This window comes from Cytobacillus sp. MT66 (assembly GCF_058792595.1).
On the sequence record NZ_JBXAFB010000001.1, the window covers coordinates 164879 to 280221 of the forward strand.

General features: G+C 39.7%; 121 protein-coding genes and 3 riboswitches (2 of these 124 running past the window's edge). Of the genes, 90 read left to right on the forward strand and 31 right to left on the reverse strand.

Annotated features, from left to right (window positions below; genetic code table 11):
• Positions 1 to 844, reverse strand: the start of a protein-coding gene (locus tag AC1Q59_RS00760) for an AAA family ATPase (protein ID WP_492363856.1). It extends 875 nt beyond the left edge of the window; the window shows 844 of its 1719 coding nt (coding positions 1-844); the start codon lies at positions 842 to 844; the stop codon falls past the left edge of the window.
• Positions 845 to 978: 134 nt separating this feature from the next.
• On the opposite strand from AC1Q59_RS00760, the gene AC1Q59_RS00765 reads away from it, so the two are divergent.
• The 7 genes from AC1Q59_RS00765 (at position 979) to AC1Q59_RS00795 (ending at position 9061) form a co-directional block, all read left to right on the forward strand.
• Positions 979 to 1701, forward strand: a complete 723-nt coding sequence (locus AC1Q59_RS00765) for a GntR family transcriptional regulator (protein ID WP_492363857.1) — start codon at positions 979 to 981, stop codon at positions 1699 to 1701.
• A 208-nt stretch (positions 1702 to 1909) separates the two neighbouring features.
• Complete coding sequence (gene ald / locus AC1Q59_RS00770; RefSeq protein WP_492363858.1) at positions 1910 to 3046, forward strand: alanine dehydrogenase; 1137 nt, start codon at positions 1910 to 1912, stop codon at positions 3044 to 3046.
• A gap of 12 nt (positions 3047 to 3058) precedes the next feature.
• The gene (locus AC1Q59_RS00775; protein ID WP_492363859.1) at positions 3059 to 4420 is read left to right on the forward strand and encodes an aminotransferase; all 1362 of its coding nucleotides are present in this window, start codon (positions 3059 to 3061) and stop codon (positions 4418 to 4420) included.
• 62 nt (positions 4421 to 4482) lie between these two features.
• Entirely contained in the window at positions 4483 to 6252 is a 1770-nt protein-coding gene (gene xsc / locus AC1Q59_RS00780; RefSeq protein ID WP_492363860.1) for a sulfoacetaldehyde acetyltransferase, read from the forward strand.
• A 139-nt stretch (positions 6253 to 6391) separates the two neighbouring features.
• Positions 6392 to 7879 (forward strand): APC family permease, encoded by a 1488-nt coding sequence (locus AC1Q59_RS00785; protein ID WP_492363861.1) that lies wholly within the window; start codon positions 6392 to 6394, stop codon positions 7877 to 7879.
• Positions 7880 to 7950: 71 nt separating this feature from the next.
• A riboswitch (TPP riboswitch) is annotated at positions 7951 to 8053 on the forward strand.
• 65 nt (positions 8054 to 8118) lie between these two features.
• A complete protein-coding gene (thiT, locus tag AC1Q59_RS00790; protein WP_492363862.1) occupies positions 8119 to 8718 on the forward strand; it encodes an energy-coupled thiamine transporter ThiT in 600 nt (199 codons plus the stop codon).
• A 118-nt stretch (positions 8719 to 8836) separates the two neighbouring features.
• Entirely contained in the window at positions 8837 to 9061 is a 225-nt protein-coding gene (locus AC1Q59_RS00795; RefSeq protein WP_492363863.1) for a hypothetical protein, read from the forward strand.
• Between the two features lie 40 nt (positions 9062 to 9101).
• Here AC1Q59_RS00795 and qoxD read toward each other — a convergent pair whose 3' ends face one another.
• The 6 genes from qoxD to AC1Q59_RS00825 all read right to left on the reverse strand — a co-directional run bounded on the left by qoxD (position 9102) and on the right by AC1Q59_RS00825 (position 14276).
• On the reverse strand, positions 9102 to 9401 hold the full coding sequence (qoxD, locus tag AC1Q59_RS00800; RefSeq protein WP_492363864.1) for a cytochrome aa3 quinol oxidase subunit IV: 300 nt from the start codon (positions 9399 to 9401) through the stop codon (positions 9102 to 9104).
• Entirely contained in the window at positions 9402 to 10007 is a 606-nt protein-coding gene (gene qoxC, locus AC1Q59_RS00805; RefSeq protein WP_492363865.1) for a cytochrome aa3 quinol oxidase subunit III, read from the reverse strand.
• Positions 9997 to 11973 (reverse strand): cytochrome aa3 quinol oxidase subunit I, encoded by a 1977-nt coding sequence (gene qoxB / locus AC1Q59_RS00810; RefSeq protein ID WP_492364314.1) that lies wholly within the window; start codon positions 11971 to 11973, stop codon positions 9997 to 9999. Before qoxB ends, qoxC begins: the two co-directional genes overlap by 11 nt.
• Entirely contained in the window at positions 11963 to 12946 is a 984-nt protein-coding gene (qoxA, locus tag AC1Q59_RS00815; protein WP_492363866.1) for a cytochrome aa3 quinol oxidase subunit II, read from the reverse strand. The genes qoxB and qoxA overlap by 11 nt, the downstream gene beginning before the upstream one ends.
• 282 nt (positions 12947 to 13228) lie before the next feature.
• On the reverse strand, positions 13229 to 13999 hold the full coding sequence (locus tag AC1Q59_RS00820; RefSeq protein ID WP_492363867.1) for a thermonuclease family protein: 771 nt from the start codon (positions 13997 to 13999) through the stop codon (positions 13229 to 13231).
• A gap of 136 nt (positions 14000 to 14135) precedes the next feature.
• Entirely contained in the window at positions 14136 to 14276 is a 141-nt protein-coding gene (locus tag AC1Q59_RS00825; RefSeq protein WP_492363868.1) for a YwzD family small protein, read from the reverse strand.
• 221 nt (positions 14277 to 14497) lie between these two features.
• On the opposite strand from AC1Q59_RS00825, the gene AC1Q59_RS00830 reads away from it, so the two are divergent.
• Positions 14498 to 14626: a hypothetical protein gene (locus AC1Q59_RS00830; RefSeq protein WP_492363869.1), complete on the forward strand. Its 129-nt coding sequence runs from the start codon at positions 14498 to 14500 to the stop codon at positions 14624 to 14626.
• A gap of 177 nt (positions 14627 to 14803) precedes the next feature.
• Complete coding sequence (locus AC1Q59_RS00835; RefSeq protein WP_492363870.1) at positions 14804 to 16648, forward strand: beta-propeller domain-containing protein; 1845 nt, start codon at positions 14804 to 14806, stop codon at positions 16646 to 16648.
• Positions 16649 to 16705: 57 nt separating this feature from the next.
• On the opposite strand, the gene AC1Q59_RS00840 is transcribed toward AC1Q59_RS00835, so the two are convergent.
• Positions 16706 to 17095, reverse strand: a complete 390-nt coding sequence (locus tag AC1Q59_RS00840) for a globin domain-containing protein (RefSeq protein ID WP_492363871.1) — start codon at positions 17093 to 17095, stop codon at positions 16706 to 16708.
• 147 nt (positions 17096 to 17242) lie between these two features.
• A complete protein-coding gene (locus AC1Q59_RS00845; RefSeq protein WP_492363872.1) occupies positions 17243 to 17398 on the reverse strand; it encodes a hypothetical protein in 156 nt (51 codons plus the stop codon).
• A 126-nt stretch (positions 17399 to 17524) separates the two neighbouring features.
• Here AC1Q59_RS00845 and AC1Q59_RS00850 point away from each other — a divergent pair, with 126 nt between their 5' ends.
• The gene (locus AC1Q59_RS00850; protein WP_492363873.1) at positions 17525 to 17680 is read left to right on the forward strand and encodes a hypothetical protein; all 156 of its coding nucleotides are present in this window, start codon (positions 17525 to 17527) and stop codon (positions 17678 to 17680) included.
• Positions 17670 to 18002 carry a DUF3889 domain-containing protein gene (locus tag AC1Q59_RS00855; RefSeq protein ID WP_492363874.1) on the forward strand — a complete coding sequence of 111 codons (333 nt, stop codon included), beginning with the start codon at positions 17670 to 17672 and terminating at the stop codon, positions 18000 to 18002. Before AC1Q59_RS00850 ends, AC1Q59_RS00855 begins: the two co-directional genes overlap by 11 nt.
• An 18-nt stretch (positions 18003 to 18020) precedes the next feature.
• Here AC1Q59_RS00855 and AC1Q59_RS00860 read toward each other — a convergent pair whose 3' ends face one another.
• Positions 18021 to 19154, reverse strand: a complete 1134-nt coding sequence (locus tag AC1Q59_RS00860; protein WP_492363875.1) for a methionine biosynthesis PLP-dependent protein — start codon at positions 19152 to 19154, stop codon at positions 18021 to 18023.
• Positions 19155 to 19253: 99 nt separating this feature from the next.
• Positions 19254 to 19371: riboswitch (SAM riboswitch) on the reverse strand.
• Between the two features lie 370 nt (positions 19372 to 19741).
• On the opposite strand from AC1Q59_RS00860, the gene AC1Q59_RS00865 reads away from it, so the two are divergent.
• Both AC1Q59_RS00865 and odhB read left to right on the forward strand, forming a co-directional pair.
• A complete protein-coding gene (locus AC1Q59_RS00865; RefSeq protein ID WP_492363876.1) occupies positions 19742 to 22579 on the forward strand; it encodes a 2-oxoglutarate dehydrogenase E1 component in 2838 nt (945 codons plus the stop codon).
• A gap of 1 nt (position 22580) precedes the next feature.
• Positions 22581 to 23840 carry a 2-oxoglutarate dehydrogenase complex dihydrolipoyllysine-residue succinyltransferase gene (gene odhB / locus AC1Q59_RS00870; protein ID WP_492363877.1) on the forward strand — a complete coding sequence of 420 codons (1260 nt, stop codon included), beginning with the start codon at positions 22581 to 22583 and terminating at the stop codon, positions 23838 to 23840.
• Between the two features lie 80 nt (positions 23841 to 23920).
• Here the strand turns inward: odhB and sda are convergent, their stop codons facing one another.
• On the reverse strand, positions 23921 to 24052 hold the full coding sequence (gene sda / locus AC1Q59_RS00875; RefSeq protein ID WP_492363878.1) for a sporulation histidine kinase inhibitor Sda: 132 nt from the start codon (positions 24050 to 24052) through the stop codon (positions 23921 to 23923).
• 196 nt (positions 24053 to 24248) lie between these two features.
• On the opposite strand from sda, the gene AC1Q59_RS00880 reads away from it, so the two are divergent.
• Positions 24249 to 25043, forward strand: a complete 795-nt coding sequence (locus AC1Q59_RS00880; RefSeq protein WP_492363879.1) for a VOC family protein — start codon at positions 24249 to 24251, stop codon at positions 25041 to 25043.
• A gap of 35 nt (positions 25044 to 25078) precedes the next feature.
• On the opposite strand, the gene zupT is transcribed toward AC1Q59_RS00880, so the two are convergent.
• Positions 25079 to 25891 (reverse strand): zinc transporter ZupT, encoded by an 813-nt coding sequence (gene zupT / locus AC1Q59_RS00885; RefSeq protein WP_492363880.1) that lies wholly within the window; start codon positions 25889 to 25891, stop codon positions 25079 to 25081.
• 292 nt (positions 25892 to 26183) lie between these two features.
• On the opposite strand from zupT, the gene AC1Q59_RS00890 reads away from it, so the two are divergent.
• A complete protein-coding gene (locus AC1Q59_RS00890) occupies positions 26184 to 26435 on the forward strand; it encodes a hypothetical protein (RefSeq protein WP_492363881.1) in 252 nt (83 codons plus the stop codon).
• Between the two features lie 29 nt (positions 26436 to 26464).
• Positions 26465 to 26668 carry a DUF6501 family protein gene (locus AC1Q59_RS00895; protein ID WP_492363882.1) on the forward strand — a complete coding sequence of 68 codons (204 nt, stop codon included), beginning with the start codon at positions 26465 to 26467 and terminating at the stop codon, positions 26666 to 26668.
• Positions 26669 to 26715: 47 nt separating this feature from the next.
• Here the strand turns inward: AC1Q59_RS00895 and AC1Q59_RS00900 are convergent, their stop codons facing one another.
• The 3 genes from AC1Q59_RS00900 to AC1Q59_RS00910 form a co-directional block, all read right to left on the reverse strand.
• Positions 26716 to 27318, reverse strand: coding sequence for a YhcN/YlaJ family sporulation lipoprotein (locus AC1Q59_RS00900; RefSeq protein WP_492363883.1), 603 nt, complete (start codon positions 27316 to 27318; stop codon positions 26716 to 26718).
• A gap of 76 nt (positions 27319 to 27394) precedes the next feature.
• Positions 27395 to 28177: a membrane protein insertase YidC gene (yidC, locus tag AC1Q59_RS00905; RefSeq protein WP_492363884.1), complete on the reverse strand. Its 783-nt coding sequence runs from the start codon at positions 28175 to 28177 to the stop codon at positions 27395 to 27397.
• 34 nt (positions 28178 to 28211) lie between these two features.
• Positions 28212 to 28496 carry a hypothetical protein gene (locus AC1Q59_RS00910; protein WP_492363885.1) on the reverse strand — a complete coding sequence of 95 codons (285 nt, stop codon included), beginning with the start codon at positions 28494 to 28496 and terminating at the stop codon, positions 28212 to 28214.
• Positions 28497 to 28656: 160 nt separating this feature from the next.
• Here AC1Q59_RS00910 and AC1Q59_RS00915 point away from each other — a divergent pair, with 160 nt between their 5' ends.
• The 3 genes from AC1Q59_RS00915 to nadE all read left to right on the forward strand — a co-directional run bounded on the left by AC1Q59_RS00915 (position 28657) and on the right by nadE (position 32020).
• Positions 28657 to 29568 carry a lysylphosphatidylglycerol synthase domain-containing protein gene (locus AC1Q59_RS00915; RefSeq protein ID WP_492363886.1) on the forward strand — a complete coding sequence of 304 codons (912 nt, stop codon included), beginning with the start codon at positions 28657 to 28659 and terminating at the stop codon, positions 29566 to 29568.
• Between the two features lie 87 nt (positions 29569 to 29655).
• Positions 29656 to 31125, forward strand: a complete 1470-nt coding sequence (locus tag AC1Q59_RS00920) for a nicotinate phosphoribosyltransferase (protein WP_492363887.1) — start codon at positions 29656 to 29658, stop codon at positions 31123 to 31125.
• Positions 31126 to 31198: 73 nt separating this feature from the next.
• On the forward strand, positions 31199 to 32020 hold the full coding sequence (nadE, locus tag AC1Q59_RS00925) for an NAD(+) synthase (RefSeq protein WP_492363888.1): 822 nt from the start codon (positions 31199 to 31201) through the stop codon (positions 32018 to 32020).
• Between the two features lie 97 nt (positions 32021 to 32117).
• Here nadE and AC1Q59_RS00930 read toward each other — a convergent pair whose 3' ends face one another.
• Together AC1Q59_RS00930 and AC1Q59_RS00935 are read right to left on the reverse strand one after the other, a co-directional pair.
• Positions 32118 to 32573, reverse strand: coding sequence for a cupredoxin domain-containing protein (locus AC1Q59_RS00930; RefSeq protein WP_492363889.1), 456 nt, complete (start codon positions 32571 to 32573; stop codon positions 32118 to 32120).
• A 356-nt stretch (positions 32574 to 32929) separates the two neighbouring features.
• Complete coding sequence (locus AC1Q59_RS00935) at positions 32930 to 33175, reverse strand: YkuS family protein (RefSeq protein ID WP_492363890.1); 246 nt, start codon at positions 33173 to 33175, stop codon at positions 32930 to 32932.
• A gap of 133 nt (positions 33176 to 33308) precedes the next feature.
• Here AC1Q59_RS00935 and AC1Q59_RS00940 point away from each other — a divergent pair, with 133 nt between their 5' ends.
• Positions 33309 to 33446 (forward strand): YuzL family protein, encoded by a 138-nt coding sequence (locus AC1Q59_RS00940; protein WP_492363891.1) that lies wholly within the window; start codon positions 33309 to 33311, stop codon positions 33444 to 33446.
• Between the two features lie 43 nt (positions 33447 to 33489).
• Here AC1Q59_RS00940 and AC1Q59_RS00945 read toward each other — a convergent pair whose 3' ends face one another.
• Entirely contained in the window at positions 33490 to 35109 is a 1620-nt protein-coding gene (locus tag AC1Q59_RS00945; RefSeq protein ID WP_492363892.1) for an ABC-F family ATP-binding cassette domain-containing protein, read from the reverse strand.
• Positions 35110 to 35368: 259 nt separating this feature from the next.
• On the opposite strand from AC1Q59_RS00945, the gene AC1Q59_RS00950 reads away from it, so the two are divergent.
• Positions 35369 to 35503: a hypothetical protein gene (locus AC1Q59_RS00950; RefSeq protein WP_492363893.1), complete on the forward strand. Its 135-nt coding sequence runs from the start codon at positions 35369 to 35371 to the stop codon at positions 35501 to 35503.
• 61 nt (positions 35504 to 35564) lie between these two features.
• On the opposite strand, the gene AC1Q59_RS00955 is transcribed toward AC1Q59_RS00950, so the two are convergent.
• Positions 35565 to 36164 (reverse strand): SCO family protein, encoded by a 600-nt coding sequence (locus tag AC1Q59_RS00955; protein ID WP_492364315.1) that lies wholly within the window; start codon positions 36162 to 36164, stop codon positions 35565 to 35567.
• 116 nt (positions 36165 to 36280) lie between these two features.
• Entirely contained in the window at positions 36281 to 37765 is a 1485-nt protein-coding gene (locus AC1Q59_RS00960) for an aldehyde dehydrogenase family protein (protein WP_492363894.1), read from the reverse strand.
• A 406-nt stretch (positions 37766 to 38171) separates the two neighbouring features.
• On the opposite strand from AC1Q59_RS00960, the gene AC1Q59_RS00965 reads away from it, so the two are divergent.
• On the forward strand, positions 38172 to 38381 hold the full coding sequence (locus AC1Q59_RS00965; RefSeq protein WP_492363895.1) for a YozQ family protein: 210 nt from the start codon (positions 38172 to 38174) through the stop codon (positions 38379 to 38381).
• Between the two features lie 18 nt (positions 38382 to 38399).
• Entirely contained in the window at positions 38400 to 38561 is a 162-nt protein-coding gene (locus tag AC1Q59_RS00970; protein ID WP_492363896.1) for a hypothetical protein, read from the forward strand.
• Between the two features lie 26 nt (positions 38562 to 38587).
• Here the strand turns inward: AC1Q59_RS00970 and AC1Q59_RS00975 are convergent, their stop codons facing one another.
• Positions 38588 to 38734, reverse strand: a complete 147-nt coding sequence (locus tag AC1Q59_RS00975) for a hypothetical protein (RefSeq protein ID WP_492363897.1) — start codon at positions 38732 to 38734, stop codon at positions 38588 to 38590.
• A 43-nt stretch (positions 38735 to 38777) separates the two neighbouring features.
• Between AC1Q59_RS00975 and AC1Q59_RS00980 the strand changes: the two genes are divergently transcribed.
• On the forward strand, positions 38778 to 38996 hold the full coding sequence (locus AC1Q59_RS00980) for a cold-inducible protein YdjO-related protein (protein ID WP_492363898.1): 219 nt from the start codon (positions 38778 to 38780) through the stop codon (positions 38994 to 38996).
• A 63-nt stretch (positions 38997 to 39059) separates the two neighbouring features.
• On the opposite strand, the gene AC1Q59_RS00985 is transcribed toward AC1Q59_RS00980, so the two are convergent.
• Together AC1Q59_RS00985 and yhfH are read right to left on the reverse strand one after the other, a co-directional pair.
• Positions 39060 to 39221: a hypothetical protein gene (locus AC1Q59_RS00985; RefSeq protein ID WP_492363899.1), complete on the reverse strand. Its 162-nt coding sequence runs from the start codon at positions 39219 to 39221 to the stop codon at positions 39060 to 39062.
• A 129-nt stretch (positions 39222 to 39350) separates the two neighbouring features.
• On the reverse strand, positions 39351 to 39485 hold the full coding sequence (yhfH, locus tag AC1Q59_RS00990; protein ID WP_492363900.1) for a protein YhfH: 135 nt from the start codon (positions 39483 to 39485) through the stop codon (positions 39351 to 39353).
• Between the two features lie 265 nt (positions 39486 to 39750).
• Here yhfH and AC1Q59_RS00995 point away from each other — a divergent pair, with 265 nt between their 5' ends.
• Complete coding sequence (locus tag AC1Q59_RS00995; RefSeq protein WP_492363901.1) at positions 39751 to 41919, forward strand: PAS domain-containing protein; 2169 nt, start codon at positions 39751 to 39753, stop codon at positions 41917 to 41919.
• A 32-nt stretch (positions 41920 to 41951) separates the two neighbouring features.
• Here AC1Q59_RS00995 and AC1Q59_RS01000 read toward each other — a convergent pair whose 3' ends face one another.
• Positions 41952 to 42722 (reverse strand): hypothetical protein, encoded by a 771-nt coding sequence (locus tag AC1Q59_RS01000; RefSeq protein ID WP_492363902.1) that lies wholly within the window; start codon positions 42720 to 42722, stop codon positions 41952 to 41954.
• 276 nt (positions 42723 to 42998) lie between these two features.
• Here AC1Q59_RS01000 and AC1Q59_RS01005 point away from each other — a divergent pair, with 276 nt between their 5' ends.
• The 31 genes from AC1Q59_RS01005 to AC1Q59_RS01155 all read left to right on the forward strand — a co-directional run bounded on the left by AC1Q59_RS01005 (position 42999) and on the right by AC1Q59_RS01155 (position 74966).
• Positions 42999 to 43580 (forward strand): TerD family protein, encoded by a 582-nt coding sequence (locus tag AC1Q59_RS01005; RefSeq protein ID WP_492363903.1) that lies wholly within the window; start codon positions 42999 to 43001, stop codon positions 43578 to 43580.
• 39 nt (positions 43581 to 43619) lie between these two features.
• On the forward strand, positions 43620 to 44198 hold the full coding sequence (locus tag AC1Q59_RS01010) for a TerD family protein (RefSeq protein ID WP_492363904.1): 579 nt from the start codon (positions 43620 to 43622) through the stop codon (positions 44196 to 44198).
• Between the two features lie 96 nt (positions 44199 to 44294).
• On the forward strand, positions 44295 to 45560 hold the full coding sequence (locus AC1Q59_RS01015; protein ID WP_492363905.1) for a glycosyl hydrolase family 18 protein: 1266 nt from the start codon (positions 44295 to 44297) through the stop codon (positions 45558 to 45560).
• A 107-nt stretch (positions 45561 to 45667) separates the two neighbouring features.
• A complete protein-coding gene (locus AC1Q59_RS01020; RefSeq protein WP_492363906.1) occupies positions 45668 to 47734 on the forward strand; it encodes a transglycosylase domain-containing protein in 2067 nt (688 codons plus the stop codon).
• Positions 47735 to 47848: 114 nt separating this feature from the next.
• Positions 47849 to 47983: a hypothetical protein gene (locus AC1Q59_RS01025; protein WP_492363907.1), complete on the forward strand. Its 135-nt coding sequence runs from the start codon at positions 47849 to 47851 to the stop codon at positions 47981 to 47983.
• Positions 47984 to 48063: 80 nt separating this feature from the next.
• Entirely contained in the window at positions 48064 to 48504 is a 441-nt protein-coding gene (locus AC1Q59_RS01030; protein WP_492363908.1) for a peptidylprolyl isomerase, read from the forward strand.
• Between the two features lie 280 nt (positions 48505 to 48784).
• Positions 48785 to 48976, forward strand: coding sequence for a YbxH family protein (locus AC1Q59_RS01035; RefSeq protein ID WP_492363909.1), 192 nt, complete (start codon positions 48785 to 48787; stop codon positions 48974 to 48976).
• A 13-nt stretch (positions 48977 to 48989) separates the two neighbouring features.
• Entirely contained in the window at positions 48990 to 49517 is a 528-nt protein-coding gene (mug, locus tag AC1Q59_RS01040) for a G/U mismatch-specific DNA glycosylase (RefSeq protein ID WP_492363910.1), read from the forward strand.
• Between the two features lie 3 nt (positions 49518 to 49520).
• On the forward strand, positions 49521 to 50993 hold the full coding sequence (gene dacB, locus AC1Q59_RS01045; RefSeq protein ID WP_492363911.1) for a D-alanyl-D-alanine carboxypeptidase/D-alanyl-D-alanine endopeptidase: 1473 nt from the start codon (positions 49521 to 49523) through the stop codon (positions 50991 to 50993).
• A 108-nt stretch (positions 50994 to 51101) separates the two neighbouring features.
• On the forward strand, positions 51102 to 53672 hold the full coding sequence (locus AC1Q59_RS01050) for a helicase-related protein (protein ID WP_492363912.1): 2571 nt from the start codon (positions 51102 to 51104) through the stop codon (positions 53670 to 53672).
• Positions 53673 to 53779: 107 nt separating this feature from the next.
• Positions 53780 to 54448 (forward strand): spore coat protein, encoded by a 669-nt coding sequence (locus tag AC1Q59_RS01055; protein ID WP_492363913.1) that lies wholly within the window; start codon positions 53780 to 53782, stop codon positions 54446 to 54448.
• A 204-nt stretch (positions 54449 to 54652) separates the two neighbouring features.
• Complete coding sequence (locus AC1Q59_RS01060; protein ID WP_492363914.1) at positions 54653 to 55870, forward strand: acyl-CoA dehydrogenase family protein; 1218 nt, start codon at positions 54653 to 54655, stop codon at positions 55868 to 55870.
• 48 nt (positions 55871 to 55918) lie between these two features.
• A complete protein-coding gene (locus AC1Q59_RS01065; protein WP_492363915.1) occupies positions 55919 to 57325 on the forward strand; it encodes a hypothetical protein in 1407 nt (468 codons plus the stop codon).
• Positions 57326 to 57453: 128 nt separating this feature from the next.
• On the forward strand, positions 57454 to 58500 hold the full coding sequence (locus AC1Q59_RS01070) for a TAXI family TRAP transporter solute-binding subunit (protein WP_492363916.1): 1047 nt from the start codon (positions 57454 to 57456) through the stop codon (positions 58498 to 58500).
• A gap of 75 nt (positions 58501 to 58575) precedes the next feature.
• Complete coding sequence (locus AC1Q59_RS01075; protein WP_492363917.1) at positions 58576 to 59346, forward strand: RraA family protein; 771 nt, start codon at positions 58576 to 58578, stop codon at positions 59344 to 59346.
• 14 nt (positions 59347 to 59360) lie between these two features.
• Positions 59361 to 59885, forward strand: coding sequence for a thiamine pyrophosphate-binding protein (locus AC1Q59_RS01080; RefSeq protein ID WP_492363918.1), 525 nt, complete (start codon positions 59361 to 59363; stop codon positions 59883 to 59885).
• Complete coding sequence (locus AC1Q59_RS01085) at positions 59882 to 60448, forward strand: thiamine pyrophosphate-dependent enzyme (RefSeq protein WP_492363919.1); 567 nt, start codon at positions 59882 to 59884, stop codon at positions 60446 to 60448. Before AC1Q59_RS01080 ends, AC1Q59_RS01085 begins: the two co-directional genes overlap by 4 nt.
• A gap of 140 nt (positions 60449 to 60588) precedes the next feature.
• A complete protein-coding gene (locus tag AC1Q59_RS01090; RefSeq protein ID WP_492363920.1) occupies positions 60589 to 61536 on the forward strand; it encodes a hydroxyacid dehydrogenase in 948 nt (315 codons plus the stop codon).
• 163 nt (positions 61537 to 61699) lie between these two features.
• Complete coding sequence (locus AC1Q59_RS01095; protein WP_492363921.1) at positions 61700 to 62500, forward strand: enoyl-CoA hydratase/isomerase family protein; 801 nt, start codon at positions 61700 to 61702, stop codon at positions 62498 to 62500.
• A 139-nt stretch (positions 62501 to 62639) separates the two neighbouring features.
• Positions 62640 to 63041 carry a PaaI family thioesterase gene (locus tag AC1Q59_RS01100; RefSeq protein WP_492363922.1) on the forward strand — a complete coding sequence of 134 codons (402 nt, stop codon included), beginning with the start codon at positions 62640 to 62642 and terminating at the stop codon, positions 63039 to 63041.
• 30 nt (positions 63042 to 63071) lie between these two features.
• Positions 63072 to 65045 carry a TRAP transporter permease gene (locus tag AC1Q59_RS01105; protein ID WP_492363923.1) on the forward strand — a complete coding sequence of 658 codons (1974 nt, stop codon included), beginning with the start codon at positions 63072 to 63074 and terminating at the stop codon, positions 65043 to 65045.
• A gap of 54 nt (positions 65046 to 65099) precedes the next feature.
• Positions 65100 to 65849 carry an SDR family NAD(P)-dependent oxidoreductase gene (locus AC1Q59_RS01110; protein WP_492363924.1) on the forward strand — a complete coding sequence of 250 codons (750 nt, stop codon included), beginning with the start codon at positions 65100 to 65102 and terminating at the stop codon, positions 65847 to 65849.
• An 84-nt stretch (positions 65850 to 65933) separates the two neighbouring features.
• Positions 65934 to 67121: a CaiB/BaiF CoA transferase family protein gene (locus AC1Q59_RS01115; protein WP_492363925.1), complete on the forward strand. Its 1188-nt coding sequence runs from the start codon at positions 65934 to 65936 to the stop codon at positions 67119 to 67121.
• A 226-nt stretch (positions 67122 to 67347) separates the two neighbouring features.
• On the forward strand, positions 67348 to 68616 hold the full coding sequence (locus AC1Q59_RS01120) for a nickel pincer cofactor-dependent isomerase, group 22 (protein ID WP_492363926.1): 1269 nt from the start codon (positions 67348 to 67350) through the stop codon (positions 68614 to 68616).
• A 16-nt stretch (positions 68617 to 68632) separates the two neighbouring features.
• On the forward strand, positions 68633 to 68932 hold the full coding sequence (locus tag AC1Q59_RS01125) for a UxaA family hydrolase (protein WP_492363927.1): 300 nt from the start codon (positions 68633 to 68635) through the stop codon (positions 68930 to 68932).
• On the forward strand, positions 68933 to 70102 hold the full coding sequence (locus tag AC1Q59_RS01130; protein WP_492363928.1) for a UxaA family hydrolase: 1170 nt from the start codon (positions 68933 to 68935) through the stop codon (positions 70100 to 70102). It abuts the gene before it with no gap.
• Positions 70103 to 70133: 31 nt separating this feature from the next.
• Positions 70134 to 70919: an SDR family oxidoreductase gene (locus tag AC1Q59_RS01135; protein WP_492363929.1), complete on the forward strand. Its 786-nt coding sequence runs from the start codon at positions 70134 to 70136 to the stop codon at positions 70917 to 70919.
• Between the two features lie 23 nt (positions 70920 to 70942).
• Positions 70943 to 71686 carry a nickel pincer cofactor biosynthesis protein LarB gene (gene larB, locus AC1Q59_RS01140; RefSeq protein WP_492364316.1) on the forward strand — a complete coding sequence of 248 codons (744 nt, stop codon included), beginning with the start codon at positions 70943 to 70945 and terminating at the stop codon, positions 71684 to 71686.
• Between the two features lie 175 nt (positions 71687 to 71861).
• Complete coding sequence (locus AC1Q59_RS01145; RefSeq protein WP_492363930.1) at positions 71862 to 72659, forward strand: IclR family transcriptional regulator; 798 nt, start codon at positions 71862 to 71864, stop codon at positions 72657 to 72659.
• A 76-nt stretch (positions 72660 to 72735) separates the two neighbouring features.
• Complete coding sequence (locus AC1Q59_RS01150) at positions 72736 to 73887, forward strand: acyl-CoA dehydrogenase family protein (RefSeq protein ID WP_492363931.1); 1152 nt, start codon at positions 72736 to 72738, stop codon at positions 73885 to 73887.
• Positions 73884 to 74966, forward strand: coding sequence for an acyl-CoA dehydrogenase family protein (locus AC1Q59_RS01155; RefSeq protein WP_492363932.1), 1083 nt, complete (start codon positions 73884 to 73886; stop codon positions 74964 to 74966). The genes AC1Q59_RS01150 and AC1Q59_RS01155 overlap by 4 nt, the downstream gene beginning before the upstream one ends.
• Positions 74967 to 75011: 45 nt before the next feature.
• Here the strand turns inward: AC1Q59_RS01155 and AC1Q59_RS01160 are convergent, their stop codons facing one another.
• A complete protein-coding gene (locus AC1Q59_RS01160) occupies positions 75012 to 75929 on the reverse strand; it encodes a LysR family transcriptional regulator (RefSeq protein ID WP_492363933.1) in 918 nt (305 codons plus the stop codon).
• Positions 75930 to 76098: 169 nt separating this feature from the next.
• Between AC1Q59_RS01160 and AC1Q59_RS01165 the strand changes: the two genes are divergently transcribed.
• From AC1Q59_RS01165 to AC1Q59_RS01200, 8 genes are all read left to right on the forward strand, one after another.
• Entirely contained in the window at positions 76099 to 76566 is a 468-nt protein-coding gene (locus AC1Q59_RS01165; protein ID WP_492363934.1) for a PaaI family thioesterase, read from the forward strand.
• A 156-nt stretch (positions 76567 to 76722) separates the two neighbouring features.
• Positions 76723 to 77895, forward strand: coding sequence for an ABC transporter substrate-binding protein (locus AC1Q59_RS01170; RefSeq protein ID WP_492363935.1), 1173 nt, complete (start codon positions 76723 to 76725; stop codon positions 77893 to 77895).
• Positions 77896 to 77919: 24 nt separating this feature from the next.
• A complete protein-coding gene (locus tag AC1Q59_RS01175) occupies positions 77920 to 78804 on the forward strand; it encodes a branched-chain amino acid ABC transporter permease (RefSeq protein ID WP_492363936.1) in 885 nt (294 codons plus the stop codon).
• A 4-nt stretch (positions 78805 to 78808) separates the two neighbouring features.
• Positions 78809 to 79789 (forward strand): branched-chain amino acid ABC transporter permease, encoded by a 981-nt coding sequence (locus AC1Q59_RS01180; protein ID WP_492363937.1) that lies wholly within the window; start codon positions 78809 to 78811, stop codon positions 79787 to 79789.
• A complete protein-coding gene (locus AC1Q59_RS01185; protein ID WP_492363938.1) occupies positions 79761 to 80534 on the forward strand; it encodes an ABC transporter ATP-binding protein in 774 nt (257 codons plus the stop codon). The genes AC1Q59_RS01180 and AC1Q59_RS01185 overlap by 29 nt, the downstream gene beginning before the upstream one ends.
• On the forward strand, positions 80527 to 81237 hold the full coding sequence (locus AC1Q59_RS01190) for an ABC transporter ATP-binding protein (RefSeq protein ID WP_492363939.1): 711 nt from the start codon (positions 80527 to 80529) through the stop codon (positions 81235 to 81237). Before AC1Q59_RS01185 ends, AC1Q59_RS01190 begins: the two co-directional genes overlap by 8 nt.
• A gap of 120 nt (positions 81238 to 81357) precedes the next feature.
• Positions 81358 to 81951, forward strand: a complete 594-nt coding sequence (locus AC1Q59_RS01195) for a branched-chain amino acid aminotransferase (protein WP_492363940.1) — start codon at positions 81358 to 81360, stop codon at positions 81949 to 81951.
• 34 nt (positions 81952 to 81985) lie between these two features.
• Positions 81986 to 82903 (forward strand): DUF1002 domain-containing protein, encoded by a 918-nt coding sequence (locus AC1Q59_RS01200; RefSeq protein ID WP_492363941.1) that lies wholly within the window; start codon positions 81986 to 81988, stop codon positions 82901 to 82903.
• 39 nt (positions 82904 to 82942) lie between these two features.
• Here AC1Q59_RS01200 and AC1Q59_RS01205 read toward each other — a convergent pair whose 3' ends face one another.
• The gene (locus AC1Q59_RS01205; protein ID WP_492363942.1) at positions 82943 to 83299 is read right to left on the reverse strand and encodes a hypothetical protein; all 357 of its coding nucleotides are present in this window, start codon (positions 83297 to 83299) and stop codon (positions 82943 to 82945) included.
• A gap of 136 nt (positions 83300 to 83435) precedes the next feature.
• On the opposite strand from AC1Q59_RS01205, the gene desA reads away from it, so the two are divergent.
• The 17 genes from desA (at position 83436) to AC1Q59_RS01290 (ending at position 99288) form a co-directional block, all read left to right on the forward strand.
• Positions 83436 to 84455, forward strand: a complete 1020-nt coding sequence (gene desA, locus AC1Q59_RS01210; protein ID WP_492363943.1) for a Delta(5) desaturase DesA — start codon at positions 83436 to 83438, stop codon at positions 84453 to 84455.
• Between the two features lie 134 nt (positions 84456 to 84589).
• Positions 84590 to 85717: a sensor histidine kinase gene (locus tag AC1Q59_RS01215; RefSeq protein WP_492363944.1), complete on the forward strand. Its 1128-nt coding sequence runs from the start codon at positions 84590 to 84592 to the stop codon at positions 85715 to 85717.
• Entirely contained in the window at positions 85714 to 86313 is a 600-nt protein-coding gene (locus AC1Q59_RS01220) for a response regulator transcription factor (protein ID WP_492363945.1), read from the forward strand. The genes AC1Q59_RS01215 and AC1Q59_RS01220 overlap by 4 nt, the downstream gene beginning before the upstream one ends.
• Positions 86314 to 86601: 288 nt before the next feature.
• A complete protein-coding gene (locus AC1Q59_RS01225; RefSeq protein WP_492363946.1) occupies positions 86602 to 87672 on the forward strand; it encodes a branched-chain amino acid aminotransferase in 1071 nt (356 codons plus the stop codon).
• Between the two features lie 109 nt (positions 87673 to 87781).
• A riboswitch (TPP riboswitch) is annotated at positions 87782 to 87871 on the forward strand.
• A 154-nt stretch (positions 87872 to 88025) separates the two neighbouring features.
• On the forward strand, positions 88026 to 88712 hold the full coding sequence (gene tenA, locus AC1Q59_RS01230; protein ID WP_492363947.1) for a thiaminase II: 687 nt from the start codon (positions 88026 to 88028) through the stop codon (positions 88710 to 88712).
• Between the two features lie 21 nt (positions 88713 to 88733).
• Positions 88734 to 89468 carry an ABC transporter ATP-binding protein gene (locus tag AC1Q59_RS01235; RefSeq protein ID WP_492363948.1) on the forward strand — a complete coding sequence of 245 codons (735 nt, stop codon included), beginning with the start codon at positions 88734 to 88736 and terminating at the stop codon, positions 89466 to 89468.
• On the forward strand, positions 89455 to 90255 hold the full coding sequence (locus AC1Q59_RS01240) for an ABC transporter permease (RefSeq protein ID WP_492363949.1): 801 nt from the start codon (positions 89455 to 89457) through the stop codon (positions 90253 to 90255). The genes AC1Q59_RS01235 and AC1Q59_RS01240 overlap by 14 nt, the downstream gene beginning before the upstream one ends.
• The gene (locus tag AC1Q59_RS01245) at positions 90255 to 91271 is read left to right on the forward strand and encodes an ABC transporter substrate-binding protein (RefSeq protein ID WP_492364317.1); all 1017 of its coding nucleotides are present in this window, start codon (positions 90255 to 90257) and stop codon (positions 91269 to 91271) included. Before AC1Q59_RS01240 ends, AC1Q59_RS01245 begins: the two co-directional genes overlap by 1 nt.
• Positions 91272 to 91283: 12 nt before the next feature.
• On the forward strand, positions 91284 to 91805 hold the full coding sequence (thiW, locus tag AC1Q59_RS01250) for an energy coupling factor transporter S component ThiW (protein WP_492363950.1): 522 nt from the start codon (positions 91284 to 91286) through the stop codon (positions 91803 to 91805).
• Entirely contained in the window at positions 91774 to 92586 is an 813-nt protein-coding gene (gene thiD / locus AC1Q59_RS01255) for a bifunctional hydroxymethylpyrimidine kinase/phosphomethylpyrimidine kinase (RefSeq protein WP_492363951.1), read from the forward strand. The genes thiW and thiD overlap by 32 nt, the downstream gene beginning before the upstream one ends.
• An 18-nt stretch (positions 92587 to 92604) precedes the next feature.
• Positions 92605 to 93408, forward strand: a complete 804-nt coding sequence (thiM, locus tag AC1Q59_RS01260) for a hydroxyethylthiazole kinase (RefSeq protein WP_492363952.1) — start codon at positions 92605 to 92607, stop codon at positions 93406 to 93408.
• Positions 93405 to 94037, forward strand: a complete 633-nt coding sequence (thiE, locus tag AC1Q59_RS01265; protein ID WP_492363953.1) for a thiamine phosphate synthase — start codon at positions 93405 to 93407, stop codon at positions 94035 to 94037. Before thiM ends, thiE begins: the two co-directional genes overlap by 4 nt.
• Before the next feature lie 329 nt (positions 94038 to 94366).
• Positions 94367 to 95212 carry a 2OG-Fe(II) oxygenase gene (locus AC1Q59_RS01270; RefSeq protein ID WP_492363954.1) on the forward strand — a complete coding sequence of 282 codons (846 nt, stop codon included), beginning with the start codon at positions 94367 to 94369 and terminating at the stop codon, positions 95210 to 95212.
• Between the two features lie 78 nt (positions 95213 to 95290).
• Positions 95291 to 96535, forward strand: coding sequence for an ATP-binding protein (locus AC1Q59_RS01275; protein ID WP_492364318.1), 1245 nt, complete (start codon positions 95291 to 95293; stop codon positions 96533 to 96535).
• A 106-nt stretch (positions 96536 to 96641) separates the two neighbouring features.
• Entirely contained in the window at positions 96642 to 97715 is a 1074-nt protein-coding gene (locus tag AC1Q59_RS01280) for an ABC transporter substrate-binding protein (protein ID WP_492363955.1), read from the forward strand.
• A gap of 4 nt (positions 97716 to 97719) precedes the next feature.
• Positions 97720 to 98493, forward strand: a complete 774-nt coding sequence (locus AC1Q59_RS01285) for an ABC transporter ATP-binding protein (RefSeq protein ID WP_492363956.1) — start codon at positions 97720 to 97722, stop codon at positions 98491 to 98493.
• A 3-nt stretch (positions 98494 to 98496) separates the two neighbouring features.
• Entirely contained in the window at positions 98497 to 99288 is a 792-nt protein-coding gene (locus AC1Q59_RS01290; protein ID WP_492363957.1) for an ABC transporter permease, read from the forward strand.
• Between the two features lie 123 nt (positions 99289 to 99411).
• On the opposite strand, the gene AC1Q59_RS01295 is transcribed toward AC1Q59_RS01290, so the two are convergent.
• Entirely contained in the window at positions 99412 to 100257 is an 846-nt protein-coding gene (locus AC1Q59_RS01295) for a DUF2935 domain-containing protein (protein ID WP_492363958.1), read from the reverse strand.
• A gap of 229 nt (positions 100258 to 100486) precedes the next feature.
• Here AC1Q59_RS01295 and AC1Q59_RS01300 point away from each other — a divergent pair, with 229 nt between their 5' ends.
• Complete coding sequence (locus AC1Q59_RS01300; RefSeq protein ID WP_492363959.1) at positions 100487 to 101446, forward strand: threonine ammonia-lyase; 960 nt, start codon at positions 100487 to 100489, stop codon at positions 101444 to 101446.
• 38 nt (positions 101447 to 101484) lie between these two features.
• Here AC1Q59_RS01300 and AC1Q59_RS01305 read toward each other — a convergent pair whose 3' ends face one another.
• Together AC1Q59_RS01305 and AC1Q59_RS01310 are read right to left on the reverse strand one after the other, a co-directional pair.
• Entirely contained in the window at positions 101485 to 101841 is a 357-nt protein-coding gene (locus AC1Q59_RS01305) for a CBO0543 family protein (protein ID WP_492363960.1), read from the reverse strand.
• Positions 101807 to 103003 carry a DUF2515 family protein gene (locus tag AC1Q59_RS01310; protein ID WP_492363961.1) on the reverse strand — a complete coding sequence of 399 codons (1197 nt, stop codon included), beginning with the start codon at positions 103001 to 103003 and terminating at the stop codon, positions 101807 to 101809. The genes AC1Q59_RS01305 and AC1Q59_RS01310 overlap by 35 nt, the downstream gene beginning before the upstream one ends.
• An 84-nt stretch (positions 103004 to 103087) precedes the next feature.
• Here AC1Q59_RS01310 and shc point away from each other — a divergent pair, with 84 nt between their 5' ends.
• The 6 genes from shc to AC1Q59_RS01340 all read left to right on the forward strand — a co-directional run bounded on the left by shc (position 103088) and on the right by AC1Q59_RS01340 (position 110064).
• Positions 103088 to 105004, forward strand: a complete 1917-nt coding sequence (shc, locus tag AC1Q59_RS01315; protein WP_492363962.1) for a squalene--hopene cyclase — start codon at positions 103088 to 103090, stop codon at positions 105002 to 105004.
• Between the two features lie 127 nt (positions 105005 to 105131).
• The gene (locus tag AC1Q59_RS01320; protein ID WP_492363963.1) at positions 105132 to 106037 is read left to right on the forward strand and encodes a hypothetical protein; all 906 of its coding nucleotides are present in this window, start codon (positions 105132 to 105134) and stop codon (positions 106035 to 106037) included.
• 1 nt (position 106038) lies between these two features.
• The gene (locus AC1Q59_RS01325) at positions 106039 to 106677 is read left to right on the forward strand and encodes a DUF4129 domain-containing protein (protein WP_492363964.1); all 639 of its coding nucleotides are present in this window, start codon (positions 106039 to 106041) and stop codon (positions 106675 to 106677) included.
• A gap of 12 nt (positions 106678 to 106689) precedes the next feature.
• Entirely contained in the window at positions 106690 to 107829 is a 1140-nt protein-coding gene (locus AC1Q59_RS01330) for a DUF4350 domain-containing protein (RefSeq protein ID WP_492363965.1), read from the forward strand.
• Positions 107826 to 108755 (forward strand): AAA family ATPase, encoded by a 930-nt coding sequence (locus tag AC1Q59_RS01335; protein WP_492363966.1) that lies wholly within the window; start codon positions 107826 to 107828, stop codon positions 108753 to 108755. Before AC1Q59_RS01330 ends, AC1Q59_RS01335 begins: the two co-directional genes overlap by 4 nt.
• Positions 108706 to 110064, forward strand: a complete 1359-nt coding sequence (locus tag AC1Q59_RS01340; RefSeq protein WP_492363967.1) for a DUF58 domain-containing protein — start codon at positions 108706 to 108708, stop codon at positions 110062 to 110064. The genes AC1Q59_RS01335 and AC1Q59_RS01340 overlap by 50 nt, the downstream gene beginning before the upstream one ends.
• On the opposite strand, the gene AC1Q59_RS01345 is transcribed toward AC1Q59_RS01340, so the two are convergent.
• On the reverse strand, positions 110042 to 111022 hold the full coding sequence (locus tag AC1Q59_RS01345; protein ID WP_492363968.1) for a stage II sporulation protein M: 981 nt from the start codon (positions 111020 to 111022) through the stop codon (positions 110042 to 110044). The genes AC1Q59_RS01340 and AC1Q59_RS01345 overlap by 23 nt on opposite strands.
• Positions 111023 to 111169: 147 nt before the next feature.
• Between AC1Q59_RS01345 and AC1Q59_RS01350 the strand changes: the two genes are divergently transcribed.
• Complete coding sequence (locus AC1Q59_RS01350) at positions 111170 to 111973, forward strand: RDD family protein (RefSeq protein WP_492363969.1); 804 nt, start codon at positions 111170 to 111172, stop codon at positions 111971 to 111973.
• A gap of 542 nt (positions 111974 to 112515) precedes the next feature.
• Here AC1Q59_RS01350 and AC1Q59_RS01355 read toward each other — a convergent pair.
• On the reverse strand, positions 112516 to 113238 hold the full coding sequence (locus tag AC1Q59_RS01355; protein WP_492363970.1) for a hypothetical protein: 723 nt from the start codon (positions 113236 to 113238) through the stop codon (positions 112516 to 112518).
• Between the two features lie 343 nt (positions 113239 to 113581).
• Here AC1Q59_RS01355 and pepF point away from each other — a divergent pair, with 343 nt between their 5' ends.
• Positions 113582 to 115343 carry the 5' portion of an oligoendopeptidase F gene (pepF, locus tag AC1Q59_RS01360; protein WP_492363971.1) on the forward strand. The gene runs 26 nt beyond the window's last position, so 1762 of the gene's 1788 nt are visible here — the first part of the coding sequence; its start codon is at positions 113582 to 113584; its stop codon lies beyond the right edge, outside the window.

The following is a 115343-nucleotide window of genomic DNA, read 5'->3' on the forward strand; positions in this document are numbered from 1 at the left end:
CAAGCTGAACAAGAAGCTCTGTCAGTGTTTTTTCACTTTCTTCGCCGCCATGCTGCTTTCTTTTTCCGGCAAGGGCATCCACCTCATCAATAAAAATGACGGCCGGCTTATGTTTTCTTGCATTTTGGAATAAGGTTCTGACACGGGAAGCGCCAACCCCAACAAACATTTCTGTAAAGGCAGAGCCGCTTGCAGAAAAGAAGGTTGCTCCTAGCTCTTTGGCAATAGCTTGTGCTAATAATGTTTTTCCTGTTCCTGGGGGACCATATAATAAAATCCCTTTTGGCGGATTTAAGCCCATTTTCACAGCACTTTGCGGATCTTTTAATACCGAAAGTGTCTGCATGATTTCATCTTTCATTTCTCCCTGAATTCCGCCGACGTCTGCAAGAGAAATGGACGGAAGGGGACTTGGCTTGGAGACACTTTGTTTCATAGTGTTGGCAGCTCCAACGCCGCCTTTGCCAGATTTAGCTAAATAAAAACCAATTGCAGCGATGAAAATAACAAGTGCACCAAGAATCCAAGGTGTATAAGGACTAGACGCTTCATAGCTGTATTGGACATTATAATTTTCCACTAATTTATCAACCATTTGACTATTTGGCGGAACATGTGATTCAAACTTACCATCACTAGTCTCAATCAAAAGCTTGCCATCTTTATATTCATTAAGTTTAATTGTTTCATTATTATATTGAGAAATAGTTTTTTCTACCGAGGAAAAAGGGATCTGAACGGTCTTTTTGCCTGTCTGAACGGTCCAAATGACTGCTGCAGAAATAATCAAAAATACGGTAATTACAGATACGATCATAGAAGTTTTGTTAAATCGTAATTTCAAGCTTTTCCCTCCTTTATGACACATATTCATTATAAAAAATATGCTATTATAATAATAGGCCCATTTTCATGTAAAATAATGAAATAAATGGCAGTCAGGCTATAAAATAAATATATAGGCAGGTGATCTCAATCATGGAACTAAATCCAAAAAGTCCGATTCCTCTTCATATTCAGCTTAAGGAGCGAATTCAATCCTTAATTAATGAAGGGCATTTTATAGAAAAGATTCCTAGTGAAAGAGAATTAATGGATGAGTATAAGGTAAGCAGGAGTACAGTAAGAGAAGCTGTTTCACATTTAGTTCGCGAAGGAGTACTAGAAAAAGTTCACGGAAAAGGAACTTTTATTTCCATGAGGCCTATCGAAGAATGGCTAGGCAATTTAAGCAGCACAACCGAGACAATACGCAAAATGGGGATGAAACCTGGAGCAAAATTAATCGAACATGGAAAAATAATTCCCTCGCAAGATATCATTGATACCACTGGATTTGAAGAGGCCTATTTTATTAAAAGAATCCGCTATGCCAATGATCAGCCATTAGCGATCGAACTGCAATATTATCCTGTAGAAATAGGGGAAAGGCTTGCACAATACGATATTAATCAAGGTACTTTATTCGATATTCTTGAACAAAATCTTCATATTCAGCTGTCTGAAGCAAAGCAGGTGATTACGGGCGGGCAGTTATCCAAAGAGGATGCTCAAGCTCTAGGAGTTCCGGAAACATTTAATGTGTTAAGTACAGAAAGATTATTAATGGATATTGATGATCAGTTAATTGAATATTATGTAGCTTATTTTAGAGCAGATATGTATTCCTTTCGAATTAACTTATCAAAAAAACACTCATAATGAAGGGGGGGATTGAGTGTTTTTTCTAAAAGATAAAACTTCTTTTAAAAATTTATCAAAATATATTGAAAATTTAAAATGTTTGTGTTTTAATTTAGTTGAGCATTTCATCCCTCAACTGGTACGGATGACGTGATGTAAGGATGATGCTGAGAAAAATAGGGAATGCTCATTCATGTATTCCCTGGTAAGCGAAAGGAAGGATCGTATGATTATCGGTGTTCCAAAAGAAATTAAGAACAACGAAAACCGTGTTTCCATGACACCTGGCAGTGTAGCCGCTTATGTCCAATCCGGACATACAGTACTTGTTGAAACCGGTGCCGGATTAGGGAGCGGCATCACAGATCAGATGTACAAAGAAGCCGGTGCCCAATTGGTTCCGCTGGCAAAGGATGCCTGGTCAGCAGACATGGTTGTCAAGGTAAAAGAGCCACAGCCTGAAGAATATCAATACTTCCGAAAAGATTTGATTTTATTTACTTATCTGCACTTGGCAGCAGAACCGGAACTGACAAAAGCATTAATTGACAGCGGTGTGACTGCTGTCGCCTACGAAACGATCCAGCTTGATAACGGAGCTCTTCCACTGTTAACACCAATGAGCGAAGTAGCCGGGAGGATGTCCGTTCAGCTAGGAGCGCAATTTTTAGAGAAAATCCATGGCGGTAAAGGTGTACTGCTGGGCGGTGTTCCAGGAGTAAAGCCAGGAAAAGTTGTAATTATCGGTGGGGGAGTTGTTGGGACAAACGCTGCTAAAATGGCCATTGGACTTGGAGCAGATGTGTCCATAATCGATATCAGCGCTGAACGTCTTCGTCAATTAGATGACCAGTTTGGCGGAAGAATTAAAACAGTGATGTCTAACCCCTATAATATTGCAAACGAAGTAAAAGAAGCGGATTTAGTTATCGGTGCCGTCCTTATACCAGGTGCAAAAGCTCCTCAGCTTGTTACAGAAGCAATGGTTAAAGAAATGGAACAAGGTTCAGTTATTGTTGATGTTGCCATTGATCAAGGCGGAGCAATAGAAACAAGCGATCACATTACTTCTCATGATTCTCCAACCTATACTAAACATGGTGTATTACATTATGCAGTGCCAAATATTCCAGGTGCTGTTTCTAAGACAGCGACTTTCGCTCTGGCAAATACCACCACACCATATGGATTGATTCTGGCAAACAAAGGCATTGAACAATCAATCGTATTACACCCTCCACTAGCAAAAGGCTTTAACACAATGAAAGGGAAAATAACCTATCGGGCCGTTGCAGAAGCACACAATTATCCATATACACCTATTGCAGAAATGATTCAAAAGACGCCTGCTACAACTAAATAAGGAGGAGAAAAAATGTCCAAACTTCAGATCAATGAAAATGAACAAATATTAAAAGATGATCAGGAGCATTTATGGCATGCAATGAGCCGCCATGTTGAAGGCGGAGTTCCAATGGTTGCCGAATCCGGGGAGGGAGCCTGGTTTTATGATATCAATGGCAAACGGTATTTAGATGGTGTATCAGGACTATGGTGTTTAAATCTAGGCCACGGACGCAAAGAAATTGTTGATGCTGCAGCAGAGCAAATGATGAAGCTATCTTATTTTCCTCTTACGTTAAGTCACACTCCGGCTATTAAACTATCAGCAAAAATCAGTGAATTGCTTGGCGATACTTATAAAACATTTTTCTCAAATAGCGGTTCGGAGGCTAATGAAACCGCCTTCAAAATAGCAAGGCAATACCATTTTCAAAATGGCAAGCCAGAGAAGCATAAATTCATCTCAAGATACCGTGCCTATCACGGAACCACAGCTGGGGCACTTAGTGCAACTGCCCAAGCCAACAGAAGATTTAAATACGGTCCAAGTATGCCGGGATTCCTTCATGTTCCGCCGCCATACAGCTACCGCTGCCCATTTGGCGAAGAAGTAACGGATTGCGATAAAGTAGCCGCGGATATGATTGACCAAGTCATAACATGGGAGGGCGCGGACACCGTTGCAGCTGTCATCATGGAACCATTTATCTCTGGGGGCGGAGTCATTATCCCTTCACCAGGCTATTTGCAAAGAGTAGCGGAAATCTGTAAAAAACATGATGTCCTGCTCATAATGGATGAAGTTGTTTCCGGTTTCGGACGTACGGGGAAAATGTTTGGGTTTATGCATTCAGAAGGTGTGCAGCCGGATATTATCACAATGGCCAAGGGGTTAACCAGCGGTTATTTGCCGTTAGGTGCAACAGCTGTCCATTCACGAATATATGAAAAGTTCAAAGAAAGCGGAGCAGATAATCACCTTCGTCATGTCTCCACATATGGCGGCCACCCTGCCAGCTGTGCCGTAGCCTTAAAAAATATTGAAATCATTGAAAACGAAAATATTGTTGCTAGAGTTGCCGAACTTGGAGAAAGCATCTTAGGTGGCTTAAGGGATTTAGACTCGCACAAAAATGTCGGTGAAATCCGCAGTGTTGGTTTCTTATACGGAATCGAAATGGTAGAAGATAAGCATTCGAAAACACCTATTTCTGAAGAGGTAATGGGGAAAATTATCGGGCAATGCAAGGAAAAGGGGCTGATCATTGGCAGAAACGGTGATACTGTTCCTGGATACGGCAATGTCCTCATAATTGCACCGCCGCTTGTCTCGACTGAAGAAGATCTAAAGTTTGTTGTAGAAACGGTTACCTCCGTGATTCAGGCATTATAAGCAAAATTAATAAAATAAAAAACTTATTAATCTATATAAATAGGAAAGGGACGTGTTAAACCATGGCAAAAGCTGAAAAGGAACTAACTGCGCTGAAAACAAAGAAAATGAGAATGACTCCAAGTGAGGCAATTGTAGAAACACTTGTCGCAGAAGGGGTTACACATATTTCAGGAATTTTAGGATCAGCATTTATGGATATGCTCGATCTATTGCCAACGGCAGGGATCCGATTCATTGGTGTCAGACATGAACAAAGTGCAGCCCATATGGAAGATGCCTATGCAAGAGTGGGCGGTATTGCTGGCGTAGTCATCGGACAGAACGGACCTGGGATTACTAATATGGTCACATCCGTTGCTGCAGCAAATCAAGCGCATACACCAATGGTCGTCATTTCCCCATCTGCGGGAACGCCAACTGTTGGTTGGGATGGCTTTCAAGAGGCTGATCAGGTCTCAATCTTTAAAGCGATTACAAAGGAAACAGTAAGGGTCACACATCCAAGCCGTGTAGCCGATTGTCTAAGAACAGCCTTTCGTATTGCTTATGCTGAGCGTGGACCAGTTCTTTTTGACATTCCTAGAGACTATTTCTATGGAGAATTAGAAGATTATATCCTTGAGCCGCATCAATACCGTGTTGATAATCGCGGATGTGGATCACTCGAATTAATCGATAAAGCGGTTGATTTGATTGCATCCGCAAAAAATCCTGTAATCATCTCAGGAAGAGGGGTTGTTGATTCTGATGGAATTGATACGGTGAAGGAAATTGCCGATTATTTAACCATTCCTGCAGCGGTTTCTTACATGCATAACGATGCGTTCCCGGCAAATCATCCGCTAGCAGTTGGTCCAATCGGCTATATGGGATCAAAAGCTGCCATGAATACTCTAAAAGATGCAGATGTTGTTCTTGCTATTGGTACGCGCTTATCCGTGTTCGGCACGCTGCCATGCTATGATATTGACTACTTCCCAAAGAATGCGAAAATCATTCAGGTGGATATTAATCCGCGAAATATTGCCAGAACCCATCCTGTTGAAGTTGGAATTATCGGTGATGCAAAAGCAGCGTCAGATGAAATTCTAAAACGTCTAAAAGAAAAAGTGCCGAATGCCATGCCAAAACAGGAAAAACTGCGCAAGGTTGCAGAAGAAAAGGCAAACTGGGAGAAGGAGCTAATTGATTTGGCCATGGTAGAAGGAACCCCAATTAATCCTCGCCGCGCACTTTTAGAGCTTACGAGAGTATTGCCGGAAAATACCATTGTTACTACTGATATCGGGAACGTCTCTTCTACTGCAAATGCCTATTTAAAATTTAATCAGGGCCGCAAACATATCGCTGCGTTAACTTTCGGAAATACAGGATTTGCCTACCCTTCTGCATTAGGAGCAAAACTTGCAAGTCCAGATAGCCCGGTAGTAGCCATTGTTGGCGACGGTGCATGGGGGATGAGCTTACATGAAGTAAGTACTGCGGTTGAAGAGAATATCCCTGTTGTTGCATGTGTATTTAATAATAATGCATGGTGTGCGGAAAAGAAAAACCAAGTAGATTTTTATAATAATCGTTTTGTCGGCGCAGATATTCAGAACCCGGATTTTGCTGAAGTTGCAAGATCAATGGGAGCAGTCGGAATAAATGTTGATAAAGCAGAGGATGTTGGTCCTGCTATTAAGCAAGCAATTGAATCAAACAAACCTACCGTTATTAATATTCAAGTTGATGGAACCCAGCTGGCACCTCCATTTAGAAAAGATGCACTGAAGATGCCTACTAGATTATTGCCAAAGTATAGCCATCTAGATCACAAAAACTGGTAATAGACACTACCTAGAAGGAGCTTCGTCAATGAACAAAGCTCCTTCTTTTTATATAACCGCCCTAAGGTTCGTAAAGCGCCTGAAGTGGAAATCAACGGGCTAAGTCTAGACAATAAATTAATATACTAGGAGGGGAAAGATGCAAAAGAGGGCTGAACTGCAGAAAACTTTCAAACCGCATTGGGTATGGGCAATCGCTCTGGGGTCTGCCATTGGCTGGGGCTGTTTCATATTGCCAACAGAATGGCTTGGAAAAGCAGGTCCACTTGGAACAATCATAGGCTTATCAATTGGTGCAGTATTAATGATGGTGATCGCTGTAAGCTATGGGGTATTAATTGAAAAATATCCTGTTTCAGGCGGAGAATTCGCTTATGCTTACCTGGGATTTGGAAGAGATCATGCATTCATTTGCGGGTGGTTTTTGACCCTTGCCTATATTTGTATTGTTGCTTTAAATGCCTCAGCACTTTCATTACTGGGAAAGTTTCTTCTCCCGTCTTTTACAGATGTTGTTCCTTTATATGAAATTGGCGGGTGGCAGGTTTATCTGGGGGAAGTACTGATTGCATCGTTCGCTTTAGTTATTTTTGCTTATTTAAACATTAAAGGGGCCTCATTATCCGGTAATTTGCAATTTATTTTTTGCTTAGTTCTTGTCGGAGGTGTTTTACTTTTAACATTAAGCATGCTCCTGAATCCTGCATCCAGTTTAGATAATCTGCAGCCTTTATTTAGACCAGATATCCCAGCCTTATCGGGAATTATTGCCATTATAGCCATTGCTCCTTGGGCTTATATAGGATTTGACAATATTCCTCAAGCAGCCGAAGAATTTAATTTCCCTCCAAAAAAGGCGTTTCGGTTAATTATCTACTCTCTAATTGTGGCTTGTCTGCTTTATTGCTTCATGATTATTGCAACAGCAGTAGCAATGCCTTGGCAGCAGCTGGTAGCTGGAAATCCTGCTTGGGGAACTGGTGATGTAGTTTCAGATACGCTTGGATTGATCGGGGTGCTGTTGCTGGCATTATCCTTATTAATGGGGGTTTTTACAGGTCTAAATGGGTTTTATGTCTCATCAAGCCGCTTGCTTTTTGCAATGGGTCGGGCAAAAGTCCTTCCAGATGCATTTACTAACCTTCATCCTAAGTATGGTACGCCGCACGTCGGTGTCATTTTTACTTGCTTATTCTGTTTAGTAGCGCCATGGTTTGGCCGGCCCGTTTTATTATGGATTGTTGACATGTCTGCCACGGGTGTAACAATAGCCTATTTCTATACATCCCTTACAGCATATAAGGAATTTAAATGGAGCGCTAATAGCAGGGGAGAAGCCAAGACTGTATCACCCATAAAGAAGCTCATTGCCTTAATTGGGGCACTAAGCGGTTTAGCTTTTCTTGGTTTGCTGCTGATCCCAGGTTCTCCATCTGCCTTAGGTATGCCATCACTAATTGCTCTGGCTGTATGGGTTATCTTAGGAACGGTCTTCTATATGTATAAAAGAAGGGAATACCATAAGATCTCTAAGGATTCACTAGATTACTATATTTTAGGAGATGCCTATACGAAAAATACATCTGGTGAGAATAATGGACCGCCATCAATCAATGTGGATGCCTAATCATGAATTGGCTCAATTTTACTTTACCTTGTAAGACAATTCATATATACTTTGGTTATTAATCATATAAGCGTAACCACAAGGGGAGCTAAGTGCTGAGAGTGAACAGATTTCTGTTCTGACCCTTCGAACCTGTTAGTTAATTCTAGCGAAGGAATGTGGATTTGAGTAGTGGATTATTCCTAAGTCTATCTATTCTCCCCTTGAGGTGACGATTCAAATGAAAGGGGAGATTTTTTATGAAGAAATTAAGTTTAATTGCATTAATTGAGGCTTCATTTTTTGCGGCGTTTGCGATTGTACTAGATCTTTTGCCTTCCATTAAACCAACGCCAAACATCTCGATTTCCATTGCCATGATTCCAATTTTTATTCTTGCCTTTCGCTGGGGATTTAGGGTAAGTTTTCTTTCAGGCCTATTATGGGGAATTCTTCAGATAGCCATGGGAGATGCTTGGATTGCAACACCTGTGCAAGCATTTATTGAGTATTTCATTGCTTTTGCATGTATTGGATTTGCGGGTCTATTATTTAATCAGATCCAAAAAGAAATTCGATTCGGGTCCAAAAAGAAGGCATTGGGGTGGATTACTGCAGCAGTATTTGCAGGAAGCTTTGCACGGTATTTCTGGCACTTCATTGCCGGCGTTATTTTCTTTGGCGAATATGCGCCAGAAGGGATGTCACCATTTGTATTTTCCCTAGCAGTAAATGGGGTTACGATGCTCGGAGCAGCTATTCTTTGCTCAATCGTTGCTGTTCTGCTTATTTCAACAGCTCCACGATTAATCATTAGAAACGATCCCACATTACTTATTGAACAGAAAAAAGTATCGTAAGCAATTTTTAAAATAGGCGTTTCCCTTTAAAAGGGAAGCGCTTTTTTTGTAAATTTATCATTAAATATTGACAATTCTGTGAACAAAGTTAGAATATTCTTAAAAGGAGTTGAGAAGAATGAGACAAATCAGTGAGTTATTATTAATAAAAAAGATCACAGTTGTTTGTATAATGTTAAGCATAATGGGAATTTTAACGAGTCTGTTCGTAAGTGGACTGATAGGAGACTATACTTTTGCCATCGCATTTGGATTATTAATTTCATCCATTATTGTTTTCGGTATCATTCTTTTCATTAATGTTATGGAGGAAATGACAGACGGAAGCCAAGGCTATAGATAAAAAAAGAAATCGGCTTATTAGCCGATTTCTTTCATTAATATTAGTGCATGTGTCCTGAACTCATGACCCAAATAGATCCAACAACAATAACCACTGCCATGAACACACCGTACGCAATATTAACGACATTGGTCTTGCCGTCTTCACCTTCACGCAGGTGCATAAACATGAATAACTGGATGCCAGCTTGAAAAACGGCTAGGGTACCGATGATCCACATGATAACTTTGAATGATAAATCTGTTTTTAAGGCAATTCCAGCTGCAGAGAAGGTTAGAATGAGAGAAAAGATAAAACCAACCACATGGCTGACTGGAAAGCCCTTCATTTGTTTTTCCATTTATCCCACCAACCCTTTTAAATAAACAAATGTGAAAATAAAGATCCAAACTACATCAAGGAAATGCCAGTACAGTCCGATAATAAAAGTTTTTCTTGCCGTTACTGGTGTCAAGCCTCTTTTTAAAAGCTGAATAATTACCATCGTTGCCCAGCCGATACCTAAGGTAACGTGGGCACCATGGGTGCCAAGTAAAACAAATAGGCTGGAAAGGAAAGCACTGGTTTGCATTGTCGCCCCTTCATGGACATAGTGAATGAACTCATTAATTTCCATGAATAAAAAGCCGCCCCCGAGAAGCAATGTCACTACAAACCAGGCTATAAGGCCTTTTAGATTGTGCCGGCGCATTTCAAATATCGCCAGACCCATTGTAAAGCTGCTAGTTAGCAAGAGGACCGTTTGAATCATGACATCCTTGATCACAATAATATCCTGGTGGGTAGGTCCGCCAGCATAACGCTGGTAAAGGACCCCATATACTCCAAAGAGTGTTGCGAACAATATGATCTCCGCACCAAGGAAAATCCAGAAGCCGAGAATATTCATCCGGTCTTGCTCTCTTTGATATTCAAGCGGCAAAGCTGTGTTTACATTAGCTGACATGATCGTGCACCTCACCCTCAACATTTCGCCATGATTTTTCTATGCTCTTAATTTCATTAACTTTTACATGATAACCATCATCATAATCAAATGAACGGATAATTAATCCGGAAATAATGCCGATACCGGCAATTGCAGCGGCAATATGCCACTCAAACACAAGGAAGAATCCCGCAATACCGAATACGGCGCCCATGAAAATCGGAAGTCCTGAATTGCTTGGCATATGAATTTCTTCTATTTCACTTTCCTTCAAAGTTAGACCTTGATGCTCTTTTTTCATATGCCAGAAAGCATCAAGCCTGTTTACCTCTGGAAGTTTAGCAAAGTTATAGTATTGAACTGGTGAAGCTGTAGACCATTCAAGTGTTCTTGCATCCCATGGATCACTGGAAATATTGCGGTCAGCATGGCGAATACTCCAATAAATGTTATAACAAAACGCAGCGAACCCTAAGGCTAGAATCGCAGCACCAATCGCTGATAAACCAAATAATGGAGCAAAGCCAGACTCAGCTGAGTAGGTGTAAGCTCGGCGAACAGCCCCATCTAGGCCAAGGAAGAACATTGGGAAAAATGTAAGGTTAAAACCAATCACAAATAACCAGAAATGCCATTTTCCGATCTTTTCGTTTAGCATAAATCCAAACATTTTTGGCCACCAGTAATATATGCCGGCAAATACCGCAAATACAACTCCAGGAATGATTGTGTAATGGAAGTGGGCGACAAGGAATAGCGTATTATGGTACTGGAAATCCGCTGCCCCCATTCCAAGCATGACACCAGTTACACCGCCGATGAGGAAGCATGGGATAAAAGCAAGCGCCCATAGCATTGGCGTTGTCATCTTAATGCGGCCTTTTCTCATGGTGAAAAGCCAGTTAAATATTTTTATTCCTGTTGGTACCGCAATTAACATGGTTGAAATTGAGAAAATCGAGTTAACTGTAGGTCCTGAACCCATTGTGAAAAAGTGGTGGACCCATACCAGCATACTTAGAATTGCAATAGATACAATTGAAACAATCATAGATTTATAGCCATAAAGAGATTTCCGCGAAAAAGTCGAGATGACTTCAGAATATATACCAAAGGCTGGGAGAATCAAGATATATACCTCTGGATGTCCCCATAGCCAGAAAAGGTTGGCCCATAACATATCCAATCCGCCGCCGGATAGAGTGAAGAAGTGTGTACCGTATAGGCGGTCAGTTGTCATAAGGGCAAGTGCGACTGTAAAGATAGGGAAGGCTGCCACAATGATTATGGAAGTTATGAAACCAGTCCATGTAAACATTGGCATTTTCATTAAGGTCATACCTTTTGTTCTCATTTTCAAAATCGTCACGATAAAGTTAATTCCCGAAATCAGGGTACCGATTCCGGCAATCTGCAGCGCAACCGCATAATAGTTATTCGCAATACTTGGACTGAACTCTTTTCCAGCAAGCGGGAAGTAGGAAGTCCAGCCAGCATCCGGAGATCCTCCGACAACAAATGAAATATTAAACAGCATAGCACCACTAAAGAATAGCCAAAAGCTTAGTGCGTTTAACTGCGGGAAGGCCACATCTCTTGCGCCAATTTGCAGTGGAATGACAACGTTCATGATTCCAATCAGCATTGGCATGGCCATAAAGATAATCATAATAACCCCGTGGGTTGTAAAAACTTCATTATAATGCTGGGCATTTAAAAATTCCATTTCCGGTCTGGCGGTTTGGGCCTTCATGAGTAAGCCGTCGACACCGCCGCGGAAAAACATGAGTACACCAGCAATAATATACATAACACCAATTTTTTTGTGGTCAACTGTTGTAAGCCATTCTGTCCAAAGCCATTTCCATTTTTTTAAATAGGTGATCCCGGCAATAACTCCAACCATCGTTAGTACAATAGCAATCTGTGAACCTAGTATAAGCGGGTCGCCAGTAATTAAGATTTCATCCCATTTAATGTTCATCATGTTCACCCCCATGATTTGTGTGTGCATTTGCTTCTAGCTGATTCGTATTTTCTTCTGATTTATTTTTATAATTATCATTTTCTTCAAAGATCTTTCCTTGGTAACCATGACCCCTGTAGCTTTCAGGATTTGTATATGTTTTTGAATTAGGATCAGCATGGTTCACCCATTCAAGATGAGTATTAGAGAAGGTTTTTCGTCCTAAAACAGTTGGCTGAAGCAAATCCTCGTACTCTTCTTCAGTTAATTTAGGGGCACGGCTCTGTGCTTCCTCAACCCACTCATCAAACTCTTCTTGTGTTTGCGCTAAAACCTCAAATTCCATATCTGCATAGCCGCGGCCATTAAAGTTTGTGTTTTTTCCTTGATAGGAGCCTGGGTTGTCAGCAACCAGATACATGTCAGTCTCCATTTTACCCATTGTATATTTTTGACCGCCTAAAGCAGGGACCCAAAATGATTGCATCGTTCCTGCAGATGTTAATTTAAACAAAACTGGGCGGTCTTCAGGGATATTGACATAATTAACAGTTTCAATTCCTTCTTCAGGATAACTGAATATCCATTTCCAGTCCGCTGATGTTACATGGACAATGAGGGGTTCCTTATTCTCATACCCTTTTGGAACCTTATCCAAATCATATAAAGTGGTGACAGTTGGAATTGTTAGTGCAATAACGATTAAAAAGGGAATTGCCGTCCAGGTGATCTCAAGCCAAATGCTTCCATGTTCCTCTGGGGGTTCATAATTCATATTTTCCTTTTTTTCACGATACTTCCACACAATTGTGATAAATAGGACCATAACGACGACAACTACAATAAGCATCCAAACTAGAGACCAGTTAATCAGATCTGTAATGCTTCTGGCAGCCGGACCCTGCGGCTGAAAAACTACCAAATCACAGCCGCTCAATACGCTTGCAGTAAAAAGGGCCATTAGAGGCAGCAATAACTTTTTTAACTTCATAAGATTCCAGCTCCTTATAGAGTAATACCATTAATTCTTTAAAAGAAAATCTTGTTAAATGTATTTCCACTGTGATGATGATGATAACATGGGGGACGAGGTTTTGTTGTGACGAAAAATCGAAGTAAAAAAATGTAAATCAGAATTTTTTCGGGGGGACAGGCACACCCCTTGATACACGTGGTTTTTCGGCGATAATTAAAATTTGAACACTTTTTGAACAATTATTTTCAAAAAGTAAATAAAAAAAAGACATCTTAAAAAGATGTCTTTTCGCTATTTTTATCTTTTGCTGACTTTTCTTCTAAATATAAAGATAGAAAGTCCTATGAAAACGAGCCAAATAAAGATACCTGAAGGAGATACAGCCTGATCCTTGTCCAATTCTTCATGCTGGCTGACTTCTTCAATTTTTTTCTTCAGCTCTTCATTTTTCAGTACTTCCTCAGCAAGGGGAGGTTCTGCCGGGACACTTGCTGCATCATCTTCGGTATCCATTTGTTCATCCAAGCCTTCCGTGCTGCCAGGTGTTTCTATATCAGCATACATGCCTTTTGATAGCTTCTTTGCATCGGCCATCGCCTCGATGATTTGATCTTCGTATAAATAATCATCATAATCATAGAAGTCCTCGACCAAACCCGCTCTTGTCACTTCTTCTTGAAGAAGTTTATCGTCTACCCATACCCAGGCCAAGAGGCGATTATATTTATCAAAAAGAGTGCTGCCATCTGTCTCAATCGTTAGTGATCCAGATTTTAAATAAGAGCACGTAAAGACGCTTGCTTCCATGCCGAATGGTTCTGTTTCATTCGTACTTTCTGGCGTATCAATATATAAGAAGCGAATCTTATATGTTTGTCCATTAATTTTAAAATAGGCAGTATCCCCATCCACACACCGAACTAGTTCAGCTGGGTATTTTTCACCAAGGACCAGGGATTCATCGGGAGTAGTAGAGGCTTTCTCACTGGCTGCAGGTGATAGGGCTGGAAAAGCGCTAAATATCAAACAGCCAATCAAAAGGATATAGACCCGTTTTATTTTATACAATTTTATGTACCTCCTGTAACCTTATACGGTAATCTATATTACCATATAACTGCTATTTCTCGCCACTTTTTACAATTTTCTAACAAATATATGCGCTAGAAATCAAAAAATGAAACAGGAGCTGCACCTCCATGCTTCATTTTTTGATGATGGGCTCTAGCTGGTGAATGAGCTCTTTCAGGAGCTCTTGAACGGTTATTTGGTGTTCATTTTGTCCTTTATTTAAAGCCTGCTGTAAAACCTTAGCAAATTCATAGGATTTTACTTGCCGGTTCATCCATTAACACCTTCTATTATATTAATGTCATCAGACTCAAGGATAAAAATCATTACAGTATATTAACCGTCAACTTTAATTGTGACTTAAAGCCTGGGGGCATTTGCTGAATCTTTTATAAAGAAATATTTTTTTAGTTTACTACCCCCAAAAACAGGGAACTAAACATCGAATGATCTTGTAAATATTTGAATGTATTTTTCAAAAAGGAGATCTGATGTATGCGTTTAATTCCTACCGATATTGACAAACTCTTGGAAGCGACAGAAGAAATGGCGGATGATAATTTAGGGTATATGATCAGACAAATTGAAATTGACAAATTACTTGAGCTCACACAGGATTGGTAAAAATACAATATCACAAAAAATCCACTCGCATGAGTGGATTTTTTGTTTAAACACATATACTGGAAATAACTGATAACAATTGTAACAATTGGAACCCCCTTTGCGTCAAAGTCATTAAAGGGGTGATGTTTTATCAAGAAAAAATGGTTTTTGTTTGGCGGGGTCCTGTTCATTATCATGACCTTGATCACAATGATAACTTTCAAACCGTCTTATTCCGCAGTGACAGATTCTGGAATAACTGAAGCAGGGGATATCGCAAGCATTGAATCTAAGGAAGCTTTAAATGCTTACTTTCTTAAAAGATTAAAAGAAGAAGAAAAGAGGATGAAACAATCTATCTGGAAGGAATCCGCTGCAGCAAGTGAAGAATCTTCAAAGGCTGATACCGGCAGTTCACAAGATTTTTCAAATACGAATGTTCAGGTTGAGGGGATCGATGAGGGGGATACCGTAAAAACAGACGGTACACATATCTTCCAAGTGAAGGATGGCAAGCTGCAATTGATACGTGCTGTCCCGGCCAGCGAAATGACACTAGATGCACTCATTACGTATGATCCATCATTCTCGCCGACTCAGCTTTTTTTGCATAAAAATTCTTTAATTGTCATGGGCCATAGCTATGAAAAAATGACCAATACAACCCACGGCAAAGGAAAAGACATAGGGATTGCGCCTATCCATGAAACAACCAAGGCGATTATATATGATGTCAAAGATAAGAAGAATCCAAAAAAACTAAGGGAAATTGATATAGAAGGTACATTGGTCTCTTCTAGGCTTATGGACGGCAAAGTATATCTCATTGCCAATAAATATCCCGATATTTGGCTTCTTAAGGAGAATGCTGAAATAGACCTTCGACCGCGTTATTATGATTCCCAGCAGGGAGCGCAGGCTCAGGCAGCTGATTACAAGGATATTCAGTATTTTCCGCAGTCGCAAGAAACTAATTTTACAAACATTGCTGTTATTGATCTAGAGAATCCGAATACAAAAATGCAGGTTACAGCATTTGTAGGCAGCGGCGATCAATTATATATGTCTAAGGAAAATCTTTATCTTGCCGTCAATAAATTTGTTCCTTGGATGATCGAAACATCCAGGTCCAGTAAGCCGCAAACAACGGTCTATAAATTTTCAATCAACGGTATGAAAGTTGATTTTCACAGTTCAAGTGACATTAAGGGAACAATATTAAACCAATTCTCAATGGACGAGTACAAGGGATACTTTCGCATCGCTACAACAGATGGCTTTGTTTGGGATGAAGATCGGCCGTCAGCAAATAATCTATATATTCTGGATGAAAACCTCGATGAAGTTGGCAAGCTTGAGAATTTAGCGAGAGGGGAGCGGATCTATTCTGCCCGCTTTATGAATGACAGGATCTATATTGTCACATTTAGAGAAACAGACCCGCTGTTTGTTATAGACGGTTCAGATCCGAAAAATCCTAAAGTACTCGGTGAATTAAAAATCCCGGGCTTTAGTAATTATCTTCACCCATATGATGAAAACCACTTAATTGGTTTTGGCCATGATACGAAGGTATCAGGGAAAGGTATAAGGGATCGGCCAATTATTCTAACTGATGGTGTAAAGATTTCACTTTTTGACGTAACTGACATGGCCAATCCAAAGGAAAAATTCACAGAAATCATAGGAGGCAGGGGAACGTACTCCCCATTAAACTATGATCATAAAGCTTTATTATTTAATAAGAAACAAAACGTGATCGCATTCCCAATTGCGGTTTATGAAAATAAGAAAAATAGTCCATATGAGTCTGAATTCAACTTCCAAGGAGCTTATGTGTACAAACTTGATTTAACTAAAGGGTTCAGCCTTAAAACAAAAATTACACATCAAAAAGAAAAAATACCCTATGAAGAATGGGAAAATAATATTGATAGACTAATTTATATCGGTGATGCTATGTACGCTTTATCACCTGATAAAATCAGCGCCTATGATCTGAATTCGTTTCAGGAGATAGGTGAATGGACAATAAAGTAGAAATGAAAGGGGGCTTTTGCTTTCGCAAAATATGCGAGAGAAGCCCCCTGTTGATTTCTATTGATCCTCGGAATTAACCATGATCCCAGCAACCTGTGTCAGCCTGGAATAAAAAGCTTCACCCGCAGGGCTTTTATCTAATCCAATTTCTTCAAAAGCTTCCTTCATGCAGCGAAGCCAGGCTTTAGCACGCGTAGGGGTAATTTCAAAGGGCATATGGCGATAGCGCATAGCTGGCGCCCCAAACTCTTCGCTGTATAGGGCGGGTCCCCCAGTAAATTGCGATAGAAACATTCGCTGCTTTCTTTTAATTTCTTCCATGTCGCCAACAAATAATGGAGCTAAATCATCATCAGCGTATACACGGGGATAAAAGGCATTAACTAGTTCTTCCAATGTTTCAGCTCCGCCAATCTCTCCAAAAAGTGTGTTAATTTTATAATCCATTTAAATCACCGTCCTATTTAATCCTCTATTTATATTAATTATAATAATATCACATACGGCTTTTTGTGATTCATATCACAGTTCAATAAATATTATTTTTTTCAAAATAATAGAAAGCATTGCCTCGTTTGACGGCAATGCTTTACATCAATCAAATGGATTATAATCATTTTCCTCAGGTTCCTTTGTTGTGCCAATTGAACTTTCAGCATCAAGATCTGTATTTGTCACAATGGAATCTGTTGTAAAAGCTATAATAGGATCGTATTTCAAATGATGCATTTCTGGAACACCAGTATCCATCACCGCACCTCCTCGTTTATAGAATGCAGGAATTACTGCAAATTTATTCGAGCGGAGAATTTTGAATAAGGCTATATGTAAATTCAAATGATAAGGAAAAAACATTCTTAGGAGGCAGACCTTAGTATGAACAAAGAAAAGGGATTTAATTGCCAAGAGGATAAAGATGTTTTTCATCACTTATTGGAAGAACAGATAGCCTATATTTCAGTTATGGAAGAAGAGGAAAGAATGCGGGAAGAGTTTGAAAATAATGCAGGGGAAAATAGCAATGAATTTTAAAATTAAAATAGGCTTATCCGTCCTAAATGTTCTTTTTCTTTTATGTCTATATTCGCCGCAAACCCTGTATGCCAAGCCTGATGCACCACCATATGCTAAATGGGGCAGACTTGCTATGGAAACAGCCATGGAAAAATATCCAAACGCTGATATTGTTGATTACTTGCATATTGGCAGAGAGGATAAAGGAAATATTGCAACAGAGAGATTTAAGCTATGGGCTAAAGAAGCGGGGCAGGAATTTGGAATCTATATTGATATTGATTTTGATCCAAAAAACGACAAAGTCATTAAAATCAGCACAAGGCAATCAGCTACATAAAACAGATAAAAGCTCTTGTTATAAATCAAGAGCTTTTATCTGTTTTCTTTCCTTGTTTAAGATACTGGCAAAGGCAGTATTCAAGTCTTCGATTAAGTCGTAAGAATCCTCAATTCCAACAGAAAATCGCAGTAACCGGTTGCATACTCCAGTCTGCATCCTGACAGCTTCTGGGATGTCTGCGTGCGTTTGTGTGGCTGGATACGTAATAAAGCTTTCAACTCCGCCTAGACTTTCAGCAAAACTAATCAGGGATAGGTTTTGCAAAAAAGGGTTAACCCAACTTTCATCCTTGATGCGAAATGAGATCATACCTCCGCGTCCCGGATAAAGAACATCTGTGACTGCTTCATGATTCAATAAATAGCTGGCAATTTCTTTTGCATTTTTTTCATGTCTTTCCATTCTTAATGAGAGGGTCTTCATTCCCCGTATGAGCAGCCAGGAATCGAACGGACTTAATACCGCCCCTGCCGAATTGTGATACAAAGCAAGCAGTTCGCATAATATTTTTCCCTTTGCAGCGATGAGCCCTGCCAATACATCATTATGACCGCCAAGGTATTTTGTTGCACTATGAATGACAATATCTGCACCGAGTTTTAACGGTTTCTGCAGTATTGGGGTAAAAAAAGTATTGTCAACGATAAGCAAAAGCTGATGCTCTTTTGCAAAAACAGCAACTTCAGCGATATTTGTCTGTTCCATTAAAGGATTAGTAGGGGTTTCCAGAAAAATCGCTTTAGTACTATCTGTTATTTCCTTTTCTAGCTCAAAAGGTGAGAACGAGCTTAGATATTTACATGTTATTCCCCATTTTTTAAAGGCCTTTTCAAAAAGTCTATATGTACCGCCATATAAATCCTTTGAAACAAGAATCTCATCACCGGATTTAAAGATTGAGAGGACAGTAAAGATGGCTGCCATTCCAGAACTGCAGGCATATCCTTGGTCACCTTCCTCCAGATCTGCAATGGCTTTTTCGAGGATTGCCCGTGTAGGGTTTCCAGTTCGACTGTAATCGTAGCCAGTTGACTCGCCAATCCCTTCATGACGATAGGCAGTCGAAAAATATACTGGCGGATTAACTGTTCCAGTTAGTGTTTCACTGCGGTTGCCGATTTGAGCGAGTATGGTATCATGCTTATACATATTTATCGCACTCCTTTTTCTCGGCTTAATTTCACCTCAAAATGAAATGAAAAAAAGCCTTCTTTAAGAAGAAGACTTATCGGTTAAGAATCGCCATTCTTCTTATCTTCCAAGCTTCTTTAGAAACTTGCAGGAATTAGCACCTTTTCAATCGTTTTATGATTGAAGGTTGCTGAGGCGTCTTAGGGCCTGAACCCTCGACCTCTCTGGATAAGAACTTTAAAAGTTTTTAATTTTCTTAAAGAATACAATAGGACGAAATGAAATGCAATCCTTTTTATCTGCAATTTTTTATCTTTTAGCATGATTTGAATATAATAAGGAAGAAAAAAAGAGTAACTTAAAAAATCACCGGTTTAATCCATAAAATTACTTTTTCAGTATATATATTTTCTCTTGTATCGGAAGTGCATAATTTTCACTGCATAAATATTAAAAACCTTTTGAATAACCTACTTTAAAGTGGTAAAATGTCTTAGGACACATTTATCCTCTGAAAAATATTATTATTCTTTTATTTATCTAGTAAGGGGATAAGGGCTAGAGCTTTTCTCAAATAATATAAGTTGTTATGGAGGTTATTTTCCATGAAAAAGCCGCTGAGTGGTGGAAGGCCTTTAAATCAAGACTTCTTTGGCCCAAACCTTGGCTATGTAATTGAGCAATATGAGCTTTTTTTGCAAGATCCGGAATCAATCGACCCAGAACTAAAGGCCTACTTTGAAACATATGGAGCACCTGTGGTAGAAACAGAGTCTTCAATGGGGACAGATGCAGACACTGCATCACCTGCACAATTAGAAAAAACATTAGCAGCATTAAGGCTGGCAGATAACATCCGTACATATGGCCACAGGGCTGCAGATATCTATCCCTTAAAGGATCATGAACCGGAAAAGAATCTTTTTGAGCTTTCGCAATATGGTCTAACAGAAGCAGACTTGCGAGCGCTTCCAGCAGGCATCATCTGCAAGGATGCACCAATTGTCCTTCTTAATGGATTTGATGCGATTGAATACTTAAAAAGTATATATATGGATACAATTGCATTTGAATTTCATCATGTATATGACGAAAACGAAAAAGACTGGCTACGCCGCAAAGTTGAATCTAGTGGTTTAAAAGTAAAATTAAGCACTAATGAAAAAACAAAAGTCCTTAAGAGATTAACGGAAGTTGAAGAGTTTGAAAAATTCCTTCATCGTACTTATGTTGGACAAAAGAGGTTTTCCATTGAGGGCTTAGATTCCATGATACCTTTGCTTGATCAAATTATTTCTGAATCTGTTTCAAAAGGTACAGATACCATTAATATTGGGATGGCTCATCGCGGACGCCTCAATGTTTTGGCACATGTCCTTGGTAAACCGTATGAAATGATATTTGCAGAGTTCCAGCATGCTCCTAATAAAGACCTAGTTCCTTCTGAAGGATCAATCGGAATTAGTTTTGGCTGGACAGGGGATGTAAAATATCATTTAGGACTAGACAAGAAAATAAAAGACGAAAATACGACTGTTGCGCGATTAACTCTAGCCAATAACCCAAGTCACCTTGAATTTGTGGATGCAGTTGTTGAAGGTTATACCCGTGCTGCACAGGATGACCGCAGTGAAAAAGGGTATCCAAAAACTGATTTCCGTACTGCTCTTTCCATTGTCATTCATGGTGATGCTGCTTTTCCTGGCCAAGGCGTTGTGGCAGAGTCATTGAACCTTGGTCAGCTAAAGGGCTATAATACAGGCGGATCCATTCATATTATTGCTAACAATACGATCGGATTTACAACCGAATCTCGTGATTCCCGTTCTACAAGATATGCCAGTGATTTGGCAAAAGGATTTGAAATACCAATCCTTCACGTGAATGCGGATGACCCAGAAGCTTGTATTGCTGCTGCCAAGTTTGCATCGGAATACCGTGAAAAGTTTAAAAAAGACTTTTTAATAGATCTCATTGGTTTCCGAAGATTCGGACACAATGAGATGGATGAGCCGATGACAACCAACCCGTTAATGTACAATATCGTTAATAACAAACCTTCTGTTAAGGAAGTGTACGCTCAAAAACTTGCAGATCAATCTTTTATAACGAAAGAGACGATTCGTGAAATTGAGGAAAGTGTGACAAGCCGACTTAAGGAAGCTCATGGAAAGGTGCCTAATGAAAAAGCAGACACCCCATCTATGAATCCTCCAGAAATTATTGAAAAAGGACTTCCGAAAATAAATACGGCTGTACCTGAGGCAGATCTAAAAGAAATAAACGAAGAACTGTTAGCTTTCCCAGAAGGATTTAAGGTGTTCAGCAAGCTTGAAAAAATCCTTAAGAGAAGATTAGAGGCGCTGGACGGAACAGCTAAAATCGATTGGGGACACGCTGAAACTTTAGCATTTGCATCCATTCTGAAGGATGGCACACCAATTCGTTTAACAGGACAGGACTCCGAGCGCGGTACGTTTGCACATAGAAATATTGTGCTGCATGACCATGTAACAGGAGAATCCTACTCACCTTTGCATAATCTATCATCAGCAAAGGCGTCCTTTGCTGTGCATAATAGTCCATTATCTGAAACATCTGTTCTTGGATTTGAATATGGCTATAATGTGTTTGCTCCAGAAACACTAGTTCTTTGGGAAGCACAATTCGGAGATTTTGCTAACTCTGCCCAAGTCATTTTCGACCAATTTATCGCAGCTGGCCGGGCAAAGTGGGGACAAAAATCCGGACTTGTTATGCTTTTGCCGCATGGTTATGAAGGTCAAGGTCCTGAGCACTCGAGTGCCCGTTTGGAAAGATTCTTAACTTTGGCAGCTGAAAATAACTGGACTGTAGCGAATCTGTCTTCTTCTGCACAATATTTCCATATTTTGCGCAGACAGGCAGCAATACTAAATAAAGAAGAGGTTCGCCCTCTTGTTATTATGTCGCCGAAGAGTCTGCTTCGCCACTCACTTGTAACATCATCTATCACTGATCTAAGCGATGGCGAATTCAAGTCTATTTTAGAGCAGCCAGGTCTTGGACAAGAAACTGATAAGGTAACTCGATTAGTTCTTGCCACTGGAAAAATGGCTATTGATTTAGCAGAAAACCTAAAGAAAATCGAAAATCAGGATTGGTTCCATATCGTACGCGTAGAGGAGATTTATCCATTCCCAATGCAAATGATCAAAGATGTGGCAAGCCGTTATCCAAACTTAAAAGAAATTGTCTGGGTTCAAGAGGAACCTAAAAACATGGGTGCTTGGAACTTTGTTGAACCAAGACTGCATGAAGTTGCATTAGACGATGTTGAAGTATCATATGTTGGAAGACGCCGTCGTTCAAGCCCTTCAGAGGGTGATCCAGACTTCCATAAAAAAGAACAGGCACGTATTATTAATGAAGCATTAACGCAATCGCAAGAAGGAGGAAATTAAGGTGGCAGAAATCAAAGTACCTGAACTAGCAGAATCAATTACAGAAGGAACAATCGCACAATGGCTTAAAAAGCCGGGAGATGCTGTAAATAAAGGCGACTATGTTGTTGAATTAGAAACTGATAAAGTAAATGTTGAGATTATCTCTGAATTCAGCGGGATCTTAACTGAAGTTAAAGCTGAAGAGGGAGATAACGTAAACGTTGGCGACACGATCGCAGTTGTTGATGAGGCAGGTCAGGCAGGAGCAAGTGCGCCACAAGCTGCTCCGGCACAAGAAGAAAAAGCACCTGCACAAGCAGAACAAGCTGCACCAGCTAAGGCTGAACAGGCAGCTGCTCCAGCTTCTGCTAACGAAGGTCAGCGCACAATTGCATCTCCTGCTGCAAGAAAAATGGCAAGAGAAAAAGGAATTGATTTAAATCAAGTGCCAACAGCTGACCCGCTTGGCAGAGTTCGTGCACAGGATGTTTCATCTTTCAACCCGCAGGCTGCAGCTTCTGTACCTGCACCACAAAAACCAGCAGCTGCACCAGCTCCTGCTGCACAGGTTGGAGGCAAAGAGGTAGAGCGCGTTCGCATGACACGCCGCCGTCAAACAATTGCCAACAGGCTTCTTGAAGTTAAACAGTCAACTGCTATGCTGACTACATTTAATGAAGTCGACATGACTAATGTTATGAATCTTCGTAAGCGCCGCAAGGATAAGTTCTTTGCTGAAAACGACGTAAAATTAGGATTCATGTCATTCTTTACAAAAGCTGTTGTTGCGTCATTAAAGAAATGCCCGCTGCTTAATGCTGAAATTCAAGGCGACGAACTTCTACTTAAAAAGTTCTATGATATCGGTGTTGCTGTTTCAACTGAAGAAGGTCTAGTTGTTCCAGTTGTTCGTGATGCAGACAGCAAAAACTTTGCCGAAATTGAAAAAGATATCAGTGATTTAGCTGTTAAAGCAAGAAATAACAAGCTAGCTTTATCCGACCTTCAAGGCGGAACATTTACTATTACAAACGGTGGAGTATTCGGTTCTCTATTATCAACACCAATCCTTAATGGACCTCAAGTAGGTATCCTTGGCATGCATACGATTCAAACTCGTCCAGTTGCCATTGATGCTGAAAGAATGGAAAATCGTCCAATGATGTATCTTGCTCTTTCCTATGATCACCGTATCGTCGATGGTAAAGAAGCTGTTACCTTCTTAAAACATGTTAAAGAACTTATTGAAGATCCAGAATCACTTCTTTTTGAAGCTTAATAATACCATCATGATGATGAAAAAATCAGAGTGGCATATAGCCACTCTGATTTTTTTATGGAACAAAAATACTCTTACATTTACTTTTTCACAGGCTTTAAACCTCGTTTGATGATTTCCTTTTTCAATATCCAAATCCATTCTTTCTCAGAACCTGACTTTAATGCATCACGATACGAGACAACCAATTGTTCATTACTCATAATCTTCATTTTGCATTACCTCCCAGTTAAATGGATTGAATATTCTTTCTATTCATTTCATTCTAATTGTTATTTTCCATTTTGAAAAGACCTTTAATGGAAAAAATTCAAAAAAGGGACTTTAATCATGATAAGTGTAAAATATTTGAAGCATCGTGCCCTCTATCTGTAAAATAATATAAAACGCATGAAAGGAATGTTGAAAATGAATTTACTGCTAGATCATATTGTCCATTTTATCAGTCAAGATCCTCAAGCTGCTGTTGAACAATGGGAAAAACACGGAATAAAAGCTGTCATGGGCGGAAGCCATGAATTATGGGGAACATATAACAGTTTGTTATACACAGCTTCATCGTATATAGAGTATCTTGCGATTGAAAACCAAGAAATTGCCCAGCAATCAAATAACCCCCTTATCCAGCACCTAGTAAAAGATTTAGCTAGGGGAGAGGGAGCAGGACAAATATGTTTTCGAACAGATAATATTGAAGATCTTAAGGATACATTGGAGAAGAAAGGCTACAGTACTTTCCCAATATTTCCTGGAAGCCGAAGAAGAAAAGATGGCACGGTTATCGAATGGAAAATGCTGTTTCTAAAGGAGGAAGCATCCGTTCCATATCCATTTTTCATCGAATGGGGACAGAAGGATGATGAACGGTTTAAAGAACTTAAAAGCCTTGGCATGATGGATAAGAAACTAGCAAACCATACAATCCAATCCATTTCTTATGCTGTAAAAAATTGCGATCAAACCGCAAAGCTGTGGTCTGAATTACTTGATTTTCCGATTCATGATACATATATGGAACCCTCAGGCGCGTCAAAAAAGACTGTGCTAAAAGCAGGAGCAGCAAACATAGTTTTTTGTGAATCCAGCAAGTCAGGAATTGTCAAGGAAACAATTGCATCTAGAGGGGAGCGCCCTTTCCTTATTGAATTTAACCCGCCTATCAGTAAAAATGAAATTACACTTTATCAGACTCTGTACAAATAAAATCATCGGGCCGCATATACGGTCCGATGATTTTTTTACATAAATAACAGCAAACTTATAGCCATAACAGCCATTCCGGCAATAAGCCCATATATAGAAAGATGGCCGCTGTCATACTTTTTTGCGGCTGGCAGCAATTCGTCCAGTGAGATAAATACCATAATCCCAGCAACAGCAGAAAAAATCAATCCAAAGATAATATCATTTAGGAACGGCATTAATATCAAGAATGCAACAAGTGCTCCAATGGGTTCAGCTAATCCCGACAAAAATGAAAGTTTAAAAGCCTTTTTCTTGCTCTTGGTGGCGAAGTAGATCGGAACAGCAACGGCGATGCCTTCAGGAATATTATGAATGGCTATCGCAATTGTAATGGCAATTCCTAGGGCAGGATCATGCAAGGCAGAAGTAAAGGTTGCAATTCCTTCTGGAAAGTTATGAATTCCAATGGCAAGTGCAGTAAAGGTTCCCATTTTTAGCAAAGCTTGATCTTCAGAAGGTTTTCCTTGCTGCTTATTCATATCCTCTACTTTCCTTGGCTCATGGGGGTTTCCTTGTTCAGGGACAAATTTGTCAATCAGCGCAATTAGGACCATCCCGCCAAAAAAACCAGCTACTGTCAGCCAATTGCCTGGTACATCACCTACTGCCGCTGTCAATGCAACTTTCGCTTTAACAAAAATCTCTACCATAGAAACATATATCATTACCCCTGCTGAAAATCCTAGTGTAACTGAAAGAAATTTTGTGTTAGTCGTTGAGGTAAAAAAGGCAATTAAGCTGCCAATTCCCGTGGCAAGTCCGGCAATTAAGGTAAGACCAAATGCCAATAATAAATTTTCATGCACACCATTTCACCTCTCTGCAATAAGCAGCTTTATAAGAATATATTCGTAAAGTTAAAAAAGTTTCCTTTGTGAAACATTTTAAAAACACATCAACATTACGTCAATTTAATTTATTCAATCCAGCCAAAATTGACATAAATTTTTTTATATTTTTTCGGTATCTGATTTTGTTTTCCTGCATATGCTAATTATTTTCTTGAACTATTCATGCACTTCAAAAGAAAATCCATGTTTTAACCAAGTCATATCGGTGGTAAAGAATAATGCATCCACCAAGAAAGAAGGTTATATCATGGAATATCTTTCGAATGGGGATTATTTTGAACTGATATATAAAGACCAATTATATGAGCACCTTGAGTTTATAAGAATGGATACCATTTGTGGAAAAAATTATGTGACATTAATGAATGCGATTACAAGAAAGTTATATACCTTTGAAGAAAACAACATACAGCATCTTAAGAAAAGTCTTCAGCTTCAGCCCAATAAATTAAAGCAAAAGAACCATCTTGCGCCATTAGCTCCATATTCTATATACTAGTAAGTGACAAAGTAGAAGGAGTGGCAAATATGATCCATCAAAGCTGGCAGGAAAGAGAAACACTCAAAAAGGTAAAATGCGTGCATACTAATGCTGCAAAATACATTGTTAATCGAGTATTAACTGAAGGTAAGACCTATGAGGTAAAAAATGAAACTGAGGAGTTTTACTTTGTAATAGATAACTCTGGAAAAGTTGGGGGATTTTACAAGGATTACTTTCAAGAGGCATAATAAGAGGAAGGAGGATCTGTAAAGTAGATCCTCCTTTTGTATATTTCTTATCTTGTAGCGTTATCTGGGAAGATACGGCGGACCGTTTGTGAAAATTCATCAAAGAATCCATTCACTGGATGGCCACCACGAATATCATTCGTATAACCGTTCATTCTGTCATAAAAATCCGGGTTTACTGATACATACACATTGTCTATATCCTGATCAACTGATTTTACCTGATCGGCAATTTTTCTTTCAAGGTTTCTGTCAAAATTAGAATTGTTTCTTAATCTTGCTGCGACATATGCATTATTATCCGTAACGATGACATTGGCATGATCTATTTCCTTCATGGAAGCAATTTTATCTGCTGCACGGTCAGCAACACGCATCTTCGGTGTTTCATTATTGATATTTCGCACCTGTGTACCGTTGCCCATCCGTGCTGTATTGCCAATTCTTGTCGGACGATCCATTCTGTTGCCATAATAATCATAAGTAGTATTATTAAATGTGTCATTTTGATATCCAGGATTATTCACCCTAGTTGGTGCAGTAACATCATTATTACCAAGACCTACATTATTTCTGCCATTGTCATTTGCCCCGCATCCCGCCATCAGAAGCATTGACAGACCAGCAGTCAACATCATTTTAGTTTTCAAAAAAAAACCTCCTTTATTAGATGTCACTAATAGAATTCCATCTGTAAAAGAGGTTTATCCAACTATTATCTTCCTTTTACTTATCTTCGTTTTTGGCTTTCATTCCTGCAGGTGATTGATATAGCCTTCTTCCGACATATGTCTGTATTGTTAAGAAAATCCCGCCAACCGTCCAATATAAAGGCAATGCTGCTGGTGCATTCAATGATACAAACACAATCATAATAGGGGATAAAAGTCCCATAAACTTCATTTGTGATTGCTGCTGTATTGGCATATTGGACATAGATACCTTAAACTGTACATAATATACGATACCGGCAAGTGCAGTGATCCAAATATCGGACTGACCAAGGCTAAACCATAGGAATGAATGCGCAGCAATGTCTTCAGAACCCCTGATTGCATAATAAAATCCCATAAGGATGGGCATTTGAATAAGGATAGGCAGACATCCCATATTTAATGGATTGATACCATTTTCTTTATAAAGGGCAAACATTTCCTGCTGAAGCTTTTGCTGGTCCTTTGGATCTTTTGCGGCTTTCAGGTCCTTTTGAATCCGATCCATGTCAGGCTTAACGGTATCCATTTTTTCCTTCATGATTGCCTGGTTTTTATACTGTTTAAGCATTAACGGCATGAGAATCAGCCTAATTCCAAGCGTTAAGACAATAATGGCAATCCCATAATTATCGTTAAAGATCACGGCAATTCCGTGAATTAATTTAATGAAGGGTTCAACTAAAATTTGATGAAACATTGAGTCATTATTTTGACCGGTACTTGAGCATGCAGAAAGCAGCATAGCAGAACTGGCTATCATAGCAAAGATTAAAAGTTTTTTCTGGAATTTCACGGTAACTCCTCCTAATTTTTCATTATTTATCTATCTATAGGATTTGGGGTTCCGTGTCCGGGTCTTCACCAGGGTTTTCTTTCTTTTTAATACATTTAACTAGCCAATTTAAATGTGAAAAAGGAACTTTGTTCTGTTTCATTTGCTGCATTGGATTATTCGCAGCAGCATTCCATTCATGACAATCTCTTATTGTATCATTAAAATGGTATTCTATATTCCACAGCCAAGCAAACCTAATGATCACACTGGCTAAGAAGCTGGCATAAATGGTATATTCTGCTGGAATATTAGAAAATTCCATTATAAAATCAAACATTGCTTCACCTCAGTCTTTTGGGCGATGTGTCAATTATAAAGGAATTCTTCTCAAGCCGCAATTAGGAAGGTTACCCAATTTTGTTGATGAGATGGGTCGAAAAGAATAGAATAGAGTAGGATGGAAAATAGTCCTATTATTTTTTGAACGGTGGGGTATTTTGTCTTTATTAAAAAAGAAGAAAATTTTTTCCAGTATTAAAGTCTTAATGCCAATACTTTTATTATTATTAATTGGATACGAGGCAAGGGGATTATTTAAGGAATTTGATTGGGATATCATTAATATGTATTTAGATCGGCTGCCAGCGTTTAAAATTGTGCTTATTTTCATACTTGGCCTTATCTCTCTTATTCCCATGTTTTATTATGACTTGATCCTGACAAAAATTTTTAGCATACATATAAAGAGAAGAAACCTCATTATTTACTCTTTTTCTGCCAATGCATTTTCAAACCTGGTTGGATTTGGAGGTGTAGCGGGGACAACACTTAGATCTCTTTATTTCAGGAAGTATGTGCAAGATGATGTACCATATATTCTTATGATTGCGAAGTTGTCCTTATTTTATTTAACCGGATTATCATTTTTATCATGGCTGGTTGTTTTTTCAGATTTACACGTTTATTCCGAAATAAGGTTCCTTAAATTGGCGGTTTGGGCCGTCGCGGCATACACCCCATTATTAATTCTTATTTACATTTTCCAAAGAAAATTTTGGGAGATGGAGCAGGTGAAAAAGGCCTTTGTTTCGGAGCTAATGACGATTTCCATCTTTGAATGGCTTTTTGTTGTTATTTGTATTTGGGGAATTGCCCGATTTTTAAGCGTACCTATCAGTTTTTCTGTTCTATTCCCTATTGTTGTTATCTCTGCCTGTGTCGGCATTATCAGCCTTATACCAGGAGGAATCGGTTCTTTTGACCTTGTTTTTTTAATCGGTATGGGTACACATGGGATTCCTACCGAACTTAGCTTGTTAATTATTATGTTTTACCGGCTCAGCTACTACATTTTTCCAGCTTTATTAGCTGCTCCGTTTGTTATCTATCAATTTACACATAGGAGATAATTGCAGGCATATTTAGGGTAAATAAAGCGGATAAAGGGTAAAATTTATAAAAAGTTATTTTGATGTTTATTATTAGGAGGATTACGGATGAGTACACTGCTGCCAGATGACAGCTTAACATTACATACAGACTTATATCAAATCAATATGGCCGAAACCTATTGGGAGGATAACATACATAATAAAAAAGCTGTATTTGAATTATATTTCCGCAAGGTACCTTTTGGAAATGGCTATGGCATTTTTGCCGGTCTTGAAAAAGTTATTGAGTTTATCAGCCAATTTAAATTTACAGATAGTGATTTAGACTACTTGCAAAATGAACTGCATTACAAAAAAGACTTTCTGGACTATTTGCGAAGTCTTCGTTTTACTGGCTCCATTTATTCAGTAGAAGAAGGGGAGCTGGTATTTGGCAACGAGCCCCTTATGAGAATTGAAGCGCCGCTGGCACAGGCCCAATTAATTGAAACAGCGCTATTAAACATTGTGAATTATCAAACATTGATTGCGACCAAGGCTGCGCGCATTAAGGAAGTCGTTGGGGATGAACCTGCTATGGAATTTGGTTCCCGCAGAGCACATGAAATGGATGCAGCCCTTTGGGGAGCAAGAGCAGCCTACATAGGCGGATTTGATTCAACCTCCAACGTGAGAGCTGGAAAAAAATTTGGTATACCTGTTTCAGGCACACACGCTCACGCATTAGTTCAAGCCTACGGAGACGAATACACTGCTTTTCATAAATATGCAAGGCGACATAAGGACTGTGTGTTCCTCGTAGACACTTATGATACTTTGAAATCTGGTGTGCCTAATGCGATTAAAGTTGCCAAGGAACTTGGGGACAAAATTAATTTCATCGGCATACGGTTAGATAGCGGAGACCTTGCATATCTTTCCAAGGAAGCAAGAAGAATGCTGGATGATGCCGGCTTTAAAGATGCCAAAATTATCGCCTCAAATGACCTGGATGAGTATACAATTTTGAACCTAAAGGGACAGGGCGCAAAAATTGATGCATGGGGAATTGGTACAAAGTTAATCACTGCCTATGACCAGGCTGCTCTTGGTGCCGTTTATAAACTGGTATCATTTGAAAATGAAGAGGGTGAGATGGTCGACAATATTAAGATTAGCGGAAATCCGGAGAAAGTTACCACTCCAGGTTTGAAGAGAGTCTACCGCATTATCAATAATGAAACACAGAAATCTGAAGGGGACTACGTTACCTTAAAGGATGAAAATCCAGAGGAAGAAGAGCGTTTAAAGATGTTTCACCCTATCCATACATATATCACTAAGTATGTATCAGACTTTAAAGCAAAAGAGCTTCATAAACCAATATTTCAAGACGGCAAGCTTGTTTATCAGCTTCCAGATCTTAAAGATATTCAGCACTTTGCTAATGAAAATCTAACGCTTCTATGGGAAGAATATAGACGTTCCTTAAATCCGGAAGAATATCCGGTCGATTTAAGCCAGAAATGCTGGGATAATAAAATGCACCATATCCAGATGGTGAAAGAAAACATTAAACAATCATTTAATAAGTAAGTTTCCAGAGATATAGGGTCCGTACTAGTAGAACATTACCCTAAAATTAGACTTTCAAGGGGGGACAGCTAAAATGACTTTGCAGGCCGAAATAATGAAAGCATTAAATGTAAACCCGGATATTGACCCGAAAGAAGAAATTAACCGGCGCATAGAATTTTTGAAGGATTATCTAAAAAAGACAAAGGCGAAGGGGTATGTTCTGGGAATTAGCGGAGGTCAGGATTCAACACTTGCAGGAAGACTTGTCCAGCTTGCAGTGGAAGACCTGCGCAAAGAAGGAATAGAGGCAAAATTTGTTGCTGTAAGGCTTCCTTACGGGGTTCAGGCTGATGAAGAGGATGCGCAAATGGCATTGTCCTTTATTAAAGCTGATGAAGAATTTGTATTTAATATTAAAGGTGCTGTTGATGAGATACAAAAGGAATATAATTCCCGTGTCAGCAGCCAGCCTTTAAGTGATTATCAAAAAGGGAATGTGAAAGCAAGAATGAGAATGATTGCCCAGTATGCATTTGGCGGACAGTTGGGACTGCTTGTGGTTGGGACAGACCATGCCGCTGAGGCTGTTACTGGATTTTACACTAAATATGGTGATGGAGGGGTGGATGTTGCTCCTCTGACTGGGTTGACAAAACGGCAGGGAAAGGCACTATTAAGAGAATTGGGTGCGGATGAAAAATTATATTTAAAAGTTCCAACTGCTGACTTGCTCGATCAAAAACCGGGCCAAGCAGACGAGACAGAGCTTGGGATCTCATATGACGAATTGGATGACTATTTGGAAGGGAAACAGGTCAGCAAAGACACCGCTGAAAAAATCGAAAAACGCTATCAGCAAACCGAACACAAACGCCAGATGCCTGCTTCGATGTTTGATAGGTGGTGGAATTAAGAAAAACCAGGCTAAAAATTTACACTTCGATAATCTTTAGCCTGCAGATGATCACTTTTAAAGAGCCTAAGCGCCTGGTATAGGCGCTTTTTTGTTTTTATTTAGCTACTACAATATAAGCAATCATCGGGCCATTTTGGTCTTTTTCAGTGTGTGTGTGACAAATTAACCGATACACACCATCTTTTTTAAACTGAAGCGGGACAATGGTATCCTCACCCTTTGTCACAACGCCTTTAACCTCGGTTCCCTCAATCGTAAATGGATGTTCTGACCCATTCACACCGGAGATTACAAGGTTTACCTTTTCGCCTTGTTTCACAAAAATAGTGCCTGGATCCCAGCGGTAGGATTCAATTTCTTTCCCGTTAGGAAGCTTAGTTTTGAACTCCCCGGTTACCATATGAATCTCCCTGATTTCTTCATTTGCTTCCTGGCTAAAGACAGGATCTGAATCTCCCTTTGAAAGCAGCCACACAGATGCAGAAACAATGGCAAGGGCAGCAATAAGGAACATGATGACAGAACGCTTTTTCAATACAAAAAATTGCATTGTTCTCTCCTCCTAATAATGATTGTCCACTACTAATGATATGCATAGAGGGGGAGAGAACTTGTCTACTTTTTTCTGTTTGCAAGATTTTTTAAATAAAATACTTTGTTAATGTATGATGGTGATTTATTAACCTAGTTGATTGGAGCGGAATGCGCGAAGACTTCTGGGGGCTCAGCGTCGAAGCGAGACCCCGCAGGAGCGTGCACCGAGGAGGCTCGCAAAACGCCCCCGGAAAGCGAAGCGCCTGCAGCGGAAATCACCGACTAAGTTTTGAATACTCAATGAAAAAAAGACTATGGAATAAATTCCTATAGTCTTTATGCTATGAAAACAAAACAATATTGCATGAAGTATTACTGAAGACGCTGCTCAATCTCTTGGCAAACCTGATCAGCAGATAATCCGCTCGCCTCAATGATTGGCGCTTTTGTTGATGTATCCTGCATTCCCATTACATTATTATCCATCCCTGTTACTACAAAAGCTGCGCAATTTTGGGCATCGGACGCAGTTTGCATTTCCACAACATCATACCCTTTTTGTCTAAGTGCTTCCGATACATTTGTCAGTGATTGTTCAACTGCCACTCTTTTCTTCATTAATCACACCTCCTCCGTTGATAGAATGGCTTTTTCAGCAGGAATTTATACCATAATTTTGAAAGGTCCACTATAATAACGTTTCGTATAAAAAAGGAGTTGAAAAGAAAAAGTAAAAGTGGAGGTGGTAAAATTGTCAAAACGTAAAAAAGATCCATCTAAAGCAGGATTAAGTTCACCAGAGGTCAAAGGACAAGGTACAACAAATGTAGAGATTGATGGGACAAGTGTTTCATCAGCAAGACACAAAAAGAAGAAACAGGATTACTAAAAAAGGAAGGGCCTCTCCGCACGGGGGAGGGGACCCTTCCTTTTTACTGGTACATTTCTGCTACTTTCTTTTGAATATCGGCATCCTCCAAATACTCGTCATAGGTCATTTGTTTATCTATCATGCCATTTGGAGTCAATTCAATAATTCGGTTTGCAATTGTTTGAATAAATTGATGGTCATGGGAAGCAAAAATAAGCGAACCCTTATAATTAATCATGCCATTATTTAATGCCGTAATGGATTCTAGATCTAAGTGGTTTGTTGGTTCATCTAACAGAAGAACATTGGCACCGCTAAGCATCATTTTAGAAAGCATACAGCGTACTTTCTCACCGCCAGATAGAACACTTGGCTTTTTAAGCACTTCTTCTCCGGAAAAGAGCATTCTTCCTAGGAATCCCCTTAAGAAGCTTTCACTTTGGTCATTTGGTGAGAATTGACGAAGCCAGTCAACTAAATTCAGATCACTGCCTTCAAAATACTGGGAGTTATCCTTAGGGAAATAGGCCTGTGACGTCGTAATTCCCCACTTGTAGGACCCGCTATCCGGTTCCATTTCACCCATTAAAATTTTGAATAATGTCGTTTTAGCCAATTCATTCGTTCCAACAAGGGCAATTTTATCATCCTTATTCATAATAAAGCTAATATTATCAAGTACCTTTACGCCATCAATCGTTTTTGTTAGGCCTTCAACACGGAGAAGATCATTTCCGATTTCCCGCTCAGGCGTAAATCCTACATATGGGTATTTTCTGGATGACGGCCTAATATCATCAAGAGAAATTTTATCGAGCAGCTTTTTACGGGAGGTTGCCTGTTTGGATTTAGATGCATTTGCACTAAAACGGGCAATAAAGCTCTGCAGCTCTTTGATTTTTTCTTCTTTCTTTTTATTGGCATCCTGAGCCATTCTTAAGGCAAGCTGACTGGATTCATACCAAAAATCGTAGTTTCCCACATAGATTTGAATTTTGCCAAAATCAAGATCCGCAATATGCGTACACACTTTATTTAAGAAGTGACGGTCATGGGAAACGACAATAACAGTATTTTCAAAGTTAATAAGAAACTCTTCCAGCCATTGAATCGCTTTTATATCCAAATGGTTTGTCGGCTCATCGAGCAATAGAACATCTGGTTTGCCAAATAGAGCCTGAGCAAGCAATACTTTGACTTTTTCAGAACCGGAAATATCAGCCATTTTCTTTGTATGAAGTTCTTCATCAACTCCTAAACCCTTCAAAAGAATCGCTGCTTCAGATTCTGCTTCCCAGCCGTTAAGCTCGGCGAATTCTCCTTCTAGCTCAGCGGCCTTCATGCCATCTTCATCCGTAAAGTCGGCCTTCATATATATCGCGTCTTTTTCCTGCATAACCTCATATAGGCGGGCATGTCCCATAATGACAACCTTTAAAACCTCAAAATCTTCGTATTCAAAATGGTTTTGTTTCAGAACAGCTAGACGCTCTCCAGGTCCAAGTGTAACATTTCCAGTCTGGGACTCAATTTCACCAGATAATATTTTCAGGAAAGTTGATTTCCCTGCCCCATTAGCACCGATAAGACCATAACAATTTCCAGGTGTAAACTTAATATTGACATCTTCAAACAGCTTGCGGTCACCGTATCGAAGACTTACATTACTAACAGTTATCATATTTGCCATTTCCTCCAAAATACATAATCTCAAAAATTATACCATTTATACACATAAAACACTAACCATAAGAAAATAAGGGGAAATATTTTCAAAAATAAACAGGAGGTTTCCTAAAAATATAGAATTACTTAATAAACTCGTGATAAATATTTGCAGCCAATACATATTAATTAATTTTATTCAATAGATGTTCATATTTTATTCATATTTATCATGTACAATGAAATCATACAGGCAGGATAAAGGAGTTTTTATTGTGGCCAAAAAACAACTCGTTGATTTAGTAAATCGGTTGAAAAAAGCGGGTATTAATGTAAGTTTTACAAAACCAAGATCAAAAATGCTGCTTGCACTACCACAAAACAAAAGACTATCATCTACCACGAATTAATAAAGATTAGTGTTGAAGTTTAAAAAGAAAAACGTTGACAGGTTCGTCAACGTTTTTCTTTTTAGATTTCAGACATAATTTTTTTGAACACATCATCTTTATCAAAATTATCTCCCATAGGGAACTTTTTAATGAATTTATTATTTTCATCAAGGAGATAAACAAGGGAGGTATGGATATAGAAACCATCGCCCGGATCACGAAATTGAAATTGAAACGTTTCCCCAAGCTCGCGGATTTCTACTAAATCCTCTTTTATATTTTTTTGATCACCTGTTAGGAAAATCCAGTTTCCATCATCCTCGACTTCAAATGTTTTCATGTATTTTCTGAGTGCTTCTGGTGTATCACGATAAGGATCAATTGTAACTGAAATAAATTGAACCTTGTCACCAAAAACATTCGCTTTTTCCAAATCATGTTTTAATAATCTCATTTTTTGTGTCGTGGTGGGACAAATATCAGGACAATTAATATACATGAATTCAACTAGCTTTAGCTTTTTCGGTGCTTTAGAGAAATCATAGACTTCATCATTCATTGTTACAAGTGTCGTATTTTCAGGAATCTTTGAGGTCATATCTCTAATGATAAAAAATGATATCCCGGCAGAAACGCCTAGAAATAAGATAATTCCGCAAATAATGTAGATTTTTTTCATCATTTCCCCTCCTGATATAAGGATAAATAAAATGAGCAAAAAATCCTATGGATAATATGTGAACAAAAAAAGCCTAAAAGAACTAGTGGAAGTTCTTCAGGCTTAATCTCACATTATTACTTCATTGAAATCCAGACACTCTTAACCTCTGTATAGTTATTAAGAGCGTATGATCCCATTTCACGTCCAATTCCAGATTGTTTATAACCGCCGAAAGGTGAAGCTGCATCAAATGCATTGTAGCAGTTTACCCAGACAGTTCCAGCACGGAGCTTATTCGCAATATAATGAGCATTTGCCACATCCCGTGTCCAAACACCTGCGGCTAGGCCATATTCACTATTATTTGCACGGGCAATAAGATCATCAAGATCCTCATATGGCAGTGCAGAGATTACTGGACCAAAGATTTCTTCTTTGGCAATCGTCATTTCATCATTTACGTGGGCAAAGATAGTTGGTGAAACGAAATAGCCTTGCTCTTGCGGCTTCACGCCGCCAACGACTAGTTCAGCACCTTCATTTAATCCTTTTTCAATATAACCTAAAACCCGATTTTGCTGTTCAATCGAAACAAGCGGACCAATTTCTGTGTCAGCATGTATGCCAGCTCCCTGTTTAATGTTCTTAGCATGGCTAGCCATATCAGCAATGACATTATCAAATTGCTTCTTTTGAATAAATACCCGTGATCCCGCACAGCAAACTTGCCCTTGGTTAAACATAACACCATTTAGAGCTCCAGGTATGGCTTTCGTTAGATCAGCGTCTGGCAAAATAATGTTTGGCGATTTTCCGCCTAATTCTAATGTTACACGCTTCAATGACTTCGAAGCTCTTTCCATAATTAACTTTCCAACCTCTGTCGAACCGGTAAAAGCAATTTTGTCAACAAGAGGATGATCGACAAGCGGCTGTCCAGCACTTTCGCCAAATCCGGGAACGATATTTACAACCCCTTCTGGGAAACCAGCCTCCTGAATTAATTCCGCCAAATAAAGCGCCGATAACGGAGTCTGTTCTGCTGGCTTAAGTACCACTGTACAGCCTGTAGCCAGTGCTGCACCTAGTTTCCACATTGCCATAAGAAGAGGGAAGTTCCATGGGATGATCTGTCCAACAACACCTACCGCTTCATGGCGTGTATAGTTAAAGAATGGCCCGTTGACAGGAATGGTCTGTCCAACGATTTTTGTAGACCAGCCGGCATAATACCGCATATGCTCTACTGCCAAAGGGATATCTGCATTTTTCGTTTCGCGGATAGGCTTGCCATTATCAAGGGTTTCGAGCTGTGCTAGTTCTTCGGCATTTTCCTCCATGAGGTCTGCCAGCTTATACATTAACCTGCTTCTTTGTGCAGCACTCATTTTGGACCATGGACCTTCATCAAATGCTTTTCTGGCAGCTCTTACTGCTAAATCAATATCTTCTGGACCAGCCTCATATACATTAGCCAGTACTTCTCCGGTAGCTGGGTTATAGGTTTCAAAAGTTTTCTGGGACTTACTTTCAACAAATTCTCCGTTAATAAACAAAGACTTTTTTCCGCTTAGAAACTTTTCAACTCTTTCATTTAAGGTAACAGTTAATTGGCTCATAAAATTCCTCCTTAGAATAGTAATCTATGTATTTCATGATGCCATTTGGAAGCAAGTTCCAATGGGAGCGCTTCCAATATAATCCTAACAATTTAAAAGATTAATAATCAAGGAATAACTATAAAAAATTTCTGATAATTTTCGACATTGCATGGAATAACCCAAACTGAACAAAAATAAGGAAGGCTTATTTTATTGGCAGTGTTAATGCTTGATGTTGATTTGAACCGCATAGTTGATCTTCGCAGCTGGCGCGTAGACTCCTGGGGGATCAGCGTTGAAGTGAGACCCCGCAGGAGCGTGTGCTCCGAGGAGGTTCACAAAATGCCCTTAGGTGCGCGAAGCGCCTGGAGAGGAAATCAACAGCCAAATTTAACAGAGCCATTTATTAAAGGAGGTTTCCAGTATGGCAAAAAACAATAATGAAGACAGCAAAAAACTGGCTGGCCGATATTACGAAGCAAATGACTATGAAAGGGAAGATACGCTGTCCACAGGGCTAGCAGAAACCCATGAACAAGTCAGTGACACTTACACAGAGGGCCAAGTAAACGCAGTCATTGAAGACGTCAACGGAAAGGACATACCGCTTCCACAAGACGAACACAATATATAAAGGAAAAGAGGCTATCACATGGCACCTAAACAAGGACAAAATGATATGGATCAATACAAAATGCCAAAAGCATTAAAACAGGATAAAAACTATTCCTATCGTGTCGGGTACACAGCAACAACTGGAAACCAAACACCTGGAGAACCTGATTTAGGAAAGACAACAGAACAGAAAAATTAAGAAGTTGCTGCCCTGGCAACTTCTTTTTAACGTTTTTTCGTATTCATAAATCTTTTGGCCAGCAGTTCCTTGACTTGATTATAAGATAGGCCCGATTGTCTATTTAATCGTTTGACTTCTTCAATATCTGTACCAACAATGGTGTGTTTTTTATTATCATGATGTTCATTCACTTATAAACCTCTCCTTTTAATAAGAAGGATAAATTTTCCTAAATTGTTCATACTAATGAAAAAGGGGGCGTTTACCATTTTCTTTAACAGAAAAAATCAAGATAAACCGGAAGTCGTCATGCTCGATACAGAAGTCTTTGCTTGCAGCCAGGATGAATGCAATGGCTGGATGCGAAAAGAATTTGCCTCAGATGATCTTAGGTGTCCTCTTTGTGGCAATGAAACCGTAGCAGAGGTGCGTGAACTTCCGCAAATTGAATAGAACATGACTTAAAAGACTGTTATCGAACAGTCTTTTACTTTTTTGCTAAAATAAGCAATATCTTTATAAATTCTCGTTCTGCTGGCCTATTTCGTTCTCGGCAATGATAATATTAGCTGTCTCAATGGCTCGGTGTTCATCGAGTGAATCACCAGGATAGTTATTTTTTTCAGGGTATTTTTCCGCTTTATTTGCATTTTTTATTTCTTGCAGCTCTTTATCCAATTAGTATCCCTCCTTTGAAACCGCTATGTTCATAAGTTTTCTTTTTACGTTCCTTCTTATTCTCTGAAATAAAAAAACACACAAAAAAGCGATGGATTTCCGAAATCCATCGCTTTCTTGCGTGTCTTCTTATTCAGACTTCTTAGATAGACAGCGGTCACATTCCATTAAATAAGATTCTGCTTGTTCTTCCATTGTGTCACCACATTCTGGGCATTCCTTTTTAGGCAATGTTTTGAAAAATTCTACTGGACTCATCATCATCTTTCATCTCTCCTTTTTTATAATACAGTAATTATTGTTCCTCTTTGTTATATAACAGTATACACGCTTTTTCCAAAAATGTGTACCCCTTTTTTCTTAATTTTTTAAATTTTTTATTTTTATTCCTTCGGCAAATTTAAACAATAAATTTAATAAAATCCACTTTCGCACCCACCCGAGTTTGGATTACAATCATATTGGCTTACTTTATTGAAATAAAAAATATCTGTGTTATAACAGCAAGTTAGGGAGCTGTGATCAGCTAATGTTTGCTATGTTGGACTTATTTAACCCCATGCTCGTGTTTGTTGCCATCATTCTTACCTTCATTGGTTCATATACTGGACTGGATTTGTTCACACTTGTTCGGTCTTCGGAGAATGAAAGAAATAGGGGATTCTTATTTCTCGGAGGAACCTTCTCACTTGGTGTCGGTCTCTGGATCATGAACTTTATTGGGATGGTTTCTTTCAACTTGATCGGTTCAGCCATTTATCATATTCCTTTTATCGTATTATCTTTAGGATTTGGAATTGCTTTTACTGGACTTTCCTTTTACTGGGTGATTCACCAGAAGCTAAAACTAAATCAATTATGGCTAAGTGCGCTCTTTTTGACAGTTGCGGTCATGTCAATCAATATTACAGGCATGTACGCCTTGGAAATGAACATTCATTTTGATCCATGGCTATTCTTTATCACCGCGTTTATCATTTATTGCTCGTTTGCTTTCTCGTTATGGATGCTTTTTTATTTAAAGAATCTATCAGGTTTTTATGAAATCTGGCTAAAGCCCGTCAGTTCACTTATCATGACAGGCGGCATCATTGAAGGCTATTTTTTGTTCTTGCGGGCATCGGCCTCATTGCCAAAAGGGGAAATCGGATTTGGTGATTCTGCATCGGAAACCTTTTTAATCTACCTTGTTATTTTTGTTTCTATTTTAATATTGAGCGGATTAATTGGCTCTCGTTCGATCATTGGCCGAAGGCTTGTTGTCAGTGATATTACTTTAAGGGATATCCAATCGGCTCTTGATGAATCATCGATTGTTACGATTGCTGATCAAGATGGCATGATTACTTATGTAAATGATAAATTTGTAGAGATTTCAAAATACAAGAAAGAAGATATTATCGGGAAGAGTCACCATCTGTTAAATTCGAGTTACCATCCTCCTGAATTCTTTGGGCATTTATGGAAAACAATTACCTCTGGACATATTTGGCGAGGGGAAATTAGAAACCGTGCGAAAGATGGCAGTCATTATTGGGTGGAAACAACGATTGTGCCTTTTTTAAATCAAACAGGGAAACCCTATCAATATGTATCCATCCGTAACGATATCACGGCTCTAAAAACAACCGAAGCACATTTAAAGGAAAAAATAAAAGACGTCAGTGATATCACTTTCGCTCTCAACCAATCATCGATTGTTGCTTTGACAGATGAAAAAGGGGTTATTACAAATGTTAATGATAAGTTCTGCGAGATTTCAAAGTATAGTAAAGAAGAAATCATTGGACAGACACATGCCTTATTAAATTCGGGCTTCCATCCGAGGGAATTTTTTAAAGAGCTTTGGAAAACGATTGGCCAAGGAAAGGTTTGGAAGGGTGAAATCCGAAATCGCGCAAAGGATGGCAGTTATTATTGGGTGGATACAACGATTGTGCCTTTTTTAGATGACCAGAAAAAGCCCTATCAATATCTTGCTATCCGCAATGATATTACGGAAAGGAAGAAAACAGAGGAAATTCTGCACCGGCAGGATAAATTAGCAGCTGTTGGCAAATTAGCTGCGGGTGTTGCCCATGAAATTCGAAATCCGCTTACATCCATGCGTGGATATACCGAATTCTTGCAAATGGATGAAACAAATACAGAACGTCTAGAATACTTTGATATTATTTTAGATGAAATTGACCGTGTCAATAATATAGTTGAGGATTTCATGATGCTCGCTAAACCTCAATCTGCATCGGCAGAGAGAAGAGATGTTATCGCTATTTTAAAAAATGTTTTTTCTTTATTTGAACTAGAAGCTCAAAAGAGAAACATCATGCTTGGGTTTGAATTTGATCAAGAACCGATTTGGATTGACTGTGACGAAAACAAGCTAAAACAAGTATTTATTAATTTTACAAAAAATGGAATGGAAGCAATGCCAGAAGGCGGGGAACTGACGGTATTTGCAAAGCTTCGCCAGCAAGATGTTTACATCACCGTACAGGATACTGGTGTAGGGATTCCACCTGATAAAATCAAAAGGATTGGTGAACCTTTCTATACAACAAAGAGTAATGGAAATGGCTTAGGCCTTATGGTTAGCCTTCAGATTATTGAAGGCCACAACGGAAAGGTTCATATTGAAAGTGAAGTAAATAAGGGGACCAAATTCATTGTACAGCTTCCAGTGAAGGACGAAGCGTAAAAAAGGAAGGGGAGACCTTCCTTTTTCTTATATTAATTAGCCTTTTTCTTATCCTCATGACGTACGAAAAAGCTTTGAACCGGCTTAACAATTTGTTTAAAGCCTGCTTCAAATTTTTCACTTATATAGGAAGCACGCTCATACACTACTGAACGAAGGTTATCTAATTGGCGCATTATTTTTTGTACCATTGCTTCTTGTTCGTCTAATCTTTCCATAACCGTCGAATGGAAAACCTCTTGAACCTCGAGCTGTTTTTTCATCTCATCAAAGGTGGCTTCCTGTTTGTCTAGCTGCTCAGAAAGACTTTGGGAGAAAGCCTCAAATTGTTTAAATTCTCCTGTTAGCGCCTCTGTAGATGCATGCTGCACGGAGACCTGATCGAGAATAGCTTGATTGATCAAACTCTCTTTTTCCAGTATGTCCGTAATCTGTTCATTCCTCATTTCCAATTCATCCAATCTTTTAAGGATGAACTCATTGTTTGTATTATGTTTTGCACTTAAATCAATAAATTGCTGAATCAATTGCTCCTGCTCAGCAAGTCTGGCAATCACATAAGTAATTTCTTTTGTGTTTTTTTGAGAAGAGTTGTTTATTAGCTGTTGAAGCCCTTGTAATGATTCGGAAAATTGATCATCCATTTCATGATAATTTTCTGTTAATTGCTGATTAATTGTCTGCTGTTTCTGCAGCACCTCATGAAGGTAGTTTAAACGGTATGATTCCTGATTGGAATCACTTTCCATCTCCGGCTCCGCATTATAAAGATCTGGTAAATCACGATTTGTATATAAACCCAAAGATAACACTCCCTTTTTCTGCCAAAATTAAGCCATCATAGCATTATTTATATCATATGTCCCTTTATCCTATCTGGTTGCTAAAATGGGCTAAAGAGGGAAGTCCCGTAACAAAATTACCTATAGGTATATTAGGTTCTTCCTATTTTCTAACAATTGCAAAGAAATCATAAACGTTATGAGTGGTCAATCAAGTCAATCTTTTGTAGAATAAAGATGTGTCAACATAAAATTAGCAAATATTATGATGAAAAAATTTGAAGGGATGATAGTTCAATGGGTATTTCTTTATCGAAAGGTCAAAAAATTGATTTAACAAAAACAAATCCTGGGCTTTCCAAAGTCATTGTCGGTTTAGGCTGGGATACAAACAAATATGATGGAGGAAATGACTTTGACCTTGATGCAAGTGTGTTTCTTCTAAATGAAGCTGGTAAATGCGGATCTGACAAAGATTTTGTTTTCTATAACCAGCTTGAGGGCGGAAACGGATCTGTTGTACATACTGGCGATAACCGTACTGGAGAAGGTGAAGGGGACGACGAGCAAATCAAAGTTGAATTAAGTGCAGTTCCAGCCGAAGTTCAGCGAATTTCCTTTGTTATTACCATTCATGACGCGGAAAACCGCGGCCAAAACTTTGGACAGGTCTCTAATGCTTTTGTTCGTATTGTTAACGAAGAATCAAACGAAGAACTTATCCGCTACGATCTTGGTGAGGATTTCTCCATCGAAACAGCGATTATTGTTGGTGAATTATACCGCCACAGCGGCGAGTGGAAGTTCTCAGCTGTCGGCTCCGGCTACCAGGGCGGTCTTGCCCGCATTGCTACTGACTTCGGTTTGCAAGTCGGTTAATATCAACAATCCAAATGAATATATACTGGAGGGGTTTAGATGGGCATACAATTGGCAAAAGGCCAAAGAATTGATCTGACAAAAACCAATCCCGGATTAACGAAAGCCATTATCGGACTTGGCTGGGATACCAACAGATATCATGGCGGTCATGACTTTGACTTAGATGCATCTGCCTTTTTAGTGGATGCTAACAATAAATGCCAAAACGACCATGACTTCATTTTTTATAACAACCTGCAGCACCCAAGCGGCTCTGTGATTCATACGGGAGATAATCGTACAGGGGAAGGCGATGGGGATGATGAACAGCTTATTGTTGACTTTTCCAAAATCCCATCCTATGTTGACCGTATTGGAATCACAGTTACGATTCATGATGCCGAGATGCGCCAGCAAAATTTCGGCCAGGTCTCCAATGCATTCGTTCGCTTGGTCGATGAATCGAATAACCAGGAATTATTGCGTTTTGATTTGGGAGAAGACTTTTCCATTGAGACAGCTGTCGTTGTCTGTGAACTATACCGTCATGGAGGCGACTGGAAATTCAATGCAATTGGCAGCGGGTTTTCCGGCGGTCTTGCTTCACTATGCAGAAATTACGGATTACAAGTATAATCGTAGAAAAGAAGGCTTAAATCAAGCCTTCTTTTTTTAGTACTAACGTAACATTTCTGTTCATAAACTTTTAATAATGTTGAAGGAGGTGTGTCCATGGCTATTCATATTGTTCGTTATGGGGAATCCTTATGGAGCATATCTCAGAAATATGGTGTACCTATTCAAAGCATTATTGAAGTAAACGACTTATCCAGCAGCGCACTAATTCCGGGCTTGGCCCTTTATGTTCCAGATAGAAGCCTTCCAATCCGTTCAAAATTGATCTCAAGCGGAGATACATTATGGAACCTTGCCAGCCGTTACCGAACAACCCTCAACGCAATTATCCAAGCGAACCCAGGAATGAACCCAAACGCATTAAATATTGGCCAGGTGATCAATATTCCTTCTCCTATCAAATTATCCATGCAAACACTAAGTTTTGTCCTCCCCTATTCAGAGGAAAATCTTATACCTATACTTAAAGAGGTGGCAGAAGGACTCACCTATTTAGCGATTTCATCCTATTCTTTAACAGACGAAGGCTACGCTTATCAAGTGCTTCCAGATGAAAAACTAATCGCCGAAAGCATAAGGCTTAATGTAACACCGCTATTAATGATTAGAAATCTTTTGGAAGATCAATTTAGTCCTGAAATCCTTAATATCGTGCTAAACAATCCGCAATACCGCAGAAACTTAATTAACAGCCTGGTAAATTTCGTACAAAATAAAGGATATGGCGGAATAAGCATTGATTTTGAATTTATTCCTCCGGCAAGACGCGATGCATTCGTTGTATTCTTATATGATTTAAAGGGAGCCTTAGGCAGTTTGATCCTGCATGTAAATGTACACGCAAAAACAGAAGATATTCTGACAAATAAAATAACTGGCGGCCATAACTACAGAGAAATCGGAAGGGCTTCCGATATAGTAGCCGTTATGACAATAGATTATGGATATCCTACGGGACCGCCCAATCCTGTTTCACCGATCTGGTGGATGAGAGATGTCATTGAATTTGCTGTTAGCGAAATCGATCCAAGAAAGCTGCAAATGGCTCTTCCGCTATATGGATATGAATGGCAATTATCGGATAATCAAACAACAGCCTATTCACTCCGTGCAGCCCAGAACCAGGCGATAAACAAAAACGCAATTATCAGGTATGACCAAAATGCCGAAACTCCTTGGTATGATTATTGGGAGGGAACTGTACAGCATCGACTATGGTTTGATGATATAAGAAGCTTTAGAGAAAAATATAAACTAATTGACCAATATAACCTTCTGGGAACAACCTTTTGGCAATTAAACCTAGCCTTCCCGCAAAACTGGCCATATATAGACAGAAACTTTCATATCATTAAAAAGTGAAGGATGCCAAATGCATCCTTTTTCCTATTTATTGAAACCTTTACATGTTAAAATCGTTTAATATAGAGAAAGACGTTAAACTATTTTTAAGTCAGCAGGGAGATAAAATGGAAAAATTAAAACCCATTTGGGAAGCCGCTAAGAGATTTTGGCGAAATAAGCATATTAATAAAATTCTGCTTTTAATTTTATTAACAGCATTATTACTGACGATCCTATTCTTCGCCTTTCTTGCCGCAACAGCTAATGTTGAATCGTTAAAGGAAGGGCTTAAGCAATCGACGGTCATCTATGACAAGGATGACACTGTGGCAAGCAAGCTTGCAGCCAACCGGATTGATGGTGTTTCTGTTGAGGAAATACCGAATACCGTAAAAAACGCAGTTGTCGCCATCGAGGATGAACGATTTTATAAGCATAATGGATTTGACATTAAAGGGATTAGCCGTGCTTTCTTTAAAAATCTGTTCGCAGGGAGAATTACTGGGGGCGGAAGTACAATCACCCAGCAGCTGGCCAAAAACGCCTTGCTTACATCAGAACAGACCTATAAAAGAAAGATAGAGGAATTATTTTTAGCAGTAGAAATTGAAAAACACTATAAAAAAGATGAAATTCTGCAAATGTATTTAAATCAGGTCTACTTTGGAAGCGGTGCGTGGGGGATTGGACAAGCATCCAAGATCTATTTTAATAAAGATGTTCAGGAATTAACGATCAGTGAATCTTCTTTATTAGCAGGTCTCCTGCAGGCGCCATCTGCTCGTGACCCGTTCCGCTATTATGACCGGGCAATAGAGAGAAGAAATGTTGTCCTGGGGAAGATGAAAGAACATAGCATGATAACAGATAAAGAATATAAACAGGCCATTGCTGAGCAAATCAAACTTCACGAAGGAAAATCGGCTACCGTTGAAAGACAATATCCATATTATGTAGATGCTGTTCTTGATGAAGCCATAAATAAATATGGATTAACCCAGGAGGAAATTTTCACAAGAGGCTATCGAATTTACACAGAATTGGACCAAGATCTCCAATCAGCACTTGAAAGCGTGTATGACAATAACTATCTATTCCCAAAAGGGAGAGGTGGGGACCTTGTCCAAAGCGGCGCTGTATTACTTGACCCAAAAACAGGCGGTGTCAGAGGCCTTGTTGGCGGAAGGGGACAGCATGTATTTAGGGGTTTTAACCGCGCTACTCACATTAAGGCACAGCCAGGGTCAACCCTAAAGCCGCTTGCCGTGTACACTCCTGCTCTTGAGGAAGGCTATCACCCATCCGATCTATTAAAGGATGAACCGATGTCTTTTGGGAAATACAGGCCCGAGAACGCTTCGCGAAAATACTTGGGTGAAGTGCCCATGTATAAAGCTGTTGAGGATTCCCTCAATGTTCCGGCTGTCTGGCTTCTTGACCAGATTGGACTTGAAAAAGGAATAGACTCGTTAAACCGCTTTGGCATTCCAATTGATGAAGAGGATAAGTATTTAGGGATTGCATTAGGCGGCATGCACAAAGGAATATCACCGCTCCAATTGGCAGAGGCATATTCAGCCTTTCCAAATGGAGGCAAGCGGGAGGCTGCCCATATTATTACAAAAATTGTCGGCCCAACCGGGAATGTCATTGCTGAACATAAGGGGAAAAGTGTAAAAGTGACTTCAAAAACTGTTTCTGCCCAAATGACATCAATGCTATTAAATGTCGTAGAATCCGGTACAGGAAAAGGAACGAAAATCGCTGGAGTCCCTATTGCCGGTAAGACTGGTTCAACACAGCTGCCTTACAAAGACATAAACGGAACAAAAGACCAATGGTTTGTCGGCTATACGCCTACTATTGTTGGGGCAGTATGGCTCGGATATGATAAGACAGACAGGAACCATTATTTATCTAGCAGCAGTTCGGAAACAGCTGTTCCATTATTTAAAGCCATTATGGAGAAATCTCTGCCTTATTTAGATGAAGGGGAATTTTCCGCAAAATCTATTAATCAGCAAATGCAGCAGAAAGACTTTACAGAAGAAGTTGAAAAAACAATTAAAGAATCTGCCGAAAAAATAAAAGAAGAGCTGCCGAAATGGAAGGAAAGACTTGATGAGGGAATAAACGAAGCTAATCAAATTAAGGATTTTCTTAAGAATAAATGGGAGCAAATACAAAATTAACTAGAATTACAAGCTTGGGTGCGATAGCCCCAGGCTTCTTTTTTATTTATTTTTATTAAAAATATTGTCAAAATAGTTAGAATTTAGTAATATTCTATAAAGGATGGTGGTAGAATGAGAGCCAGAACCCGCAGAAGAGGGATCAATATCGAGGAAATTAAATTTAACCTGACAACTATTTTTCTTCATCTTACCTTTTATGGGTTAATTATTTTTATTCTGCTGTTATTTATTCATCTCTTTAGCTAGAAAATTATCGCCTTTTTCTTTTATTCCTATGGTGAATAATGGTATAGTAAGTATGATTTTTAACAAAGGAGATGATTAATATGGCTAAAAAAGGATACATATTAATGCAAAATGGCGAAAAGATTGAGTTTGACTTATATCCAAATGAGGCTCCAGGCACTGTTGCCAACTTTGAGAAACTTGCTAACTCAGGTTTCTATAACGGCGTTATTTTCCACAGGGTCATTCCTGGCTTCGTATCACAAGGCGGAGACCCAACTGGAACTGGCATGGGCGGCCCTGGCTATACAATCAAATGTGAAACAGAAGGTAACCCACATAAACACGAAGCGGGCTCTTTATCTATGGCACACGCCGGGCGCGACACGGGCGGAAGCCAATTCTTTATTGTACACGAGCCACAGCCGCACTTAAATGGTGTCCATACTGTTTTCGGAAAAGTAACTTCCGGAATGGATACTGTGCTTAATATGAAAAACGGCGACACAATGGAAAAAGTCGAAGTATTTGACGAAGAATAAGCAATGCCAAAAAGAGCCTGAGGGCTCTTTTTTTAATTTAAAGACCTTGTTAAGCTTCATTTGATTCTACCCACTTAGTTGATTGGAGTGGAAGGCGCGAAGACTCCTGGGGGATCATGTGGAAGTGAGACCCCGCAGGAGCGATAGCTGCGAGGAGGCTCACAAAACGCCCCCCGGAAAGCGAAGCGCCTAGAACGGAAATCAACGGTTTTTTTACATCATAATGAAAAAGCCACTTACAGCCTATACTATAAAAAAATTGTAAAAGGGAGTTTTATTAATGGGCGCAATTGAAAAGAACGGCTATCAATTTCAACCAGAATTCAGCGTTATCAATCAGGAAGGAGCGATACATGTATATAAAGAAGGGAAGTTCCTTGAAGAAGTCAAATTTGAATTTTCCGGGGAGTTTCCAGAACATGATCTCATTGAAGAGTTAGTAAACCATTATTGCTTCAAGCATGGAATTTAAGGAGCAGCAGACATTGGAACCGATTAAAGACCACCTAAGGATGGGCTTGGATTTGCTATTTGTTGGCTTTAACCCAAGTATCCGCTCGTCTGAAACAGGACACCATTTTGCCAATCCAAACAACCGCTTTTGGAAAATTCTCCATGAATCTGGATTAACGCCGAGAAAATTTGCACCAGAGGAAGATTATAAATTGCTGGACTATGGCTATGGTCTTACTAATATCGTTTCCAGGCCAACGAAAGCAGCTGATGAAATTACAAAGGAAGAATACCTAGAAGGTAAAAATATATTATCGCAAAAAATCATCCATTATAAGCCGAAAATTATCTGCTATGTTGGTAAAGGAGTCTACCAGGAATACAGCGAAAAAAAGAAAATCCCTTGGGGAAGACAGGAGGAGGCTGTCATTTGTGGCACGATAGATTTTGTTGCCCCGTCCTCTAGCGGTCTTGTAAGAATGAAATTAGATGAGATTATCAGTATTTATTCAGAGCTTCCAAAACTAATTCATCAAGTAAAACAAAAGGATTTGACTTAAAACATGAAAAAGCCATCATATTTATTGCTGCCGTTGCTGGTATACCTTTTATTAATAGGAGTAAACCAGCCTTTTGTTTCTGCAGGCGAAAATACGAGACACCTTTCAGATGAATTAGATTACCTTTTAAATAATGACCCTCGGCTAAAAGGAGCCATTGCTGGTGTTAGCGTACGGTCAGCTGCTACAGGGGAGATACTATATAGCCATTTTGGCGACACACGTCTTCGGCCTGCTTCTAATATGAAACTATTAACCGCAGCAGCAGCCTTAAATGTCTTAGGACCGGATCACCAATTTACGACTGAAGTTGCTATAAATGGAGTAATAATGCGAAAAACATTAAAAGGGAATCTCATTTTACGAGGAAAAGGAGATCCTGCATTATTAAAAAATGATTTTGACAAGCTTGCAGAAGAAATAAGCAAGACCGGCATTAAGGTTATTGCAGGTGACTTAATTGGGGACGATACATGGTTCGATGATGTCCGTTACTCGATAGACCTTCCTTGGAGTGATGAGCAGTACTATTACGGGGCACAAATTTCTGCTTTAACAGCTTCACCTGATAAAAATTATGATGCAGGCACAGTTATCGTTGAAGTACGCCCAGGAAAAAAACCAGGAGATCCAGCGCACATTTCACTACATCCTGAAACTGATTATGTATCAGTTGTCAACAAAGCGATAACAGGTGGGGAAGAGGAAAAAAGCCAAATTAACATCAGCCGTACCCATGGAAAAAACTCCGTCCTCATTAAAGGAACTATCCCAGTCACCAGTAAAAGCATAAAAGAATGGGTAGCTGTCTGGGAGCCCGCTGGATATGCCCTGGATTTATTTAGGCAATCTTTAAAAGAACAGGGGATAAAAATAAAGGGAGAGAATAAAGTTGGCGGCAATTCGGCCAAATCAAAAACGCTGATCCAACATCAATCCCAGCCATTGTCACAATTGCTGGTACCTTTCATGAAGCACAGCAACAACACGCACGCTGAAATCCTTATAAAAGAGATGGGCAAAGTATCCAATGGTGAGGGCAGCTGGGAAAAGGGAATGGAGGTTCTTACATCACAGCTTCAGCTGCTTGGCATGAATACAAATACTTTAGTTCTTCGTGATGGCTCTGGCATTTCCCATGTGAATTTAATTCCCGCAAATGAGATCACCAAGCTGCTTTATCATATCCAGAAAGAAAAATGGTTTAATGTTTTTGTTCATTCATTGCCTGTTTCGGGAGCATCCGAGCAGATGACGGCTGGAACACTTCTAAATCGCATGGATGGAGAGTCGCCTGCTGCAGGCAAGGTAAGAGCGAAAACAGGAACCCTTGCTACTGTCACATCCTTATCAGGCTATGCAAAAACCAATAGTGGGCAAAAGCTTATCTTTGCCATTATCCTGAATAATTTACAAGATGTAAAAGAAGGAAAACATGTCGAGGATAAAATTGCAGAAATATTGTGCCAGCTATAAATGGGCTGACGTGCTAAATGCATAGCCAGCCATGTTATTAATCTTTCCATGGAACTAGTGATACACTAAGCGTAACAAATCTAAAATGTTCCGACAGAGGAGAGTTATATGGACCAGCTTCAATCAACTTACAATAGCGCTATCGACCATACAAAAGTAAAGATACTGGAAGACCTTAATCATTTTTTAGGCGATAAAAAAGATGTGCCTTCTTTTGAGGATTATATGGAGGCAAGAATCAACTATGTTGAACAAATTTGGATCAATGTCTGGCTGAACAAAGCAACAAATAATATTTCGAAACAAGAAAAAAAGCAATATCTTAGCAGCAAAGGCTATGAGACAGAGAATGTCAGCAGAAAAATTATTAATCATTTATTTAGAAATGAAATGCGAGAATATTACCCATTTGACACTATAAAATGGCTTCATGAAAAATTTGCAGATAATCAAGAAGATTGGCTGGAAATGCATAAAAAAGCAAGAAGTCTTTTTTTAAAGAAAGAAGAAGAAGAACGAGAATTAAAAAAGAAAAGGAAATTATTGGATCGAATTGGGGAAATAGCTGAAGATCTGATCGAAGAACATGAAGAACATTTATATTTAAATGTCAGACATTTCACAGCGAAGCAATTAAAAGAGGATTTTAAAAATAATCCGCGCTATAAAACAGTAGACACATTTGCACTAGAAATCAAACTCCAAGAAATTGGCGTTTTTGAGCCAGGGATGTATTCAAAAATGGAGGGATTTTTTGAAGAACTAACTGGAGATATCCATAAAACGGAACAATGGGGACGTATTTATTTTGCCTATGAAACCTATTTTGACCGTTACGAAAAAATGGTTAGTGATTATCTGTCAAAATACCTTCCACAGTTTATCACTGAGCATTTGCCGCAGGAAATTAAGAGTATATATAAAGAGATCTCTGCTGAAGACATGAGCCCTGCCTTTCTTGAAGAAGAGCTTTTGTTTCCAAGTGAGATCCTGGCAAATGAATTTATGGAAGAAATTCAAGAAGAATATATAGAAGACCTGTTCAGGATTGCTGATATCCCTTTTTCCTTTGATAAGCATTATGCCATCTATCTGGAAGATCTAGCACAAAGAGAACGTAAAAAGGCAGAAGAACTAGCGGAATTAGAGCGGAAAAGGGAAGAGGAAAGACGCATCATTGCGGACATCTTTGGGCATGAATACCATCCTGCAATTGATCCAAATGTCAAATATATCTTACATATAGGAGAAACAAATACTGGGAAAACCCACCATGCATTAGAAAGAATGAAAAAAGCTGGGAGCGGGATCTATTTGGCGCCTCTCCGCCTTCTTGCCCTTGAAGTATGCGACAAGTTAAATGACGAGGGCACTCCATGTTCATTAAAAACCGGGGAAGAAGAAAAGATCATGGAAGGAGCGAATCATATTTCATGCACAGTCGAAATGTTCCATGAAAAAGATTATTATGACTGTGTAGTCATTGATGAGGCGCAAATGCTTTCAGATCGGGACAGGGGCTTCTCATGGTACAAAGCCATTACAAAAGCAAGAGCAAGTGAGGTACATATCATCGGCAGCGTAAATGCCAAGGGCATGATCCTTGAGCTGCTTGGCGATGCCCAAATTGAAGTTTTCGAGTATTCTCGAGACATTCCGCTTGAAGTAGAGAAGCGGGAATTCAAAATAAATCGAGTGCAAAAAGGCGATGCGCTTATTTGTTTTTCAAGAAGGCGTGTGCTGGAAACAGCTTCCCGACTGGAAAACTCAGGTCATTCAGTCAGCATGATTTACGGAAGCATGCCTCCTGAAACAAGGAAAAAACAAGTCCAGCGATCCATAAAAGGCGAAACATCAATCGTAGTGTCAACAGATGCCATAGGAATGGGATTAAACCTTCCGATCCGCCGGGTCGTCTTTCTGGAAAATGAGAAATTTGATGGACAAAAAAGAAGAAGGCTAACATCGCAGGAGGTCAAACAAATTGCCGGAAGAGCAGGGCGAAAAGGACTTTACAATGTGGGCAAAGTAGCCTTTACAGCCAATATTAAAGATATGTGGGATTTGCTTATTTCAGAGGATGCTCCCATACAGTCGTTTTCTGTTGCACCGACAAATGCTGTTTTTGAGCGATTTCAAAGATACTTTCGGGATCTTGGAACATTCTTTGAACTGTGGGGAAAATTTCATAGCCCTAAAGGAACAAAGAAGGCCACTTTATCTGAAGAAAGAGAGCTTTACGAACGAATAAAAGGGACGGAAATTGAAGCGAAACTTCCCATTATGGACCTTTATGGCTTTTTACACCTTCCTTTTTCCAAAAAAGAGCCAGAATTAATCTTTCAGTGGGAGCAGACCATGTATGCAATTTTAGCAGGCTCGGAGCTTCCTGAACCAAAGATTAAAAAGAGGAACCTTGAGGAATTGGAATTGACTTATAAAGCTATTGGGCTTCATTTGTTATTTTTATACCGGCTGGAAAGAAGAACAGAAGCGATTTACTGGGAGCGTGTCCGAGAAGAAATCAGCGATGGGGTTCACGACAGATTAAAAACAGATGTAAAAAATATGGGCAAAAAATGCAGACGATGTGGCAAGAAACTTGACTGGGACCATCCATTCCAAATTTGCGATGCTTGTCATGAAAGAAAATACAGAAGAAACTACGCACATTTTTAACTGTTTTATCCCGAAAAAAAATCAAAAATCATTCGCAATGAAAAAGGAATAATTATTTTTTTCAGATGCAAAATAACTTTGATTTCATTAAAGGGAGGAATCTTTATATGCAAAATCAGCAGCAAGGTTCAATGCATGAAAACATGCATACAGGAATGGTAGGCCAGCAAATGAATCATGGGGGCCATGAGTTATTTGATGTTCATGAAGTGTTATCAGGTGCCATTGGTGCTATGGATCAGTACACTCTGCTTCGACCGCTGGTTAAAGATCAAGAGTTGTTAGGTATTATGGATCGTCAATATCAATTTATGCAGCAGGAATATAATACTACTGTAGATTGTTTTAAAACGGGACAAGATCCAAAAGTTCCAACACAAAGCTATGAAATGACGCAAGGAAATGATTTTGTCTACGGCATGAAACCATCACAGCCGAAAAAGCCGATTCAAAATGCCTCAGAAATTACGGATGCGTGTATTTCAGGCTTAATGCTCAGTGCACATAAATCAATGGCTGGAATGAAAGCAAAAGCAGCCTGTGAAGTAACAAACCCAGTTGTCCGCCGAGTGCTCGCAGATTCTATTCCAAATTGTATCGAAATGGCCTATGAATTGTCTGTTTATCAAAATAAAAACCATTATTATCAAGTACCTCAGCTTGCGCAGCAGGATATGCAGCAAATCCTGAATGCCTATGCTCCGGCACAAATGAACGGTCAAATAACAGGCCAAATGACAGGGCAAATGCAAAATCCAAATACAACAACACATTAAAAAAAAGCGATTCCTTTAATGGAATCGCTTTTTTCGATAAAAAACAACAATATTCACTTATTAATTCAAATATTTAAATAATTTTCTCTATAAGTTATTGAAAATTATTTGAAAATGTAATATTATAAAAACAAATTCAATTTAAAAATTTCTGAATATTGGTCCTTTGGTCACAAAAATTAAAACAGTAAAAAGGAGACAAATATGAATTTCGATTTAAGTAATGAAAATATTCAAGTAAGGAATATGGTAAGAAGCTTTGTCGAAAAGGAAATCCTGCCAAATGTCAAATATTATGAGGAAAACAGACTATTTCCTAAAGACATTCTCCGGAAAATGGGAGGTGCAGGTTTATTCGGGGCATGTTTCCCTGAAAAATATGGCGGTTCAGAAATGGGCTTTTTGAATCTTTCCATTATTGCAGAGGAAATTTCTAGAGCTCACCCTGCATTTGGATACTCATTTAACATGCAGTCCATGACATGTCCATTTACTATTTTAAATTGGGGTACAGAAGAACAGATACAAAAATATGTCCCTGATCTAATCAAAGCAAAAAAGATTGGCATGTTCGGTCTTACAGAATCAGGCGGTGGATCTGATGCAGCAGGCTCAATGAAAACAACAGCAAAATTGGAAGGCGACGAATACGTCATAAACGGATCAAAAACATGGATCACCTTTGCTAATGAAGCAGATGTAGGCGTCTTATTCGCTAAAACAGATATGTCTGCAGGACATAAAGGAATTTCTGCTTTTATTATTGAAACTAATCGACCTGGTTTTACGGCCAAGCCGATCGAAATTAGTGCGCTAGGCCATATGATGAGAAGCTGTGAAGTATTCTTAGAGGACTATCGCATTCCTAAAGAAAATCTCCTAGGCAAAGAAGGGGAAGGCTTTAAAATTGCGATGAACGCACTTGATTACGGCAGATTAACAGTTTCCTCAAGATTAGTAGGCATTGCTCAAGGCTGTGCTGACGAATCTATTAAATATGCAAATGAAAGAGTCGTTGGCGGACAAGCCATTGGAAATTACCAAATGATTAAGCACCTGATAGCTGATATGGTAGTTGAAACTGATGCCGCAAGACTGCAAACATACAGAAGCGCATATTTAAAAGACAAAGGTGAGACAGCTACAAGGGAAAGCTCTTATGCAAAATACTTTGCATCAGAGGTTGCTGCCAAAGCAACTAGAAGCGCGCTGGAAATATTCGGAGGAAACGGCATTTCTGATGAATACCCAATTATGAAATATGTCAACTATGCCAATATGCTTCATTTTGGGGAAGGTTCAGCTAATATTCAAAGAATTTTGATTGCAGACGATGCTTTAGGCTATAAAGATGCTAACAGACACCAAATCAAAAGGAGATTTCCTCTCACCAGCGATATTGAATTAGAAGCCGTTAAATAAAAATCGAAACAATAACGGACTCTACGCATTAACTAAGGTCGTGAATTCATGCAGCAGTCATTGCCAGCAATAACCATGAGCAGGGGAGTCATCCTGCTGACTCTGGCACTTACCTATATTATTTATTCGTTTACTGATTTGCCGATTAGCCTGTTTCTAATCTCACTCGTCATATTGGCATTCGCGGTTTCATTGCCGTACATGAAGGCTTTTCCGAAATACATGAGTCTATTGCTGATCTTTTTTGGAAATCTAATTTTTTTCCTCAGTAAAGGCGACGGACAATATTGGGTTGACTCAGTTTTGAATAATGTTGCATTAGTTGCCTTATTCATCACCGTTCCATTGCTGTCCTACCCATTAAAAAATGGCGGTTACATAGAGTATGTTGATCAGCTAGTATCAAAGTATTTAAAAAGCAGCATCGCCAAAATTGCATTTATTACCGCAAGCACCTGTGTGATGAGTTCGTTCTTAAACTTAGGTTCATTGAGGGTCATGTACGATCTATTCATCGGGCGATTTGGCTATCTAAATAAAATATTTGTCAGGAGCCTCGTACAGGGATTTTCTCTTGCAGCCTTCTGGTCACCTTATTTTGCCGGGGTCGCCATTATCATGCACCTTGCGGGGGTCAAATTTGTCTCATTTCTCCCATATGGTTTGGGAATGGTCATTATTTGCTATTTGACATCCATTATTATCAACTATCTCTACATTTCTAAAGAAAAAGATAAAGATATGGATACCAGTTCATTAATGGCCTCGGGAATTGAAACAAGAAGAAATATCAGACCAGCACAGAGTGAAATCAGCCATAGAAAAGGGATTGAATTATTCGTTGCGTTTATTGGCTTATTTCTATCATTATTTTTACTTGAAAAATGGCTTCATGACCAAAATGTACTCATCTTGATTTCCATCCTTGCGATTGCCTACACGTTTGTTTGGTCACTTTTAATCAAAAAAATGAAGGAATTAGCCCATTCATTAAAAGATTATTTTAAAGAAGTTGCACCAAATGTCCATACAGAATCCATCATGATTATTTCCGCTACGTTTTTTTCACAGATGGTAATGCTGTCTGATTTTCCTGTGATTCTTTCATCACTATTTTCAAAAACAAGCGGGATCTCACTCATTTTAACTATCCTAATCATCATGTTTACCTGTGTTATAGCATCATTTTTTATACACCAGGTTTTGCCGATCTCTATTTTCGCAACGACGATTTCTCCTGAAGCCATTGGATTAAAGCCGGAACTGTTCGTTTTAACCTTAATTATAAGCTGGGGCATTACACCTCTTATTTCACCTGTTTCTGCAGCAAATATGATAGCAGCGGGCTTATTTAAAACAAAACCTTTTGAAATTGGATTTCTGAATATGATTTACACCATTTTCATTATTTTCTTATCTTCTTTCACCATTTTTTTGACAAATAAAATACTTTAAATATGATCTTTTCAGATCATATTTAAGCTTCATTATTGAAAACGCTGTCAATTTCCTTTAAGGGGGTGGTCAAACCTTAAACTAGACGCTATTCAATTATGACTTTATTTAAAAAAGGGGAGAAGAAAATGAAAAAAATACTATGGGTTTTTATGGTTGCCCTAATGTCAATCGCACTGATTGCATGTAGCTCTAACAGTGCTTCAAATGAAGGAAGTTCAGGTTCAAGCTCTGGGTCAGGGTCTGAAGGATCAAGTTCAAGTTCAGGATCTGATTCTGGTAAACCAGAAACTTACAACTTAATGTTTGCAACAGGAACAACAACTGGAACTTATTATCCATTAGGAGCAATTTTTTCAGATTTCTGGAACAAAAAGCTTGATTTTGTAAAAGCTTCTTCACAAGCAACAAACGGAAGTGTCCAAAACTTGGTTTTCATCAAAAATGGTGAAGCACAGGTTGCCTTAGTTCCAACTGGTACACTTTGGGAAGCATACAATGGTGAAGCATCATTTAAAGACAACAAAGTAGAAAATGTCAGGATTTTAGCTGGTTTGTATCCAAACGTTAACCATTTCGTAGTAAGAAAAGGTTCTGGTATTGAAACCATTGCTGATACAGCAGGCAAAAAAGTCGTTCCAGGTGCAACTGGAAGTGCGACTGAAATTGAAGCACAGCATGCCTTTGAGGTTTACGGTGTAGATTACGAGAAGCTAAGCAAGGACTTTGTCGGATTTACTGAAGCAACAGACCTTATGAGAAATAAGCAAACTGATGCAGCAATGATCATGGCAGGGGTGCCAACATCAGCTGTTACAGAAATGTTATCCACTGCTGATGGACAGCTTTTATCTTACTCCAGTGAGGCTATTGATAAATTAAAAGAAAAATATCCATGGACAATGGAATACACAATCAAAGCAAATACTTACGAAAATCAGCCTGAGGATGTATTAACAGTTGCTCAGAACAACTTCATGATTGCAAGCACAGATATGCCAGATGAAGTAGCTTATGAGCTTGTTAAATCCTTCTGGGAAGGTCTTGAAGATATGAAAGGATCACACGCTGTTGTTGATCAGTTCAGCATTGAAAAAGCAATTGAAGGAACATCTGATGTTCCACTTCACCCAGGTGCAGAAAAATACTACAAAGAAGTCGGAGTTTTAAAATAATCAACAAACGAATATAGCTCTATCGATTATTTCGAGAGCTATATTCTTCATTTTTAAATGAGGGATGTGCTGGCAATGAATACTTTAGAATTAGAAAAATACAGCAGCAGATTAATGGGATTAATTCCGCCTGAGAGAATTGTAAAAGCAGAATTCCCACGACCTTCAAAAGAAATTATTGATAGATTCCTAGAAATAGATGGTTTAACTCCCACTGTTTCCGATGTTCTTGATTCAATGGGTATTAAAGGGGTTATTTCAGCAAGCAGACTGCGTCCAGTTATTACTGGAAAAAAGATTGTCGGTCCCGCAGTGACAATTCGATATATTCCTGAAAGTATCACGCCAGATTACGGGCATGAACAGAAAGAGCGGGCAAAATTAGCGGACCGCGATGTTTATGCCATTGCTGAAGAAGGCGATGTTCCTGTTTTTGATGCTGCTGGTTTAGGAGATGTGTCCGTAATGGGCGGATTATCCACCCTTGTTGCAAAAAAATGGGGAATGGCAGGCAATATCATTGATGGCGGTGTCAGGGATGTAGATACAATCCGCAAACTTGATTACCCAGTATGGAGCACTGGACAAACACCAATTACAGGAAAATACCGGGTAGAGGCAATGGAAATTAATGGTCCGATCTCCATCGCGGGTGTCCGGGTAAATCCTGGTGACCTGATCATCGCGGATGATAGCGGAGTCGTTGTCGTTCCATTTGAACATATCAGTGAAGTTTTGCAAAAAACAATCATCGCAGTGAAAAAAGAAGATGATGTAGTTAAGTTATTTGAATCAGGTGCTTCTATAGAAGAAATAAGCAAAATACTGCCGCCGAGCAAATGGTAGAGAGGGGAAAAACCATGTCATCATTTCGAGATCTGGCCTGCACAGAAATTATTAAAGGTATAGAAGAGGCTAAGCCAGATTATTTATTAACACTGCCATGCAGTACAATAGGTCCTGTCATTGAACATTTTGAAAATTCAACAGAAGTAAGATCTTTTCCTATCAGCCGGGAGGAAGACGGTGTGGGTATTGCTGCCGGAATCAGCCTCGGCGGAGAGATGCCAATTATGCTAATCCAGGACACCGGCATCGGAAATTCAATCCTTGCAATCACAACCTTTGCCCAAGCCTATCATGTTCCAATGCTGATTTTAGTCACGAGACGGGGAGGATTTGGCGAAATTAACTCTGCTGTTAATTTATTTTCCGAGCCGTTGCCGCAAATTCTTGATGACGCAAATGTAAAAACATTTAAGCTTGATTATCGTGTTCCTCTTAAGGAATGGAGCACAGCTATTTCGCATGCAGCCAAATATGCAAAGGATACCCATCGTCCGATTATTGTCATGTTTAACATAAAGGGTGGTGCTGACCAATGATGTCAAGAATGGATGCCTTAAAGGTACTTTATAAATACACCGAAGATATTCCTGTCATTTCTTCATGCGGAAATACTTCCAGAGAATGGGCAAGCCTTGGAAGAAGGGATAATCATTTATACATGGTAGATACCATGGGTCTGACTCCATCGGTTGCTATTGGTGTCAGCCTGACATTAGAAAAAAAGGGAATTAAAAAATGTATCGGCATAGAGGGTGATGGGGGGATTCTTATGAACCCAAATTCACTTGCCTCAGCGGGATATTTAAATCCAAAAAAATGGATGATAATAGTGTTTGATAATGAATGCTTTGCCTCAACTGGCGGGCAATGCTCCTTAGCTAGCAAGATTGATATATCTAAAGTTGCTGCAGGTTTTAATTTAGAGGTATTGCAAGCAGATCAGGTGGATGAGTTTGAAAATGCAGTAAAAAAAGCCCTTGAAACGGAAGGGCCAATTGTTATCCATGCCAAAATTAGTCAGGAAAATCACCCAAATCCATTCATTAATGCCGATCCTGCTGTTTTAGCATATAAATTCTCAGAGTTTTTAAAAAGATAGTTTCACTGCTGTATAGGGGACCACCCCTATACAGTCCTTATAATTAAGTCAAATATAAATGAAAAAACAAGAAAAGTAAAATACGAATATTTAATAGTTTTCAAAAATTATTAGATAATTCCAATAAGGAGAGTGAAATAATGAAGGCATTAGTTGTTGATCGTATCCATGAAGATGGTATCAAGCTTCTGCAGCAATACTGCGAAGTAGATATACATCATGATCTATCTCCAGAAGACTTGTCTCATAAGATTGGAAACTATGATATTCTGCTAGGCAGAGCCACACCTGCAACAGGGAGAATTGAGTATCCTCTTTTAGAAGACAGCGGCAAATTAAAGATCATCGGGATTGCTTCCGTTGGACTTGATCAATTTGATAAGGATTACATTGCCTCAAAAGGCATTAAACTTATCAATCTGCCTGGAGTAAACTCCATATCCGTAGCGGAGCACACCGTATCTTTGTTATTATGCGGCATGAGATGCATTCTCCTAGCCTATGAACAAATGAAGGATTCTGTATGGAACAAACATGGATTCACATCTGCACAAGAGATATATGGAAAGACAGCAGGTATTATTGGTTTTGGCAATATTGGCAAAAATGTCTGCAGAATCCTCAAAAATGGATTTAATATGAATATCCTAACCTATGATCCTTACATATCAGAGGAAGAGGCAAATCATGCGGGAGCGAAGCTAGTCCCATTAGAGGAATTATTGTCGGCGTCTGATGTCGTAACCATTCATGCACCGCTTACAGAAGAAACCTATCATATGATTGGGGAAGAAGAAATCAAACAGATGAAGCCTAATTCGGTTTTATTGAATGCAGGCCGCGGAGGCATTATCGATGAGGATGCATTATTTACTTATTTAAAAAATAAACACCTAAGGTTTGCCGGATTAGATGTTCAGGAAGTTGAACCATGCCATGACTCTCCGTTATTTACGCTTGATAATTTTATTGCTACCCCTCATATTGCGGGTTTAACTGAAGATGCTTTATCTCGTGCGGGAATCAGGGTTGTAAAAGAGTGCTTAGATTTTCTCGGTGTGGAAGTTGATGCAGCAACGCAAAAGTAAGAAGATGCGACAACTGGAACTAGAATGTAGAAAAAATTTGTAATGTTTTGCAAAATTTTATCTGATTTTTAAATATTCTGGCAGGAACTAATTAACACTAAGAGAATACATTTAATGTGCTGTTTATTTTTAATGAAAAAATTCTTAAAAGAGGTGCAAAAAAATGGAAAACAAACACATCATTTTTGAAAGAGCAACAGAGGAAATTGCGGTTCTTAGGTTAAATAGACCTGATTATTTAAATTCTTTTAGCCATGAAATGATCAAAGATTGGTATAAAGCTCTAGTGGAATATAAGGAAGATGATACCTTAAAAGCACTTATAGTTACTGGAACAGGAAAGGCATTTTCAGCGGGCGGTGATATCAAAGCTCTATCAAAGGGTGATGGCTTTATCGGCGAGCCTGAACAAGACCTATGGGGCGACGCTGTAAAGCGAAAAGCAGCATTATGGGAAAACATTCAAAAGATTCCTTTACTTATGGAGCAAATTGACAAGCCTGTCATTGCCTGTATTAATGGAGACGCCATTGGCGCGGGTCTTGATATGGCACTTATGTGCGATATTCGTTTTTGCGCAAGCACAGCAAGACTAGGAGAAGGATATATTCACCTCGGTTTAGTTCCAGGAGATGGCGGCGGCTACTTTTTGCCTAAGATAGTTGGCGAAACAAAGGCTTTAGAGCTTCTATGGACTGGCGAAAGAATCAATGCGGAAGAAGCGCTGAAAATCGGTCTTGTCAATTATGTGTACTCTCCTGAAGAAGTATTCGAAAAAGCAATCGTTTTTGCTAAATTATTAAGCTCCAAGCCGCAGAATGCGATTAGGATGATTAAGAGATTAGTAAAAAACCACAATACGATGAGCTTGAGAAATCACCTTGACATGGCTTCTTCCCATATGGCCGTTGTCACTGATACTCACGAATATAAAACTTTATTGGAACAAATGAGGAAGAAATAATTCTGTAAAGGGTACATAGGATTGATTAAATATAGAAAATATATATAATTTTCAAAATTATATATATTTTCTATTGGAATTATTATAAAATATAAAAGTAATATTGAAAAAACGAATGAATTAAAGGTGGTACCAAAAAATGTTATCAGACCGATTAATTACGTTATCATCCGCACCTGTTTGGAAGTATCTCGGAGAGGAACTAAAGTTTGCGGAAAACGGAAAATCTGAAGTCTATCTCAAAATTAAAGATGAGTTTCTTCAGCATTTTGGAAATGTTCATGGCGGCATTCTCGCTACATTGCTTGATTCATCAATGGCCGCTGCAGTTAACTCTATGCTTGACGATAATGTGTTCACAGTGACTGCAGAAATGAACATTCAATATATTAGACCTGCCACTGGATCCTTTTTAATTGGCAGAGGAGAGGTTATCAAAAACGGGAAAACAATTACCAGCTGTAAAAGCGAGATATTTAATGAAAAAGATGAATTGATTGCTTTTGCCACTGGTACATTTGTTAATAAATTAAAAACATAAAACACGACAACACTAAAGGAGGAATTTCATTTGAGTCAAGCAACAAACAAAGTAACTGAAGAAGATCTTCTCAGGCAATATGACAGCGAATTCAGAACAAGAGATTATCTTGGCACGACTGCAAAAATTGTGACAGGAATTTTAGTTATCTGGTCACTCTTCCAGCTTTATACAAGCAGTTTTGGTGTATTAGAAGCAATTAAAATGCGCGCATGGCATCTAGGTTTTCTGCTCATTCTATCCTTTCTAATTTATCCAGCATCTAAGAAATCCGCAAACAAACGCAAACTTCCCACAGTATGGGATATGATCTGTATCCTCTTAACCTTAATATCTATGGGTTACTTACTTTTAACGTATGATACTTTTGCAAGAGAACGATTTGGAATTCATATTGAAATGGATTATTACATGGCAGCACTTGGAATGTTAGTTACTTTTGAAGCAAGCAGACGTGTTGTTGGTAATGCATTAACTATTATTTGTGCAGTGTTCTTAATTTATAACTTTGCTGGTCCAATGCTGCCTGGTGCTATAGGCCATGTTGGATTTAGTTTTGAACGTGTTACTGACATTATGTTCTGGGGAAGCCAGGGTATTTTCGGGATCGCGTTAGGGGTTTCAGCTACTTATATTTTCTTATTCGTATTGTTTGGTGCATTTTTAAAGAATAGCGGTTTCACAGATTTTATCAATGATGTTGCCCTATCATTGGCTGGATGGACTGCCGGCGGACCTGCTAAGGTTGCTGTAATTGGAAGCGGATTCATGGGAATGGTAAACGGAAGCGCTGTGGCAAACGTTGTAACAACTGGTGCAGTTACAATCCCATTGATGAAGAAAACAGGGTATAATCCTAAATTTGCTGGTGCAGTAGAAGCCGTTGCATCTACAGGAGGCCAGTTTGCACCGCCGATTATGGGTGCAGCAGGTTTCATTATGGCAGAGTTTTTAGGTGTTCCATACCGAACAATTATGCTTGCTGCTATTATTCCTGCGTTGCTATATTACGTAACGATATTTATGGTGGTTCATTTTGAAGCAAAGAAAATCGGCCTTACAGGAATTGCCAAAGAAAACATTCCGAACATGGTTCAGGTATTAAAAGACAGAGGCCATCTAATTATACCGCTTGCTGTTCTGATCGCTTTATTAAGTACTGGCGTAACACCGCTTTATGCAGCTGTATTTGCTTTGATCGCAACTGTAATTGCCAGCTGGCTGCGCAAATCAACAAGAATGACACCCCGCATTATTATCGATTCACTTGTTGAAGGAAGTAAGGGTGCCATTGGTGTTGGTATGGCCTGTGCCATCGTTGGTGTAGTTGTCGGGACAATCTCATTAACAAGCTTAGGTTTAACGCTAGGAAATAATATTCTATCCATTGCAGGAGAAAATCTATTCCTTGCAGCATTCCTTACCATGTTTATTAGTATTATTTTAGGGATGGGGATTCCAGCAACTGCAGCTTATATCATCGTTGCAACAATTGCTGCACCATTACTTGTTAAACTTGGCGTACCGCCATTAGCTGCCCATATGTTTGCATTCTTCTATGCAGGTCTATCAAATATTACACCGCCGGTTGCATTAGCTGCATATGCTGCTGCGGGTCTATCAGGAGCTTCGCCAAATAAAGTTGGTATAGAAGCTGTCAGGATTGGATTGACAGGATTTATTCTGCCGTTCTTCTTCTTATACAATCCGGTTCTACTATTTAATGGGGAAACCGTATCGGCCAGTCTATTAGCAATGGTCACTGCTACAATAGGGGTTGTATGTCTGGCAGCTGGACTGCAGGGGTGGTTTTTAACAAAAACAAATATCATTCAGAGGATTGGATTGCTTGTTACCGCATTTCTTATGATTGACCCTGGTTTAATAACAGATATCACTGGCATTGCAATTTTGGCCATTGTAGCTATCTGGCAAAGAATGACCGGTGTTAAATCTAAAGCTGGATCTGAAATAAACGATTCAACAAGTAAAATCTCAGGATAACGAATAATATACTGCAATCTTATGAGTCTGAATATTTAAAAAAGGAGAAGTGTAATGGTAAACCAACAAAAACTAGTGGCGCTTATTACTGGCGCAAGTTCGGGAATAGGTCAGTCCTCTGCAAGAGTACTAGCAGAACAAGGCTATAACATTGTTGCAAACTACCTCTCAAATAGTGAAGGGGCAGAGGAAACCAAGAGACTTGTTGAATCAGCAGGGGGCGAATGTCTACTTATTAAAGCCGATTTAACAAGCAAGGAACAGGTTGAAGGCATGGTTAATCAGGCAGTTGATGCATTTGGACGCATCGATGTACTTGTCAACAATGCTGGCGCTGCTGTCAAAAGAAGTCCTTTCTTAGAAATTGAAGAGGAGCTTTGGCAAAAAACATATGACATCAATGTCAAGAGTATGTTCTTAGTATCTCAAGCCGTTCTTAAACATATGGTTGAGCAGAAGTCTGGAAAAGTAATTAATATCTCCTCGGTTGCTGCACGAAGAGGGGGGCCAGGAGAAAGCATCCATTACGCTTCAGCAAAGGGTGCGGTAAGCACAATGACTGTTGGGCTGGCACAGGAATTCGCACCATATGGGATACTAGTAAACGGGATTGCTCCAGGATTTATCCTGACACCTTTTCAGGACAAATTTTCAACACAGGAACGAATCGACCGGATCGTCCCTACAATACCAATTGGCAGAGCTGGAAATTCAGATGACATTGGAAAGGTTGTCGGATTCTTAGCATCAGATGCAGCTAATTACATGATGGGTGAAATCATCACCGTCAGCGGCGGACGATAATAGGAAAAATTTAATTATACCTATGTGGGCGAAAATCCACATAGGTATAAAAGTTTTACAAGACTGCTAGAGGAGGACTAAATAATGAAACAGCCATTAGAAGATATAAAAGTATTAGACTTGTCAAGGGTATACGCCGGTCCAGGCGGATCCATGCTGCTTGGCGACCTGGGGGCAGATGTCATTCGCATCGAATCTCCTGGCGGGACAGATAGTATGAGGGATTGGGTGCCATTTGTTGATGGAGAAAGTACATATTATATGTGTGCAAATCGAAACAAACGATCCATGACAATCAATTTAAAACATGAATCTGGCAAACAATTATTTCTTAAAATGCTAGAGGACGCAGATGTTGTTTTAGAAAACTTCAAAACAGGCACTTTAAAGCGGATGGGACTAGGCTATGAAGACCTGAAAAAAGTAAACCCAAAAATTATTTTATGCTCCGTTACCGGATATGGCCAAACTGGGCCTTTCAGCAAGGAACCAGGATTTGATCCAGTTATTCAGGCAATTGGCGGCCTCATGGATGTAACCGGTTTTCCAGATGGCGAACCTACAAGGGTAGGACTTCCTGTTGTTGATATTATGACTTCACAATATGTTGCCATCAGCATTATTTCCGCTATCCGATTAAGGGATCATACAGGAGAAGGACAGCATATTGATTTATCATTATTAGACGTTCAATTAAGTGCATTGGCGAATGTCTCAAGCAGCTATCTAAACAAAGGCAGCATATCAAAGAGAATCGGCAACAGCCATAGTTATATTGTTCCATATCAAGTATTTAATTGTCAGGATCGGCCATTAATGGTCTGTGCCGGTAATGACCGTTTATATAAGAAACTTTGTGATGTGCTGGGCCACCCGGAATGGACAACAGATGAAAGATATCAAACAAATAACAAACGGATTGAAAATAGGGAAGAACTAACACAAAAAATCCAAGACATTTTTCAAACAAAAACCGCTGACGAATGGTTTGAGGAATTATCATCTGCAGGTGTTCCAGTTGGTCCAGTTAATAATATTGAGCAGGTATTTGCTCATCCGCAGGTACAAGCAAGAGAAACGGTGGAAGAGATTTCACATCCAAAGCTGGGAAAAGTCAAGCTTGTCAGAAACCCAATGAGATTTTCTGGTCTAGAAATCAAAACAAAGAGTCATCCGCCGCTTTTAGGGGAGCATACAAATGAAATTCTTGAAAAAGAGCTTGGTTTAAATAGTGAAGAGATAGCTAGATTGAAAGAGGAAGGAATTATTTAGCATTTTTTTAGAGACCATTTCCGACATTAAATATTAGCCAATATCACTATACAGTAGCTGCTTTTTTCCTTAAGCAGCTATTTTTAAAAATAAGGTTATTAAATTTTTCTATAATAGAGAAAAAATTATAAAAAACTCCAATATACTAATGGTGAAGTTTTCAGAAGTATTTTATAATTAAACCCATAAATATAGATTCTGTAGTCAGTTGAAAGGAGTTTAAAAGATGTTCGAAATGATTGAAATAGAACAGCAGTTTCCTGATGGCAAAATATCAGATATCAAAACGGCTGTACAAGATGAAATTAAAAAATTTATTAACCCTCAGACCCTTCACGCAAATGCAGAAATCGCCATCACAGCTGGAAGCAGAGGCATTTCCAATATTGTTGAAATATTAAGGGAATCAGTTAATTGCTTGAGAGATTTAGGCTACCATCCCTTCATCGTGCCTGCCATGGGAAGTCACGGCGGTGCAACAGCAGAGGGCCAAATTGAGGTTCTAAAGCATTTAGGCATTACCGAAGAGAGCATTGGAGCAGAAATTCGTTCCTCCATGGATGTAGCGCTGCTTGGCACTACAGATAAGGGACAGCCTGTGTACATGGATAAAAATGCCTTTCATGCAGACGGGATCTTAGTTATTAACCGTGTTAAGGCTCATACCTCATTTCGGGGAAGGGTAGAAAGCGGTTTAAGTAAAATGATAACCATTGGACTTGGCAAGATTAAAGGGGCATCATTTGTACATAGCGATGGGGCCCTTAAAATGGCTGAAAACATTGAAGACGTATCAGCTTTTGCACTCCAGAACAGCAAAATATTAATGGGACTTGCCATTATTGAAAATGGGTTTGATGAAACTGCAAATATTGTCGGGGTACCAAAAGAAAAATGGCATGACAAAGAAGAGGAGCTATTAAAGCTTTCAAAATCAATGATGCCAAGCCTTCCGCTTGAAAACATCGATATATTAATCGTTGAGGAAATGGGGAAACGTTTTAGCGGTACGGGAATGGATCCCAATATTATTGGAAGGTGGAGATTAGATGGAATTCCGGAACCTCAAAGCCCTGCAATCTCCAGAATTGCCATTTTAGATCTTAATGAACAATCATTTGGAAATGCTCAAGGAATCGGGCTTGCTGATTTCACAACGCAAAAATTAGTAGATAAGATGGATCGGAAATCAACCTATACAAATGCGCTTACTGCGACTACTTTACGCAGGGCAATGCTTCCGATGATTTTTAATACAGAAAAAGAAGCGATTGAAACAGCGATTTCCAGCCTTGGTCCAAAAATAGATAAGAACTCTATTAAAATCGTTCAAATCCCAAATACACTTCATCTAAGCCGTGTATTTTTAAATAAGGCCGCTATGGACGAGCTCAATAAAACTGACAGGAAATTTTCTATTAAAGCAGCCCATGAATTGACATTTGATGAAAGCGGAAATATTTCCAAGAAATTAACAGTTCATCAATATATCTAATTAGAGGAGGCTTCAAATGGAAAGTACAGACCTTCTGCAAAAAACAGCCCTCATGATAGACAGTAATGATAATGTGGCAGTCGCCCTAACCGATCTTAAACAAGGTGATCTTGTACGTATTCGTTTTAATAATCAGGAAGAAACAATCCAGGCATTAGAGGATATTGCTTTTGGCCATAAAATTGCCTTAAGGGATATTGGTGAAAATGAATGCGTCTTGAAGTACGGAGAGGAAATCGGCAAAATGAAGGAGCCTGTCCAAAAGGGCGGCTATATTCATAACCATAATATGTACTGTGACAGGGGGATGAAATAAATGACAGATACTTTCATGGGATACCGCAGAAAAAACGGCGCTGTTGGGATCAGGAACCAGATTGCCATCATTCCGTCTGTTTTTTGTTCTGCAAAAGTTGCTGAAAGGATTGCCTATCAAGTTCCAGGAAGTGTGTATTTCAGACACCCTGTTGGCTGCAGTCAAGTGGGAGAGGATTTAGAGGTTACAGCAAAAACTTTGATTGCCATTGGAAAAAATCCGAATTTTGCTGGAGTGGTTGTAGTAGGTCTAGGCTGCGAAAGATTCTCGCCCTATGAATTAGCCGACGGTATTGCGCCTTCAAATAAGATGCTTGAGACTGTCGTGATTCAGCAGGAAGGGGATTCCTTGGCTGCTATCCAAAAAGGCAGCAAGATTGCCAGAGAAATGCAGCAGATTGCTTCCCGGCAGATCAGAGAAGAAGTACCAGTTAGTGAACTTATGATAGGATTAAACTGCGGGGGCTCTGACATGACCTCAGGGCTTATTGCAAACCCAGCTCTGGGCATAGCCTCCGACAAGCTCGTTGCCCAAGGCGGGTCATCCATCCTAAGTGAAATCACTGAATTAATTGGCACCGAAGATATTTTAGCCAGAAGAGCTATTAACGATGAGGTGGCAAGAGATATTAGGGAAACGATCAATCTTACTGAGGAAAAACTAAGAAGACAAACACAAAATTCCAGCAATAAAGACCGAACTCATCTAATTTCAACTGGGAATTATGCAGGAGGATTATCAAGTGTTGTCGAAAAGTCTTTAGGCAGTATGAAAAAATCAGGCAGCGCGCCATTCAGCGGTGTCATTAAATATGGCCACCAGCCGGACAAAAAGGGACTATTTTTACTTGATTCACCTGGCCATGATGGTGAAGTTTCAACCGGTGAGGTAGCTGCGGGGGCCCAAATGATTCTTTTTCCTACAGGAAGAGGAACACCTACTGGATTCCCGGGGATTCCTGTAATAAAAATTACAGGAAACCCAAAGACTTACCAAAAAATGCGCGAAAATATTGACATCAATGCCGGTCAAGTACTGACTGGGGAAAAAACGCTGGAGGAAATGGGAGAGGAAATCTATCGCGAAATCCTTGATGTAGCCTCAGGTAAGTATGTAAAATCAGAAGTACTTGGCCATGATGAGCAATTCTGTGTCACACGCTTGCCGTAGCTAAACAATATTCTAGAGAGGAAGTTTTGAAATGGAACTTAATTTAAAAGGAAAAGTCGCATTAGTAATCGCATCAAGTCAAGGGCTGGGAAAGGCCATTGCAGAAGATTTAGCAAAAGAAGGCGTCAATGTGATGCTTACTAGCCGAAATGAAGATAAATTGCGCGAAGTAAAAGAAGAAATTCAAGCCAAGAGTGAAGGCAAGGTATCCTATTTCCGCTGTGATATTACAAAGCCTGAAGAAATCGAGGCTCTTATTCAAAGAACAAATGATGAATTAGGAAAGATTGATATTCTTGTAAATAATGCTGGAGGACCTCCTGGAGGAGGTTTTGATAAGTTCTCTGATGAAGACTGGCAAAAAGCCTTTGAATTGAATCTATTAAGCTATGTACGCATTATTCGGGCAGCGTTGCCAGATCTGAAAAAAGAGGGCGGACGCATCATTAATATTGCTTCTTCATCCATAAAAATTCCAATTCCAGGCCTTATTTTATCAAATACTTTCCGTTTAGGCATTGTTGGCTTAGCGAAAAGTCTAGCTGAGGAACTTGCACCTTACAATATTTTGGTGAACACAGTAGCTCCTGGCAGAATTGCCACTGACCGTACCGCATACCTTGATCAATTAAAAGCTGATAATCAAGGAAAAACGAAAGAAGAAATCGAAGCGCAATCCAAGTCAGCCATTCCATTAGGACGCTACGGCAAGCCTGAGGAGTTTGCAAAAGTTGTTACTTTCTTAGCTTCTGGTGCAAGCTCATTTGTCACTGGATCTTCTCTATTAGTCGATGGCGGAATGGTGAAATCAATCTAACAATGAAAAATCATAGAACTGACATCTTAGAGGAAGTATTAACAAAAGTTAAGAATGGCCAAATGGACATTTCAGATGCGAAAGCCCAGCTCAAAACCTTTGAAGATCTGGGCTTTGCTACACTGGACCTTCACCGTGAAAAAAGACAGGGCTTCCCTGAAGTGATATTTGGTGAAGGGAAAACAAGTGAACATATTATACAAATTATTCAGGCGCTGATAAATAATCAAACAAAAAGAATATTAGCCACTCGTGTATCGGAGGATAAAGCATCAAATATTCTCGAGCATTTCCCAGAACTAACCTACAATAAAACGGCACGAACAATATTTTGGAAGCATCCGGATGAACCGGAGCTATTGTATTCCGGCTATTGTGCAGTCGTATGTGCAGGGACTTCTGATTTACCGGTCTCTGAAGAAGCAGCTGTCACGCTCCAAGCGATGGGCTGTGCTGTTGAAAGAGTCCTTGATGTGGGGGTTGCAGGCATCCATCGCCTGCTGAATAAACTTGATGTGATTCAGGGGGCGACGGTTTCTGTTGTTGTAGCTGGTATGGAGGGGGCATTGCCAAGTGCTGTTGGCGGTCTGGTCTCAAAACCAGTCATAGCTGTCCCAACAAGTGTAGGTTATGGTGCAAATTTTGGCGGACTTGCAGCGCTTTTATCAATGATTAATTCCTGTGCATCTGGGATCAGTGTCGTAAATATTGATAATGGATTTGGCGGGGGATATAATGCAGGGCTGATCCACCGGATGGTTAATTAAATAATGAACTTCTAAACTGGCTTCGGCCAGTTTTTTCTTTTTATGCGGAATTTTCACAATTATTTATTGATTTTTTCCAACATTTCAAATTATAATGGAATTAGAAATTATCGCATATAGATATTCGTTATCGTATAACGATATTTATAAATGTGCCGAAAGAGAGGGGATGAAGTTGAATAATCGACTAGATAAAAATTATTCAATTCAGTCCGTCCACAGGGCCATAGGCATTTTGAAATCCTTTTCAAACGAAAAAAGCTCACTAACCTTGACTGAGTTAAATGATATGACCGGGATCTCAAAACCTGCCTTACAGCGCATTTTAGCCACACTGGTCTATGAGGGATTCCTGCAAAAGGACGAATACTCGAAAAAGTATCAGCTTGGTCTGGAGCTATATTTTCTAGGATCACTTGTCCAAAAAGAATCCAGCCTTTTAAATGCCGCATTGCCGGTTATGCAATCTATCAGAGACGAGACAGGCGAAGCAGTCACATTAAATATGATTTACAACAATAAGCGGCGCTGCATTGGCAGCTGTGAAAGCAAACAAGCACTTTCCGCACTGACATTAGTTGGACACGAATCACCATTATATGCAGGAGCATCCGCCAAAATTCTGCTTGCTTACCTTAGCGAAGAAGAGATTGACAAGTACCTTAGCGGGATCAAAATGGAAGCGATTACTTCAAACACCATCACTGAAATTAATCAGATAAAAGATGAACTGCAGGATATTCGCTCTAGAGGTTATGCAATAAGCTATGGTGAACGTGTGAAGGGAACCTTTTCATTAAGCGCTCCTGTCTTTTATCCGGCGGGGCAAGCGGCAGCAGGGATTTCAATTGTGATTCCAACAGTCAGAGCAGAAGAATTTAATCTTGATCAATTGATTAAATTGATCATTTCGAAAACAACAGAACTTTCAAATCGCTTAAATCAATCAAATAGGGTACTAGAAAGGCAGTAGCATATTTCTAAGGACAGATACAGCTCCTTGAAATTGTTGATATAAAAACTACTAAATGCAATGGGAGGTATTACTTTTGAAAGAATTGAAACTTCCAAACGTTGAACTACCTGAAGCAGCCGAAAAGCTGCGGGAAGAAGTCAGAGCATTCTTGATTGAAGAAGAAAAAAAGGGGACATATGTACCCAAATGTGATTCATGGCTTGGCGGCCATTCAGCTGAATTTAGCAGAAAAATTGGTGAGCGAGGCTGGTTAGGCTTAACATGGCCAAAAGAGTATGGCGGCCACGAACGCTCCGCTTTAGAACGTTTTGTTGTAACAGAAGAGCTATTAGCATCAGGAGCTCCGGTAGCATCCCACTGGTTTGCTGATCGACAGACGGGACCGCTTTTGCTCAAATATGGAACAGAGGAACAAAAGAGACGTTTGCTCCCGCAAATTGCAAAAGGGGAAATTTACTTCGCTATTGGCCTTAGTGAACCAAATTCCGGTTCAGACCTGGCATCAGTATCCACACGTGCAAGAAAAGTCGGCGATAAATGGATTGTGAATGGAAGCAAAATCTGGACAAGCGGCGCACACCACTCCCATTATATGATTACATTAGTGCGCACTGAAGCACTGGGAGAGAAAAAGCACGAAGGTTTAAGCCAAATTTTACTAGATTTATCTGCACCTGGGGTAACGATCCGCCCAATCCATCTCATGACAGGGGAGCACCATTTCAATGAAGTCATTATGGAAGATGTTGAAGTACCAGATGATATGGTTGTCGGTATTGCAGGTAACGGCTGGAAGCAAAGCCTAGCAGAACTTGCTTACGAAAGAAGCGGCCCTGAACGTTTCATGAGTACATACCCATTATTAGCAGAACTTGTTCGCCAGCTAGCAAATTCTGAAAGCGACAATGCTAAAATTGCTGTTGGAAAGCTAGTTTCCAGGTTATGGACGTTGAGAAAAATGTCCTTGGGTGTTGCCGGACTGCTAGAACAGGGCAAATCTCCTGAAATTGCCGCGGCGCTTGTTAAGGATCTGGGAACAGAATACGAAAATGAAATTATTAAAGTAGCCAGGCTTTTAATTCCTAGCCATGCATCGGTATCTGCAGAATCAAAATTTGATGCCCTGATGGCTCAAGCGATTTTACATTCGCCAGGATTTACATTGCGCGGGGGAACAACAGAGATTTTACGCGGAATCATTGCAAGGGGGTTAGGAGTTCGATGAGTGAAATCAGACCAATGCTTGAGGAAATGGTAAACAAAGTACTGAAGGATAACTGTACAAAGGAGTTAATCAATGCTGCTGAGAAAGGAACTTTCCCTGCAGACCTTTGGGATACTTTATCCGAATTGGGGGTTACCGCTGTTGGAATTGACGAAGATAAAGGCGGTTCTGGCGGAGATTTAGGCGATTTAATGGCTTTGTTAAAAATTGCCGGTTACTTCGCAGCACCAATTCCGCTTGCTGAACATACTTTAGCCAATTGGATGCGTTCAAAAGCAGGTCTAACGGCTAAAAGTGAATTAAGCACGTTTGCACCCGTATCGAGAGAAGACCAAATAATCTTTGATCCGACAGATGAAGGCTGGTCCATTTCCGGCAAGGCAAGCTTTGTGCCATGGGGAAAGGATGTCCAATTTATTACTGTTCTTGGTAAGACAAATGAGGGACAATATATCACAGCTAGTATTCCTTCAGATCAATGTATAATCAATTCAAATCAAAATCTAGCTGGAGAACCGCGGGATGAAGTAGTTATTAATCAGGTTGCTGTAAGTAAACAGGAGGCTGGTTTGGTAGATGACCAATCTGCCGATAACCTATTCAGCTACGCCATGATGTCAAGAGTGATGCAGATGGCCGGTTCACTGGAGAGAGCTTTGGAACTTTCCGTGACTTATACCAAGGAAAGAACACAATTCGGAAGACCGATCAGCAAATTCCAGGCCATCCAGCAGCAGCTTGCAATCATGGCTGGAGAAACAACGGCATCGCTCGCAGTGGCAGACTTTATTATCAGTAATATTGACCGCAATATCAGCTTTGAAGAAACAGCAATGGCAAAAATCCAATTAGGTGATGCTGCTGGAATTGCAACAAGGATCGCCCATCAGGTACATGCCGCCATTGGCTTTACGGATGAACATGTGCTCCATCACAGCACACGCCGTCTTTGGTCCTGGCGCGATGAATTTGGTACAGAAAGTGTACTTGCTGAAGCTGTCGGCCAAAGAATACTTAGTGACGCTGAAAATCTATGGGATTTTATTACAAAACCGCCTGCTAAGGTAACAGTAGAATAGCAGACAAAAAAACTGAGGCTATCCGCGACAAGGATAGCCTCAGTTTTATTCTAATCCAATTGGAAATGGCTTTGTATTTTGAATAAATTTAATAAAGTTTTCCAATGGCCCCGTTACAATTAGATCCTTTCGGTAAATTAAATTGGAATACCTCATAATTGGCGGAAAATCTTCAACAGTAATGGTTTTTAATTGCCCGTTTTTAAGCTCTGACTGAACAGAAATTTTCGGAAGAACCGAAATCCCCATATTAATTTCAATCATTTTCTTCGCAGCATTTATATCGTTCATTTCCATATTTGTTTTAATTTCAAAGCCCATACTGGCGAAAACATTATTAACCTGCGGCCAAAAGCTTGATTTTTTCCCATAGAGAATAAATTGTTCTTTCAATACATCTTCAATTGTCACCCTTTCCATATATGCTAATGGATGCTGTGATGAAACAACAAATACAGCAGGATCATGGCCGATTAATATACTATTTAACTCATTGTCGTTAAAATGGGGGGAACTGGTTCTAGCGATGGCAAAATGAACCTCTCTATTGTAGATCATATCAATCATTTTAGGTGTGAATTCGGTATGCAGAGCAATATCCACAAAAGGAAATTTCTTTTTAAACCTTTCAAGTATTTCCGGCAGCACCCAATAGCAAAAGGAATGAGAGGTAACAATTGATAAGGAGCCTGAATACCCCTTCTTATAATCAGCTAATGATTCCTCCGCTTCCCGGACAAGTGAAAGGATCTGACTGGAATACTGGTAAAGAATTTTCCCGGCATCGGTTAAGTTCCCCATGGCTTTGTTCTTCCGATTAAATAACTGGAGGCCAAGGCTTTCTTCTAAAGATTTTATGTGAGCGCTTACAGTGGGCTGTGAAATAAAGAGCTCTTTTGCGGCATTGGAAAAGTTCTTATGTTTGTAAATGGTGTTGAAAACTTCCAATTGTTTAATGTCCATATCGAACCGTCCTTCTCTTAAAAAATATAGAATTTTCGAATACTATACTTGCATTATATCAAATAACATAATAGTATTGAATTAATTTTTCATATATTTTAATAAATCTGATAATTACGATTGTAATTATTATAACAAAAAAGTTTATTTTGAAAGGAAGAAATAGGAAATGAAAACAGCAGAAAGTATTTTAGAAGAATTAAAGTTACTGACAACTGAGGAGATTGAGCAAATTGGCCATGTCATCAGGGCGATGCGAAAAACAAAGGAAGAAGGCATGCATTACACTGGCAGGCTGTTTGGGTTAGATTTTGACAGCAATGGAGATATGTTCATGGACCTGGGCATGCAGAATGCAAATACATACGGGGTTGCCCAGGGAGGAGCCGTCTATACGCTTGCTGATGTTGCTATTGGCTATAACATAATGACAAAAATACCGGAGGATACCGAAGTCTATACCTTGGAACTAAAGATGAATTATGTCAAACCAGGCAAAGGGAAACGGCTGTATGCTAAGCCTTTGATCAGCCATTTAGGCTATCGAACCGTTGTTTGTGAGTGCAAGGTGCTTGATGATCATGATGAGTTAGTTGCCATCGCCCTTGGAACATTCTATCTAAAACGACCAAAATAATATTAGGGGGGCAGAATAATCCAGAAAGATATTTTAGTAGAGAATTAAATTTTGGAAAAATTACGAAATTAAAGTAAATTTTCATTTACATTATCAGCCGATTATTATTTAATAGTATATATATTTCAAAAATTTCAGACTTTAGGAGGAGAAACGATGAGTAAACTAGTAAAGAAGCCATTTCTTTTACTGGCTGTTTTGATGTTAGTTGTTTTATCTGCCTGCAGCGGCGGCGGCTCTGAAACAGCAACGGAAGAAAAGCCAGCAGATGAAGGGGGACAAGCATCTGGAGCAATCAAAGCTAAAATCGGTGTTATCTCTTATATCACTGGACCAGGTGCTGCTTATGGGGAAGCTATTACGAATGGATTAAAATTAGCACAAAAAGAAATCAACGCAGAAGGCAAGGTAGATATTGAGCTTGTCATAGAGGACTCAGCAGGCGAGCAGGAACAAGCCTTATCAGCAGCCCAAAAAATAATGAGCGACGATGATATTGTTTCCATCATCGGACCAACACTTAGCACAGAGATGAATGTTGTAGGACCAGAAGCTGATCTCAATGGAATTCCTATTATGGGTACTTCCACAACTGCAGAAGGTATTCCGCAAATTGGTGAATACGTTTTTAGAAACTCTATTCCTGAAGCTTTAGCTATTCCAGCTTCCATCAAAAAGGCAGTAGAAAAATACGATGCGAAAAAGGTTGCCATTCTATACGGGAATGACGACGTATTCACAAAGTCTGGCTTCGACACAATGGAAAAGACAGCAAAAGACATGGGACTTGAAATTCTAACAATTGAAACGTTCCAAAAGGGACAATCTGACTACAATGCCCAATTGACTAAAATTAAAAGCTTAAATCCAGATTTAATCTTAGCTTCTGCTCTATACAATGAGGGAGCGGTCATTATGGGTCAAGCGCGAAAAATGGGAATCGATGTACCATTTGTCGGGGGAAATGGATTCAACTCTCCACAGGTCATCGAGATTGCCGGTGAGGCTGCGAATGGGTTAATCGTTGCGACGCCATGGTTTGGTGAAAAGGATGATCCGAAGGTTAAAAGCTTTAACGAAAAATATGAGGCTGAATATAAAAAACTTCCAGACCAATTTGCTGCCCAAGCCTACGATGGACTTTATATCATGGCAGAAGCACTAAAAAATGCCGGTGAGGCGGACAGGGATAAAGTAAAAGATGCTTTGCTTGAAATTAAAGATTTAGAAGGAATCCTTGGAAAGTTTTCATTTGATGAAGAAGGCGATGTTGTGATGGATCCAACTGTTCTGATTATTGAAGATGGACAGTTCAAACAATTTGAATAATCCAAAAGCAAAGGGTGAGATGACTTGATTTTAGAGCAGCTGATTAATGGGATTACGCTTGGAAGCATCTATGCCATCGTTGCCCTTGGTTTCACACTTGTTTTTGGTGTTCTAGGCATCATTAACATGGCGCATGGCGAAATTTTTATGTTTGGAGCCTTTATCGGCGTCATCATGACAAGTACGTTAGGTCTTCCTATCTGGGTAGCCTTTCTTGCAGCTATTATCGTGACAGCTATTTTAGGGTATATGCTTGAACGATTTGCCTTAAGACCATTAAGAGGGAAGCAGGGTGTCTCACACCTTGCTCCTCTTATTAGTACAATTGGTGTATCGATTTTGCTGGAAAACGTTTCCCACCATTTGTTTGGGGCAGGAAACCATCCCTTCCGAAACGCATTTGCCGATATCAGCTTTCAAATCGGATCGATAACCATATACCTTGTACAAATTTTAATTTTTGTTATTTCCATCCTTTTAATGATGGCTCTTTCTTACTGGCTTTCAAAGACAAGGGCAGGAAAAGCGCTGCGTGCAACGGCGGAAAATTTAGAAACTGCCAGCCTTCTAGGGGTAAATACAAAAAAGATCATTGTACTGACAGTTGTCATTGCATCTGCCATGGGCGGCATCGCAGGAATTTTGGTTGGCATGGCTTTTAACTCTGTAAACCCGCAAATGGGACTATCCATGGGACTCAAAGGCCTTGCCATTATTATTTTAGGCGGAATGGGAAATGTAAAGGGCGCTATGGCCGGCGGACTTATATTAGGATTATCAGAAACTTTAATCGTTGCATACGGAGATTCTGGATACCGCGATGCGATCGCGTTTATTGCCATAATCATTATCCTTATGTTAAGGCCGCAAGGATTATTTGGCCAAAAGACAACAGAGGCGGGAAGGTGACAAAATGCTTGGTGAATTCATAAATCCTTATTACTTGCAGGTTGCTTCCTTTATTCTGATTAATATCATTCTTGGCCTAAGCATATATGTTACCCTATCATCTGGGCAGCTTTCCCTTGGAAGTGCCGGGTTCATGGGCATTGGTGCATATACATCTGCTTTGTTGACTATCAATTTTGATTTACCGATTATTGCAGGAATTATTGCAGGTGCGCTTGTGGCTGGTATATTAGGCATTTTAATCGGAATTCCTTCCTTGCGTTTACAAGGCGTCTATTTAGCTATTGCTACCCTTGGATTTGGAGAAGTAATCCGGGTATTTTTTGTGAACTGGGAATCTGTAACCAAAGGCGCGGTTGGTATTTCCAATATCCCGCATATCGGAAGGGAAATTTTCAGAATGCTAAGGGACTCTGGGTTTGACCCGGGTGTACTAGGTCTAAAAAACAACCAGTTTGTCTTTCTGACCGTTTTTATTCTTCTTTTAATCGTTAACATATTTGTTGTTTGGTTCTTAATCAGACAGAATAAATCACGGGTTGGAAGAGCTTTTGCCTCCATTAAAATGGATGAAAAAGCCGCAGAAGCTATGGGAATTAACATTACTTATTACAAAGTGCTTGCGTTTACACAAGGTGCCGTACTTTCAGGCTTTGCAGGAGCACTCTATGCCCATGTGATGGCTTACATCAGTCCCGCAGATTTTGCCTACCACCGTGCTGTGGAAATATTAATTTTTGCTGTTTTCGGCGGAAGCGAGGTCATCTGGGGCGCTATTTTTGGAGCAGCTTTTATGACGACCATGCCAGAGGTTTTAAGATTTATTAGTGAATACCGCTATATGATTTACGGTCTAGTATTAATTGTTATGATGGCATTCCGGCCGCAGGGAATTATTGATGCACAGGTGTTAGATTGGTTTAAGAAGCGAAAGCTGCCTAAGAGGAGGGTCGACCATGGTTCTTCAAATCAAAAACATCTCTAAAAATTTTGGCGGTATATCCGCATTAACAGATGTTTCCTTCAACATAAATGAAGGGGAGATATTTGGTCTAATTGGTCCAAACGGGGCAGGTAAAACAACAATGTTTAACGTCATCACTAACGTCTTTGGGCCAACATCAGGAGATATTTTATTCGCTGGAGAAACAATTACCGGAAAAAAACCGCATAAAATTACAGAACTAGGAATTTGCCGTACCTTTCAAAATATCAAGCTATTTCCACAAATGACCGTTCTCGATAATGTTATGGTTGGCGGACATTGCCGAAGCTCTTCAGGTGTTTTTAGAAGTGTATTTCGGACAAAATTCCAGAAGGATGAGGAAAAGCAGCTAAGGCAAAGGGCTTTGGAGCTCCTTGTACTGGTTGACCTAGTGGATATTATGGATGCCATTTCAGAGAACCTATCCTATGGCCAGCAAAGAAGACTGGAAATCGCCAGGGCGTTAGCAAGCGATCCTAAGCTTTTACTGCTCGATGAACCTGCCGCAGGAATGAATGAAACCGAAACAGAAAGTCTATTCGGCCTCATAAAAAAGGTCCAGGCAAAAGGGATTACCGTTCTTATCATAGAACACGATATGCCTCTCGTCATGAAGCTTTGTGATCGCATTGTCGTTTTAAACTTCGGCAAGAAACTTGCAGAAGGCACGCCAGAAGAAATACAAAATAATCAAGAGGTTATCGAAGCCTACCTCGGTTCAGAGGAGGACGAACATAGTGCTTAAACTAACAGATATCGAAACTTTTTATGGAAAAATCCAAGCACTAAAAGGAATTAGCCTTGAGGTGGAGCAAGGAAAAATCGTTACACTTCTTGGGGCAAATGGTGCCGGAAAAACAACGACCATGAAAACAATTTCGGGCTTATTAAAACCGCAAAAGGGAAAAGTTGAATTTTTGGGTGAAAACGTTACTGGCCAAAGACCTGACCAGCTTTTAAGAAAAGGGATATCTCTTGTTCCTGAAGGGAGAGCTATTCTATCGGGAATGACCGTTATGGAAAATCTCGAAATGGGGGCTTACCACCGAAAAGACAAAGAAATAGGCAAAGATATTGAGGTAGTGATGGAACACTTCCCGATATTAAAAGAAAGAAAGGATCAGTTAGGCGGAACGCTTTCTGGCGGCCAGCAGCAAATGCTTGCTATCGCGCGTGCTTTGCTTTCAAGGCCAAAGCTTCTGCTGCTTGACGAACCTTCAATGGGATTAGCCCCATTAATTGTCGCTGATATCTTTAAAATTATAAAAGAAATTAAAGATGACGGGACTACCGTCTTACTAGTAGAACAAAATGCGAAACAAGCTCTAAAAATTGCTGATTATGGGTATGTCATGGAAACTGGCAAAATTATTATCAGCGGCAAAGGATCTGAACTCTTAAAAGATCCGCGAATTGTAGAAGCCTATCTCGGAAAAAGAACAGGATGAGATTCTGATTTCAAATCAGGATCTCTTTTTTATTTCAGCAGTTTTAGTTTATATTTGCCTTTTACGAATAAAACCCGCAAAATGAAAAGAGAAAATTTCGGTTAAAAGGAGAACATAAAGATGCTTAGGAAAAATTTTCAAGACTATGTTTCGAAAACTGGAGAAAAAGGAATTTCATTATATAAAGAAGAAGCTGAATATGCAAAAATGCTTGGGTTCCTGAAAGAAGAAGTGAACATCCTGGATGGGAATGATTATTCTGCTTTTAATAATGCCTATTTGGAGCTATCCAATAAAGAAACAGATGAATTAGTCGCGGAAAAAACAGAAGCGTTTTTTAACGAATCTATTGCATATTTCAAACAGCATATCGAACAATTTATCTATATTGAAGCTGAAAAATTTGAAATCATCGGGGCGGATTCAGTATGTTTAGAGGTGGATGATGTCTTCGGTACCTATGAGGTCATGCTGGGATTAAGGATGCCAAAAAAACTCGAAAAGAACATGAAAGCTGCCATTGAACAATTACTCACAGGGGAAATCAAAAAGTATAGCCTTCTGTTTAACGGGACAGACGGTCTATGGGAATTAAACTTTGCCTTAAATGGGGTGGATGGCTTTGATCCAGAAATGACAATTGGCGAAGCTTTTGCTCAAATTTATCATTTTCTTTTCCAAGTAGCAGTTATATCAGAGAATAAACAGGATTAGATACAGATAAAAGAATTTTTGGGAGAGTGCGAATATGAAAAAGCGGTTGATGAAATGGTTAATGATTTCAATGGTAATTATTTTTGCAGCAGGAATAGGCAAGCCTGTCTTTGCTTCGGATGGGGCGGCCGAAGAAGACAGCATTAATGAGAAATATGGCTTGCCTGTTGTTGTGTACGGCGAAGCATTATCAGCTGCACAAAAAGAGGAAACACGTAAGCTTCTTGGTGTTGAAGATGCCGGCAAGGTCAGAGAAATCACTGTGACAGGTGATGACCTGGTTAAATATATTAAAGGTGACCGTCATGCAAATATGTACTCTTCAGCCAAGATTACCAGAAAAGAAGCAGGGGAAGGCCTTGTTATTAAGCAGGTGACACCAGAGAATATTACCGAAGTTACGGATGAAATGTATGCCAATGCTCTTTTAACTGCAGGTATTGAGGATGCAGTTGTCGAAGTTGCCTCCCCAGTAAAAGTAAGCGGCCATTCAGCACTTGTAGGCATATACAAGGCCTATGATGAAGGAAACGGAAAAGAGCTTAATACGGAGCACACAGAGGTAGCGAATGAAGAGTTGAGCCTTGCCACACAACTGGCTGGAAAAGAGGGTATGGACAAGGATAAAGTGTCGGAGCTATTGACAGAAATCAAGAAAGAAATTGCAGCACAAAACCCTGCAACAAAAGAAGATATTGAAAAAATCATTAATGAACAAATGAACAAGCTTGAAATTCATTTAAGTGATCAAGATCGCCAGCTTATTATTGATCTTTTTGAAAAAATGCGCAGCTTAAATATCAATTTTGATAATGTCCAATCACAGCTTGAAAACATTTCTAAAGACATTCAGCAGCGTATAGGCGAAGCTGTCGGTGACAAGGGATTTATCCAAGCAGTGAGTGACTTCTTCAAAAACTTAATAGAAAGTATCAAGAATCTATTTTCTTAAAAAATGATGGGGCTGTAAATTTACAGCCCCATTTATTTTTTAAGTCAGTTCAGGAAATTTGATCGGATTATTTAATGAATAACGATCCCTATAGGAACGGTATGATACTAGTGAATCGTTTTGCATTTGCACATCTAACTGAAGTACATAATTTCCCTTCATTTCCAAATAATAATGAATGTCATCGTGATCGAGATGGTAAAAGCGGTACTCCTGACCCAATAGGGATTTCTTAAGGATTTTTGTATCGGGATGACCTTGAATATAACTGGCAATCTGACTGACAGTGGCAGAAGATGTGCCAGTCATTGAAAAGATTTTTTCTTTAACCTGTGATTTCGTTTGGGCTAAGGTTGATTTTGCTTTGTGCTTTATTTTATCCAAGAACTTGTTCATTTTCGGGCTCCTTAATATTTATTATTTTATTTTTCAGACATGACATTTATCATGGTTTTTACATGACACGTATGCCTTACATTCCAATCTTCTTTATTTTATGATATTTATAAATGAGAGGAAGGATATTTTTAATATGACCAAACAAAAGCAAATTAATTTGAAGAAACAAATGTCCCCCTACGAAAAATCTAATATTAAAGATAGCATATGGCAGATCGTAAATACGGTTATTCCTTTTTTAGTGCTATGGGTTCTCGCTTACAAAAGTCTTGAAATTTCTTATCTTTTAACCATTGCCTTGGGTATTATTGCAGCAGGCTTCTTAGTAAGGATTTTCATCATTTTTCATGACTGCTGCCACTATTCTTTTTTCAAAAACAGAAAAGCCAATAAAATACTTGGAACAATTACTGGGATCATGACATTGTTTCCATTTAGCCAATGGCAGCATGATCATTCTGTTCACCATGCATCAAGCGGCAATCTTGACAAACGAGGTGTCGGTGATATTTGGGCCCTGACTGTTGATGAATATTTTGCAATGCCGCTTTGGAACCGCATAGGCTACCGTTTGTACAGAAACCCATTAATTATGTTTGGGCTGGGCCCCATTTACCAATTCCTTTTGAAAAATCGCTTTAATAGACGCGGTGCAAGAAAAAGCGAACGACTGAACACGTATTTAACTAATATCTCTATCGTCATCCTATACAGCTTAATTATTTGGGCAATTGGGTGGGAAGCTTTTCTGCTTGTACAAACACCGATCTTTTTAATTTCGGGCTCTGCTGGAATTTGGCTTTTTTATGTGCAGCATACCTTTGAGGATTCCTACTTTGAAGAAGATGATAACTGGGAATATGTGAAAGCTGCGGTTGAAGGAAGTTCCTTTTATAAACTTCCTAAACTTTTCCAATGGCTTACCGGAAATATTGGATACCATCACGTACACCATCTTAGTCCGCGAGTGCCAAATTATAAGCTTGAAGATGCCCATAATCACACACCAGAACTGCAGAACGTTCCGACGATCACATTCAGAACAAGTATTGAATCACTAAGATTCAGGCTCTGGGATGAAAATAACAAAAAATTTGTCACATACAAAGAGGCTGTAAAAATAATTAAACCAAAATTAGCTTCACAGGTTTAGGGGAAAAATAGGCAACGCCTGGCACATGTTAAAGGCTTTGCCTATTTTTTCTGCATAAACAAATTGTTATTAGTTTCTTCCCTTTTGGAAAAAGGTTATAATTTCCATAAAGGTCAATCAATAAGAGGTCATTTATGTTAAAAAATTACTTTCAAAAAGGATCTGGAATATCTCCATATATTTGGACCGTTTTCAGCATTCTGCCATTTTATTTTATTTTTCAATCTTCAGCAACTATCGATATCATTATTGGTCTTGCCTTGACCATTCTTTTTTTCATTACCTATAGGCTGGCATTTATCTCAAAAAAATGGACCGTGTACTTGTGGACTTTAATTCTTATCGCCATTTCCACAACAATGACCATTTATTTTCAATTTGTCTATTTTGCTTTTTATATCGCCTTTTATAATGGAAAAATTAAAAATCGGGTCGCTTTTTTAACTTTGTATATCATTCATTTAGTGTCAACCACCTTTTCAATCAACTTCAATCTGATTCTAAAAGATGAACTATTTCTGAAACAGCTGCCTTTTATTATCATCATTTGGATAAGTGTCATCCTTCTGCCTTTTAATCTATACAATAAGAAAAAACAAGAAAAGCTTGAAGAGGAGCTTGCATATGCCAATCAAAGGATTGCAGAGCTTGTAAAACAGGAGGAAAGGCAGCGAATTGCCCGTGATCTTCATGATACATTAGGACAAAAGCTATCACTGATTGGACTAAAAAGTGACTTGGCCAGAAAGCTTGTCTACAAAAATCCAGAACAAGCCAAATCCGAAATGAAGGATGTACAGCAAACAGCTAGAACAGCCTTAAATGAAGTGCGAAAAATGGTGTCTCAGATGAGAGGTATCCGTTTAAAGGAAGAAATGGTCCGCATCAAACAACTTCTAGGGGCAGCACAAATAGAGCTCGTGTTCAACGAAGAATGGAAGCTGACCAATGTCTCTATATTTATAGAAAACATCCTTAGCATGTGTTTAAAAGAAGCGGTTAACAATGTTGTCAAGCATAGTCAGGCAACAGTCTGTGAAATACGTGTAGAACAAACACAAAATGAAATTTGTATTGTTGTTAAAGACAATGGCATCGGAATTAATCAGGGAAAATTGCAAAATGGGAGCGGTCTGCTCGGCATCAACGAGCGCCTAGATTTTGTAAATGGTACACTTGATATTGTGAATGAACATGGAACAACGATTGTAATGAAAGTGCCAAATGTCGTGATACAAACAGGAAAGGAGGGACGGATATGATTCGAATTGTCATCGCGGAGGACCAGCGGATGATGCTTGGAGCATTAGGGTCGCTTCTAAGCCTAGAGGATGATATGGAGGTTGCAGGGCAGGCATCCAATGGAGAAGAAGCCATTTCCCTTGTGAAAAAGCTTAAGCCCGATATTTGTATCATGGATATTGAAATGCCCGAGAAAAGCGGCCTTGAAGCTGCTGAAGAACTAAATAATATGGACTGCAAGGTTATTATTTTAACGACTTTTGCCCGATCTGGCTATTTTCAAAGGGCACTAAAGGCGGGAGTTAGGGGATATTTACTAAAGGATAGCCCAAGTGAAGAACTGGCTAATTCCATCCGGATGGTAATGGCTGGAAAGCGGATCTATGCCCCAGAGCTAATGGATGATATCTACAGTGAAGAAAATCCGCTGACAGCCCGGGAAAAAGCAGTGCTCGAACTTGTCGCCGATGGGAAAAACACAAAGGAGATTGCGGCTGAACTTCAAATTAAGACAGGCACAGTCCGAAATTACATCTCCCAAATCATGGATAAGCTTGGGGTAAAAAATAGAATCGAAGCAATTGCTCAATCAAAAGAAAAAGGATGGTTCAAATAACTAGACAATAGTAAAGAAAACTATTGAAGGTATCGAAATACTTTTGCAATTAGCCTTGTTGCTAATTGCCTTTTTAATGCTTTAAAAAAAATTTTAAACAATTTTAAAAAACATCTCGACAAAACGCTATGAATTGTCGGATAATTGTAATTACAATACACGTAAAAGTTATATGAAAATACTAATAGGCGTTATTCCAATTTTATGTGCATTGTCTAGTATTCGTTAAACGCTTTATTTTTTTTAATTAAACTTTCCAATAGTAAAAAAAAGGCAGGGAGAAGTAGGATGAAAGATTATCCAATCGAAGTTCAATTAAGCACTGAAAGAAAAGAAAAACCTGATTTCCATAATCTTGAATTTGGAAGAAACTTTACAGATCATATGTTTCTTATGGATTACACAGAAGGGAAAGGCTGGCATGATCCTCGCATTGTCCCTTATCAGCCTATTACATTAGACCCTGCAGCCGTCATTTTCCATTATGGGCAAACAGTTTTTGAAGGTTTAAAAGCATATCAAACAGCTGATGAGCAAATTTTTCTATTTAGACCTAATAAAAACTTTGAACGTTTAAACCGTTCCCTTGAACGTTTGTGCATGCCGCAAATTGATGAGGAGCTAGCACTAAGCGCCTTAAAGCAATTAATCAATGTAGACCGGAACTGGGTTCCAAATGTTGAGGGAACATCTCTTTACATTCGCCCATTCGTTATTTCAACTGAAGCGCATTTAGGTGTTTCACCATCACTTACTTACCAATTTATTATTATCTTATCTCCTGTTGGAGCTTATTATAAGGAAGGCATCAACCCTGTGAAAATTGCGGTTGAAACAGAATATACCCGCGCAGTTAAGGGCGGAACAGGGGCTGCCAAAACTGCCGGAAACTATGCTTCAGGCTTAAAGGCACAGGAAGTGGCAGAAGACGCTGGTTACTCTCAAGTATTATGGCTTGATGGTAAAGAGCATAAGTATATTGAAGAAGTAGGAAGCATGAACGTCTTCTTTAAAATTAATGGGGAAGTGGTAACGCCTGAGCTAAATGGCAGTATTTTAGCTGGGATTACACGTGACTCAATCATCAACCTGCTTAAACATTGGAATGTACCAGTTACAGAAAGAAAACTTTCAATGGATGAGCTTGTACAGGCAAGCAAAGAAGGAAAATTAGAAGAAGCCTTTGGTGCAGGTACAGCAGCTGTTATTTCTCCAATCGGCGAACTTTTCTATAAAGAAGAAAAGCTTGTCGTTAATAACGGAGAAACAGGTGAATTAACAAGAAAACTATACGACGAATTAACTGGCATCCAAAATAATAAAGTAGACGATCCATTCGGATGGCGCGTACTTGTCTAAAGAACTGCTTTTAGCAGTTCTTTTCTTTTTCCAAAAATTCACTTGCAATTCATATGAATCATGATATGCTAGGTATGTACGTCGGAGAATTTTCAAACAATTTAATTTAGAGTCTTGCTAGGGGCGCCGAAAGGCTGAGATGTGACCCTTTGAACCTGATCTAGTTAATACTAGCGTAGGAAAGCAAGAATGATGTAAAACCAAACTTTTATTTCATTCACTAACCGCTTTCTTTACGGAAAGCGGTTTTTTTATTGTGTTAAAAAGTTAAGGTTTTACAAAACCAAGTTGATTGGAGCTAAAAATCAACGGCAACGTTAAACACAGCCTATTATACAGAAGGAGGGAGTTCGTTGAACACAACGACTAAAACGTTTACCGAAAGACTATTTGAAAACGTGCAGCCAATCTGGGAGAAAAATCACCAGCATCCATTTGTCCAAGAATTAGGAAAAGGCACTCTAGACAAAGAAAAATTTATCCGCTACATGAAACAGGACTATGTCTATTTGATTGACTATGCCAAGCTGTTTGCTATCGGTGTCATGAAGTCGCACGACCTGGATACCATGGGGAAATTTGGTCAGATCCTGCATGAAACATTAAATTTCGAAATGGAGCTTCATCGTCAATTTGCTGCAGAGTTTGGGATTTCTAGAGAGGAATTGGAAGAAACAAAGCCAACTCCGGTTAATTTAGCCTATACACGCTATATGCTGCATGCTGCTCAGCATGGCAGTTTGGCTGAGGTAGTCGCGTGCCTGCTTCCATGTGCATGGGATTATTGGGAGATTGGAAAACTATTAAGAAAGCAATATGGAGACCAATTGGACAATAATCCTTACGCCAAATGGATAGAAACCTATGATTCCGAAACTTTCGGTGCTGGTGCACAATGGCTGATCAAACTAATGGACGAGATTGCAGACGGCAAGCCAGAGCGTGAGCTAGCAAAATTAGAAGAACATTTCCAGATGACTTCAAAATATGAATACCTATTCTGGGACATGAACTACTATGATCACGATTGGCCAATCTAAATTAATTAAGCTGGTGGAAAAATGCTTGAACTAAAAAACGTATCTTTCTCATTTCAACACAATGGTGATAACATCATTTCAAATCTGGACATGAAACTAGAGCATGGTGAGTTTGTATCACTTGTAGGAAAAAGCGGGTCAGGAAAAAGTACCATTTTAAAACTAATCACAGGTCTTCTTAAACAAGATACCGGTGAAATCCTTATCAATGGAAAACCAGTTTCCCTGGGGGATGTAGGGTACATGCCCCAGCGAGACCTGCTTTTGCCCTGGAGGACCATTCTTGAAAATATCATGCTGCCGTCTGAACTCCGAAAAGATGTACATATTTCAGCAGAGGAAGCCGAAAGCTGGCTAGACAAAGTTGGATTACTTGATTATAAGGATGCGCTGCCTAAGCAGCTTTCTGGCGGAATGCGACAAAGGGCGTCATTTCTGCGGGCCTTGTTCACAGGCAAAGATCTATTATTGCTTGATGAACCATTCGGCGCCCTCGACGCATTGACTAAGAAGGAAATGCAGCAATGGCTCCTTTCAATATGGAAGGAATCGAATAAAACTATATTATTTATCACCCATGATCTGGAAGAAGCCTGTTTTTTAAGCGACAGAATCCTGCTATTGCATCCAAAAAAGAAGATAGAAGAAATGAACGTAAGCCTGCCGCGCCCGCGAGTGCCGGATATGCTTCATAAAAAAGAAATGGTCACCTTAAGACAAAACCTGGAGAAAAAAATAGCCTATGAAACAATTTAAAGCCTGGCTGCAAACATATAGTTTATTTTTAATTTTCACGCTGGTTATACTGCTGCTGTTCGAATGGCTTGTCCGTTCTGAGCAGGTGCCATCCTTTATTATTCCAGCGCCAACCATGGTTGTTATGGCCATCATTGACAACTGGCAGCCTTTATTGCTGGAACACACACCTGCAACCATGCTTGAGTTTCTAATTGGGTTTGTTATTGCAGTACTCGGAGGAGTTTTTCTGGCAGCAGGGATGTTTTTTTCGAAAACGGTGGAAAAAATGCTTTATCCTGTTGTACTTATTTCACAAATGATTCCCATTATTGCCCTGTCGCCCATTTTTGTCCTTTGGTTTGGCTATACGATTTGGAGCAAGGTGGCAGTCACGGTGCTAATTTCCTTTTTTCCAATTGTCGTCGGTGCCTACGACGGGCTAAAATCGGCTGATAGAGATTTTATTGAGCTATTTCGTTCAATAGGTGCGAGCCGGTGGAAAATATTTCTTAAGCTGCATGTGCCAATGGCGCTTCCATCCTTTTTTTCCGGCCTAAAGCTTGCCATAGTCTATGCCTTAGTGGGTGCAACAATTGGAGAATGGCTAGGTGCAAGTGAAGGGCTCGGCTATTATAGCCGGAGGATGTCGGGTAATTTAGACGCAGAAGGTGTGTTTGCCTCCATTGTCATTTTAACTATATTGGGTATTTTATTATTTTCATTGATTTCGTTTCTAGAAAAACGAATCCTAAACTGGAAAGACTCTGATGAAAAAATTAACACGGAAGGGAACAACAGCAAATGATGATACGAAAATTTTTAGCAATACTTATACTGGCAGCCGCTTTTTTAGCGGGATGTTCCGGAGACAATGATAACAGCAAGCAGGGAAAAGCCAAGGAGCTTGAGGAAGTCAGCATTATGCTGGATTGGTACCCAAATGCTGTTCATGCACCTATATATGCTGCTAAAGAAAAGGGCTATTTTGAAGACGAAGGGCTGAATGTCAAAATTGAAATGCCTGCAGATACCAATGATCCATTGAAACTAGCAGCAACCGGGAAGGTCGATCTCGCCATCAGCTATCAGAACCAGCTTCTCCTATCAAGAGCTGAAGGTATTCCGGTTGTATCCGTTGCAGCCTATGTAAGACATTCATTAGATGGAATTATGTACAAAAAAGATAGCGGAATCCAATCACCCAAGGATTTAGAAGGAAAAAATGTTGGCTATCCATCAACTGTCGTTAGTGAAGCAATTGTTACCTCTATGGTGAAAAACGACGGCGGCGATATAGATAAGGTTAAACTGACAGATGTTGGCTGGGATTTAATGCCTTCCTTAGCAACTGACAATGTCGATGCGCTAATTGGGGCTTATGTCAATCATGAGCTTGTTCTGCTGAAAAAAGAAGGTTATGACGTTGATATGCTTAACCTAATGGACTATGGTGTTCCTGACAATTATGAATTGGTTATGGTAACTGGTGAAAAAACACTGGAAAAGAAAAGGGAATCGTTAGAAAAGTTCTGGCGCGCTGTTACAAAGGGGCAGGAACTTGTAAAAAAAGACCCGGAAGCTGGTTTGCAGATCTTACTCAATCACGAAAATGAAAGTTTTCCTTTAGATAAAGAGGTGGAGACTGAAAGCCTAAACATCTTATTGCCATTAATGGAAGATGAAGATATCCCTTTCGGCTACCAGGAGGAAGCGGTCTGGGAAGACGTTGCGAATTGGCTGTTAGAAGCTAATGTCATAAAAGAAAAAGTGGATCACAAAAAAGCCTTTACTAATATTACAGGGGAAAATGCCGCAGATTAAGGAGTGTAAAGCATGCAGAAAACGAAAAAGCTCACATTAACCGCAATTATTGCCGGCATTACCACGGTTTCAAGCAGTCTGATTTATTTCCCAGTAGGTTTTGCGAAAATTTTTCCCATTCAGCACTTTGCCAATGTATTATCGGCGGTGCTGCTTGGGCCATGGTATGCCGTCATGCAGGCTTTTATCTCATCAACATTGAGAAATATGCTGGGTACAGGCAGTGTTTTTGCCTATCCCGGAAGCATGATTGGCGCCTTTTTGGCGGCAGTTTTATTTTCTAAAACAAAGAAAATAAGTGTGGCTGCCTTTGGAGAAGTATTTGGTACAGGTATTTTGGGAGCAATGGCTACTTATCCAATCTCAGTTCTTCTTTTAGGCCAGGAGGCAGCGTTATTTGGGTTCGTTCCTGCCTTTGTCTTGAGCTCATTTACTGGAGCATTAATGGGATATGGCCTGTTAAAGATATTAATTAAAAATAAAGCAATTGGAGGGATGCTTTATGAAAACAGCACTCACAATCGCGGGCTCTGATTCAGGAGGAGGCGCAGGAATTCAGGCAGACTTAAAAGCATTTGCAGCCCAAGGTGTCTATGGCATGTCTGTCATCACAGCTGTTACGGCACAAAACACAATGGAGGTCCGGTCTGTCCAAGATATTTCACCTTCTATAATTAAGGATCAGATAGAAGCTGTTTTTGATGATATTCCTGTTGATGCCGTCAAAATTGGCATGCTATCTTCAAGCGAAATTATAACCATCGTTGCAAGTTCACTAGAAAAATATAAACCAAGATTCATAGTATTGGATCCCGTCATGGTTTCAAAGGGCGGACATCATTTATTGCATGAAGAAGCAACTGAAGCACTAAAGGAAAAAATGCTGCCATTGGCTGATATTATTACACCGAACATACCAGAGGCTCAAAGTTTAACAGGGTTAGAAATTGAAAATGCTGATGATCAGATGAAAGCTTGCCAGACATTACTGACCTTAGGCGCCAAATCAGTTCTTTTAAAGGGCGGGCATCTAAGCGGGCAGCCAAATGATTTATTTTACGATGGTGAGCAGTTTTATTGGCTGAAAGGCGAAAGGATTCATACGAAAAACACACACGGGACTGGATGCACACTTTCATCCGCAATTGCTGCCAATTTGGCCAAAGGGGCATCGCTTTTAGAAGCTGTACAAATCTCTAAGGAGTATATTACAACTGCTATCAGACACAGTCTAGAGCTTGGACACGGCCATGGGCCGACACACCATTTTTATGACCTCTATAAAAAGTCAAACCTAGTCAGCAATCATAGTTAAATGGAGGGAAACTATTACATGAATGGAAAAATCGTTACTGAATTATTTAATAACATTAAAGATGGCAATCCGCTAGTCCATCAGATTACTAATGAAGTTACAGTCAATGACTGTGCTAATGCAACACTTGCTATAGGCGGATCCCCTGTTATGGCAACGAGCATCGAAGAGGTCGCAGATATGGTCAAGCTTGCAAATGCCCTTGTGATCAATTTTGGGACGATTGATGATTTAACGTACGAAGCGATGGTTCGTGCAGGACGTGCTGCCAATGAAAAAGGGACCCCTGTTATTTTAGATCCAGTTGGTGTCGGGGCAACTCCTTTTAGAACAGATAGAGCACAGGATTTTATCAGCAAAGTTAAGGTATCCATTGTTAGGGGAAATGCTACAGAAGTATTTGCTCTAATCGGCGGCAAGGCAGAGACAAGAGGAGTAGATGCAGGTGAAATCCCAATTTCTAAAGAGGAATTGGCTGAAAAAGCAGCAACGGAACTTGATGCCATTGCTGTCATAAGCGGTGAGCTTGATGTCATATCTAACGGACAGGAAATCGTAAAAATCGCTAATGGAGATGTTTGGCTGACACGCATTACTGGAACAGGCTGTATGACAGGGGCATTAATCGGCTGTTTTGCTGGGATAACTGATGATTATTTCCATGCAGCAATCGCGGGGATGTCATCTATGAGTCTAGCTGGTGAACGGGCGAAGAAAAGACTTTCAGATTATGATGGGATTGGCACATACAAAGTTCGATTAATGGATGAGCTTTCATTATTGGATGCAGCTATTTGGGAAAAGGAGGTCCGCTTCGGATGAGTCATGATTATACTTTATATTTGGTGACAGAGGAATCAGTCCCTGTGGACAATCTTTTACATATTGTCGAACAAGCCGTTAAAGGCGGAGTCACGATGGTTCAGCTCCGCGAAAAAAAAACTGATGGAAAGCTGTTTTATGAAAAAGCGGCAAAGCTGAAAGAATTACTTGATAGATATAGTGTTCCGCTCATTATTAATGACCGGATCGATGTCGCACTGGCAGTCGATGCTGCAGGGGTCCACGTTGGCCAATCTGATATGCCTTTGCCAGCGATTAAAAAAATTGTCCCGCCGAATATGCTTGTAGGAGTTTCCGTTTCTACCGTTGAGGAAGCAATGAAGGCAGAAATGGAAGGGGCTGCTTATATCGGTGTTGGAGCTATTTTTCCAACTCAATCAAAAGATAATGCAAAGGTTCTCCCCGCCGGTATGCTTGAATCAATCATTGGAGCTGTGAACATACCAATCGTAGCCATCGGTGGAATTAAGATTGATAATCTTTTGGAAATAAGAGAAAAAGAGATTGCCGGAATTGCTGTAGTGTCTGGAATTATGCAGGCAGAATCCCCGTTTGCAGCGGCAAAAGAGTTTCGACAAACATTTAAAGAGAATTTATTATTAGGTTAACCAGCTATGGTTAGCCTTTTTTTATTAGGCTGTGTTAAAGCTTAATGTTGATTTTAACCGCTTAGTTGATTGGAACTGAAGGCGTGTAGACTCCTGGGGGATCAGCGTTGAAGTGAGACCCCGCAGGAGCGTGTGCTCCGAGGAGGCTCGCAAAACGCCCTTAGGTGCGCGAAGCGCCTGGAGTGGAGATCAACGGTCAAAATTTACAGAGCCATTTATTAAGAAACATGCATCACGTCCAGTTGTCTCAATTTTTTCACTATCACTCTCTCAAAAAACGATTTATAATATATAGATAAATCTGTATTATTTCGGGAGGGGAGCGAATTTTGCAAAAGATTAGCCAAATTTCTGATGAGCTGAAGGATTGGATTATCAATACACTTAAAAGCGGAGCTAATCCCGAGGCAATTGTTCAAGCAATGATTAAAAAAGGGTTTGAACCAGCATTTGCGTTTACAACTATGATTCGAATATTGAATAAAGAATCTGTAACAACAGTCAATAGCGGGCAAAAACCGTATAAATATGAAACACCTGCAATAGCCGAAAAGGGGAATGTGATCCATACTAGTGACAGAGACATTAAAGTTCTGTTAAAACTGGAAAAGCCATTTATCATGTATCTGGATAATGTACTAAGCAATGAGGAATGCGAACAGCTGATTGAGCTTTCAAAAGAACGGTTGGAACCATCGCAAATTGTTGATTCCTATTCAGGGCAAAGACGATTAGCTCCAGGACGAACAAGCAAAAATGCCTTTTATAGCTTAGGGGAAACTCCTCTGGTAGAAAGAATTGAAAAAAGAATAGCCGAAATAACAGAGCATCCGATCATCAATGGCGAAGGGCTGCAGGTTTTGAATTATGGAATCGGCGAAGAATATAAAGCACATTTTGATTTCTTCCCGTCCGGACAAGTTCAAAAGGAGAACGGCGGACAACGGATCGCTACTTTCTTAATGTACTTGAATGACGTAGAGTTTGGCGGAGAAACTATTTTTCCGAAGGCTGGCCTCTCAGTAGTGCCTAAAAGAGGGACCGCTGTGTATTTCCATTATGGAAACAGTGAGGGCCAGGCAGACCGCCTTTCTGTACATAGCAGTATTCCTATCGTCAAGGGAGAGAAATGGGTATCTACTAAATGGATTCGACAGGGGAAAACACTAAATTAAAAGTTTTAAAAAAGGAGTCCAAATAAGGAGTCCTTTTTTAAAACTCTAACAGCAGCTCAGGAGAGTGGATTAGTGGGAATGTTAATTGGCTTGCTTATCAATTTGCTTTTTATCCTTATTTTAATTTTACTATTAAATATGGTCGTCTGGTATAAACATAAGACGTTACAGCACCCTATTCGACGCATCTATTTGTTTATCGTTGCGGTCCTGCAAATCATCATTTGCCTGCTTTTATCTGTTCCAGAAGGAGAGGGATTTATTTACGATTTGCGTTTTATCCCGATGCTCCTTGGAGGATTATATGGCGGAAAGCGTGTGACAATTGCCTTGGCAGCCTTTCTGCTGATCATCAGGTATTTTATTGGCGGAGATGGGTTTATGGTATCTGTAAGCTTGACTCTTTTCACCTCGGTTCTGATTATCTTGCTAGGACCTTATTTCATAAGGAAAACTATCAGAACTAGGGTGATCACGGTAACCGTATTTTCCTTATTCTATTCGATTATCGGCTACTTAATTCCGTCCATCATCTTTGAATTTCAAGACATGCAGGTTTTTGCCATTTATTCTATTGTTCTGACCGCCTCTACTTTTTTTGTTTCTTACTTAACAGAGGTTCTAAGGCAAGCCTACCATTTTCACCTCGAGGCGATGAAATTAGAAAAGATGGAAATCGTCAGTCATTTAGCTGCAAGCATTAGTCATGAAGTCCGAAATCCTTTAACAGCAGTAGCAGGTTTTTTGCAATTAATTGCCGAGAACGAAAAAACAACTGACATAAACCGAGAATATGCAAAATATGCAATCGCTGAAGCTAATCGTGCTTCAGAAATCATTAATGATTATTTGATGTTTGCCAAGCCGCATCCAAATGAAGAGACAATAATGAACGTTAATCAGGAAGTTCAAAAAAGCATTGATATATTAAAGCCATTATGCCTAAAACAAAATGTCCAAACTGACATTTCCTTTGATCACATAGTAGGTGCAATCAAAGGGGATCCGCACAAATTTCAGCAAGTCTTAATAAATATATTTAAAAATAGTATAGAGGCCATGCCAAAAGGCGGAAACTTAACTATCCATACTTTTGATGAAAAAGGAAAAATCTCTATTAAAATTTCCGATACCGGACATGGAATGACCCCTGAGCACTTGGCGAGATTGGGTGAACCCTATTTTTCGCTAAAAGAACAAAAAGGAACGGGCCTAGGCATGATGGTAGTGTTTCGAATAGTGGAAAGTATGAAAGGACATGTACAAGTCAACAGTAAATACAATCTTGGAACCTCAATAACACTTACTTTTCCAAAGCACTGAATTTATTGGTTTAAACGGATAAAGAATTTTAGAAAATTATGTCGAATACGATAAATTTTATGATAGAATACGGTATACAACAAAGAAAGAGATGGAGGTATTCAAATTGAAAAAATCTTTAACAATGATCTTTGCCGTGCTTCTCATATTAGCTTTAGCACTCACTGGATGCGGCAGCCAGGAGGAAAATCAGCAAGGAGAAGAAAAAGGGACAGATAATGCTTCTGAAAAGACACAAGAAAATATTGCTGTTAAAATTGGTATGCTTAAGCTGACAAGCTCGGCACCGTTATTTATTGCCTTAGAAAAAGGTTTTTTCCAAGAAGAAGGTATTGATGCAGAAGCAACATGGTTTGAAGCTGCACAGCCAATTGCTGTTGCAACCGCTGGCGGCAGCGTTGATGTAGGGGCAACAGGAATTACTGCAAGCTTGTACAACATGGTTTCAGGCGGACAAAAATTATGGATTGTAGCTGACAAAGGAAGAGAAGAAAAGGGATATTCCTCATCTGCTCTAATGGTGCCAAATGATTCAGACGTAACAAAAGTCGAAGATTTAAAAGGCAAAAAATTAGGCATTACACAAACAGGTTCTACCTTCCATTACATGGCGGGAAGAGTTTTGGAAAATCATGGTCTTAGTATCAGTGATGTTGAATTAGTGCCGCTTAACAGTATTAAAGGTCTCATGGAAGCTTTAAACAGCAAACAGGTTGATGCCGTTATTTTAAATGAACCAAACATTTCAACGGTTGAGCAAGAAGGGTATGGAAAAGTAATTACCCAAATCGGCGAGGAAATTAATTATCAGACTTCCGGGATTTTCTTCTCACCAGCTTTTGCTGAAAACAAAGATGCAGCAGTTAAATTCTTCAAAGCGTATATTAAAGCAACACGCTACTACTATGATGCTGTATTAGTGAAAGAAAATGGCAAAACCGTACCAGGTGAAAATTTTGATGAGGTAATCAACATTATTGCCAAATACACGGATCAGGATCCAGAGCTGATTAAAAAAGGTCTGCCGTATATGGATCGTGACGGCAAACTTCTAGAATCTGACATTCAAACGCAAATTGACTGGTATGCAAAAGAAAAATTAATAGACAAAACAATTGACAGCAAGGAGATTGTGAATACAGAATTATTAGAGGAAGCTTTAAAAGAACTAGGGGAATGACATCATGAAAATTGTAGTTGAAAACGTCGGAAAGAAATTTACCGATGCAAAGAAAAAGGAAGTAACCGCACTCAAAGATATAAACTTAACGATTGAAGAGGAAGAATTTGTTGTATTGGTTGGCCCAAGCGGCTGCGGAAAATCTACCTTGCTTAATATCGTTGGCGGACTGCTTTCACCTAGTGAAGGACAAGTCTACTTTGAGGGCATACAAGGGAAAAACCCAAATCTTGCCATTGTTTTTCAGGAAATTGCCCTTTTCCCATGGCGGACCGTCTTTGAAAATGTCACATTTGGCCTTGAAGAGAAAGGGGTCAGCAAGAAGGAACGCGAGGAAAAAGGAAAACATTATATTGAAATGGTAGGACTGACAGGTTTTGAAAATGCCTTTCCAAAACAGCTTTCCGGCGGTATGAAGCAGCGGGCAGGAATTGCCCGGGCTTTATCCGTTGAACCGGACTTGCTTCTTATGGACGAGCCATTCTCCGCATTGGATGCACAAACTCGAACAATCATGCAAGAAGAGCTATTAACCATTTGGGACCGTACGCGTCTAAGCACCCTTTATGTTACACATAACATTCAGGAAGCGGTTTATTTAGCCGACCGGGTGATTGTTTTATCCCGCCATCCAGGACAAATCAAAGCGGTGATTAAGATTGATATGCCGAAGGTCGGACGCGATCAAGATCAATACCGGAGCCAATTTGAACAGTATTCCAATGAAATCTGGAATCTAATACGCCACGATGCTCATGAAGCATTAAAGGAGGCGTAGAAAATGGAGAATAATAGACAGGTAATCAAAAACCGGGTCGCTTTTCTTGATAAGAAAATACCAACGTATGCTTCTGTCCTGGGGATAACTGGTCTGCTCATCATTTGGGAAACAGTCTGCAGGCTGCAGATTGTACCGCCCTTATTCTTACCCGCTCCCACAGCAATCGTTACTGCCGGATGGGATATGATATCAAGCGGCGAGCTTTTCAAGAATCTTTTGGCGAGCTTGTACCGGATTGGCTGGGGATATTCAATTGGGGCTATTATGGGAATTATTGTCGGATTGCTTCTAGGATTTTCCAAGTGGGCAGACGCCATTTTCACACCAATTGTTTATTCCATTTATCCAATTCCAAAGATTGCCTTGCTGCCATTAATCATTCTATGGTTTGGGATTGGTGAGATGCCAAAGGTCGCCATCATTGCACTAGGCGTATTCTTCCCAGTTCTCATTAATACCTTTTCCGGTGTAAAAAGCGTGGACCCTATTTTAATTAAAGCGGCGGCCACCTTTGGAGCCAATCATTTCAATGTCATTCGCAAAGTCATCCTGCCCGGTGCGCTGCCAACGATTTTTGCTGGTCTGAAGCTTGCTGCAGGTACAGCACTATTGCTTTTGGTATCTGCTGAAATGATCGCCGCCCAATACGGAATCGGCGCCATGGTTCTGCACTATGGAAACTTAATGATCACAAACAAGCTAATGGTCGGTGTTCTCTTGCTGTCCTTCTTGGGACTAGTCTTTAATAGGACACTGCAATGGCTTGAACGCAAGCTCATACCATGGAAATAAAACCAGGGCCCAAGTTGGCTGTAAAAAAGAACTTACCACAAAAAAGTCAATTCCATAAAGGGAATTGACTTTTGTTGTAGTTCATTTAATTAGTAGGTTTTTTAGAGCAAGCAGCTTGACCGACTACCTTGATTGAGGATTGCTGCTGGTCAGGTGAGCATCAAACATATCAATTATTTCAAGGAATCTATCTGCTTCACGGAAAACATGGTCTGCTAATAACGGATGAATAATACTCTTTATTTTACATTCTTCTATTAGATCACGGGCTGTTTTCTTGAAGTCTCTTAGGGATACAACTGACACACGATTTTGATCCAGAAATTGATCTAAAAGCGGAACCGTTTGAGATTGTGGCTTCATAGATTCTAAATCTATTGCCTGATACATCAATTGATCAAAATCATTACTAAAATTTCGGGCAATATCAATTAACTTCCTTTCGGACGGATCCAGCAAATGACCGATAAATTTGGCATGGTCAGCCATAATCCTTAAGAAAAAGACATTTTCTTTAATAATAGCGTCTGGAAGTGCTTTTAGTTTTCCTTCATTTAATTCAATTAATCTTTTTCTAAAATAATTTGCTTCCCTGCTTATATGGTCAACAAGCAGCGGAAAATGATTTGCCCCTGGCAATTTACATGTGAGAATTAATCCTAATACTTTTCGTTTAAATGCATATATACCAGTTGCAGCTTGTTGTACTTCCGAATTAAAATTTCTTATTTGTTCAGGGTCGGTTTGATTGGAAAGGGAATGTGCCGTTTGTTCAATATGTTCAAATAGCCGGTAAAACTGATTAGCTTCTTGGATTAATTGAGTGTCTTCTGCTCTAAATCCTAAACGGAGAAATAAAGAATGTTCTTTCATAATCCTAGACCAAAACCGAATTTCATTTAACGAACGCTCGACAAATACCCCTGATGTAACACCAGTATCAGCATGCAAACCCTCATTCCCGTTCATTCCAATCCCCCCTAATAGTCATCGCTACCATATGCTTTATTCATATTACAAAAGTAATATGATTATGCCGAGAACAAGTCAGAGCAATCCCAAATCAGAATTTTGGGTTATAAACCCGCTCTTTTAAACGTTACTTTGGCAAAGAGCATGTAATTGATGCAGGATTTTTCCGTCACAGGATAGAATTTGTAAAGCAAGATCATACATACAGTTTCTGGGGGGTTTTTAGATGATATCATTAAAGGACGTACAGGCTGCCAGGGAAAGAATTTCAGGGATCACACATGTTACACCGATCCTACATTCGGAACAGCTATCAGACATTTGCGGGAATGAGATTTTTCTGAAGTCAGAGCACTTGCAAAAAACGGGTTCTTTCAAAATTCGAGGAGCAGCCAATAAAGTCATCCAAGCTGTCAATGAAGGAGCAAAATATGTTACCGCCGCATCATCCGGCAATCACGGGCAAGCGGTTGCCTATATCGCAAATAAGTTCAATGTACCTGCAACCATTGTTGTACCTGAAGATGTAAGCTTCTGTAAAGAAAACGCCATCAAAGGCTACAACGGTAAAATAGAAAGATGCGGCTTGACATCTGCCGAGCGCCTGCCTCGGGCAAAAGAGATTGCAAGACTTGAAGAGGGTGTATATATTCCACCTTATGATGACCCTTATATTATGGCTGGCCAAGGCACAGTTGGTCTTGAAATTTTAGATCAACTAGATGATTTGGACGCAGTCATTGTTCCAATCGGTGGCGGCGGTCTAATTTCTGGGATATTAACAGCTATTAAAGAAAGCAAGCCGAAAATTAAAGTGATTGGTGTTGAGCCTGAATTGGCCAATGATACATATTTGTCCTTTCAAAATAAACAGATTACCTCAATACCTGGGACAACAACGATAGCAGATGGATTACGGACAAATCAGCCCGGTGACCTAACCTTCCCTGTGCTTATGAAATATTTGGACGATATCATCCTTATCAGTGAAGATGAAATTAAAAAGGCATTCAGTTTTGTCCTTGAACGGATGAAGCAAATGATTGAACCATCCAGTGCAACGACCATTGCTGCAGCGATGTTTCATAAATTGCCATTTGAAGGGAAGAAAGTCGCTGCTGTCATTTCTGGCGGAAATGTGGACATTGATAAATTGTCAAATTTTATTGTCGATACGCAAAAATAATAGATAAAGAGCGTTCCGCCAAACGGAACGCTCTTTCCTTATGAATCTTTCATTAATTTATAAAATAAATAAATGACGCTTAAAAATATAAGATAGCCAATAAAGGTATAAGAATGCCTCCATGCTTCCACATGCGTCATTAGCCCCAAAGTTTCTGCGAGTTTCTCCGCCACAGCCATGCTAAGACTTACAAGTAAAATAAAACCGGCTCTGTACCACCGCTGAAGCCACTCGGAAATAGCCAGGAAAATTAGCATTAAAATAGGCAGACCAATTAAGGTAAACAGTATATTTACCGAAAAGATGTCCGCCCATGGCCGAACAGTGAAAGAATACATCCCGATTCCAACAAAATAAAGATCAAGATAAGTGCCTATCAACGATGCGAGAATCATCGCTGTAAGCAGCGCCTTCATTTCTAAATAAGAAAGCTTCTTTTGCGGCCGCTGCGAGTTCAAGTCTTTCGAGGGTTCTGCAATAGTCATTTTTAATCTCTCCATCAACATTATGATTAGTTTTAATTAAATAATGGATGACATCCTCGGATTGATACCAATCCCCAGCTTCTGCCGGTTTTTGAAGCTGGTCCTTCCAGGCAAATTCTAATTTTGGACTATATATTTTTGAAGAGCCTGGCAAAAGGTTACAATCTCTTATTCTAGGATTTAATCGTCTTCCCGGAAGCTCGTTTTCAATTTCTGAAAATAGGTGGGGCCAATAATCTTTTCTTGAGCCTGTGTGAGGATGCTGCATTGCCCAGGACTTCACTGCTTCCAGCCGATCCTTATTGCCAAATAAAACGGCATAAAGCCGCTTACCGAGCAAAATCCGTTCATGCAGATTTTCAAAATGATGAAGTGTCTGACCTGTTAGTTTTATATGGCCATCTGCGGCAAATGGAAAAAGAATATGATTCATAGATAACAAATCCTGAAGCATAAATTCAAGCGTGTTAAAAACCTTCTCCTGAAAAACTGGGTTATTTAATACCCTCGATTCCAGATAGCTTTGCTCATTGATGACAAGCGCCATCGTTAAAAGATAGCAGTCCTTGCTATTCCAAAAATCATTCCAGATTGTTTCCATAAAAATAGAGACACCAAAATAAGGCAGAAGATGAAAAAGAGCTTTCCGGCTTTTTACACTTTCTTCATAGATTAAAAACTGCACAAAGGCATCCTGAAAGATAAGCCAATTTCCCCGCTCCAAAAAAGTAAAAAAAGCATGCGCTTCTTTTTTTGTAAGCAATCTTGATAAAAGCGCACCTTTTAGATCTGTCATATTCCACCCGCCATTACGCGAAACCATATGCCCTAAAAACGCCCAGTGAATTTCGGGAAAGCGGAGAAAAAAGTACAGATAGGCTTTCGTTCTCGTCACATTGTTTTTATTCAACTGACTTGTCCTTGATTGAATCTGTCTGATTAACTCATTCTCATAAGGGGAAAGTTTTGATTTCTTCACAGAGCCTTGTGATTTTTTCTTTAATTCTTTTCTTAATCTAATTAGAGACTCCGGAAGAGGCTTTTTAAACTTATGAATAAATGGGAAAATCATTGGATCAACCCCTCAATGAATTCTCAGGTTCATGCGTGAATATGGTAGTTGTATAGGCACACAACCGAGAGAGGAATGAGGATCATGAGCAAAAGCATCACAGAAGGCATAGACCATTTGATTGGCATTCTTAGAAAGGATCAAACCCCGGATGGTTCTTGGGCATATCCTTTTGAAACAGGCATTTCCACCGATTGTTATATGATCATTTTATTAAGATCCTTGGAAATAAATGATGAAAAGTTCATTAGCGAACTCACGGAAAGGATTCTTAGCAGACAATTGAATAATGGGGCATGGAGGCTGTTTTTTGATGAAGGTGACGGAAATTTATCTGCCACTGTTGAGGCCTATTATGCCTTGCTGTATTCGAAAATGTATAAAAAAGATGACCCTCGGCTGAGTGCAGCAAAACGCTTTATCCTAAAAAACGGCGGGGCTGAAAAATCGCAAATGTTCACGCAATTGATGCTGGCCATGACCGGTCAGACAAAGTGGCCGCTGTTTTTTCCCATTCCATTAGAAATCATCCTGCTTCCAACTTATTTTCCCATAAATTTTTATAGTTTCTCAGAATTTGGCAGAGTTAATATGGCGCCAATCATGATATTAGCTGACCGCAGGTTTCAGGTAAGAACAAAGATGAGCCCTGATTTATCCGAGTTGTATAACAGCAGAGGGGAAGACTGGAATTTTCTTCGTGACGAGAGGCAATGGCGTGCTTTATTTTCATCTTTTGAAAAAGGGATAAAAAGTTTACTCGGCATGCCAAGCAAGATTCATAGACAGGCAACCGAACAAGCTAAGCAATACATTCTTGCCCGGATTGAGCCTGATGGCACCTTATTTGGTTATTTCAGCTCGACATTTCTAATGATTTTTGCTTTATTATCTGTTGGGTATTCTAAAACACATCCCGTGATTTCAAACGCGGTAAAAGGGCTTATGGCTATGAGATGTGAGATCAATGGTCATACCCATATGCAATATACAACAGCTAATGTATGGAATACTTCCCTTATCGGATATGCTCTTCAGGAATCAGGCCTTTCACCAGATGATTCCATAGTTAAAAAGGCCAACAGCTATTTATTGCGAAAGCAGCATTATAAGTATGGTGACTGGACCATCCACAATCCTTATACACTTCCAGGCGGATGGGGGTTTGCAGACGAAAATACCATCCATCCTGATGTAGACGATACTACCGCTTCCCTAAGATCCATTGCTAGAAATGTCCCAAAGGAATTAGGTTTCTATCAATCATGGGAAAGAGGCGTTCAATGGGTATTATCCATGCAAAATAGTGACGGCGGATGGCCGGCTTTCGAAAAAGAAACGGATAGTGCGCTGCTTGAACTGCTGCCAATCGAAAAAGCAAAATACCTTCTCACTGACCCTTCCTCAGCCGATTTAACTGGCAGAACGCTCGAATTTCTGGGGAATTTCACAAACTTAAACAAGGATCATCCGGCAATGAAGCAGGGAATCCGCTGGCTCATGAAAAATCAAGAAAAAGACGGTTCCTGGTATGGACGCTGGGGAATTTGCTATATCTATGGAACTTGGGCGGCCGTCACTGGCCTAAAAGGGGCTGGCATGTTACCAAATCATCGAACAATCAGCAAAGCCATTTCCTGGCTGAAAAGCATCCAAAATAACGATGGAGGCTGGGGCGAATCGTGCAGAAGTGACAAAGAGGGCAGGTACATTCCGCTAAAAGTAAGCACACTCACCCACACCGCATGGGCAGTAGATGCCTTAATAGCTGCTGAACAAAAGCTTTCAAATGAAATAAATGCCGGAATTACCTACTTGCTTGAGAATTTAGACAGGGAGGATTGGACAACTGATTACCCTAAAGGCCAGGGAATGGCAGGAGACTTTTATATCCATTATCACAGCTATCGCTATATTTTCCCTTTACTGGCGCTTTCTCATTATCAAAAGAAGTTCCTGACAAACATCTCAATACCTGCTAATCTAGAAAAAGATTTATAGAATGTATCCTGCAAAAAGTGAACCCATTTTTATAAATATTTTACAAATAATCCCACAAACAGATGCCTATTAATGTTAGAATAGGCGATATTAATAAATATTTATTTAATTTTAGGAGGATTTTACATTGGATCAAAAGTTTAATAAGCCAAAAGGATTTGGTGAAATATTAGATCACACCTTTAGTTTAGGAAAAAATCACTTTAAAGACTTTTTTATGATTCTTATAATATTGGTGGGCCCTATCTATTTGCTCCAAGCTATGATTCAGCTGTTCTCCGGTGTCAGCTTTTTTAGAGAGCTTGGCGAGGGCGGTGTTTGGTATGAGCAGATTTTTTCCAGCTTTGATGAAACAAGCACAAACATTGGGGCTGATTTAGGTATAATTGCTGTCGGATTATTAACCCTCATTTTTATGCCAGTAGCTGAGGCGGCCATTCTATTTGCCATGAATCATATTCGAAAAAATGAAGACTTCACAGTCAGCTCTGTGATTAAAAAAGCCTTTTCGCGCTTTTGGCCGATTATTGGCAGCAGTATTTTGTTCGGGATCATTACCTTTGGGCTTATAATCATTCCTGTTCTTTTTGTTAGTTTAGCAGGGGTTATTGGTGCTGTGCTTCATCCAGCAGTCGGCATTATTCTTGCAATCCTTCTATTTTTAGGTTTTGCTGTTGGCATTGGCTTTTTATTGACAAGATGGAGCTTCTATTTCGGTTCGGTTGTCATTGACCGTGAGGCCCCAGGACTATCAAGAAGCTGGAGATTGAGCAAAGGGCGCACATGGATCCTTATGGGTCTTTACATTCTATTCTTTTTAATCATTTCCAGCATTAGCTTTGCTGCTGAAGCAACCTTTAGCATAGCCTTAGGGAACAGTGTGCTATTTACCATGATTATTAATCTAGTAACCCTGTTTACAGGGATGATATTTTCTGTGGGCTATGGCGTGATGTACTTTGATTTAAAAATCCGCCATGATGCCGACGATTTAAAGGACATGATTGAAGACTATAAAAAAATTGGTGATTAATATGCTAAATGACCAGCAGGCAAGAGTCGAGCTTAAAGACATCTTGAACCAAAAAGAATATCAGGTGTATTATGACCAGCCGCAAAATTTCTTACAGATATGGTGGGAAAAAGCCAAGGAATGGCTGGCTCAGCAGCTCGAAAAGCTTTTCCCAGCATTTGAACCTTCGAGCGGGACGGCCAGCATCCTGCTCATTGGCCTCATTTTGATCGCTGTTATTATATTAGGGCTATTAGCATTGCGACTTGCACGTAATTACAAAAGAAATCGCATGCTCTATAACAAAAATCCTTTGCAGTCGCAAAATAAGCATTGGACCTATGCGGACCATCTATCTGAAGCGAAAAGGTGTGAAAATATAGAAGAGTACACAATGGCTACCCGCCATATGTTTTTAGCACTCCTCCTTTATTTTCATGAAAAGGAATGGCTGGCCGCACGAATATGGAAAACGAATTGGGATTATTATGATGAGCTAAGCAAAGTTGATCAGAATTGGGCCGAGCAGTTTTTCCATTTAGCTTTATTATTCGACGAAGCCGCATACGGCAATCATCAAGTTGCCAAAGAGGAATACATTTCGTTCAGCCAGCAGGCCATGCAATGGCTATCTAAATCAGAAGAGCCAGCCGAAGGGTAAGGGGGGAATCAATTGCGTAATCCAATCTTAAAGAAATGGCCATGGATTGGTCTTCTACTACTTATCATACTATTTATGGCTGTCAGCTATTTTTCTTTCTCCCCTGAACCAAAGCCGTATCCATCGTATGTGTCCGATTCTCCCTCGCCATCTGGTATTAAAGGATTTTATACCTATTTAGAAAATGCTTCGGATGTCAAGAGGTGGACACATCGGCCATCATTGCTCCCGCATGATAGAAAAACCAGCCTGCTTATCATGGCTGAGCCTCATTTTATCCCGGATAGCAAGGAAATGGCAGCGTACATAGATTTTATGAAGGCTGGCAACACCATCCTGCTTTTAATGGAAAATCCTAACGGGATGTTTGATGTACATACTGATTTTATAGATCGGAAGGAAGATCAAGATCAGCCTGTGCGTATTAAAAATCAAGAGGGAAAATCTTATAAAACGGAATATTCCTCTGTAATCAGACTTGTACCAAACAGGGGTGATCAGATCCTTCTCGATGATGTTGGCGGGCCAATCGCCCTAGGCAGACCAGTGGATCAGGGGAACTTGATAGTATCTGCTGCGCCTCAGTGGGTTAAAAATGGTAAAATCTTAAACTATGAACATTTGAATGCCATAGTCTATCTGGTAAATACTGCAGATTTTGAAACGGTGCTGTTCGATGAATATATACATTCAGGAGAAAACGCATCGTCAGTCACAAACCTATATCCAATGTGGTTCTTGCTTTTAATGATTCAAGGAGCAATCTTTATCCTTCTATGGCTGTGGATACAAGGGAAGCGCTTTGGGCCTATCTATACACCAAGAGAGGAATCTGTCCGATTCAGCGACGAAGGCATTCGAGCATTAGCCTCATGGTTTATCAAAGGCCGCAGGTATCATGATTCTTTGATCATTCAAAATGATTATGTCAAGCTGCTGCTGCAGGAACGTTTTGGCATGCCATACAGCAAAAGCTGGCAGGATATGGCACCTTTATTAGAAAAACAACGGCAGAGCAAATCTCCAGCAGAAATAAAAGAGTTTCTGCTAGGGCTTGAACAGATGCTTCAAAAACCAGCCATGAATAAAAAAGAGTATCAATTATGGTCGATTAAGCTTGATCAATTAAGGAGAGAGGCGGAGGAAGAATGAACGCAGAATTAAATTCATTATTGAATAAATATGAGCAGCGAATCCTGGGCCAAAGCAAAAATTTACGATTGCTGCTGTCAGCTATCCTGTCAGGAGGACATGTTCTTTTAGAGGGGGTCCCGGGAACCGGAAAAACGCAAATGGTGAGAACACTAGCCAATTTGTTAGATGGAGATTTTCATCGGATCCAATTTACCCCTGATTTATTGCCTAGTGATATTACAGGAAGCGTCATTTACAACATGAAGGACAGTTCTTTTCAAACTCTGAAAGGGCCAGTTTTTACAAATATTCTTCTTGCTGATGAAATTAATCGGACTCCAGCAAAAACCCAGGCTGCATTATTAGAAGCGATGGAGGAAAAGCAAGTAACCATTCAAGGGGAAACCTTTCCATTGCCGGAGGTCTTTTTTGTTGTAGCCACACAAAACCCGATTGAATTTGAGGGAACCTATCCGCTGCCTGAAGCACAGCAGGACCGGTTTTTATTTAAGCTAAAAATTGACTTTCCTTCGTTTGATGAAGAAAAAAATGTCCTTAAACAGCAATTGGAAGCCAACATGATGGCAGAGAAGGCTTCAGCGGTCCTAAACTTGGAAGCATTTATTAAAATTAAAAATGAAATTGCGGGCATCACCATAAGTGATAGTATCATTGACTATACAATGAAAATTGTCAGAAAGACGCGGGAGTCAGATGCCATTCGCTTTGGCGCCAGCACGAGAGCTGCGATTTCCATTAGTAAAGCAGCCAGGGCGTGGGCGTATCTGTCAGGCCGTGATTATGTAACACCGGATGATATAAAAATGGTAGCCAAACCTGCTTTAAGACACCGAATACAACTATCTCCGCACGCAGAATTGGAGGGAGCAGCCATTGACCAAGTTATTGAAGAGCTTGTGGGGTCGGTTCCTGTTCCAAGATAGAGGGATTCTGCCGACAAAAAGGCTGCTGTATATTTTCGGTTTACTTTCTCTTGCCTTGATGGGGGCAAGCTTTTTCGGGATTACCTGGCAAACCGCGGCTGCCGTAAACGTGTTGATCCTATCAGCCAGCCTGATTGACCTGCTATTGTCACCGCGAAAAAGCCAGATCAAATTAATTCGAACGATGCCGGAGGAAATGGAGAGGGGAATCTCTTACTCTGTAAAGATCACCATCAGAAATATTTCTGCCTATTCCTTTTCCTTCCGGCTGCTGGACGGCCTTCCGCAAAGCTTTAACAGGCCCTTTCCTTTTAACGGCAAGGTGAGAAATGATTCCGAGATAAATACTGTCTATGAAACTGCGGCATCTGTCAGAGGAGAATACGTTATAAAAAAGCTCTATTTCCGCTACACTAGTATATTGGGATTGTGGGAAAAGCAGATAACACTTGAAATTCAGAACAAGGTAAAGGTAATACCTGATTTAACGGAAACGAAACAGTATTTAGAAAATGCACAGCAATTTTTAATGTATGAAGGAACAAAAATCCGCAAGCATCAAACGGGTGCAGGAGATTTTGCTAAGATTAGAAGCTATGTTATTGGCGATGACCCGCGGAAGATTAACTGGCGCCAAACAGCAAAGCTTCGTGAAGTCATGACAAATGAGTTTGAACCCGAACATGGAAAACATATTACAATTTTACTTGACTGCGGGCGAATGATGGGAGCTGAGCTCAAAAAGGGAAATCGTCTGGAAAAGTCACTGGAGGCTGCGTTAACGGTTGCCGCAGCTGCGTTGCAAAAGGGGGACTATGTCGCGGTTATTGCTTTTTCAAAAGAGATAAAAGCTTTTGTCCCGCCTGGCAAGGGGATGGGCCATTTACAGACAATCTTGCAGTCTATTTACAGCCTTGGGGTGGATGCAGCCGAATCCAATTACGCAGCTGTTTTTCATTACTTGGAAACCATGCAAAAAAAACGGAGTCTCATCCTATTATTTAGCGATGTCCGTACATTTTTACATGAAGAGGGCGCACTCATTTATTTAAAACGGATTCGGCAAAGACATTTGTTTCTCATGGTCGGGATAGAGGATGAAACGATTACAAAGAGGATAAAAGAGGAGCCAAGCACGGTTGAAAAAGCTATGATCAAAAGCATGGCCCAGCAGCAAATTTTACTCAAAAAAAAGGAAAAACTCAAATGGGAAAAACAAGGCCTCCAGTTAATAGAGGCCAGGGAAGAAAGACTAGCAGCAGCTGCCGTCTCACATTATATTGATATTATGAATCGTAATTTGCTGTAGATGTTCCTTTCCTATGAGAAAGGCCGCCAGCAATCATGTATAAGATCAATCCAATCACAGTAACAAAGGCAACGAAATACTTAGCTTCAAGAGAGATGGCAGCAGGCGTGATAAAGCCCTCAATGATCCCAGCGATAACAAATAAAGGAATTGTCCCAAGCAGCAGCTGAACAGAGCGCTTTGCCTGCACCTTCAATTGATAGCCCCTGGATAAATTACCTGGTACAAAGAGCTTATAGCCCATAAGCAGTCCCGCGCCACCGGCAATAAAGATGGCTGTAAGCTCAATCATTCCATGAGGGACAATATATGCCCAGAAATCATAGGTTTTTCCATGATGCCAAAATAGTGCAGCAAGTGCACCGATAATGATTCCGTTATAGATTAGTAAATACACAGTTAGGATGCCAAAGGTAACACCACCGGCAAAGGCCAATATGGCCACTTGAATATTATTTGTCATGATACTTGCAGACATTAACGAAGAATCAACTGCACCATCACTGCTGCCGAGCTTTTCCGGGTCAACACCTTGTGCAATGTCTGCTGGCAGAATGGAATAAATATGAAGCGGGTCACCCGCAACCGATATAAAGCTCCCAGCCCCGCCAACAAAAAAGAGAAGCATGGCAGCGATAATAAATTTCCATTGTTCAAGCAGCAGGGCGACAAACTTAGTTCCGAAAAAGTGCCGGATTTGCATCATGCTGGTCATCTGATTTTTGTACAAAAGATTATGGGATTTCGACACAATGGCATTTAAATAATGGGTAACTTCAGCCTCAGGGAAATACGTCTGACTATAGGAAAGATTTTGCGATGCCTTTTGATAAAGCTGATGAAATTGAGTTATGTCTTCACCAGTAATCGTGCTTCTGCGCTTCTGAAGAGCGGCACTTAATGTTTCAAGCTGCTTCCAATTTTCGCGGTGCTGTTTAACAAATTGCTTTACATTCATTTTGGAACCTCTCTTTCGATTCTTCATCCTAATTATAGTAATTTTGTAGAAAAATAGAAACAGCTGTGAGAAAATCATTAGAAAAGCGAAAGGCCTAGCGCCTGTAGGTAGACAGTTTTCGATATTTTTAAGAAAAGGGGGAAACTAATGAATCAGGAGAAAGTTGGCATTAAAACACCTGAATATGTATCACTTCAATTTCAGCTGGCCGGTCTTGGAAGCCGGACCGCAGCTTTTATTATTGATCAAATTTTACTCATGACAGCAAACATTGTCATTTTATTTACCTTATTTTTAATCATGGCAGGAGCGGAAAATATCTTTGTCTGGGCCATTTCTGATTCCTTCGTATTCGGAATGGCTATTATTGTCTTGTTCATCCTCAACTGGGGTTATTTTTTTGCGTTTGAATATTTTCAAGGCGGGCGAACCATTGGCAAAAAACTTTTGGGGATAAGGGTCATACAGGAAAACGGCCACAGCATTACTCTTTTGTCGAGTTTTATCCGCAATTTTCTGCGAATTATCGATTCCTTGCCAGCCAGCTACTTCCTCGGCATCCTCATGATCTTTTTTCATTCCAAGCATAAGCGGATCGGGGATCTTGTCGCAGGGACGATTGTCGTCCATGAACGTAAATCGAAAAGGAAAAAGAAGCTTACGCCTTTTGAAAAGGAAATCGAAAAGCGCCATTTAACAAAAGAAGACCTTGTTATTGATGAATGGAAACTCAAGGCTATGGGAGCAAAAGAATGGAACCTCATCAAAACATACTGCAGCCGAATCATGCAGCTGCCGGAACTGGAAAAAAATCAGCTGACAAGGGAAATCGCAGAAATCCTTTTCCCAAAATTCGATATTGAGATGTCTGGGAAGAATTTTTATGATATGGAGAATGCCCTGTTTGTGATTTATTTGCATTTGAAGGATGAGTGGGAGTTTGAGTTGTAAGTTGGCTTGTCTTTTTGGAGAATGGGTGGGCAAGTGAGAAATCGTGAATGATGGATTCGCAAAAATATCGTAATGGACTTCTGATTCTGACAGCTTTGGGTGGAATTGCTTTTATAGCTGTCAGAATGCGACCCTTGTTCTGACTGCTTTAACTGGAATTGCTTGAAAGCCGTCAGAATAGAACCCTTGTTCTGACTACTTTAGATCGAATTGTTTGAAAGCAGTCAGAATGCAGCCCTTGTTCTGACTGCTTTAGCTGGAATTACTTGAAAGCTGTCAGAATGATATCCTTGTTCTGACTGCTTTAACTGGAATTCTTGAAAGCTGTCAGAATAGAACCGTTGTTCTGAATGCTTTAACTGGAATTACTTGAAAGCTGTCAGAATGCAGCCCTTGTTTCTGACTGCTTTTGCTGGAATTACTTGAAAGCAGTCAGAATGCAGCCCTTGTTCTGACTGCTTTAACTGGAATTGCCTGAAAGCTGTCAGAATGCAAACCTTGTTCTGACAGCTTTAGCTAAAATCTCTTTAATACTGTCCAAATTAACCTTTTTTGATTTTTGATGGATTATTTATTTTATATGGCACTGGTTCTTCAATGATGAATTCCTCATCAGCATCTTTTCCTTTTGGGAGCTTCTTTTTAACGATCTTTCCGTCAAATTCCAATTCATCTCCTGGAGTTAGCTCGAACTTTTTTAATGTTTTTGAGTGCGAACACCAGGCAAGGCCTACCTCGATCGATTCTTCTTCATGGATGATTACATTTTCCAATACAACTACTTCATCATTTTCTTCATTAAAATTATTCCAGCTTAATGCGAATTGTTTTACCGTTCCCGTAAAATGAACTTTTTCTTCTGGAAGCACAAGCTTGGCGGGCTTCTCTTTTTTCTTGGCTGGTTCTTTTTTAACAGGAGCCGGCTTTTCACTTTCAAGCTTTTCCTCAGAGGATGCGGCCGGAATATCTTGGGCCTCGGCAAAAGTACCTTTGCCAAAGCTTGCTGCTTGCATTTCTTTTAAATAAGCAGGATGGATACACGTTAATTGACCATCTGAAAATTCTATAACAATCGTATTTTGCTCTTCATTTTTTCCATACACCTGATAGCCTTTAATCGTTACTTGAAATTGAAGATGATTTTCTTTATATAAAAATTGCTTTTTCGAAGCTAAGCCCCATTCTTTCAGCTTATCAGCATAATGGGCCTCATCTGTAAACAGTTCATATTCACCCTCGGGAGGGAGATAGGCAATACCGGACATTTTTTCACACTCCTGCAGCGTCATATTAGCATTTTTGATATGGGTAGTTTAACATTATCCCTATAAAAACTCCATTTTGAAAGTTTTTCTGCATATGCTTTTATAAAATGGCTGTGTTTAAGCTTAATGTTTTAAGCGCTTAGTTGATTGGAGCGGAAGGCGCGTAGACTCCTGGGGGATCAGCGTTGAAGCGAGACGTGCGCAGGAACGGATGTGACGAGGAGGCTCGCAAAATGCCCCCCGGAAAGCGAAGCGCCTGGAGCGGAAATCAACGGCCAAATTTAGCAGAGTCTTCCATGCTAATGAAAATTGGGGAGCCTATAAACTAAGGAGGGATTTTACAATGAAAACATACAAAAGCCGTGAAGAGGTGCCTGTTCAAGAGAAATGGAATTTAGAAGATATCTATGCTGATGTCAGCAAATGGGAAGAGGATATTAAGCTGGTTGAAAAATTAGCTGAAGAATTAAAAAGCTTTGACGGAAACATCCATGATGGGCATTCATTGTACCAATATCTGGAAATAAGCGAAAAGCTTTCCTATCATCTAAATAAAGCATTTGCCTATGCAATGCTGAAGGCAGATGAGGACACAAGAGTGACAAGCTCCCAATCCTTGCTTGATCAAGTTAAAAGCGTCAATGTAAAGGTAAGTGCAGCAGGGTCCTTTTTCATGCCCTATCTGTTAAGTCTCGAAGAACCTACCTTAAAAGCATACATAGAAGAGGAGAAAAAGCTGGATTATTTTGCTGAAGACCTATGGGAGTCGTTCCGCTATAAGCCGCATGTCCTAAGCAAAGAACAAGAAGAAATTCTTTCTAATCTTGGCGAAGCATTATCCGCTCCAAGCCATACCTTCAGCATGATCAATAATGCAGATATTAAATTTGGCGATGTCACAAATGGTGATGGGGAAAAAGTTGAACTGACTAGGGGAATGTATTCCAAACTGATGGAGGATGAGAATCGGGATAAACGCAGGGAAGCGTATAAAGCTTATTACCAGCCGTATGTCCAACTAAAAAACTCGATTGCCTCCACGCTGTCAGCGGCTATAAAAAATAATGTGACGATGTCGAAGCTTCGCCACTATCCGTCAGCACTGGAAAAAGGGTTGTTTGGCGACAAAGTTCCAAAGGAAGTCTATGAAAATTTAATCCAGACAACAAAAGACAATATCGAACCAATGTATCAATATATTAAGATTCGTAAAGAAAAACTGGGTCTTGAGGAGCTGCGACAATATGACTTAAATGTGCCGCTTGTAAAGGGCGTGAAACCAGACATTTCTTATGAAGAAGCATTTGAAACCATGTTAAAAGCGCTGGCTCCGCTTGGTGAGGACTACGTCAATATTTTAAAACAATTTAAAGAGGAACGATATTTGGATGTTAGAGAAACTCCTGGGAAAAGGTCAGGCGCTTACAATCTTGGCGTATACGGGGTTCACCCTTATATTTTATTAAACCATCGGGACGATCTTGATAGCTTATTCACTCTTGTCCACGAATGCGGCCACGGCGTTCACAGCAGTTTAAGCTCCAAATACCAGCCGCAAATTACCGCTCGCTACAGTATTTTTGTCGCTGAGGTAGCTTCTACTGTGAATGAAGTACTTTTAATCAACTATCTGCTGAACAACGAGAAGGACCCTGATATGAAAAAGCATCTGCTTAATCATTTTATTGACCAGTTCAAGGGGACATTCTTTACACAGGTGATGTTTGCTGAGTTTGAAAAGAAAACACATGAGCTTGCCGAAAAAGGAGCACCGTTAAATGTTGAGGTATTCAGCAGTATTTATGAAGGATTGTTCAGGGAGTACCACGGTGATGAGGTCGTATTCGATGACGAGGTAAAATACGGCTGGTCACGTATTCCCCATTTCTACCGGCCATTTTATGTGTACAAATATGCGACAGGATTTGCTTCTGCGATCCATCTAGCAACAAAGATCCTTGAGGGTGATCAGAAGACACTGGAATCCTATCTGGAATTTCTAAAAAGCGGAAGCAGCGATTACCCGCTTGAACTTTTGAAGAAAACTGGTGTTGATCTGACCACCCCAGACCCAATTGAAAATGCACTCAAGCGTTTTGGCGAGC

Excerpts from the sequence above, each read along its gene's own strand:
- AC1Q59_RS01195 (WP_492363940.1), top strand. The coding sequence starts at position 81,358 with ATGCTTAGGAAAAATTTTCAAGACTATGTTTCGAAAACTGGAGAAAAA.
- AC1Q59_RS01135 (WP_492363929.1), top strand. The coding sequence starts at position 70,134 with ATGGAACTTAATTTAAAAGGAAAAGTCGCATTAGTAATCGCATCAAGT.
- AC1Q59_RS00830 (WP_492363869.1), top strand. The coding sequence starts at position 14,498 with ATGCGTTTAATTCCTACCGATATTGACAAACTCTTGGAAGCGACAGAA.
- AC1Q59_RS01165 (WP_492363934.1), top strand. The coding sequence starts at position 76,099 with ATGAAAACAGCAGAAAGTATTTTAGAAGAATTAAAGTTACTGACAACT.
- AC1Q59_RS01285 (WP_492363956.1), top strand. The coding sequence starts at position 97,720 with ATGAAAATTGTAGTTGAAAACGTCGGAAAGAAATTTACCGATGCAAAG.
- AC1Q59_RS01160 (WP_492363933.1), bottom strand. The coding sequence starts at position 75,929 with ATGGACATTAAACAATTGGAAGTTTTCAACACCATTTACAAACATAAG.
- sda (WP_492363878.1), bottom strand. The coding sequence starts at position 24,052 with ATGAAGATTATGAGTAATGAACAATTGGTTGTCTCGTATCGTGATGCA.
- AC1Q59_RS00765 (WP_492363857.1), top strand. The coding sequence starts at position 979 with ATGGAACTAAATCCAAAAAGTCCGATTCCTCTTCATATTCAGCTTAAG.
- AC1Q59_RS01290 (WP_492363957.1), top strand. The coding sequence starts at position 98,497 with ATGGAGAATAATAGACAGGTAATCAAAAACCGGGTCGCTTTTCTTGAT.
- AC1Q59_RS01110 (WP_492363924.1), top strand. The coding sequence starts at position 65,100 with ATGGTAAACCAACAAAAACTAGTGGCGCTTATTACTGGCGCAAGTTCG.
- AC1Q59_RS00835 (WP_492363870.1), top strand. The coding sequence starts at position 14,804 with ATGACCTTGATCACAATGATAACTTTCAAACCGTCTTATTCCGCAGTG.
- AC1Q59_RS01310 (WP_492363961.1), bottom strand. The coding sequence starts at position 103,003 with ATGATTTTCCCATTTATTCATAAGTTTAAAAAGCCTCTTCCGGAGTCT.
- AC1Q59_RS01090 (WP_492363920.1), top strand. The coding sequence starts at position 60,589 with ATGAAGGCATTAGTTGTTGATCGTATCCATGAAGATGGTATCAAGCTT.
- AC1Q59_RS01335 (WP_492363966.1), top strand. The coding sequence starts at position 107,826 with ATGAACGCAGAATTAAATTCATTATTGAATAAATATGAGCAGCGAATC.
- AC1Q59_RS00785 (WP_492363861.1), top strand. The coding sequence starts at position 6,392 with ATGCAAAAGAGGGCTGAACTGCAGAAAACTTTCAAACCGCATTGGGTA.
- AC1Q59_RS00880 (WP_492363879.1), top strand. The coding sequence starts at position 24,249 with ATGAATTTACTGCTAGATCATATTGTCCATTTTATCAGTCAAGATCCT.
- AC1Q59_RS00965 (WP_492363895.1), top strand. The coding sequence starts at position 38,172 with ATGGCAAAAAACAATAATGAAGACAGCAAAAAACTGGCTGGCCGATAT.
- AC1Q59_RS00850 (WP_492363873.1), top strand. The coding sequence starts at position 17,525 with ATGAACAAAGAAAAGGGATTTAATTGCCAAGAGGATAAAGATGTTTTT.
- AC1Q59_RS00995 (WP_492363901.1), top strand. The coding sequence starts at position 39,751 with ATGTTTGCTATGTTGGACTTATTTAACCCCATGCTCGTGTTTGTTGCC.
- ald (WP_492363858.1), top strand. The coding sequence starts at position 1,910 with ATGATTATCGGTGTTCCAAAAGAAATTAAGAACAACGAAAACCGTGTT.
- qoxB (WP_492364314.1), bottom strand. The coding sequence starts at position 11,973 with ATGAACATTAAATGGGATGAAATCTTAATTACTGGCGACCCGCTTATA.
- thiT (WP_492363862.1), top strand. The coding sequence starts at position 8,119 with ATGAAGAAATTAAGTTTAATTGCATTAATTGAGGCTTCATTTTTTGCG.
- AC1Q59_RS01010 (WP_492363904.1), top strand. The coding sequence starts at position 43,620 with ATGGGCATACAATTGGCAAAAGGCCAAAGAATTGATCTGACAAAAACC.
- AC1Q59_RS01005 (WP_492363903.1), top strand. The coding sequence starts at position 42,999 with ATGGGTATTTCTTTATCGAAAGGTCAAAAAATTGATTTAACAAAAACA.
- thiD (WP_492363951.1), top strand. The coding sequence starts at position 91,774 with ATGAAAACAGCACTCACAATCGCGGGCTCTGATTCAGGAGGAGGCGCA.
- AC1Q59_RS00930 (WP_492363889.1), bottom strand. The coding sequence starts at position 32,573 with ATGCAATTTTTTGTATTGAAAAAGCGTTCTGTCATCATGTTCCTTATT.
- AC1Q59_RS01275 (WP_492364318.1), top strand. The coding sequence starts at position 95,291 with ATGTTAATTGGCTTGCTTATCAATTTGCTTTTTATCCTTATTTTAATT.
- AC1Q59_RS00920 (WP_492363887.1), top strand. The coding sequence starts at position 29,656 with ATGAGTACACTGCTGCCAGATGACAGCTTAACATTACATACAGACTTA.
- AC1Q59_RS00840 (WP_492363871.1), bottom strand. The coding sequence starts at position 17,095 with ATGGATTATAAAATTAACACACTTTTTGGAGAGATTGGCGGAGCTGAA.
- xsc (WP_492363860.1), top strand. The coding sequence starts at position 4,483 with ATGGCAAAAGCTGAAAAGGAACTAACTGCGCTGAAAACAAAGAAAATG.
- desA (WP_492363943.1), top strand. The coding sequence starts at position 83,436 with ATGACCAAACAAAAGCAAATTAATTTGAAGAAACAAATGTCCCCCTAC.
- AC1Q59_RS00955 (WP_492364315.1), bottom strand. The coding sequence starts at position 36,164 with ATGAAAAAAATCTACATTATTTGCGGAATTATCTTATTTCTAGGCGTT.
- AC1Q59_RS01215 (WP_492363944.1), top strand. The coding sequence starts at position 84,590 with ATGTTAAAAAATTACTTTCAAAAAGGATCTGGAATATCTCCATATATT.
- AC1Q59_RS01065 (WP_492363915.1), top strand. The coding sequence starts at position 55,919 with ATGCAGCAGTCATTGCCAGCAATAACCATGAGCAGGGGAGTCATCCTG.
- qoxC (WP_492363865.1), bottom strand. The coding sequence starts at position 10,007 with ATGTCAGCTAATGTAAACACAGCTTTGCCGCTTGAATATCAAAGAGAG.
- AC1Q59_RS01085 (WP_492363919.1), top strand. The coding sequence starts at position 59,882 with ATGATGTCAAGAATGGATGCCTTAAAGGTACTTTATAAATACACCGAA.
- AC1Q59_RS00855 (WP_492363874.1), top strand. The coding sequence starts at position 17,670 with ATGAATTTTAAAATTAAAATAGGCTTATCCGTCCTAAATGTTCTTTTT.
- AC1Q59_RS01035 (WP_492363909.1), top strand. The coding sequence starts at position 48,785 with ATGGGCGCAATTGAAAAGAACGGCTATCAATTTCAACCAGAATTCAGC.
- AC1Q59_RS01170 (WP_492363935.1), top strand. The coding sequence starts at position 76,723 with ATGAGTAAACTAGTAAAGAAGCCATTTCTTTTACTGGCTGTTTTGATG.
- AC1Q59_RS01220 (WP_492363945.1), top strand. The coding sequence starts at position 85,714 with ATGATTCGAATTGTCATCGCGGAGGACCAGCGGATGATGCTTGGAGCA.
- AC1Q59_RS01070 (WP_492363916.1), top strand. The coding sequence starts at position 57,454 with ATGAAAAAAATACTATGGGTTTTTATGGTTGCCCTAATGTCAATCGCA.
- AC1Q59_RS00825 (WP_492363868.1), bottom strand. The coding sequence starts at position 14,276 with ATGAACCGGCAAGTAAAATCCTATGAATTTGCTAAGGTTTTACAGCAG.
- AC1Q59_RS00775 (WP_492363859.1), top strand. The coding sequence starts at position 3,059 with ATGTCCAAACTTCAGATCAATGAAAATGAACAAATATTAAAAGATGAT.
- yhfH (WP_492363900.1), bottom strand. The coding sequence starts at position 39,485 with ATGATGATGAGTCCAGTAGAATTTTTCAAAACATTGCCTAAAAAGGAA.
- AC1Q59_RS01130 (WP_492363928.1), top strand. The coding sequence starts at position 68,933 with ATGACAGATACTTTCATGGGATACCGCAGAAAAAACGGCGCTGTTGGG.
- AC1Q59_RS01025 (WP_492363907.1), top strand. The coding sequence starts at position 47,849 with ATGAGAGCCAGAACCCGCAGAAGAGGGATCAATATCGAGGAAATTAAA.
- AC1Q59_RS01075 (WP_492363917.1), top strand. The coding sequence starts at position 58,576 with ATGAATACTTTAGAATTAGAAAAATACAGCAGCAGATTAATGGGATTA.
- AC1Q59_RS01125 (WP_492363927.1), top strand. The coding sequence starts at position 68,633 with ATGGAAAGTACAGACCTTCTGCAAAAAACAGCCCTCATGATAGACAGT.
- AC1Q59_RS01185 (WP_492363938.1), top strand. The coding sequence starts at position 79,761 with ATGGTTCTTCAAATCAAAAACATCTCTAAAAATTTTGGCGGTATATCC.
- qoxA (WP_492363866.1), bottom strand. The coding sequence starts at position 12,946 with ATGAAGTTAAAAAAGTTATTGCTGCCTCTAATGGCCCTTTTTACTGCA.
- shc (WP_492363962.1), top strand. The coding sequence starts at position 103,088 with ATGAGCAAAAGCATCACAGAAGGCATAGACCATTTGATTGGCATTCTT.
- AC1Q59_RS01120 (WP_492363926.1), top strand. The coding sequence starts at position 67,348 with ATGTTCGAAATGATTGAAATAGAACAGCAGTTTCCTGATGGCAAAATA.
- AC1Q59_RS01015 (WP_492363905.1), top strand. The coding sequence starts at position 44,295 with ATGGCTATTCATATTGTTCGTTATGGGGAATCCTTATGGAGCATATCT.
- AC1Q59_RS01295 (WP_492363958.1), bottom strand. The coding sequence starts at position 100,257 with ATGAACGGGAATGAGGGTTTGCATGCTGATACTGGTGTTACATCAGGG.
- AC1Q59_RS01020 (WP_492363906.1), top strand. The coding sequence starts at position 45,668 with ATGGAAAAATTAAAACCCATTTGGGAAGCCGCTAAGAGATTTTGGCGA.
- AC1Q59_RS01355 (WP_492363970.1), bottom strand. The coding sequence starts at position 113,238 with ATGTCCGGTATTGCCTATCTCCCTCCCGAGGGTGAATATGAACTGTTT.
- AC1Q59_RS00960 (WP_492363894.1), bottom strand. The coding sequence starts at position 37,765 with ATGAGCCAATTAACTGTTACCTTAAATGAAAGAGTTGAAAAGTTTCTA.
- thiM (WP_492363952.1), top strand. The coding sequence starts at position 92,605 with ATGAATGGAAAAATCGTTACTGAATTATTTAATAACATTAAAGATGGC.
- AC1Q59_RS00845 (WP_492363872.1), bottom strand. The coding sequence starts at position 17,398 with ATGGATACTGGTGTTCCAGAAATGCATCATTTGAAATACGATCCTATT.
- AC1Q59_RS00910 (WP_492363885.1), bottom strand. The coding sequence starts at position 28,496 with ATGTTTGATTTTATAATGGAATTTTCTAATATTCCAGCAGAATATACC.
- AC1Q59_RS01345 (WP_492363968.1), bottom strand. The coding sequence starts at position 111,022 with ATGAATGTAAAGCAATTTGTTAAACAGCACCGCGAAAATTGGAAGCAG.
- thiW (WP_492363950.1), top strand. The coding sequence starts at position 91,284 with ATGCAGAAAACGAAAAAGCTCACATTAACCGCAATTATTGCCGGCATT.
- AC1Q59_RS01235 (WP_492363948.1), top strand. The coding sequence starts at position 88,734 with ATGCTTGAACTAAAAAACGTATCTTTCTCATTTCAACACAATGGTGAT.
- AC1Q59_RS01300 (WP_492363959.1), top strand. The coding sequence starts at position 100,487 with ATGATATCATTAAAGGACGTACAGGCTGCCAGGGAAAGAATTTCAGGG.
- thiE (WP_492363953.1), top strand. The coding sequence starts at position 93,405 with ATGAGTCATGATTATACTTTATATTTGGTGACAGAGGAATCAGTCCCT.
- AC1Q59_RS01325 (WP_492363964.1), top strand. The coding sequence starts at position 106,039 with ATGCTAAATGACCAGCAGGCAAGAGTCGAGCTTAAAGACATCTTGAAC.
- AC1Q59_RS00935 (WP_492363890.1), bottom strand. The coding sequence starts at position 33,175 with ATGAAGAAAAGAGTGGCAGTTGAACAATCACTGACAAATGTATCGGAA.
- AC1Q59_RS01060 (WP_492363914.1), top strand. The coding sequence starts at position 54,653 with ATGAATTTCGATTTAAGTAATGAAAATATTCAAGTAAGGAATATGGTA.
- AC1Q59_RS01225 (WP_492363946.1), top strand. The coding sequence starts at position 86,602 with ATGAAAGATTATCCAATCGAAGTTCAATTAAGCACTGAAAGAAAAGAA.
- AC1Q59_RS01180 (WP_492363937.1), top strand. The coding sequence starts at position 78,809 with ATGCTTGGTGAATTCATAAATCCTTATTACTTGCAGGTTGCTTCCTTT.
- AC1Q59_RS01030 (WP_492363908.1), top strand. The coding sequence starts at position 48,064 with ATGGCTAAAAAAGGATACATATTAATGCAAAATGGCGAAAAGATTGAG.
- AC1Q59_RS01095 (WP_492363921.1), top strand. The coding sequence starts at position 61,700 with ATGGAAAACAAACACATCATTTTTGAAAGAGCAACAGAGGAAATTGCG.
- AC1Q59_RS00970 (WP_492363896.1), top strand. The coding sequence starts at position 38,400 with ATGGCACCTAAACAAGGACAAAATGATATGGATCAATACAAAATGCCA.
- nadE (WP_492363888.1), top strand. The coding sequence starts at position 31,199 with ATGACTTTGCAGGCCGAAATAATGAAAGCATTAAATGTAAACCCGGAT.
- qoxD (WP_492363864.1), bottom strand. The coding sequence starts at position 9,401 with ATGGAAAAACAAATGAAGGGCTTTCCAGTCAGCCATGTGGTTGGTTTT.
- AC1Q59_RS00895 (WP_492363882.1), top strand. The coding sequence starts at position 26,465 with ATGATCCATCAAAGCTGGCAGGAAAGAGAAACACTCAAAAAGGTAAAA.
- AC1Q59_RS01205 (WP_492363942.1), bottom strand. The coding sequence starts at position 83,299 with ATGAACAAGTTCTTGGATAAAATAAAGCACAAAGCAAAATCAACCTTA.
- AC1Q59_RS00795 (WP_492363863.1), top strand. The coding sequence starts at position 8,837 with ATGAGACAAATCAGTGAGTTATTATTAATAAAAAAGATCACAGTTGTT.
- AC1Q59_RS00860 (WP_492363875.1), bottom strand. The coding sequence starts at position 19,154 with ATGTATAAGCATGATACCATACTCGCTCAAATCGGCAACCGCAGTGAA.
- AC1Q59_RS01155 (WP_492363932.1), top strand. The coding sequence starts at position 73,884 with ATGAGTGAAATCAGACCAATGCTTGAGGAAATGGTAAACAAAGTACTG.
- AC1Q59_RS01245 (WP_492364317.1), top strand. The coding sequence starts at position 90,255 with ATGATACGAAAATTTTTAGCAATACTTATACTGGCAGCCGCTTTTTTA.
- AC1Q59_RS00865 (WP_492363876.1), top strand. The coding sequence starts at position 19,742 with ATGAAAAAGCCGCTGAGTGGTGGAAGGCCTTTAAATCAAGACTTCTTT.
- AC1Q59_RS01115 (WP_492363925.1), top strand. The coding sequence starts at position 65,934 with ATGAAACAGCCATTAGAAGATATAAAAGTATTAGACTTGTCAAGGGTA.
- AC1Q59_RS01200 (WP_492363941.1), top strand. The coding sequence starts at position 81,986 with ATGAAAAAGCGGTTGATGAAATGGTTAATGATTTCAATGGTAATTATT.
- AC1Q59_RS01350 (WP_492363969.1), top strand. The coding sequence starts at position 111,170 with ATGAATCAGGAGAAAGTTGGCATTAAAACACCTGAATATGTATCACTT.
- AC1Q59_RS01240 (WP_492363949.1), top strand. The coding sequence starts at position 89,455 with ATGAAACAATTTAAAGCCTGGCTGCAAACATATAGTTTATTTTTAATT.
- AC1Q59_RS01100 (WP_492363922.1), top strand. The coding sequence starts at position 62,640 with ATGTTATCAGACCGATTAATTACGTTATCATCCGCACCTGTTTGGAAG.
- AC1Q59_RS01050 (WP_492363912.1), top strand. The coding sequence starts at position 51,102 with ATGGACCAGCTTCAATCAACTTACAATAGCGCTATCGACCATACAAAA.
- AC1Q59_RS00890 (WP_492363881.1), top strand. The coding sequence starts at position 26,184 with ATGGAATATCTTTCGAATGGGGATTATTTTGAACTGATATATAAAGAC.
- AC1Q59_RS00945 (WP_492363892.1), bottom strand. The coding sequence starts at position 35,109 with ATGATAACTGTTAGTAATGTAAGTCTTCGATACGGTGACCGCAAGCTG.
- AC1Q59_RS01055 (WP_492363913.1), top strand. The coding sequence starts at position 53,780 with ATGCAAAATCAGCAGCAAGGTTCAATGCATGAAAACATGCATACAGGA.
- dacB (WP_492363911.1), top strand. The coding sequence starts at position 49,521 with ATGAAAAAGCCATCATATTTATTGCTGCCGTTGCTGGTATACCTTTTA.
- AC1Q59_RS01080 (WP_492363918.1), top strand. The coding sequence starts at position 59,361 with ATGTCATCATTTCGAGATCTGGCCTGCACAGAAATTATTAAAGGTATA.
- AC1Q59_RS01305 (WP_492363960.1), bottom strand. The coding sequence starts at position 101,841 with ATGATTCTCGCATCGTTGATAGGCACTTATCTTGATCTTTATTTTGTT.